This is a genomic window from Nostoc sp., from assembly GCF_036917755.1.
Classification (GTDB): Bacteria; Cyanobacteriota; Cyanobacteriia; order Cyanobacteriales; family Nostocaceae; genus Nostoc.
Map to the genome: position 1 here is coordinate 1 of NZ_JBALFC010000016.1, position 83,940 is coordinate 83,940.

The following is an 83,940-nucleotide window of genomic DNA, read 5'->3' on the forward strand; positions in this document are numbered from 1 at the left end:
GTTTGCGGTTTAATCTGATTGCTGCTCTCTACAATTACGAGCTTTTTCTCCCCAAAATCAAATCTTCCTGAGTGACTTTTGCAAGAGGTCTATTAGAGATGTCGTGATGTTCATGAGAGATGTCGTGATGTTCATGAGACATGTCGTGATGTTCATGAGACATGTCGTGATGTTTCTTAGGAACGTGGATTAAATAAAATGCAAAACTTCATTCTGTATCTAGCTTCCCTCTCCAATATATCGGAGAGGGATTGAGGGTGAGGTAAACCAGGGACATAAATTCTATCTTATTTAATTCTTATTTCTTAGGAATGTCGTGATCTTGGTTACAATTGATCTGGATCTTCTCCCAAGTCTCGCAATCGCTGTGCCAATCGCTCGGCGCGTTGTCCTTCAGCATCGGCGCGTTGTCGTTCGGCATCGGCGCGTTGTCGTTCGGCATCGGCGCGATATCGTTCTCCTTCCTCTGGCAATAACACCACATTGCCTGCTTCGTCATAAAACCGTAACCAGATAGCAGGGTCATCTTCCACTTTGCCTTGCCAAGTACCCAACCATAGCCCCAACGTCTGACACCATAACCAACCTTGAGGATTTGGGGACAATATTTGATAGCCTATATCTGTATTTAAGTGCCATCCCTGCAAAGAATTGGGCTGCAACGGATGAAACACAAAATAATCTTTTGTCTTAAACACCTGTTCGTATAAGTGCTTCTTTGCTCCCAAATCTACTGCTTTTGTGGAGTCGGACAACAACTCAACAATCACATCGGGGTAGCGTCCCTCTTCTTCCCATACCACCCAGCCTAACCGCGTTGGATTGCTATCGACATCCAGCACTACAAAAAAATCTGGCCCTCGAAAATCTTGATTGCGGGCTTGCTTGCTACTGTAGTAGACAAACATATTACCACCTGTGAAAAAGTTGGTGCGTTCTGCCCAGTGATGCTTAAGAGAACGAATCAACAGATTCATGGCGACGCGGTGGCGGTTAGTTTCCAAAGGTTCTCCGTCATCAAAGATTAAATCTGTGGGTGGCATGGGGGGTTGCCAATCCAGAATATCGGTTGTAGGATTGATTACTTCGGTGGTAATTTCCGGTGACATAGAATCGGTTTCCTGGGCGGTAGTTATCCAGTTGACACAAGACTTGCTTGGCTTTAATTATAGCGTTGTGGGCGGTAGCCTCAAGAAACCTCACCCTGGTTCTGCTACGCAAAACCTGTCCCTCTCCTTAGTAAGGAGAGGGATTAAAGTCAGGACTCTTTGAGGTTTTTGTTTAAATTTAGCTACGTTTAGCTTACTCTCCAATACAGTTGCTACAAACACTAAAATTAAACAAGGGAAAAATATACTAGTACAGCACGGCGTAAATAAGCCACCCATTTGTAATGTCTGAAAGCTTTGCTAAAACGTAATTATGAATTACGAATTACGAATTACGCCTTGCGGTACTAGCGATTACGTACTCAGAGACTGAACATCAACTCAAGAGGTAATACAGATGACTACAGTATCTACAAGCACTTTATCTCAATCTGCCAAAGAGCGATCGCTCATTCTCTGGTTTGATGAAGTTGGTATTGCTGATATCCCTGTAGTTGGTGGTAAAAATGCCTCACTGGGGGAAATGATTCAACAGCTAACGCCCAAAGGCATTAACGTTCCCGGCGGATTTGCCACCACTGCTTATGCTTATCGTTATTTTATCCAATCAGCAGGTTTAGAAGCAAAGTTACGCCAACTCTTTGCAGACTTGGATGTTGAAGATGTCAAAAATTTACGAGAACGAGGGAAAAAAGCGCGATCGCTATTAATCCACACCCCATTTTCTTTAGAATTGCGAGAGGCGATCGCTAAAGCCTACCATAGTCTTTGTGAACGATACAACGCAGAGACAGATGTGGCAGTCCGTTCTAGCGCCACTGCTGAAGACTTACCCGATGCTAGTTTTGCCGGACAGCAGGAAACTTATCTTAACGTTGTCGGTGCCGAAGGAGTTTTAGCAGCTTGTCATAAATGCTTTGCTTCCCTATTTACCGATCGCGCCATTTCTTATCGCCACACCAAGGGATTTGACCATTTTAGCATTGCTCTTGCCGTTGGCGTGCAAAAAATGGTGCGCTCTGACTTAGCAACTTCTGGGGTGATGTTCTCCATTGACACAGAAACCGGTTTTAAGGATGCGGCACTAATTACAGCCGCCTACGGTTTAGGTGAAAACGTTGTGCAAGGGTCTGTAAATCCCGATGAATATTATGTTTTTAAACCGACTTTAAAAGCAGGTTTCCGCCCAATTATCGATAAAAAATTGGGCAGTAAAGAACTGAAAATGATTTATGATGATGGCTCTAAATTTACCAAAAATGTGGCTGTTTCAGCCAGCGAAAGAGGTAAATTTGCCCTGAGTGATCAAGAGATTTTACAATTAGCAACTTGGGCGTGTTTAATTGAAGACCATTATTCCCAAGTCCACGGCATTTACACCCCAATGGATATTGAGTGGGCAAAAGACGGGATTACTAACCAACTTTTTATTGTGCAAGCGCGTCCCGAAACCGTCCAGTCGCAGAGGACAGGAAATATATTGCGGAGTTATCGGTTGTTATTGGAAACTGGAAACTGGGGACTAGGAACTGGAGAAAAATCTTCCCAATCCCCACTCCCGACTCCCCACTCCCCACTCCCCCTTGTTACCGGGCGGGCGATTGGAGAAGCAATTAGTCAAGGAAAAGCACGCCTAATTTTAGATGTTCAGAAACTCGGACAGTTCAAGTCCGGGGAAGTTTTGGTGACAGAGAGAACTGACCCCGATTGGGAACCAATTATGAAACGCGCCAGTGCAATTGTCACTAACTCTGGGGGCAGAACATGCCATGCAGCAATCATTGCACGAGAATTAGGTGTACCTGCGATCGTGGGATGTGGCAATGCTACGGAAATATTGAAACCTGGTCAAGAGGTAACAATTTCTTGCGCTGAAGGGGAAGAAGGAAAAGTTTATGCAGGCTTATTACCTTTTGAAGTTCAAGAAGTTCCTTTAGAGAACTTACCCCGTACTCGCACTCAAATTTTAATGAATGTGGGTAATCCCCAAGAAGCATTAAGTTTATCAGCAATTCCCAACGATGGCGTCGGTTTAGCGCGAACAGAATTTATCATTGCTACCCAAATCCAAATTCATCCAATGGCATTGATTCACTATGACTTGTTAAAAGATGAATTTGTGAAAGCTAAAATTGCTGAGATTACTGCACTTTACGACGATAAACCCCAATATTTTGTAGATAAATTAGCCCAAGGCATAGGTAGAATTGCGGCGGCATTTTATCCCAAACCAGTAATTGTCCGAATGTCAGATTTCAAAAGTAATGAATATGCTAATTTGTTAGGTGGGCGACAGTTTGAACCCCATGAAGAAAACCCAATGCTGGGTTGGCGAGGGGCGGCACGTTATTACGATCAAGGTTACAGAGAAGCTTTTGCCCTAGAATGTCATGCCATCAAGCGGGTACGGGAAGAAATGGGTTTGACGAATGTGATTCCGATGATTCCCTTTTGTCGCACTCCCGATGAAGGGCGTTTAGTTTTGGCAGAGATGGCAAAAAATGGTTTAAAGCAAGGTGTTAACGACTTGCAGGTTTATGTGATGTGCGAGTTACCGAATAATGTAATTATGGCTGAAGAGTTTGCTGAGGTATTTGATGGTTTCTCAATTGGTTCCAATGATCTAACTCAGTTGACATTGGGGATAGATAGGGATTCGGCGTTGGTGGCGCGGTTATTTGATGAACGCAGTGAGGGTGTAAAGCGAATGGTGAAAATGGCCATAGAAGTGGCGAAAAGATGCGATCGCAAAATCGGCATTTGTGGACAAGCGCCCAGCGATTACCCAGAATTTGCTCAGTTTTTGGTTGAACAAGGAATTGACTCGATTAGTCTGAATCCAGATTCAGTTTTAAAGACGATGCTAGAAGTGGCAAAAGTCGAGGGTAGTAATTCGTAATTCGTAATTTGAGTAATGTATGCCAGCTAAAGACCGCTACCACGAGAACTTGAAGAATGCCCTAATTAAAGATGGCTGGACTGTTACTGATGATCCCTTTCATTTAAAGTGGGGAAAAAAGGATCTTTATGTGGATTTGGCAGCCGAAAAGTTACTCATAGCAGAAAAAGGAACGCAGAAAATTGCTGTTGAAATCAAGACCTTCCGTGGTGACTCAGAAGTGGCAGACCTCGAACAGGCAATTGGTCAGTACTTTACTTACCTTGCTATAATGTCCCGCAATTATCCAGATAGGGTTTTGTATATTGCTGTTCATGAGGATATTTTTACTGACATTTTTGAGGAAGAACCCCTTGGTAAACTTATATTGGAAGATTACAAAATTCCTCTCATCGTTTTCAATCCAAAGCGGGAGGTTATAGTCCGATGGATACTCTGGAACAATACAGACAGATAATTTGTAGTATTCTTACTGAACACACGAAAATTCCTTACTCTTACAGTAATATTCAGCATGAAACTATTTTTGATAAAGAACAGGATCGATATTTGGTGATGATTCTTGGTCGAGAACCAGTGCCTGAACTTTCTGTGACTGCAACACGCCGCGTTCACGGCTGTCTAATTCACATTGATATTATTGATGGCAAAATTTGGATTCAACGTGATGGCACTGAAGAAGGGATTGCAATGGAACTAGTTAGGGCTGGTGTGGCGAAGGATCGGATTGTATTGGGATTTCGGTCTGAGGAACTGAGAGAAAATTCAGAATTTGCGATCGCATAGTAGGGAGTGGGGAGTGGGGAGTGGGGGAGATGAGGGAGATGAGGGAGATGAGGGGGATGAGGGGGATGAGGGATAAATATAGCCTTTCCTAATCATATAAAGTACATCATAGCCCCCTCTCGAAGAGCGGGGAGGGGGTTGGGGGTGGGGTTCTTGTACCTCACAAGGGACGATAACCGCTATCACCAATGCCCTATGCCCAATGCCCAATGCCCCATGCCCAATGCCCCATGCCCAATAATAAATGACAAATGACAAATAACTAATGAATAAAAAGTGGTTTCAAATTGGTATGGTGAGTGTATTTATTCTCTCACTTGCCTTACGGTTTTGGGGACTGGAGCGATTCAACACTCTGGTATTTGATGAAGTTTACTTTGCTAAATTCGGTAATAATTATCTCACGCATACGCCATTTTTTAATGCTCATCCGCCGCTAAGTCAATATATTATTGGTATCGGCATTTGGATTGGTAGTCATATTCCTTTTTGGCACGATACGGTAAATGGGCTGACAGGTTCAATGCGATCGCCTTGGACTTATCGGTGGTTAAATGCCCTCACCGGCTCATTTATCCCTTTAGTTGTGGCTGCGATCGCTTATCAATTGAGTTATCGCCGTAGCTTTGCACTACTTGCAGGTTTGTTCACAGCTTGTGATGGCATCTTTCTAGTTGAGTCTCGCTATGCTTTAAGTAATATTTATATCGTCATTTTTGGTTTGTTAGGACACTGGTTTTTATTATTGGCATTAGATAACCAAAATCGGCGGCGTTCTTTTTGGTTAGTTTTTGCTGGCATTACTTTTGGTGCGTCAGTTGGTACTAAGTGGAATGGTTTATGGTTTCTATCAGGTGCTTATCTCACTTGGATAGCCGCTTGGGTAATTCATTTGATACATTCTTTTCCTAACCCAAAACTCTTTTTTACATCCCCCTCATTGAAGGAGGCAGAAGTCAGAAGTCAGGAGGCAGAATTCAGGAGTCAGAATTCAGAATTCAGGAGGCAGGAGGCAGAAGTTAATACTTATTCTCCCTCATCCCCCTCATCCCCCTCATCTCAAACGCCACTACAAAACTTAACTCAGCTAAATATTTTTCAGATGCTGTTTTATCTAGGAATTATCCCAGCTTTTATCTACAGCATTATCTGGATTCCCCACCTTCAACTAGATAAAACCTATGGATTTATTGCAGTACATCAGCAAATTTTGAAGTTTCACTTACATTTAGGTGGCAATAGTCCTAATGTGCATCCTTACTGTGCTGCCTGGTACAAATGGCCGTTGATGACTCGGCCAATGGCATATTATTATCAAACGGCTGAAAGTATCACCGAACGCTTACCTGTGATGGGGCCACCTTTACCTGCTGGTGCTGGGCAAGTTGTTTATGATGTCCATGCAATGGGCAATCCATTTTTGTGGTGGTTTGGTATTGCTGCCATGTTGTTTTTAGTCGGGATGCTGCTGTCGCAAGTCGTAATTCATTGGGTGAAGGAAAAGCGTTTTTCTGTACCTGCTACTCTTAGTGTTGATATTTGGATTGCCTTGTATTTAGTAATCAATTATGTTGCTAACCTATTACCTTGGGTAGAGGTGACGAGGTGCGCTTTTATTTACCATTATATGTGTGCAGTGGTGTTTGTATTTTTAGCGATCGCTTGGTTTGTTGATCAGTGTCTTCGCAGTTATTATCAACAATTACGGGCGCTAGGTGTCACTATCACTTTTATCATTCTGGTTGCTTTTATCTTCTGGATGCCCATTTATTTGGGTTTACCTCTCTCCCCTAACGGTTATAAGCTGCGAATGTGGTTCAACTCTTGGATTTAATTAAAAGGGAAGTGGGCACTGGGAATTGGGCATTGGGCATTGGAAGAATAATAACTCCCGACTCCTGTACAGACGCGATTAATCGCGTCTCTCCTAACTCCTAATTTTTAACCCCGAATCCCTAACTAATTTCTCAACTTAACATACCTACATATATATTTACTTACAGCAGATTTCAGATTGGTGAAGTATACAAGCCAAGTCTCAAAGCCAGGTATAAAGCCTGTTTTACTTCTGAATTCTGACTCCTTAATTCTGAATTCTGACTCCTTAATTCTGAATTCTGCTGTAATACATCGGTTTCACATTTCTTATTACCATGTAGCTTTAATTACTGTTAGACTGTTCAAAGCGCTAGCAGATAATATTAAAGCTGCAAAACGCAACACCAGGGCATGGTGAAATTAGATATTAACTAAAAATAATGAATGAGAAATTATAAAACTTTTTACATTTATCATTCTCCGTTATTATAGATACCTAGTTTTGATGTTCCTGAACAATAGAGAAGGATCATCATGAAAATGAACTTAGAATTGCCAGGTATTAATTTAATTAGCTTAAAAGAGGCATCGATTCATCTTTCTAGTCAAATTCAGCCTCATGGTGTCCTGTTAGTCTTGGAGGAGCCTGAGCTAAAAATATTACAAGTTAGCACCAATGCGTTAAATATTTTCGGAATCACTGCCGAAACTATATTACAACAAAAACTAGAAGATTTACTCGACCCATTCCAAATAGAGAGAATTAAAACAGGGCTATCCGGGGCAAATCTTGATTTCATTAATTCCACCAGAGTTTGGGTGCGAAAAAAAGATGATGAATACATAGTATTTGATGCAGTATTTCACCGCAATCCAGAGGGATTTTTAATTCTGGAATTAGAACCTGCTATTACTCAGGAAACTATTCCATTTTTAAGCTTTTATCATCTAGCTCAAGCTTCCATAAATCAACTAAAAAAAACATCAAATCTCCGGGAGTTTTGTCAAGTTATCGTTCAAGAAGTTAGGAAAATAACGGAATTTGACAGGGTAATGCTATATAAATTTGATGATGATGGACATGGTTCTGTTGTCGCTGAAGAAAAACTAGAAACCCTAGAACCATACTTAGGACTGCATTACCCAGAGTCAGATATTCCCAAACCAGCAAAAAAATTATTCGCTGTCAATTCGATTAGAATCATCCCGGATTCTTCTTGTGAGCCAGTAAAAGTTTTTCCTGTCAATAATCCAATTAGCGATCGCCCGATTGATTTAACCAACTCTATTCTCAGAAGTGCTGCTCCCTGTCATATGGAGTACTTGCATAATATGGGTGTTGGTGCAACGCTTACTATCTCTTTAATTAAAGACCAAAAACTCTGGGGGCTAATTGCTTGTCATCATCAGTCCCCCAAATATATTTCTTACGAATTGCGTAAAGCTTGCGAATTTTTGGGGCGATTAATATTTGCTGAAATCTCAGCTAGAGAAGAGACAGAAGACCACGATCGCCAGATAAATATGACATATATTCAATCAAGACTAATTGAATATATGTCTGAAGACGAAAACTTTATTGATGGTTTAGTTAAAAACCCCCAAAATCTTTTAGATTTGGCTAACGCTCAAGGTGCAGCCGTGTGTTTTGGAGGAAATTGCACATTAGTTGGTGAAACGCCTAAAGAAGAAGACCTGAATTTTTTACTTCAATGGCTGAAGAATAACGTTGAGGAAGAAGTATTCCATACAAATTCTTTGCCGCAGATTTATCCAGATGCCGAAAGTTTTAAAAACGTCGCTAGCGGTTTATTAGCTATTCCCATCGCCAAGCGTAATTATGTTTTATGGTTTCGACCGGAAGTAATTCAAACTGTAAATTGGGGTGGCGATCCTAATCAGGCGTTTGAAGTTAGCCAGTCAGAAGGAAATGTCAGTTTATGTCCACGCAAATCATTTGAACTGTGGAAAGAAACGGTTCACTTAACATCTTTACCTTGGAAAGATATAGAAGTTAAAGCAGCATTGGAACTGCGGAAAGCAATTGTCAATATTGTGCTGCGTCAAGCCGATGAACTTGCCCAGTTAGCGCAGGATTTAGAACGTTCTAACGCAGACCTGAAAAAGTTTGCCTACGTCGCCTCCCATGATTTGCAAGAACCTCTTAATCAAGTTGTGAATTACGTGCAGCTGTTAGAGATGCGCTATCGAGAACAACTTGACGAACAAGCCCAGGAGTTTATCGGCTATGCTGTGGAGGGAGTTAGCTTGATGCAGACATTAATTGATGACGTGCTGGCATACTCGAAAGTGGATATGCAGGCGATCGCATTTCAAATGACCGAGGTAAAAATACCATTAGATCGGGCGTTGGGCAATTTGCGTCAACGCATTCATGAAACTGGGGCGACGATCACCCACGACACCTTACCAACGGTGATGGCGGACAGCACGCAACTGATGCAGCTATTCCAAAACCTCATCGGTAACGCCCTTAAGTTCCACAGTGAACAGCCGCCACAAATCCATGTGGGGGCACAAAGGATAGAAGATGCTTGGCTGTTCTCAGTTGGGGATAATGGTATTGGTATTGACCCACAATTTAGCGATCGCATTTTCGTGATCTTTCAGCGCCTACATACACGGGATGAATATATCGGTACAGGTATGGGTTTAGCCATCTGTAAGAAGATTGTTGAATGCCACCGGGGGCGGATCTGGGTAGAGTCAAAACATGGTGAAGGCGCAACCTTCTACTTTACGATTCCAGTTGGAGGACGTGAACTTGAGCGGAGAAAAGGGAGAAAAACACAAAATGATTTTTTTGATCGAGGATAATAAAGCCGACATTCGCTTAATTCAAGAAGCATTGAAAAATAGTTCAGTGCCACACAAAGTTGTCACAGTCAGGGATGGCATAGATGCTATGGCTTATTTACGCAAAGAAGGGGAATATGCTAATGCATCGCGCCCTGACCTTATCCTCCTAGATTTGAATTTGCCCAAGAAAGATGGTAGAGAAGTGCTGGCGGAAATTAAAACTGACCCAGTACTAAAACGTATTCCAGTCGTGGTGTTAACAACCTCAAAAAATGAGGATGACATTATTGAGAGCTACAATTTGCATGTGAATTGCTATATCACTAAATCCCGCAACCTGAATCAGTTATTCCAAATGGTCAAGAGTATAGAAGAATTTTGGCTTTCTACTGTGACGCTGCCATTAGAGTAAAACCCGAAGATTATGGTTGTGAACTACTCAGTAAAAATCTTGTTAATTGAGGATAACCTAGCTTATGCTAGGTTGTTACAAGAGTTTTTGACGCAAGCCCAGTTCCAAGATTTTACTCTGGTTCATGTGAAGCGATTGGGGGAAGGACTTGAGGAACTAACTGAGTGTAATTATGATGTTATTTTGTTAGATTTAACTCTACCTGACAGCGATGGATTGTCATCTCTACCTTCTCTGATTGGTCAAGCCCCAAGCATACCGATTGTTGTCCTAACCAATACAAATGACGAAGAACTGGCAATTGAGGCAGTGCGGCAGGGCGCACAAGATTATCTAATCAAGCGCCAGGTAAATCCAGATGTGTTGGTTCGCTCCCTGCGTTATGCGATCGAGCGCAAGCAGCTTTTAGAATCATTACGCACGGTCAATGAAACGTTACAAATTCGGGTTGAAGAACGAACTGCTGAACTGCTGAAAGCCAATGAACTCAACCAGTTCAAATCTGAATTTGTCTCGATGTTCTCCCATGACATCCGCAACCCCCTAAATACTATTCTCTTGGCTGCTGGATTGCTACAAAACTACGACGAAAAATTGACCAAAGAGAAAAAACTGAATCATTTGCAAATAATTCGCTCATCGATCAAAAACATGGGGCAGCTATTAGATGAAGTTTCATTCATTGGTAAAGCTGATTCTGGTAGACTGCGGTGTCAACTCCTCTCCTTAGATTTAGAGGCTTTTTGCCGCCAACTGGTCGAAGAAGTTCGATTAATGGCAAACGAGAAACATCTGACTTTGGTGTTCGCCAGTTTTGGGCAATTAGGCGAAGCACTATGGGATAAAAGCTTGCTGCGGCACATTTTGTGCAATTTACTTACCAATGCTATTAAATATTCACTACCAGATGGCGTAGTGCGCTTTGAATTAATTGGTCAGGAAAAAACAGTAATTTTCCGAATTCAAGATTGGGGAATTGGCATTCCTAAAGAAGACCAAAAGCGATTGTTTCAGCCTTTCCAACGTGCGCAGAATGTGGGAAGCATTCCTGGTACCGGCTTGGGGCTAGCGATCGCCAAAAAGTCTGCCGAAGCACACGGCGGCGAAATTGTAGTGAATAGTCAAGTTGGAGTAGGCACTACATTTACTGTCACCCTCCCTTTGATCAGAATTTAAGCTCTGACAGCAATTTTCACATACTTAGAATACGCTTCATTGTCGGGGCACAATAATATATTGTGCCCCATTCGTGACAAGTTAAGACAAGATTACTTTTTGAACCTCACATGACTAAAAGTCACGCGATGGAAAGCTTCAACGATCTCCGCCTGGAGTAATCCAGGTCTTATGAATTCTCCACAGGCGTTTAAAGCCTCCCTAGCACCGACGGCGGCTAATTGGTTTTAACACAAATGAGCGTGAAATATGAAGCGCCTAACTCATGACTAAAAGTCACGAGTGTGCGGCTTGTAGAAATCAAAACAGAATTCAGGAGCCAAGCCGCAGAGCATCTCCGGCTCTGCTCCTGAACTCTGACTTCTTCTTCCATAATTAGTATTTACACTTGATTTTTTTTTTAAGATTAAGTATAATATTAAACTTCTTACTGGCTTTTGAGAGGAAGTATGAACGATACTTGTGAAGAAGACAGGAGGTAGGAGGCTGGAATAAAGACTCGGCTTCAACCTTATCTAATTGCAGTCAACCAAATCGGAGATTTTGGTGTTCTTGACTTAAACCCTTGCTCTCTCTGGTCACGGCAGGAAGCAGAGGGCAGTATTCCTCCTGCCTCTCTTGTTAAACATGAGCGTAGGCATCACTAACCCCAAAATTGTGTTTTACACCCCCATGTTTGACAAAATTTTAAGTGTCAAGCAAGTCGGCGTTAAAAAATCAACCTATGTGATGAAACGTAAAATCAGCAAACAGCTTATAAATCGGTCATTCCAACCTTTTTATAAAACTAAATATACATCTGTTTTACTGCGCCGTTTCATCCGTGGTAACGGTGATTCTGCTATTACTCTTTTTTCTCTGTTCACTAGAAAATTATCTTTACAAAAACTTTATTAATTTTTAGCGAGTATTTACGTAATTTATAAATAGGAATTGTATTCTAATCTGTACCTCCAAAAGCAATATACAAAACCTGACTGTAGAAAACATCATTTACGCGATGTGCAACTTTCTCTCAAACTAACCCCCAACCCCTTCCCTAAAAGGGTTGGGGAGTAAAAATCCAAAGCTCTCTCCCTGTGGGAGAGAGCTTTGGAAGCGGGGTTTAAAGAATGAGTTGCACATCACGTTGATTTGTTAAAATTCAATTCCTTGGCATTCAATAAAAAACAAAATGTGAGATGTTTTTTATAACAAGGTTATCGACTACAGCTACAAGTAAAAATTAGCTTTTGCATATCTCTACTTATTTCTACTTTGATTAGAGAGCAGTGCCAAATTATGCATCAAATAGAAGGCATTCGGATGTCTAAAAAACTAGTCAATTCTACGTATATGTCCGACTACTCCACGAAAATTGAATCAAAATATGCAGCCGTGATTAACAGTAAGTATTTAACATCATTTCAGAGAAAACTACTGTTAGGAAGTTTGAAAAAAAGTTTACCTGAATCTTACCGACATCGGATTGAAATCATGTTGTTGGCAGATGAGGGAAAAACTCAAACGGAAATTTGTCAAATATTGGGGTGTTGTCCAGCAACAGCACGGCATTGGATGCATATAGCCCGGACGGGGATGGCGCACCAATGGCAAGATTCCCCTATTGGTCGCCCGAAGGCAGTAAATGACGAGTATTTAGAACGTTTGAAAGAACTGATTAGGAGTAGTCCCCGCGATCATGGCTATGGTTTTCGGCGTTGGACAGCAAACTGGCTGGGGAAACATCTGGTAAAAGAATTTGGAATTGAGGTGAGCGATCGCCATATCAAGCGACTGCTTAAACAGATGGGATTATCCACATTACCAAAACCCAGTCTTGCTCAACAAAACAACACTGAACAGCTTCAAGGTTCCAAAATTTTGATTAGCGATCTGAAATCGACAACTATTCCCGATAATTCTGAATTGTTACTTATTAACTTGGCGAAATTAGGAAAAGATGTAGACGTTTATGGCGCAAGATATATCCGCTCAGTTGGTTACTCTGCAACAGTTCAACAATACTCTGGGTTATTCTCTTTCGACAGAGGAATTTCAATACTGTCTTCAACAAGTTAAATTTATCAACCCGAAAGTCGGCAAGTTCTGGCAAGGAACTGATGCTCAACCAGGAATCTATATTGCGATCGCTGGTAAAGTCAGGTTGCTAGATAGCGCCGATGAGTTAATCGCCACCTTGGAGACGGGAGACTCATTTGGGGAATTTACCTTGTTTAAGGAGGGTGACTTTAGACCTTATGCAGCTAGAGCTTCAGTCAACTTGCAACTGTGCTTTGTTCCGGGTGAGGTGTTGTGGCCACTAATGGGTAAATACCCCGAAATTCGGGAGCATTTGTGGGCTAAGGCACTGTCTCGTAATCCCCAACAAGTGGACTTAGATAACGCCCCACTACTGCCATCTGACTTCAAACGGCTGGATGAAACGAAGATTTTGCCAACGCCAGTAGTAGAATCACGCCAGAAAAAGATTAGTAAAGCCTATTTTCCCAACTCCACGCAGCGAGTCGGGCATTTATTACAGCGTGTGATTCGGCGCTATCCGTTTTTTGCACAACAGAGTGGATCGGATTGCGGTGCAGCTTGTTTAGTGATGGTGTCTCGGTATTGGGGGAAAAACTTTAGTGTAAATCGCCTGCGGGATATGGCCAATATTGACCGCAATGGCTCGTCACTGCGGGGGTTATCGGCGGCGGCGGAAGGCATTGGCTTTAGCACGCGACCTGTGAAAGCGAGTCTTGACCAATTGGCGAAGCAAAAGTTACCGGCGATCGCCCACTGGGAGGGAAACCACTACATCGTTGTCTATAAAATCACTCCTAAACAGGTGATTGTGGCAGATCCTAATATTGGTCAACGCACCCTCAGCCACGCCGAATTTAAAGCCAACTGGACTGGTTACACATTGCTGCTGCAACCGACAGCCATGCTCAAAGACACCAAAGAGACTTCTACCCCCTTTTGGCAATTCTTTGAGTTGATGAAGCCTCACTCTTTGGTAATTCTGGAAGTGTTTGTCGCTTCCTTATTTATCCAGATATTTGGACTTGTTACCCCCTTATTCACGCAGTTAATTTTAGACCGAGTGGTTGTGCAGCGATCGGAACTCACCTTAACGGCGGTGGGCTTAGGATTACTGATTTTTAGTTTATTCCGTGTGGCGATGACAGGGTTGCGGCAATATCTGTTAGACCACACGGCGAATAAGCTCGATTTAGCACTGATTGTCGGATTTATTCGCCATACCCTGCGGCTACCCTTGAGTTACTTTGAGTCCCGTTATGTGGGGGATATTATCTCTCGTGTACAGGAAAACCGCAAAATTCAACGTTTCCTCTCCGGTGAAGCATTGTCCATCCTGCTGGATTTACTCACTGTCTTTATCTATTTAGGATTGATGTTTTGGTACAGCTGGAAAATGGCGTTGCTGGTGTTGGTGATTATACCGCCTTTTTTCCTGCTGGCATTGATTGCCACACCTTTTTTACAAAAGATTTCTAGAGAAATATTTAATGCCGTTACGAAGGAAAGTAGCTATCTGATTGAAGCCCTTTCTGGTGTGCGAACGGTTAAATCTACAGCCGTGGAACAGACGGTGCGTTGGCATTGGGAAGAGTTATTAAGTAAAGAAATAAAAACTAACTTTTCCGGGCAAATTATCAGCAATCGCCTGCAAATATTCAGCAACACAATTGAAGCAGTGGCAACTACCCTCTTGCTGTGGTTTGGGGCGTACCAAGTGATTCACAACCAACTAACCATTGGGCAATTGGTAGCATTTAATATGTTGCTGGCAACTATTATTGCACCTTTCCAACGATTAATAGTTTTGTGGAATCAATTGCAAGAAGTGGTGATTGCGGTGGAACGTATTAATGATGTCTTGGATGCGGAACCAGAAGAGGATTTGCAGCACCAAGCGCGGCAATCTTTACCACCCATTCAAGGTAACATTCGGTTTGATAATGTGACGTTTCGCTATCACCCAGAAAGCGATATCAATGTTTTACAAAATCTCAGTTTTGAAGTACATAGCGGGCAAATGGTTGCCCTGGTGGGACGCAGTGGTTCAGGGAAGACCACGATTTCTAAGCTGGTTTTGGGGTTATATCCCCCCACAGATGGCAACGTTTTGATTGATGGGCAAGATATTACCAGTCTTTCGTTGCGTTCTCTACGCGAGCAGGTTGGAGTAGTTGACCAAGATACCTTTTTGTTTGGCGGAACAATTCGGGAAAATATTAGCTTGGCACATCCTGGGGCGACTTTAGCAGAGATTATTGAGGCGGCGCGATTGGCGGGTGCTGATGAGTTTATTAAAAAGTTGCCTATGGGTTATGAAAGCCAGATTGGTGAAGGAGGGGGGATGTTATCTGGAGGACAACGACAAAGAATTGCGATCGCTAAGGCGTTGTTAGGCAATCCCAAGCTGTTGATTTTGGATGAGGCGACTTCCCATCTGGATGCAGAGTCAGAAAGGATTATTCAGACGAATTTAAACACAATTCTTCAGGGCAGAACCACCTTAATAATCGCCCATCGCCTTTCAACTGTGCGGAATGCAGATTTAATTTTGGTGCTAGATCGCGGCATTTTGATTGAGAGTGGGACTCACCAAGAGTTGATGGCGAAGCGAGGACATTATTTTTATCTCAATCATCAACAGTTAGATGTTGCAGGGTGAAAGAAAAGGACAAAGAGGAAGCTTTCGTTGTCTCCCTATTCTCAATACGGTTGTCTCGTTCCCAGTCGGAGACTGGGAATGCCTAATTAGAGGGCTGCCGCCTCTTGACTTGCGGCAGAACCGCAACGAGGTTTGAAAGGGTTTTAGCTTAAGTTGACACCAATGTTTCTTCTCTCCCACTCTCAAAATCCCAAAATCCCAAATTCATATCAGGAAAAACCATGCCAAACATATTGAATGGAAAGGTTCAAACCCAAATCTATGAGGTAGAACCGGGTGAGGAAATTTTAAGGGAGCAAACACCAGCTAAATCAACTGATGATTGGGCTTACGTGACCAAGGATTTACTTGATAGCTTGCCCCAAGTTTGGACAAGGGGATTGCTATATTTTTTAGTGGTGTTTGTGTCGATCATTTTACCTTGGGCGATGCTATCTAAGGTGGATGAAACGGGGACGGCAAGAGGGCGGCTTGAGCCAAAGGGAAAGACGGTTAGGCTGGATGCTGCTGTGGCAGGTACTGTTGCTGAAATTCGGGTAAAGGAAGGTGATTCAGTTAAAGCTGGGCAGACTTTATTGGTGTTGGAATCGGAATTAGTTAAGGCGGAATTAGGGCAGGCACAGGATAAGTTAGAGGGACAATTAAATCGACTTTCTCAGTTAAATTCATCTAAAAGTCAGTTAGTTGTATCTTTGACAACTCAACAGCAACAAAATCAATCTCAACAGTTAGAAAAGCAGTCTCAAGTTGATCAAGCACAACAGAATCTGAATGCTCTTAAGAATTCCTATGATTTACAAAAAGACGAAAAATTGGCTCAAGTCAATCAAGCACGGCAGACTCTTGAGCATAGTCAAACTGCTAATAAGTTAATAAACAGTATTTTGGTGAGTAGCGAACGAGAAGTCAAACGCTATCGCAGTCTTTGGCAGTCAGGCGTTATTTCAGAAACTTATGTTGTGGAGAAGCAAGACATAGCTAAAGAAAAGCAACAGTTATATGAACAAAATAAATCAGATATTCAGCAGGCTAAACTACGTTTGGTAGAACAACAGAGTAGTTATGAGCGGACTATTCGGCAAGCAAATGCAGATATTGAACAGGCACAGTTGCGACTTAAAGAACAACAAAGGAGTTATCAGACTTTAATTCGTTCTGGTAAACTGGCTGGGCTACAAATTGAAGAACAACAAAAGAATTTGGAGACAGAAATTACTACGCTTCAGGCAGAAATTGCTCAAAATAAGAGTCAGATTGTCTCGTTAAAATTTCAGTTGGGACAACGAAAGTTAAGAGCCACTGTGAATGGTAAAGTATTTCAGTTACCGATACAACGGGCTGGGTCTGTAGTGCAGCCAGGAACTATGATTGCAGAGATTTCACCCCAAGGTTCGCCTTTAATAATTCGGGCACAAATCGCAACTACAGAAAGTGGCTCTTTACGGACGGGATTACCAGTCAAAATCAAATTTGATGCTTATCCTTTTCAGGATTATGGAGTTATATCAGGTGAATTAATTAAGATTTCTCCTACTACTACCGAGATAGATACCCCTAATGGAAAAGTGGCAGTTTATAACTTAGATATTGCCCTAAAAGAAAATTGTATTCGCTCGGCTAATAAATGTATTGCCTTGCATCCTGGAGATACGGCAACGGCAGAGATAATTGTGCGCCAGCGTCGGATTATTGATTTTCTGCTTGATCCATTTAAGCAGTTGCAGCAGGGCGGTGTGAAATTATAGCGCGAGCGATCGCGTTATATATTCCTAAACCTAACCCCCTAACCGGGCGAAAAGCTCCCCTCTGGGCGAAAAACATTTAATGTCGTCTATCTACTAAGGAAAAACATCATGTTACAAACTATCACTATTACCAACGAAGATATTCTTTCTGAAGTCAAGCTATCTTGTAAAATTCCTGAGTTTGTTGAGGGGATTGTTACCCGCAAGGTTATTGAAAATGTCGCAGTTCAGCTGGGGATCAAAGTAGAGACAGAGGAACTTCAGATAGCAGCAGACCAAATCCGGTTAATCAACAAACTCAATAGTGCTGATGATACCTGGGCGTGGTTGGAAAAACATAGTCTTTCCATAGATGATTATGAAGAAATTGTCTATACCACCGTCATTTCTGGGAAGTTAGCCGCTCATTTGTTTGCAGATAAAGTTGAACCCTATTTCTTGCAACACCAGCTAGATTATGCCGGTGTGGTCATGTATGAGGTTTTTCTGGATGATGAAGACTTGGCGATAGAACTCTTTTATGCAATTAAGCAAGGTGAAATGAGTTTTTATGATGTTGCTCACAAATACATCCAGGATACGGAATTACGTCGCAAAGGGGGATATCGGGGGATAGTGCGTCGCCAAGAGCTAAAGCCGGAAATTTCTGCTGCTGTCTTTGCTGCCAAGCCTCTCCAACTTCTCAAACCTATAGTGACATCTTCGGGAGTATATCTGATTTTGGTAGAGGAGATTATTCAAGGGGAATTGGATAATGCCCTATACCAAAAAATTGCTTCAAATTTGTTTTCTGAATGGCTAAAGGAACAGATTTCTAAAGTTGATGTTGTTAAGCAGTTATAGCGGTTCTCGCTTGAGTAGGTACTGAACCCCTCCCCGCAAGCGAGGCTACCGTGTACACACAAGTCGAAAATTCCCTATCCCAATTGAATCTACAACCCACAAATCAAAACCTCACCCTCGCTTTACCCAAGGGTAAATCTTTCCCTCTCCTTACTAAGGAGAGGGACAGGTTTTGCGTAGCAGAACCAGGGTGAGGTTTTTCAAGATTTTTGGATAATTCGATGACTTGTGTATACACCGTAGCCCCGCAAGCGAGGAGCTTGCTCTGATGTACCTCATGTGATTAGGAAACACTATAAGCTCTAATTCCAAAGCCTAAGCTTAAAGGATGTTTTAAAAGTCCTCTTGTCGGTAACAAAACGTTTTAGATCCCCCTAAATCCCCCTTTTTAAGGGGGACTTTGATTCCGGTTCCCTCTTTTTAAGGGGAGCCAGTGCGTTGGGCGGCTCCGCCGACTTGAAGCACCTGGCGTGGGCTAGGGGGGATCAATAAGTGCCTATAGACACTACTTCTGTGGAATATCATGCTATCCAAATTATCCCACTTTTGATGTGTTCTGGTGTACGCAGTTCATGATGGCTACTTATTTAACCTATCAGAGATGTAGTAGCTCAGAGACGACATTAAAAGACAAAACTACTATATTAATGTCCCTAAAAATAGTATCAGGATTCAGGTCATGCGAAAATCGCTCAAACTATTGTCAGATAACAGGTTGTAAAAAAGTAGTCATCAAATATTCACTTTTTGAATGTAATACCCAACTAGAAAGAAGGGATAAGACGTAGTAAAGCTCTATCCCCCTATAATTTACTACCAAAAAAATATTTTAATTTAGAGACATAAAAGCTTTAGTTGTGTCTATAAAAGCGGTTTAGAAAGCTTGATTTTCAAGGTTTATTCAATAACAATGAAATCAAGGATTAAACAAAACAAAGTTTAATTCTCTAACGTACAAGTTGCTCAACTTATTTTTTGAAGGAAAAACATCATGGCTTCCATTAAAATTTCTGAATTACGTCCTGCTGGTTCTGAATTGTTCCAAGATTCTGAAAGCTTTCTTCAAGAACTAGGCGCTCAAGAAATGGGGATCACAGGTGGATTCACCGCTGCTAACTCAATAGCAAACACCTTAGGTAATAGTAGTGTAGTTGTAGCAACAAGAAACGCCAACAGTGTCAATGCTAATACCTTCGGTAACGCAAATACAGTCGTTGTATAATCGTTAATCAAATCAAGGATTAAACTTGCTTTTGTTTAATCCTTGTTAGGCACTAATGAAAGTTGCTCAAATTATTTTTGTTGAAGGAGAAATATCATGGCTTCCATTAAAATTTCTGAATTACGTCCCGTTGGTTCTGAATTGTTCCAAGATTCTGAAAGCTTTCTTCAAGAACTAGGCGCTCAAGAAATGGGGATCACAGGTGGATTCACCATCGCCAACTCAATAGCAAACACCGCAGCTAATAGTAGTGTAGTTGTAGCAACAAGAAACGCCAACAGTGTCAATGCTAATACCGTCGGTAACGTAAATACAGTTTTTGCTGTATAATACTAATAGTTAATCAAATCAAGGATTAAATAAAACTAAGTTTAATCCTTGTTAGGCACTTACAAAAAAATGCCCAGCCGTCGCTTTTGACCAGAGGGCAAAATCGCCAAAATACTTGGGTTTTGCAACCAACAATATCATTGAAAGGGCTGGGCATATTATTTTTTGGATCTTCCTTACAGAAATTGCTAATTATATACACCCTAATACCGAATTTGTATTAACTAAAACTTTTTGGCATTTTCAACTATTAAATACTTAACTTATTGAAGTATGGCATTTTCTTTGAGTTCCCAAAATATTTTTGATTATCTAATCAAGTATGGTTTCTGTACGCCAGAAGAACAGGCTCACACCAAGATTGAACCGAAATCCGCCAAAAATTTTAATTTATTGCTAAATTTCCCAAACGCCCGTAAACTCCTAGTTAAGCAAGAACCTCTCAATCAAGAAGGAAAACCAGCGTGTGAATTCTTACGAGAATGGCAAATTCAGGAATTTGTTCAGAAATTCCCAGAATTAAGTCAGTTACGTAACTGGATATCAGAGGGCGTTCATTTTAATCCAGATGATTCCATTATTATTTTTAATTACCTAGACAATTATCAGGATGTAATGGCTTTTTATGGAAAAGAAAACATTTTTCCTACAAAGATCGCCTCTACTATCGGTACAAATATAGCGAGCATCCATCGCCTGACTTTTAACCATCAAGATTATCAAGATTTTTTCTCTTCATCCTTGGAAAATCAAGCCAGCAGTCTAGTTCCCTATTTAGTTAAAAAGCTGGGACGAATTAGCCCAGAAATTTTTGGTTCTGTTCCTGCTGATGGACTGAAATTCTTTTCCTTGTATCAACGATATGACAGTTTAGGTGAAGCCATAGCCGAACTGGGAAATTCTTTAAAACCCAGTTGTTTAACACACAATGACCTGAAATTGAATAATATCCTTTTGGGTGATGATTGGGAACAAGGTATTGGCAACAGCACGATAAGATTAATTGATTGGGAAAGGTGTAGTTGGGGAGATCCAGCTTTTGATTTAGGTACACTCATTGGTAGCTATTTGCATATCTGGTTGGCTAGCATGATTACCAGCAAAACCATGAGTATCGATGAATCTTTGCGGATGGCGACGACACCCTTGGAGATAATCCAACCTTCTATTGCTGCTTTAGCGATCACATATTTAAATCACTTTCCAGAAATCTTACAGCATCGTCCTGACTTTTTACAGCGAGTTGTACAGTTTGCTGGTTGGAATTTGATTATCGCTATTCAATCAACCCTGCAATACCAAAAATCTTTTGGTAACACGGGTATCTGTATGCTGCAAGTGGCTAAGTCTTTATTATGCCGTCCAGAAGCATCGATTCCGACAATTTTTGGGATGCAAGCATCAGAACTTACAGCGTCGAGAGCTTCGCTTCAATAGATAGCAGAATGGCTAATGATTAATGAAGGCAAAAAAAGTCGATTGTCCCAAAGTCGATTCTGAATACTTCTTCGACTATATAAAGACAGCTAACTCTCTTAATACATCCGTCTGATTTCTACCACTGTAGTCGTAATATTCCTTAAGGAATTGTGTCTCCTATATGTGGTATCTTAATTGGCGGTGGGAGCATCAAATCCACAAGCTTATCTCCCCTTAATTAAAGGCAAGCACCTATGCAACTACTAGATCCGTTGCCAATGCAATTAGCAGCTATTCCAGAGTCATTGCAGGATTCATTGCAAGATATCGTTAATAAAATTCAGATAAAATCCAGATTTTGTATTAGCCATCCCGACTATAAACCCCTCGAAGTACCAGATGAGACACTCTCACGCTTTCAGGAATTGCCCTCAGATGTACAAGATAAATATTTAAAGGCCCAACTATCTAATTTTATCTACGGTATTTATTACAACGGCTCCTTAAAAAGTGCTTTAGCACTTGATGGGGAGACAACAAATTTAGCAGTTAATCAAAATTTAGAAAATAACACCTTTCTAGGCGTGGATATAGTGTTTTATAATCGCCTCCATGAAAGCAACAAGGGTGAAGGCTACTTTAGTCCCAATTGGCTGGTGGTGAAAGAAGAATCAGATGGTGCCTTAGCAGTAAACAACGGTGGTTTGACTCTGCATATTGAACGCAGTAAACATTTACAACCGCAAGACGAAGCTGTGACTGTGGGGAATCCAGTTGCGATCAAACTGCCCAAGAATTTGGTGCAAAACGGTTTTTACATAGCAGTTAGTAATGCAGGTTCTCACAGTGGTGAAGATATAGTCCGAGTTTATTTCAACTTAACTACTGATGGTGCAGTTGCAGTCATGGAAAGCTTGACTACCCAACTTAATGCCATCGGACTGCCTTTCAACTTTAAAGCGTTATACAACCCTTCAGATTATGGGCGTCATGACTCTGGGGTGCTTTACTTTGACAAAAACAACTATGAAGCTGTCCATCCAGTACTAGAAAAGGTGTATGCAGAACACCAATCCCATTTTCTGCCAGAAGTGCCTTTATTTACTAAACTTATCGCACCTGGGTTAGCGATCGCTGAAGAACCAGACCAAAAATTTGGTGAAAAAGAAAGCTTTGGGATGAATCGCTGTCAAATTATAACCAATGGTTTGATAGAAGCTTGGCAGCAAGAGGATGATTCGCCAGAAGGTCGAATGGCATCGATTTTGGCACAATTCTCCGCACTGGAAATTGACCTGCAACGTCCTTACCTCAATGCCAAATCTGATGATATTTACCCAGCTTTAAAGTTATGAAAATTACTAATCTTGCTCCTGATATTCAGACTCCTGATTTTCAGCCGCAGTTAACAGCCGCCGAGGAACTTGCCCTGGCTAATAGTAGATTTGCCCAATCAGATTTACCTTTTTATCGCAAACTTGGACGGACTGACTTAACTGTTAGTTGTTTAGGGCTGGGAGGTGGGGGTCACATCTCCAGTGAAGATACTCTTTACGCCTTCGACCAAGGCATCAACTTTTTTTTCTACTCCAGCGACTTACATCAATATCTTTATAGTTCCATGCGTCCCGCGCTCCGCCAATTATGCGGACGCGGTTCCTCAATGCGTGAGAAGGTAGTTCTGGCAACTGTCAGTTACATGATTAGAACTCCAGACACAGCATTCACCTATTTGTACGATCAATTTATCGACCTGGGTATTGACTACATTGATGTGTTTTTCTGGGGCTGGATTGACGAGCATAATCATCCTGCTTTTGAGAAGTGTATCAGTGCCTCTGATGATATCCGTGGTCGGGGGTCAGTAACTCAGCGCCAAATAGAAAGAGTGTTTGGTGTTTCCGAAAAGATGAAAGAAATGGGTGTGGTGCGCTATATTGGTGCTTCTTTTCACGACCACGATTTAGCAAAACAGTGGTTAAATAGCCCTTTATTGGATGTTGCGATGGTGAGGCATAACGTAGCACATCGTACAGCCCAAAGAAAGGTTTTCCCCCATTTGGATGCCAACGATCCCCATCGACCAGGGATTGTCACCTTTAAGTCAGCAGGTATGCTTGGTGCCCTCTGGGAACCCCCGGCTGGTTTACCAAATGGATGCTGGCAACCTTCAGTCCCAGATTTATATCGCTATTCTTTAAGTCAAAACTCTGTTGATGTTGCCTTAGCAGGTTGGCAAACTCGTGAACATGTAGATGCAGCAATTCAGGCTGTGCAAAAGGGCAAATTTACTCCTGAAGAAATCGACTACCTCAATCTGTATGGTGACTTGCATCGCAACCGCATCAAACCTCACGAAATTCCTACAGAACGTTTGCTTGTTGGCAGATAGAAATAACAATCTTACTTAAATATCATCAAGCCATGACAGAACAATTAGAACAAACTCTAACACTCAAGGTTTTAAGCAACGAACCAATACAAGCCCATCCAGCAACCGATGCAGAAATTTTGACATATTTGCGTCATTCTGCTAGGTTTGCAGAAATAGCGATCGCTGCTGAACGTGAGGCATTAGTTTTAGCCAACTGCAACCAGTTAGGAATTGAAATATCTGATGATGAATGGCAAGCTGCTGGCGATGCTTTTCGCTTAGAACACAAGTTATGGGGAAATACAGAAACTAGTGCATGGCTGGAGGAGCAACGTATTAGTGTAGAGGAGTGGTCGCAAGGAATTAAAGTGGCGCTGTTGGAGAACAAGCTTAAAGAACATCTGTTCGGTGCAACAGTAGACGGCGCTTATATTTCTAACCGCGACAACTACAGACGGGTGGCGCTATCGCAAATTCTGGTTACTGATCTGGCAACTGCTTGGAAAATCGTGCAAATGCTACGCGAAGGACAAGCTTCTTTCTGTGCTTTGGCTTTGGAATATTCTAAGGGTAAGCAGTCGCAAGAAAATGGCGGCTTTGTCGGAATTCGCTATTTAGTAGAACTGATACCGGAAATTGCCGAACCTCTTACCAAAGCTAAGGAAAGTGAAATTATTGGCCCTGTGCAAACAAAAGTGGGATATCACGTTCTGAGAGTGGAAAAGTGGTTCCCCATAGAATTGAATCAAGCAGTGAGAGAACAAATTATGGACTCGTTGTTTCAAGGGTGGTTGCAAAATTTGAAAAATGTTTAATTTAGCTAGAGCAGAAGAAGCCCCACGTCTCACCCTGTACTCAGGGGAGCGTGGGATGAATTCTGAGCAATGAGGAATTGACTTTCCGTGTGATAGTGAACGTAGTTCACTGGGCAATGTTGGTCGATGACGAATTGCCTATCTCTGAAGTTGGTAATGAATCAATGAGTTCTTCAATCACTTGGGTCATAGTCTTGTCAGCGCGAACTGCATACAATCGTACTTTATTGAGCCTACGCTCACTAATCCGTATCTTTAATTCTTTGTTCTTCATTTGTTCCCCCATTGTTCCCTCGTTCATGTTAACATAATGAGATGAGGATGAGGTAAACAAATGAGGACTGCATAGCAATACAAGCTAAGACCAACAAAACAACAAGCCATTGAAATAGACAGATGGCTGTCTATGTTATGCGCTCAATATAACTACTTGTTGGCTGATAGATTTGATTGGTATGAGCGTAATCGTTCACCGATTAACACTTGCCCTCTTGTCTGCCATATACCAGAATTGCGTGTCACTCTTATGGCTTCTTAACCCACGGAGGTGGGTTTTGTCTGTATAGCCGCGACTTCTAGTCGCCCGGCGAGTAATAAATTAGACTTTTCAAACAACCGTTTAGGGGCAATTCATGAATTGCCCCTACAGCGTGTAATTTTGCGTCAGTCCTATTTGAAATTATTCAGTTTCAATTCTCAAAACACCTGCTTCTTTTTCGATGCGGTCTAGAGCTTTCTTCGCCCGAAAAATAATTCTCAAATAAGCCAACTGACTATTCCAAGCTGAACGAGGTAATAGGATTGTTTGAGAGTCAGGAATAGTCGTATTTTCTGAAGCGATAGAGTCAGTAGAGATATTATTCATAGAAATAGTATTTTGCAGTTTTTAATTACTAGAACCAGCTAAAGATGATGCTAGATTTGGTTCTTCTTGCCAATTTTCTGGCCATTGAATGCGATCGCTAGTAAAGTGAAGGCGATCGTTTTCTGGCCAAGGGGCAGTTATCGGTTCTTCAATTAGCCCAAACTCCCCATTGTCAAAAGGGTTCCCATCCGCCCGACGCTGAAGAAAAACTCGCTCTCGAATACCGCCTTTTTCCTGAGTGAGGGTGCGATGATGACAATAAGGATTATTGCCTCTCTTATCAAAGAAAACATGAGCAGTCCAACTGCAACCACCTCGACAGAGTTCTGCAAATTCACAAGTCTTGCAAAAACCCCATAAGTGTGATGTTCCTTTCGGAGTATCAGCTCCGAGATTAAACCGTAGTTCTTCAGTTTCTTCAATAATTGTTCGCAGTGAATAGTCGCGGATGTTACCGCCAGTGTATGCTGTGGTCGGCAGTGAGGGACAACCTTTGATAGCACCATCGGCTTCGATGCCTAAAGAAGACAATCCAGCATTGCACCCCTGCCAAAAAGTCCAAGCATCCCCTCCTCCCCGCAACATCCGTTCATAAGGCCCGTAATAGCCAATATTATTTCCTGGTTGTAGCTGCACCCCTTCTCGCTTTGCGCGTTGGGCAACACGAGCAATCATCGGATATACATCTAGTAGTTCATAAGGTTGCAGCAGAATTTCACTATTATCTGCGGCATTCCCCATTGGTACAGTCAACTGAATTTGCCAAGCGAAAATGCCAGCATCGCGCAGATGTTCGTAAATTCGCGGGAATTCTGGCGCGGAAAGACGATTGATTTGAGTATTGCAACCGAAGCGAATACCAGCTTGTTTGAGATTGCTCATGGTCTTAAACGCCCATTGCCAAGAGCCTTGTCTACCACGGAGGCGATCGTGAGTTGCTTCTAAGCCATCAACCGATACAGATACCACACTAATTCCAGCTTCCTTCATCCGGTGTGCTGTCTCCAGAGTAATCCCATAACCTCCAGTGGTCATACCGCAAAGCATTCCAGAAGAAGTAATTGCTTGGGCAATCTCTAGCCAATCAGGACGCAGAAACGCTTCACCACCAATTATGGTTACTTCAGTGATTCCCACTTCCGCCATTTGTCTAACTAAATCAAGGGCTTCTGCTGTAGAAAGTTCCTTCGCCCTTGCATGACCAGCACGAGAACCGCAGTGCTGACAAGCTAGATTACACTTTAATGTAATTTCCCAAACTGCATAACTAATTCGGCGATAAGTCATTAAAATACCTCAATTAATTTCTTGAGAAAAGGACGAATATATCCCCATCCGTCCCCATAAACCTAAACTGTTATCTAAGCATCTGACTGAATAACTCCATACGCAAGCTGGTAACCAGGTGGCTTATGCGGACAATCAATAGGTGACAAAACAGAAAGTCCATATAGCGGCCGTAGTATAATAGTAGACTTCCCAGTAATTGATGAAGCCCCACCAAAAACGGCTTCTAGTTCTTTTTCATTTAAATCCTTGAGTTCACCCTCGCCAGCAGTTGACTCCAACAATTGAGCCGTATATTCTTCAAACTCATCCTCGGTGAAATCGTAGCCAGCGTCTTTGACAACTTGGCTACATTCATCTTTACTTGTCACTCCTTGTATTTGATTGCGGAAAGCTTCATCACTTGCTAGCCTTGCATAAAAAGCTTGAACATTTTTTACAGACATGATTTCCTCCCGAAATTACTTAAACACAATGGATTACTGAGCAACAACCCCATACAGTGGCTGAACAACTCCATACAGTGGCTGTGGCTTAGGCGATCGCCACCACCACTTAAGACATGATGGCTGTGCGTCGTATTTTCCAGTAAACCCGCCAAAAACGGTTTCTAATTCTTTTTCATCTAAATCCCTGAGTTCACCCTCACTTGTACTTGACTCCAATAATTGAGTTGTATATTCTTCAAACTCTTCCTGAGTGAAATCATAGCCAGCATCATTAACTATTCGGCTAGCTTCATCTTTACTTGGAATATCTTGAAGTTGAGCGCGGAAGGTTTCATCATTTGCCACTCTTATATAAAAGGCTTGAACATTTTCTATAGACATGATTTCCTCCTAAAATTATTTAACTACAGACCTAGCTTTGCTTAATCAAAAATCGGTGTTGCCACCTCAATTGCTAGCTCAGATGCGTTGTAGTTATCTGTAATAACTTGCGGACAACGCATACAAGCTGCCTTACCTTCTTGCTGCCACCACCGACAATCTCGGCGTATGGAACAGGGTGGTAGTTCTTCTGCTACTATAGGGAACTTTTCTACAATTCGCATTGCTAGACGACAATCTTGCCCATCAAAATGCTGACAACCTTTAGTAGCACAAGGTGCCGCCGTCCGAAAAATTTCGGCAGGTGTAATTGGACTAGCTTTTGCTATTAGTTGATCCGTGATCGGTTGGGGTTTTTTGAGATAAGTTACACGGGGTTCTTTCACTGTTCCACCGACTACCCCAAAGACAACACTATCCACAGATTCGGGTCTAGCACTGGGACAAAGTGTAGGTTTATCAGCAGCAAATTCTTCCATCAATTGAGTCTCCAAGGAAGAGAACCTTTATGACAAAATGATTTGATTTGGATATCGATCTGCTATTATGATTCCTGTCAAAATAGGGGGGTTAATAAATTTACTAGTTGTTCCACCTGCAACGTTTTTCATTTCCTCGTCAGACAAAGCATCTTCTGAATCTAAACCTTGGTTCCGTCGTTCCACGGCATTTTTGACAGCATCATCAATTAGATCGTTAATTTCAAGTTGACCGTTATGCTTTCTTTCCATGTTGATTTTCCTCTGAATATTGACATTTTTAGGCTTAAAGACTGAATCAAATTGCCTAATGTATGTCCTCATTTTAGGAAAAAGGAAAGCGACTAACTCTATTGTTAAGATTCTAAACTAGACATAAATAAAACTTTTATGTCCCTAAAGCATGATTTTTTAAATACCCTATTTTTGGGGAGGGACATATATTCGGTTAATCAAGCTATATACTCTTGTATACTAATGTAAATTGAATATTTCGAGTAATTAATTATGACCATTGACTATAATATTTATGTCCCAAAATTATTGCCAACTGGCAGGCAATGTCTAATGAAAATACGCTCCACATAAACTCCTAAGAGATTATCTGATTTATAAAATGTCAATATGCCAAGCAAAATTTAGCGTTTATGCGCTAGATGCTCATACTGTCACTACTCCTGACTCACAACTTCTTGCTTGATAAATAAAGCCCGATAAACAGGTTCACCCTTTTTTTGCGTACCTATTTCCCGTTCTGTGGGGACTGGTAAGGGATTTTCGGCTAACCATTCTTCTGTACCAACTCTTTGAAAAGCTGGATTTTCAGCAAAGCGATCGCGCATTTCCACCGCGACAAATTCCATATCTGATTGCAGAAATACAACTCCACCAACCGCAAGATAATTAGCTAATTCTGCCACTAGTTCAGGTTGGACTACACGGCGTTTCGCGTGGCGGGTTTTAAACCAAGGATCGGGGAATTGAATTGTAACGCGTTGTAAACTTTCTGGAGGGAGAGAAGATAAAAGCGATCGCAGTGAGTTATTCACATTGCAAAATAAGTAGTGCAGATTTGTTAAAGCCAACTCAGAACATAACTTATTCGCCTCCACCACCAGAGGTTCCCGAATTTCCAAGCCGAGATAATTCCAGTTGGGTTCTATCTGGGCCATATTCACCAAAAACTGTCCCTTAGCGCAGCCAATATCTAAATGTAGCGGTTGATTTGGCTTTGCATAAATCTTTTCCCAGTCAAGGGGACTTGCTGGTGTTTGATACTTTTTGCCAAGTGGATTAACATGCTGACGGACTCGGACTGCTGCCAAAATTTGCTCTCCTTTATGTGAAAATATCCTGTGGTGTCACAAACGTTTGAAATTGTACTCAATTCGGAAGCGATCGCGCCCTGTAGACTAAAGATTATTCAGTTAACTACCCACACTTCTCTCGCTTGTAAGTGTGGGCTTCTGATTTCATCAACAACAGCCTTTCTAGGTTGAGGTTTATTGATCTTACGTTGTCAACGCTCATTCGCGCAGTATGTCTTAGACAAGACTCGCTATTGACACAGCAAGAACGGCGTTCCCTGCGATCGCGCTTTATCCCCTGACTCATTTATTAGCAAGCTGGTAAATTTGTGGGTGCGATCGCTAAAACCTGCGGTAGCGGTGGAAGACCGAATTTAGCCTAACCCGGCGGACGCGATGCAAGTAAATTGCCACAAGCATTGGAACAAGCGCAAAGTGAGTTAAAGTCCATGTTAGCTTAATTATAGTTTTTTGTAGGTTAGGCAAGAAAATCTGAAAAAGTTTGTAGTTTGTAGGATGGGTTAGGCAAAGCCGTAACCCATCGCTTATTTTTTGTTGAATGCAGATAAAAGATAATAATTACTGGTTTTGCTTCACTTAATCTGATTTGATATTTATTATGGATATATAAAAATGAAACTGCAAGAAAATTCTGTAAGATGGGCTTTAAACCATGTAGTTAACTATAGTGATACTGATTTATTTCCTAAACCTGTTGAATTTGACATTATTCAGGAAATTGAAAATGAAGCAATTAATAGGTTTAAAGACATAGACTTAGGAAACTATCAACATAATCCTTCAAGAAGATTTATAGTACCCAAGGATGAAATTTCATACAGGACAGCAACACAACTAGATCCTTTGGATAATATTTTATTGACAGCAATTATTTACGAATTTGGACAATTGATCGAAAATCGTAGAATATTAATATCTGAAAATAAAGTATTTGGTTATAGATTTGCGCCCCAAAATGATTGGAGTTTATATAATCCAAGTGTTTCTTGGTTACAGTATTGGGAAAATTGTAAAAATAAGATATCAGACTATAAATATGCAGTTTCCTTAGATATAGCAGATTTTTACAATCAAATATATCACCATAATATTGAAAATCAATTAATCCAATCTGGATTTCCTAATCAAGTCAAAAAATGGTTAATGAATCTCCTAGAAAGCGTGACAGCAAAAGTCTCTAGAGGAATTCCTATTGGACCACATGCTACACACTTATTAGGAGAGCTTTCATTAGTTCCTGTAGATAACAGCTTATCTTTGAAAGGCTTAGATTTTTGTCGTTTTGTAGACGATATTATTATATTTTGTAACACTCGGCAAGAAGCAAAAATTATTATTTATCAGATGGCAGAAATCCTTGACAGGCAACAAAGGCTAATACTACAGAGACATAAAACAAAAATATATACAGCAGATGAATTAAACCAGCATTGTATATCAATGACTAAAGACCAGCCAATCAATAGTGATGAAGAAAATATTATAAATATAATAAAAATGTATTCATCAAGCAATCCATACACAAGTATAAATATTACAAAACTGTCAGATCCACAATTATACTTTTTTTCCAAACATTTTGTTACTCAAATATTATCTGAGTATTTGAATAGTGATGAACCAAATTATACACGTCTCAGATGGTTTTTAAGAAGACTTTCGCAAGTAGGTATTCCGTCAGGGGTGGAATTTTGTATTGATAATATTGATATTCTAACACCAGCAATTAGTGATATATGCCACTACTTAATAACAGTAAACAATAGTTATAATGTTGATTGGAAAATATTAGGAAGTAAGATTTTTCAGGTTTTAAATAGTGATTTGATAAAATCAAATGAATATTTTCAAATTTCTCTTATGAGCCTTTTTGCCAGAAACGCATCACTAAATAACGCGAGTCAACTTATTGCTTTATATCAAAACTCTCCATCAAGTTTGAGACGAGAAATTTTATTAAGCGCTTATTCTCAAAATATGGGTGACTGGATTCGAGAGCTTAAGGAAAGTTATCCTAGTATGGATGTCTGGTGTAAACGTGCATTTATTATCGCATCAACATCTCTACCTGTAGAAGAGAGAAAATTCTTTTTGGATTATGTAAAAGATTATAATTTGTTGAATGAATTATTGATAAAATGGGCAAAGTCAAAATAAAAAAGAGTGAATCAAGATGTGCCTTCTGCAAAAGGCGATCAGATAAATCAAAGCCATTCGTGTACTGCAAAGCAGAACTATGAAGAGTAGGGTAGCAGCTTGTCCTCAGACATGGGACTAAAATTGAGTCAAGCAATGTACTATCCCCACACCATCACACAAAAATACTCAAATCCAGAGACTCACAGTTGACGAGATATAAAACCCAATCAATCATCAGTTGAATCATCAATCATTTCCGGTACTAAAGCTGGGTTACTTTTACGTTCTTCTGGTGATTGCTCCCGAATAACATCGTCGATTCTAGCAGGATGTTTGATTTTGTCCAGTACCTCTGGGCTTAGTTGCGTTGGATCGCCTTCTGGATTCGACTTTTCAGCTTGACTAGGAACTGTTTCCTTATTCATCACTATTTCCCTAAACTTATACCCCAAGCTTAACTTCTTCTAGAGTGAATACACACTATCTTGGGACTTAATTTCACACAGCAGTGGTAAGAAAGACGTCACCGAACAGCCCGCCCTTAGACATCGCTCTTTGTAGACTAAAGATGATTTACTAAACTAAATAACCTATACCATAAAAAGCGTAAATATTTAGTACTTTCCGTTTCACTCAATTAGGAAATAAGCAGTGTTACCAAACAAGCCCCCCGCTAACAATGAAACTCAACGCTGGACATTTGCTCAACTTTTTGGACTGGTAAAGCGTAATCCCCTAATGATTTCGCAGTGGGTAATCCTCTGGGTACTTGTGGGGACTGCTGGTGGTCTATTTGCGGCGTTGTACTGGAATGTTTTAGAGTTTTTAACTCACAGACTCCAGCGATTTGAGGGTTTTAGCCTGCTGATAGTGATGCCACTTAGCGGTTTATTTATCGGTCTGGTGATTCATTTTTTGGGAAATCCCGGTGAAATCGCCGTGATTGTTGATAATATCCATTTTCGTGGCGGACGCCTAGATGTTCGCAAAAATCCCTCAATGATTCTTGCTTCTCTAATTAGCATATCGGCAGGCGGTAGTGCTGGCCCAGAAGCACCACTGGTACAGGTAACAGGTTCTTTTGGTACTTGGGTTGCCGATCGCTTAAAACTCCAAGGTGAAGACCTCAGAACTATGAGTTTAGCAGCGATGGCGGCTGGGTTCACTGCCTTGTTTGGCGCACCTCTTGGCGGTGCAATGTTCGCCCTGGAGATTTTGCACCATCAGCATATTGTGGAATATTACGAAGCCTTAATGCCAGCCATTGTTTCGAGTTGCGCTAGTTATGTGGTGTTTGCAGCAATTACACACTTGGGAATTGCCCCTACTTGGCATTTTCCTCAGTATCACCTAGAAAAGATTGATGATTTTGCGATCGCAATCATCTTCGGAATTATCGGGGCGGCGGCGGGATGGATTTTTATGGGCATTTTTCGGGGCTGCGATGCCATTTGGCAAGCCATTTCACGTCTACCTATCTTTGCCCTGATTCCCCTCCCCATTTATGTACGCACAACACTAGCAGGATTGGGACTTGGCACTTTAGCAGTTTTATTACCCCTCACGCGTTACTTTGGACATGAAGAGTTAGATTCAGTCCTCACTACTAGCTTTGGTGCTGTTTTTCTCTTAACTCTAGCTGTTGGTAAAATGGCTGCCATTAGCATTACGGTAACAGGTGGCTGGCGCGGTGGATTCATCATTCCCCTGTTTTTCACTGGTGCTTGTATTGGTAAAGCAGTAGTAGTCTTAATTCCGGGACTTAATCCAGCCCTTGCCATGATTTGTACAATGGCGGCCGTGAATGCAGCCGTAACCCGCACACCTATAAGTACGACTTTGCTACTATCAAAACTGACTAACTTGAGTCCCTTTACGCCAATCCTTTTTGCCAGTTTGATTGGATTTTTTCTTGCCCCGAAAGTTCCCCTGATCGCATCTCAACTCAAATCCGAAAGAGAAGCTACCAATCAAACAAGTGCCTGAGTTAGCTGCCCAGGCATAAAAAAGCAATATATGCTAAGATTGTATCAAATTATAGCAATTATTCAAGAGCAATTTAGAATAATTTTGCGCTTTGTTGAGTAAAAAAGCTAAAATCTACGATTTTTGGAGATTTTTAGGTTATGACAACCTCACAGGAGAGGATTATCCCGATAGACTTGCGAACCGAAATGTCGCAGTCTTATCTGGAATACGCCATGAGCGTGATAGTGGGTCGGGCGTTGCCAGATGCCAGGGATGGTCTAAAACCTGTGCATCGTCGCATTCTCTACGCAATGCACGAGCTAGGTCTGCTCCACGATCGCCCCTTTAAGAAATGCGCCCGTGTGGTGGGGGAAGTATTAGGTAAATATCACCCCCACGGCGACACGGCAGTGTATGACGCCTTGGTGCGGATGGCACAGGATTTTTCGATGCGATCGCCCCTAGTTAACGGGCATGGTAACTTCGGTTCGGTAGACAACGATCCGCCAGCCGCAATGCGATACACCGAATGCCGCTTGCAAGCTTTAACTAGTGCTGGTCTACTGCACGACATCGAATTAGAAACTGTAGACTTTGCCGATAACTTTGACGGTTCCCAGCAAGAACCCACAGTTTTACCAGCCCGGATTCCGCAGTTATTGCTCAACGGTTCTTCTGGAATTGCCGTGGGCATGGCCACCAACATTCCCCCCCACAATTTGGGCGAATTGATTGATGCTTTGGTAGCTGTGATCCACAATCCAGAAATCACCGATCTGGAATTAATGGAGTATGTCCACGGCCCAGACTTTCCGACTGGGGCGCAGATTTTGGGGACATCTGCGATTCGAGAAGCTTACACTACCGGGCGTGGTTCCATTACCATGCGTGGTGTAGCTAACATTGAAACCGTTGAACAGCGCGGACGCCCAGATAGAGAAGCAATTATCATCACCGAATTGCCCTATCAAACCAACAAAGCGGCGCTGATTGAAAAAATCGCCGAAATGGTGAACGAGAAGCGTCTAGAAGGCATCGCAGACATCCGGGATGAAAGCGATCGCGACGGGATGCGAGTTGTGATCGAACTCAAGCGTGATGCTTATCCCCGCGTCGTTCTGAACAACCTCTACAAGCAAACGCCACTGCAAGCCAACTTTGGGGCGAATATGCTGGCGTTGGTGAATAGCGAACCCCAAGTACTCACCCTCAAGCAGTTCTTAAGCGTCTTCTTGGATTTCCGGATCGAATCCATTGCCAGACGCACCCGTTACGAACTGCGGAAAGCGGAGGAACGCGACCATCTCCTGCAAGGGTTATTAATTGCCCTGTCCCAGTTAGATCCAATTATCGTCTTGATTCGCCATGCACCAGATGCGCCCACAGCTAAAGGCGAATTAATCACAACTTACGGACTTTCGGAAGTGCAAGCAGATGCGATTTTGCAGATGCAATTGCGGCGGTTGACTGCCTTAGAAGCAGACAAAATTCGTCTGGAACACGATGAATTGCAAGCCAAGATTACCGACTTGCAAGATATTTTGGCACGTCGGGAGAGAGTGCTAGAAATCATTGAAACCGAAGTCGCGCAACTAAAAACAAGCTTTGCCACACCTCGCCGCACGGTGATTTTACCAGGGGAAGGGGAACTAGATGACCGTGACCTAATTGCTAATGAAAAAGCGATCATTTTGGTTACAGAGCAAGGTTACATCAAACGGATGCCAGTCAACACCTTTGAGGCGCAAAGCCGTGCTACCAGAGGTAAAGCCGCAGCTAAAGTGAAAGATGATGATACCGTTGAGCATTTCTTAACTTGCTGCGATCACGACAGTATTTTATTCTTTAGCCAGCGTGGTGTCGTTTACTGCCTGAGAGCATATCAAATTCCAGTGAGTTCGCGTACCAGTCGCGGGACACCAATTGTTCAAATGCTACCCATTCCCAAAGAGGAAAAAATCACCTCGATTGTACCGGTTGACGAGTTTAGCAACCAAGAATATTTGGTTATGCTCACCAAAGGCGGCAATATCAAGAAAACCGAATTGGCAGCGTTTAGTCATATTCGCGCCAATGGCTTGATTGCGATTTCCTTAGAAGAAGGCGACCAACTCCGGTGGGTGCGACGCGCTAAAGCCGAAGACAGCGTAATCATTGGTTCTCGTAACGGAATGGCGATTCACTTCCGGTGCAACCACGAACAATTGCGTCCTTTAAGTAGGGCGACTCGTGGGGTGAAAGCCATGAAACTGAAAAATAAAGATGAACTGGTAGGTATGGATATTCTCCCCGCAGCAGTTCTTGCCACTTTGGATACAGAAATAGAAGTCGAAATTGAAGATATCGAAATTATCGAAGCAGTCGAAACAGAAGATATCGAAATTATCGAAACTAATGAAGAATCCGCAGAAGTACCTAGCAACGGCAGTATTGGCCCTTGGGTATTAGTAATTACAATGGCAGGATATGGTAAGCGCGTACCAGTTGCCCAGTTCCGACTGCAAAATCGTGCTGGTCAGGGTTTAATGGCAACTAAGTTCAAAAATCGCAAAAACAAAGACAAGCTGGCAACCCTACGCATTGTAAACGACGATGACGATGAAATGATGATGGTGACAAATCGCGGTATTATCATCCGTCAAGCCTTGAATGCGATTTCTATCCAATCGCGATCGGCAACTGGAGTCAGAGTGCAGCGTTTAGATGAAGATGACGCGATTACCGGAGTGGCAATAGTTCCACCTGATGCTGTCGATGCAGAAGAAGCTGAATAAAAAGCAGAGGGAGAGGTTAACCGCCTTACTCCCTTATTTAATTGCCTTAGCTAGCGGCATTTCTATGGGGCTAACCGTCGCCCCTGTTGGCGCATGGTTCCTAGCTTGGGTTGCTCTAGTTCCCTTATGGGTATTGGTTGTTAGTTCTAACTCAATCCAAAATCCAAGTTGCGCTGGAAGCGCACCAAAGGTGCGACTCAAAATCCAAAATGGCTTCGCCTGGGGTATCGGTTATCACGGTGTCGCCCTATTTTGGATTACGGGAATTCATCCAATGACTTGGTTGGGCGTTCCGTGGTTGCCGAGTTTGGCAATCACCCTTTTTTGTTGGGGATTTATCAGCCTCTTGGGAGGGATATTCGTTGCTATTTGGGCGGCTGTGATGGTTCGCCTAGCCGGACAAAAACCGTGGTTACGTATACTGATTGGTACAGCCGTCTGGTGCGGCTTAGAGAGTCTGTGGAGTGCCGGGCCTCTGTGGTGGAGTTCTCTGGCTTACACACAAAGTCCGCATAATCTCGTGATTTTACACCTCGGTCAACTCTCTGGGCCTAATACTGTGACGGCTGCGATCGCAGCCGTCAATGGGTTAATTGCAGAAGGATGGACGAACCGCAGAGACGCAGCGGAAAGTCTGAGCGCCGGCTTCCGGCGATCAGAACTTTCCAAGACAGAGGGCGCAGAGAGAATTTCCTTTGCGCCTCTGTGGTTTGTTAATAAATACTTTGCTATTGCCATAGGATTATTAATTAGCTTACACCTGATTGGTTTTATCTTATATGGCCGTCCGATCGCTCAACCGCCAGAAGCAGCCTTGAAAGTGGGGATTGTTCAGGGTAATATCCCGAACCGACTTTTACGAAGTTCTGAAGGGTTTCGTCGCGCCCAAGAAAATTACACTAGTGGATATATAACTTTAGCAGACCAAGGTGTAGATGCAGTCCTCACGCCAGAAGGAGCCTTACCTATTTTCCAGCGTGACTTGATGGGAACTGCCTTAGTCGCAGCCGTGAAACTAAAAGGTGTAGTTGCTTGGATTGGGGCTTTTGGCGAACGGGGAGACAGTTATACAATTAGCTTGTTTACTTTCAATAGTAAAGGTGAAATTGTTAGCCGCTATGATAAAGCCAAACTAGTACCTCTGGGAGAATATATTCCTTTTGAAGGAATTTTAGGCGGAATAGTTAAGCGCTTGTCGCCTTTGGATGCACACCAAGTTCCCGGTTCAGCAAATCAGCTATTTGACACCCCTTTTGGTCGGGCGATCGCTAGTATATGTTACGAATCTGCTTTTCCTGAGCAATTTCGCCGTCAAGCTGCGGCGGGTGGGCAATTTATCCTCAGTTCTTCCAACGATGCCCATTACACTGCGTCTATGCCATTCCAGCATCATGCACAGGATATGATGCGGGCAATTGAAACTGATCGATGGTCAGCACGGGCAACTAATACCGGATATTCAGCCTTTGTAGATCCTCACGGTAGAACCTTGTGGATATCTGGATATAATACCTACGAAACTCATGCTGAAACTATTTATCGGCGACAGACAAAGACTTTATATGTGCGTTGGGGTGATTGGTTGACACCGTTGTTATTGATATCTTCTGGAGAAGCTTGGCTAGTGATTCAACTGAAGGATACAAACAAAATAAACAAAAACCTCACCCTGTCCTGACAGACATCCCTCTCCTTAACAAGGAGAGGGACAGGTTTTGCATAGCAAAACCAGGGTGAGGTTCTTTTATTTCTGTAGAACCTGTGCGATCGCCTGAGAAATCGGTAAGCCAGGACACCGTTCCAGCCAGAAGAACTCGCCAACTGGGTTGACTTCAAGGAATATATGACGACCATCAGGAGTTAAAATGATATCAATCGCTCCGTAGTTCAAACCAAATTCTGCCATGAGTTTGAGCAACTTCTCTTCTACATCTTGGGGCAAAGTGTATGATTCCCAAGCGTCAAGTAAAGCAACTCCCTGTTTGCGCCAGTCGTAACGTGCTTTATCCAAAGCCTGCGAATCAACTGCGGCTGTAAAGACATTTCTACCTACAATAATTGTCCGCAGTTCCAGAGCTTTGGGGATTTTCTCTTGAAACGTCATTGGGCAAAAACGCAGTCCATCAAGGTTGTCGAGATCCTCAGATGAAATTGGATTTGTAAACACGACCTTTTCTCGTCCTTGTTGATCATAAATGGCGAAGGAAGAGAGCATCTTGGTAATCATTCCCTGCTTACACTCTTGGGCGAATTGCTTCACTGCCTGCGGGTTATTAGTAGTTAAGGTGCGTGGAGTATCTAGACCTAGTTTCCTTGCTACTTGTAATTGAAGCTGCTTATTTTCGGCTCGGCGAATGTTTGGCAAAGGGTCAAGATGAAACCCCTGAATACTGGCAATCATCCCCTGAATAGTGACGCGAGATTCCTGAATGGAGGCTTGTCGCATTTGCCTGTCCATCGAGTCAGGAATTTTTGCTCCAATGGCGATGCGTCGATACCAAACTGCTGACACTTCACTCAAATCTAGCTTCTGGTCATCTGCTTCTAGAATTACTTGCTCAGTTGCACCGTAGTAAACATCTAGCTGCACTTCTGTGGGAAATCGATCTGTATCAAAACGAAATGCTTTCCCTCCTTGAGCTTCAATTGCTTGAATGACTAGGGGAATACTTTCGTTGTCTTGGCTGTAGGTAATGATTAAAACAGTCACGTCGCTTCGCTCCGAATTCAAAATTCAAAATTCAAAATTCAAAATTAATAATCCCCATAAATAAATTTAGTTGCTCTGTATCATGAGTCTGTTTCGGTTATATAGGACTGGTATTTGATTTTTGAAAAAAATCAGTACACCCCAAAAAGGCTTCTTCCCCATTCCCTACTCCCCACTCCCTGTCTACGCAAATAATTTCAAAAATCAAATATGATTCCTATATTAATTTTTCAGGGGTAAAGTTATTGCTGGGCACTTGTTGAGAGTAGTGCATCTGCGATCGCTTCCGCAATCGGATAGTCCAAATCTCTCTCCAGCATTCCCCACTCTCCTGTAGGGTTAATTTCCAAAAAAACGTATTCCCCTGATGGTGTTTGGATGAAGTCAAACGCTCCAAAAGTCAGTTCAAATTTTGCCATAAAAGCATGGAGACAACCGATTATTTCATCAGGTAATTCATCGGGTTGCCACGTACAAGCCTCTTTTGTCGCACGTCGCCAATCTTGGGTAGATGCTGAATAACTAGATGCGTTTAATGCTCCGACAAACAGCTTGCCATTTACATACACCACGCGTAGTTCTTGCCTTTTGGGGATTTGTTCTTGAAACACAACTGGACAATAGCGCAGTGTCTCCGCATCAACTAAATCCTCTTCTTTAACTGCGCTAGTGTACATAAAAAAAGAGGAGCCTTCCATACTGTAAGAAAGAGGTCTGAGGAGTTTAGCAACCATTTTTCCCTTGAGTCGGTGGAAAAACTCTCGTGCTTCTTGAGGATTGTTGGTGACAAGAGTCTGAGGTATGACAAGACCAACTTCCGATGCAACCCGCAGTTGACGTAACTTGTTTTCAGCTGCATTAATCCGTTGTAAATCATCCACCCATCTAGCTTCTCTGAGACTATCCCAAAAGCCATCTAAGGCGGCCAATGATTCTCCAGTACAGGCTGCTTGAAATTTTGGAGCCAATTCTTTACTCAACTCAGGTTGCCAAATACGCCGCATCCATACTGCTTGCACCTGCTCTGTATTCAACGAGCGATCGCCATATTCTAGTCTATGATTGCTCCCAAAGTTACTAAAATTAGCCTGGAGTTGGACTGTCATCGGAAATTTATCGGTGTCTAGCCGAAATGGTTGTGCGCCTCGTTTTGACAGGGCTTGGGCAACTCTATCTATTGTGAAGTAATCACCACTGTGGGTAATTAATAAAACTACATCACGCTCATGGTGCATAAAACATCTTGAATTTGTTCTTGCGTTTTCCCTACTGCAAACTATTAACAGGGAAAACCACTTAAAAAGCAAGCAATAATGGGAAGCCAACCCCTACCAGGGGTTGGCAAAGCTAAGAGTAGATTTCTTGCAAAAAAGTTTTGTGGTAGATTAGATCCGTTGAACAAATTGTCAAAAAGTTAACTGGCATTTTCAAGGTCATAATTATAAATGCCAGCAATTACAGCAGAAATCATGTATTTGAACCACATCTGTCGTAGGGGCACAGCATTGCTGTGCCCCTACAGCGTGGTCTATTTACCTGAAAATAGCTGTAAATAACAGCCCAATGCAAAACGTTTTCTCCGATCGCAGTATCGCTGGCTGAAAATCCGCAAGACCAACGGTGGAAAGGATTGAACCTAAGATTGCGGTAAGCGAGCGCCTATAGGCAAGTTGAGCCTTAAGCGCCCCTTCTCTTGAGATGTCGTCATCACTAGTCGTCAGAATTCAGCATGAATTGGAGTCAAACTGGCGGATAGCGCAGTGCTAGCGAGTCTGCGTACCCCTACGGTGAAACAAGAAGCTACGCGCAACGCCTGGTAGAGAGCGTCTGAATAAATCCCGCCTAAGTCCTAATTTTCATCGAAGGTCTACTGCCTCTGCTTGTACTTTAAATCACAGCTTCTTGGCGTTGACAATCAAAAACAACCATGTAGGAAGCATTTGGTATTTCCTGAGGAAGGTGACGCATATAGCCATCGGCATCAGAACGGCTGCGGAAGCGTGCAACAATCTCCCGTTGCGTATTAGGAAGTAGACGAGCGATCGCCCAAGAATTGAGGCGTTCTTTATAGGCAATAGGCTGACTGTCTGATTTGGAAGCTTTGTTATCCGTATTTTCTGGCATAATTATCTTATCCGTATGAAATTTCATGAAGGGCGTTAATTAGTTTCTGAGTAGAAATGCACTAACGCTTTTTTTTATGCTGCTGCCACCTTGTTATTCGATTATTTTTAGATTGTCAACACTTAGCGCTATATTTTAGACCAACTAAGTTGGAACTTTCAGATACCTATGAATCTCAAAGCCTTCATTTGCAATTGTTTCCAGGACACAACAATGCTCAAGCAGAAGTTTGCAATTATATTGTTCGTATAATTTTCCTTTACATACATAAGTGAAATCCGTATCAGTGGTAAAGTTAAACATCAATGTCTGAAAACTTACTATTGAAAACTCAGATAACGTGCGTAGGATTAATCAGGCGCGGATACACTCTATTTTCTCTAGTACAGCGCGGCGGACTACACGCCTATGCTAAAGCCATCTTGTGGGCATTTACGTTTTTTATAGTTAGTTTAGAATACTGAAAGATTCCGAGTTTCTTTAGATATTAAAAAATGAAGTTTTCTGATCTTTTTACTATAGTTTTAGGCAAAATACATAGTGCAACTGTTTAAGTTAAAATGTCTTGACTAACTGCCATAAAATAGTTAATATTTTTCCGTAAAATTAGAGTTATGATCATGGAAACACCATTTGTAACATCAATAATTCAAAAAGTAGCAGAGGAAATAGGAGCAGTAGTTTTATTAGACCCAGAATGCACCTTTGTGGGACTGATTACCTTTAAAAACGGCAATAAAAGCTTTTTTCGTACTAGCAGGTTTAGTATTAATTCTTCTGGTTCAGTAGCAATAGCTAAAGACAAAGGGGTTTCGAGCTTTTTTCTGAATGAATTTGGCTATAAGGTTACTGAAGGGAAAACATTTTTTAGTGAAGAATTATGCGAAGAAATAGCTAATTCCAGGAATATAGATGCAGGATTCTATTATGCTAAAGAGTTGGGATTTCCCGTAATTGTCAAGCCGATTAATCTCAGTCAAGGAGTATTTGTTACAAAGGTTCACAACAAGCAAGAATACTATCAAGCAGCCAAGAAAATCTTGCAAAAAACATCAGGATTTATTGTTGAGCGATTTTATAGTGGCAATGACTATAGAATTGTAGTACTTGACGATGAAGTAGTTTCGGCATATCAAAGAATTCCTCTATTTATAATAGGAGATGGTCAATCTAATGTTTTGGAACTTATGCAACAGAAACAGGAAACTTTTATCAAAAATGGGAGAAAAGAAATTATAGATTTTGAAGATTACAGAATCAACAAAAACTTGCGAAGACGGAAGCTAAATTTTAATAGTGTTATACCCAATAATAATATAGTTTATCTTTTAGACAATGCAAATTTATCGACTGGAGGCGAGGCAATAGACTTTACTGAAAATATCCATCCTGATTTCCAAAAATTAGCCGTAAGTATTACAAAAGATATGGAATTGAGATTAGCAGGTGTGGATATTCTTACTAATGATATAACATCACCAATGGGAGATTATACGATCATTGAAGTAAATGGCGCTCCTAGCTTAACTCACTATGCATCATTTGGTGAAGTTCAGACCAAGAGAGTAGAAAATTTATATCTCAAAGTTCTCAAAGCACTTGAAAATGAGAATCACAGAGAAAAGCATTGATTTTGACGCTTTGGCGGAGTAGAAGTTGCTCCGCTCCTCAATTCTTTTTCAATTCTACCTATAGCGGTTCCCAGGTACATGAAGTACATATCAAAACCTCACCCCCAACCCCTCTCCTTAATAAGGAGAGGGAAGATAAAGCACAGCTTTATCGAGGTGAGGTTAAGCTGTACCTATATCTCTTCACCACTCCTTATCTAGTAGGGATTCAAATTCAGCTTGTAAGGCAGTCATATCTGCCAATCTTGTGACTAGTAAATTATCCTTACCAGCATCACTTAAACGTACTTTCCAATAACGAATACTGTCTGAGTTGTTCAACCAAAACTGAATCACGGTATCTACGACTTGATCTAGATTCCAACCCCACTTTGTTGGAACTGATTCCACTGATTCTATAAACGTATCTAGTGTACACGTATGCATTCCCAAGTATTCCACGCCTTGGTGGGGTGGTTTTTGCCCATTTTGCTGTTGATGATTGAAAAACTGTAAAAGTGGAGATACGCCTACAATATCAAAAGTGTATTTCATGCTAGTACTCCCAGTTTTAAATTACTTACAGGAAAGCTTGAGTTTTTTCTAATATAATACCTGACAAGTAACTAAAGCATCTAGAAAAAGTATAGTTTTGGTCTATATCATAGGCATTAACCCTCAGCCAAAAATTAGCACTAACAAGCCGAGAGTGCTAATCTTTGTTAATAGTTTGATTTATTATTAAAGAGTTTAAGACATTAATTAAGTGGTGTATATATAGTAATCCACTTTGATTATTGAACTGACTTGCGTAGGCTGGGAGTAGGGAATAAGCCTTTTCAATTAGTACTTAATTTGTTCAAAAATCAAATAGGAGTCCTATAGCAGTCCTAAATCATTTGTGAAAATTTCTGTTGATTCTTCTCTCTGTGTTGCGCCAGTTGCTTCTCCCAAGGGGAGACGCTGCGCGAACAAATCGGGGAACCCGACACCAGGTGCAACAAGAGTGGCTCGCCGCCCAACGCACTGGCTTCTCTGCGCCTCTGTGGTTCGATTAAAAAGTAATTTTTACAACTCAGATAGGATTACTATATACTTTCTTGTCTAATTTTCATTGCTTCTACTTCGCCAGTTTGAGAATTTACCTTAAAAAGTTTATATTCTCGTTCATACAACACAGGGGTAGAAGCAAGAGAGGTAGGAATTAAGTCTTCCAATCGACTTTTAGGAGGTTTTTTAGGAATATCAAACCCTAAGTAATCAACCAGAAGCTTTTGTCCTCAGAAAGTTCGACTTCTTCAAGTCTCAAATCTCCTAATGAAGAACCCATCATGTCTTGCATGGATTTTATGTATTCATAGGCAGCATTTACTGCTGTTTTGACATCAATCATAATCTTAGTTGTTCCCTGAACTAATTTGTCCATTTAATACCTGATTATAAATATTTTGTAAAAAATCTCTGGCTTCTGTTGGTTCGCAAAGAATAATAACTTGCTGGTTTGGTGTTAGTAGACTAAGCTTTTCGAGAATTCCAGGACGACGAGTAATTGGGTATGACCATATATACTTGATAAATTCCCAGTTCAATCTTTCACGACAATCTGATGCCATATCAGGTCTAGATTGTCCAGCATACATGAAGCGACGTTTAATCACTCTCGACAAACATAAAAGACGGTGAAAATCCAAAAAAATTACCGTATCTGCAACCGACAAACGAACGTCGAGAGTACTGCCATAGTTACCATCCATAATCCAAGATTCTCGTAGTGTTAAGTCTTGAATTATGTTTTGCCATTCAGCTTTTGGAGTCTCAACCCAGCCAGGATTCCAGTACCAAGCATCCAAGTGAATCACTTCTAAGCCTAAGATGGTTCCGAGTTCGCGGGCTAGGGTAGATTTACCAGCACCCCCAGAACCAATGATTAAGATTTTCTTCACCTTTGGTTTGCATCTCCCTTTTCAAGCTCAAAAGGGTAAGCATTGCTCACCCAAATAACCGTCTTCAGGGCAACTCAATACGCCGCTACAATAGTACAACTACAAGGATTATGCCCAAATATTGATATTATGACCACTGCTACGACTGTAAAAACTGAGTATGAAGCGATTATTGGTCTAGAAACCCATTGTCAGCTAAGTACCAACACCAAGATTTTCTCTAATAGCTCTACGGCATTCGGTGCTGACCCCAATACTAACATTGACCCGGTTTGTATGGGTTTACCTGGGGTCTTACCTGTACTCAATGAAAAAGTATTAGAATACGCCGTAAAAGCTGGTTTGGCACTAAATTGTCAAATCGCTAAATATAGCAAATTTGACCGTAAACAGTATTTTTATCCCGATTTACCCAAAAATTACCAAATTTCTCAATATGATCTACCGATCGCAGAACATGGTTGGTTAGAAATTGAGTTGGTAGATGCTGAGGGGAACCCGACTCGCAAACGCATTGGCATCACACGTCTGCACATGGAGGAAGATGCGGGAAAATTGGTACATGCAGGCAGCGATCGCCTCTCCGGTTCTTCCTATTCTCTGGTAGACTACAATCGCGCAGGCATACCTTTAGTGGAAATTGTCTCGGAACCTGATCTGCGTTCGGGATTAGAAGCTGCTGAATATGCCGAAGAGTTGCGCCGGATTGTGCGCTATCTCGGCGTGAGTGACGGCAATATGCAAGAAGGATCTCTGCGCTGCGATGTCAACATTTCTGTGCGTCCAGTGGGACGAGAGCAGTTTGGCACCAAGGTAGAAATTAAAAACATGAACTCCTTCAGCGCCATCCAACGGGCGATTGACTACGAAATTGAGCGCCAAATTGCCGCCATCGAAGCAGGCGCGAGCATTATCCAAGAAACTCGTCTGTGGGAAGAAGGCGCTCAACGCACAAGTAGTATGCGGGTGAAGGAAGGTTCTAGCGATTACCGCTATTTCCCCGAACCAGATTTAGCACCAATTGAAGTGACAAATGAACAATTAGAGAAGTGGCGCAGCGAATTACCAGAACTACCAGCCCAAAAACGCCATCATTATGAAAGTGAGTTGGGGCTTTCGGCTTATGATGCGCGAGTGTTGACAGAAGATCATCCAGTAGCCGAATATTTTGAAACTGCGATCGCATCTGGAGCAAATCCCAAAGCTGCTGCAAACTGGATTACTCAAGATATTGCAGCACACCTCAATAAGCAAAAACTCAGTATTACTGAAATCGCCCTGACTCCCAGCAATTTAGCAGAGATTATCACTCGCATTGAAACTGGCAAAATTAGCAATGCTCAAGCTAAAGAAAAGTTGCCAGACTTGCTTAGTGGTATTTCTCCTGAGAAAGCCTTTGCCGGTCAAGAGTTAATCACCGATCCTAGTATATTGGAACCGCTCATTGATGAAGTCATAGCCGCCAATCCCAAAGAACTAGAAAAGTATCGCAACGGTAACACCAACCTCAAAGGCTTCTTTGTCGGACAAGTTCTGAAAAAGACAGGCAAACGTGCTGATCCTAAGCTGACTAACGAATTAGTGGAGAAAAAATTGGATGCCTAGTACAACTTTGTGGGATGCAGAAGGGCAGGGGGGATGAGGGAGATGAGGGAGATGAGGGAGATGAGGGAGCAGGGAGTGTACAGTTGACAGTTGTCCAATGCCCAATGCCCAATGCCCCAAGTCAGTATTTCCCGGTATTTCTTCACAGAATCTTCATATAAGAAATGGTGATAACCCGCATACCTAAAATGATATGCTGTGGTAAGTAGATGCACCCTGATGATCTGGAGAGCTGCCTAAGTAGCTCTCTTTTTTATTTGATTTTTGTGGTATTTACGGTTAACTTCATAATATTATTAAAAATATTTCCTCTAAAATAAGTATTAATCCTTAGATTATAAATTATAGAGCCTACTAAGTAAATGCACGCTGATGATCTGGAAACCGACCCAAGTGGCTATCGTTTTTTGCTTTTGTCTTTCGTCATAAGAAAGGTAAAAACAATTATGCCAATGGCCAACTAGTGCATTATTATTGCCATCAGCAAATAAACTCACAATAAAAGGGACTGGGAAACAGGGGAAGTAGAGCGAAACTAATAACTCCTGTACAGACGCGATTAATCGCGTCTCTCCTAACTCCTAACTCAGCACTTTTGGAAAGCACAAATTGACCTATCCAACCTGATAGTTATAAGGAAGAATAATGGCAGCAGATTGGCAAAAAATAACAGGTGGCATCACAGCACCAAGGGGGTATCAGGCGGCGGGAATTACCGCAGGGTTGAAACCTTCGGGGTTGCCAGATTTAGCTTTGATATTCTCAGAGGTGGAAGCGATCGCAGCTGGTGTATTTACCACCAGCCAAGTTAAAGCTGCCTGTGTAGAATATTGTCGCCAACGCTTGCAAGCTAAACATAGCGCTCGCGCCATCCTCTGCAACGCCGGACAAGCAAATGCCGCCACAGGGACTCAAGGCTACCTTGATGCTTTAGAATCTGCTATGGCAGTAGCCCAAGCATTGAACATCTCGTCTGAATCTGTGTTATTGGCTTCCACTGGCGTGATTGGTCAAAGAATTAAGATGGATGCTTTGCGAAGCGGGATTCCCAAGGTAGTAGCAGCACTCTCAGAAACAGGCTCAGATGCCGCCGCCGGAGCGATTATCACTACAGACTTGGTAACAAAATCCATTGCCCTAGAGACAACTCTAGGCGAACGCCCGGTACGAATTGGTGGCATTGCCAAAGGTTCCGGTATGATACATCCCAACATGGCAACCATGCTGGCATTTGTGACTTGTGATGCTGTGGTTTCGCCTCACCTTTGGCAGCAAATGTTAGCAAGGGCGGCTGATAGAAGCTTTAATTCCATCACCGTGGATGGTGATACTAGCACCAATGACAGCTTAATTGCCTTGGCAAATGGTCAATCTCGCACTCCAGCAATTACAGAATGGGGCGCAGAAGCAGAGAAATTAGAGGCGATGTTAACAGCAGTTTGTCAGCATTTAGCCAAAGCGATCGCTCGTGATGGTGAAGGCGCAACCTGTCTAATTGAAGTGGAAGTGACAGGCGCTCATGATGAACTCTCAGCTAGGCAAATAGCCAAAACCATTGCTGGTTCATCCTTAGTTAAATCTGCAATCTTTGGACGTGACCCCAACTGGGGACGCATCGCCGCCGCCGCCGGACGTGCAGGTGTACCCTTTGAGCAAGAAAACCTGCAAATTAAGCTAGGGAATTTTTTAATGTTGGAAAATGGTCAACCTCTGCAATTTGACCGTGCAGCAGCGAGTGCTTATTTGAAAAAAGCAGCAGGGGGTGCTTATCTCCAACAGGATACGGTGTTAATCTCCGTTAATGTTGGCAATGGTTATGGTTCAGGTAAAGCTTGGGGTTGTGATTTGAGTTACGACTACGTGAGGATTAACGCCGAATACACTACTTGAACCAACTGTTTGCTAGGTTGAGACATTAAAATCTCATTTACAGGTACTGCAAGCCAATGGTTTACCATGCGTAGGAGGCCAAGGTAAAACGGTTTTTGTCAATTAGTTAAAATACTCAAAATAGTCTTAGGGTTTCTCATGCTGTGGCTGGACGGGGAAAATGGCTAAAAAGCATATAGAACTTAGAAGGAAGAGGTACTTCAAGCTCAGTTCACAAATCGCTCAGTTGGATAATACACAATTGCGTTCTCTGTTTGACAATAGTGAGTCGAATGAATCAAGCACGGGTTGGGGGATGAATCACGCCATCGTCCTTGGGGAATCCAAGGTTTTTGTGAAACGTGTTCCGGTTACAAACATCGAATTTGACAACCTGTTCTCTACCAGAAACCTCTATGATCTGCCGACTTACTGTAATTACGGCTTCGGTTCCACTGGTTTTGGGGTCTTCCGGGAACTCGTGACTCATATCAAGACAACCAACTGGGTATTGTCGGGGGTAATTGCCACCTTCCCACTGATGTACCATTATCGGATTATTCCCTTGGACGGGCGGCGTGTGGATGTGAATATGGAGCGTCTAAAAGCTTATGTGGAGTACTGGGGCAATAGTACCAACGCTGGGAATTATATGTTAGATAGAGCAAACGCCAACTATGAGTTAGTTCTGTTTCTAGAGTACATACCACATGTTCTGGAAACATGGCTGCTCTTAAACCCCAACAAACTTCAGAAACCCCTGGATGACTTACGCACGACGATTACCTTTTTGAGGACGAAGGGAATCATCCACTTTGATGCACATTTTCGTAACATTCTCACCGACGGCAAGCGCACATATTTGACCGATTTTGGTTTGGTACTTGACAAGAGTTTTACGTTGACGAAAGATGAAGAGTCTTTTTTTAAGCAGAATACATTTTATGACTACGGAGAAATCCTGCGGAATCTTGGTCATCTGATTCGAGCGTCGTATGATTTATGTTCGGAGAACGATAAACGCAGGATTATGGAAAAATATGGCATAAAAGAAGGCTTAAAACCTTATGAACTGCGGTCTATATTACTCGACAACATCGAGCAGATACATGCTGATGGAGTCATGAAGTTAGATAAGTTCTATGTTGCCAGCATCGTCAAGTACCGCAGCATCATTGCACTGATGCAAGACTTCTTTTCTGATATGTGGGAAAATAACAACAAGGACACGAAACTTCGTCACTCAGAACTACGGCTGCTGCTTAAAGAGACGGGGTTTATTCCTGGTGCTGGAACCCACGGTGCATAGCTCGTCTGCAAGAGGCTCGCAGCCGCATCATGGAAGATCCGCAATACTACCAACTGCGTAACTATGCCCTAGACTTCCTCTTTAACCGCTTTGCCCATGATGATATAGGTTAAGCTAATCTTCTCCTAAGTTCTGACTCTCAAAAATGGTTCCTTCCAGACGAGTTTATTTATTGTTGATTTTGGGTATAGCGATCACCCTGATCCTATGCCTTTTTATCAACATTAAAGCAGCGATCGCTATCACTTTGCTATTTGATGCGATCGTTCTCGGATTGATGATTGTAGATGGTTTGCAGGTGCGGCGTTCTCGCGTGCAAATTAGCCGCGAATTACCCTCACGATTATCGATTGGGCGGGATAATCCAGTGGTGCTAAAAGTAACATCACCAAATGCCAACGCTTTAATTGAAATCTGCGATTACTACCCAACAGGGTTTGGCATATCTGCATCCGCACTCCGGGCGATTATTCCTAGTAACAGCACCCAGGAATTGAAGTATACCGTCAAACCGACGCAACGAGGGGAGTTTCCTTGGGGAAATATTCAAGTTCGACAGTTGGGAATTTGGGGATTAGCTTGGGATGATTGGCAAATTACCCAAAGTGTGCGAGTGAAAGTTTATCCTGATTTACTGGGATTGCGATCGCTCACAATTCGTCTGACACTGCAATCATCGGGATCAATGCGCCAATCTCGCAAAACTGGTATTGGTACAGAATTTGCCGAACTGCGGAACTATCGCACTGGTGACGATTTGCGGTTTATTGATTGGAAAGCTACCGCCCGTCGGGTTGGGGCCTATAGTAATGCAATGCCACTGGTGCGGGTTTTGGAACCAGAACAGGAACAAACATTACTTATCTTGCTTGATCGTGGCCGGTTGATGACAGCAAAAGTGCAGAGTTTGCAGAGATTTGACTGGGGAATGAATGCAACTTTATCCTTAGCATTGGCGGGATTACATCGAGGCGATCGCGTGGGAGTTGGTGTATTTGACCGCCAGATGCATACGTGGATTCCCCCAGAACGCGGTCAACATCATTTGAATCAGCTAATTGATCGCCTAACTCCAATTCAACCAGTATTATTTGAATCTGATTATTTGGGGGCGGTGACAAATGTTTTGCAGCGTCAAACTCGCAGGGCGCTTGTAGTCGTGATTACCGACTTAGTTGATGTCACAGCTTCTACAGAACTCCTGGCCGCACTCTCCAAGCTAGCACCCCGCTATCTCCCATTTTGCGTGACTCTGCGAGATCCGCAAGTTGATCGTTTGGCACACACCTTCACAGATGATGTTACAGATGCTTATGCCCGTGCAGTGGCACTCGATTTATTAATGCAACGACAAGTAGCATTTGCCCAGCTGAAACAAAAAGGTGTATTGGTACTAGATGCACCAGCAAATCAAATTGCCGATCAGTTAGTTGAGCGATATCTGCAACTCAAAGCGCGAAATCAACTTTAGCGGCGTTGCATAGATGAAATCTTGCCTGAATAAGACTCACCCACTACCTGATAAATACGTGGAAGCTGTACTTTCTAATATGTCAGACTCTCGCTATCAAGCTTTAGTTCTCACCAACCGTCTCAATCGCAAGATTCAGTTCATACCGTCTTTTTTCCGGCTTAATTGCTACAATTATGACCCTCTTAAGTTCGACGAAATTGTTACGTAATATGGTACGGTGGATTCATGGCTCTCGTAACGCTGTCATACTTAAGTATTTTTTCTACTGGCAGGATACGCTTGAGTGAGCTTTCTTAACTTTTGAGACATCCTGTTAGATTAAAACATCAACAGGTTTCAAACATCATTTAAGCAAGGAGAATAAGATGGCTAACACAAATAATCTTACAGTTGTGAGTGGGAAGGCTCCTGCCATCGTCGATCCCCTGACTGGTAGCACTAATCCAAACACTGCTCAGATATTGAACGTTACTGGTCAAGGAGAAGTCACCGTTCCCACTACTTTAACTAAGGTGCAATTGGGGATTCAAGTAGACGGAAAAACCGAAACCGAAGTTCAAGAAAAAACTGCTCAACGTTCAACAGCAGTAGTTGATGTGCTGCAAAAGCTTGGGGCGCAACAACTTCAAACTACATCTATTCAACTAAATCCCGTCTATAATGATACTCAAACCCTAACTGGCTTTACAGAACTCAACACACTTCAGTTTGAGTTACCAACGGCTCGAGCAGGGGCAGCAATTGACACAGCTATCCAAGCAGGCGCGAATCTAATACAGAATATAAGCTTCACTCCCTCAGACCAAGCATTGCAGCAGGCACGTTTGCAGGTTCTTAGCGAAGCGGTTAAAGACGCCCAAGCTCAGGCTCAGGCTGTTTTTAATACCTTGAAGTTAACCCCAGGAAAGATTATTGACATTAATATTAACTCAGCTGACAATCCTAGCCCATCTCCTTTGGTGTTTAATGCAACAAAGAACTCTGCAATAATTGCTACAACTCCTATAATTGGTAGTCCTCAGACGATAGAAGGTAGTGTTTCTCTAGATATCGGTTATTCTCCAAATTCAGCAGCTACTCTCGCTTCGGCTACTCATAATCTCACAGGTGCGAGTAAGCCGGCTCCTGCCATCGTCGATCCCCTGACTGGTAGAACTAATCCAAACACTGCTCAGATATTGAAAGTTACTGGTCAAGGAGAAGTCACCGTTCCCACTACTTTAACTGAGGTGCAATTGGGGATTCAAGTAGACGGAAAAACCGCAACCGAAGTTCAAGAAAAAACTGCTCAACGTTCAACAGCAGTAGTTGATGTGCTGCAAAAGCTTGGGGCGCAACAACTTCAAACTACATCTATTCAACTAAATCCCGTCTATAATGATACTCAAACCCTAACTGGCTTTACAGAACTCAACACACTTCAGTTTGAGTTACCAACGGCTCGAGCAGGGGCAGCAATTGACACAGCTATCCAAGCAGGCGCGAATCTAATACAGAATATAAGCTTCACTCCCTCAGACCAAGCATTGCAGCAGGCACGTTTGCAGGTTCTTAGCGAAGCGGTTAAAGACGCCCAAGCTCAGGCTCAGGCTGTTTTTAATACCTTGAAGTTAACCCCAGGAAAGATTATTGACATTAATATTAACTCAGCTGACAATCCTAGCCCATCTCCTTTGGTGTTTAATGTAGCAGATAAAGCTTTTGCAACAGGTACTAGAACTCCTTTAATTGGTGGCACTCAGACGATAGAAGGTAGTGTTTCTCTAGATATCGCTTATTCTCCAAATTCAGCAGGTACTCTCGATCTAGCTCTTAATGGATTGCAGCGATCTGCTTAATCAGGACTTACGCAACTGTCATAAGGGACTTCCAAATAAAAAAATATACCTTTCCCGACATCACACAAATTGCTTCTACAGTAAAGCATTCAGCCCAATAACGCCGTTTTAGTTTCTCCCCGCCTTAAAGCCTTCATCACTAAGGAATTCTTCATTTATTAGCAACAGAATTTTATCTGTGTCTTTCCCTTTGTTCGCATAGCTAGCAGGGTTACTGGGGTCTTTTCTGTTCTCCATGCCGAACTTAGCATTATGGCTGATTATTTCATCCTTGTGCTGTTCAATCCAATCACGCACTAGTGGGACTTAAACAAAAATTAAGCCCAAATGTAGCCCAAACTAGCTTTATAAGCGGCAAATACGTCGCGATTATGGGTCAACCATATGTGCAAAGCACACGCTACGCGAACAAAAAATCGATCAGACATAGCCGTTCTAAAGGCTTCTAAAGCTTCAGTAAAAGTGTTCAAAGGTTTAGAAGCCCATCTTCGTCTCAAGCCACCAGTCATCTGATGCCAAAGAATAAAAGTATATGCACAAAAAACTAAGATAAAATGTCGAAGTAGACTCCTTTTATCTCGAACTTGATATTCTTTTAGCCCTAGCCAGCCCTTGGCTTCTCTGTAAAAAACTTCCACCCAATTTCTTTGAGAATAGGTATTAACTACCCAGTCTGCTGAAACAATTGATGTGGAGACATTGGTGATAAAATAGTCAATATCAGTGGCTTCGGAGAAAGTCTCAGCATTCATAACGATAGCAATATTTCGCTTCCCTTTCAGTTGTGATATCTCTACAACTCTTGTTACTACCCATACTGTTCTAGGCAAATCTTACGTTGAGTTCAACTTTTGTAAAAGTCTCTTTGGACAAGCTTTGTGCTAGTTCATCTAGCCTCATTGTTTGTTGAACATTTTCTGGTATGCTAATAGTTACTTTTCGATTTTTGGCTAATCCTCCTAAGTACTTTAATTGTCTCTTCTCTAACTCCAATAAGAACGATGTATTCTTGCCATATCCAGCATCTATAAGTATCATTCCTGGTTGATATTTTCTCAAGTTAATTAAAAGACTTGGATATGGCTTTCGTAACTTTAGCAATTTTCGATTACGCAGTTTATTAAACTGGCATTTTAGTATTAATTCTCCATAAAAGTAACCGAATAACCCCGATTTTTTCAGTAATATCATGTCCGGGCAATTAAGCATAATACCCGGAACCCCACCCCGCCAAAGCTGTGCTTTAGCTCCCCTCTCCGCCGGCGGCGAGGGGTTGGGGGTGGGGTTCTTTTATTATGGGTAATTTGGCGGACATGATATAACTTCAGTTTTGAAACTGCTGTTTGTGCTACTTACGATCGCAAAGAACTCACCGAAATTTGAAGTTTTCGGCATCCTTTATATGTCACCCTTGAGGATCAGTAATATTTCTCAAATATTCACCCGATGAAAAGGCTTTTACGTAAGACTTATCTAACTATCTCAGTTAACACTAATTGTATTGAATAATCCAATGCGAGGTGCTATTTTCAGCACCTCGCAATCCGTGCCGCTTAGTGATGGAAAACTCTAATTCCGATTAAACAACCACAAAATTGTTTTTGGTTAGTGACAATCCAGCAGATAATTGGGCAAATTTTACCTGAGTAAATGCACCCCCACTGCCATCTTGGTCAAAATACAGTCCACCTGTAATATTGTCATATATAAATCGTTGATTGCTTGACGTTGCAGAAGTTCCGAGGGTAAACTGGTTTGTCTTAAGTGAACCGATTGATAACCCACCACCAAAACCAGCAGCCGATACCTGAATCAATTCATTAGTAGCCTTGAAGTCATAAAGACGATCAACACCTTCCTTGTAACTCTTGAAAACAAAGGTATCAGTCCCAGATCCTCCATAGAGGGTATCATTACCAAGACCACCTATGAGGATATCATTGCCATTCCCACCTATGAGGATATCATTGCCATTGCCACCATCAAGGGTGTTATTACCAGTGGCACCAGAGGCAAAGAGAGAATCATTGCCATCGCCACCAAAGAGTAGGTTATTGCCTGTTGAACCGCTAGCACTCAAGGTATCGTTACCTGCACCACCGTTGAGGGTGTTCTTGCCAGTGGAGCGAGAGTCGTATGTGGTGGAGACGTTGCGGGGGTCGTGTTCGTCTCCAGGAGTGTAGCTGTAGTAGCCAGAGATGGAGATATAATCATTGTCATCGCCACCATTGAGCAGGTTATTGCCTGTTGAACCGCCAGCACTCAAGGTATCGTTACCAGCGCCACCGTTGAGGGTGTTATTGCCAGACGAGCGAGAGTCCTGGAAGTCATAGTCATTTCCTTTGTAGTAGCCAGAGATGGAGAGAGAATCATTGCCATCGTTCCCAGAAAGCAAGTTATTGCCTTTTGAACCGCTAGCACTCAAGGTATCCTGACCTGCACCACCGTTGAGGGTGTTATTGGCAGACGAGCGAGAGTCGTACTCGTCGTCTGGGTATGTGAAGCTGTAGTAGCCAGAGACGGAGAGAGAATCATTGCCATCATCCCCAGAGAGCAGATTCTTGCCTGTTGAACTGTTAGCGCTCAAGTAATCGTCACCAATACCACCGTAGATGGTATTATTACCTGCACCACCAATGAGAGTATCATTCCCCGCACCACCTCGTAGCAAGTCGTTGCCACTCTTACCGTCGATTTTGTCTGCACCGTTACTACCCAGTAGGGTATCATTACCATTAGTGCCAATGATATTTGCCATAACTTTTACTTACCTAAATCAATTTTTTCAGTAACTTCATCAAGTTGCTGTTAGTGCTGTTTTATAGCACTAATAATCTGGGGAAAGTTAACCTTTTCAGCATACTTTCATGTCAACACTTTTCGCTGCGTCGGAAAATGTCTTTAATTTTTAATTGTTAAGTCCTCCTTGTGGGCTCTTGCCCGTGGGTGTTTAACTGGAAAATAGGTAACATCTAAATAACCCCACAATGATTAATTACATCCTAATTTACTTAGATGTCTATATTTGAGGAAACATCTTTGCATATTCTTCACATTATTTGCCGGCAAATGTATCTAAAAGTACTGATCTTTGTATAATCTTCATATTTTTTTAGTTGAGAAGGAATAAAGAGAACCGCTATAGGTTATCAAAATTACGAACGCAGACATGACCAGACTGAGCCAAGAACACTTGTATTGATCAATTAACTTCAATATCCTTGGAGCCACTACTTCCAAGTTAATGCTATCTATTCTAAATAATCCGATAACAGCCTATTCGTTTCATAGTTATTATGTACTATTTTTTCCGGTGGGATAGTTGAAGGTGCCGAATGTGAGTTCTAGTTGACTCAGACCTGTCAAGCTACCGCATAACAATACTTGGTCGCTAACTCGCAAGTCCATGCCGCCATCAGGATAGCGGATAAACTTACCATCTCGCCGGATCGCCTGTACCTGTACTCCAAATTGCTTGCCGATATCTAAATCTGCAAGGGTTTTACCTAGCGTTGGCGCATCTGGATTAACTGTAATCCACTGACAAGCACTATTTTCTCCGGGAACAGCAGCTTGTCCCTTGGCGAATTCTGCTAAAGCTGCTAGTTCTTCATCTGCTCCCACTACTAGTAAGCGATCGCCATCTTCCAATTTGGTTTTATTATTGGGATAATCGATTTCATCCCCGTTAGCGCGGCGAATTGCCATCAAACTCGCTCCTGTTAAGTAGCGCATATCTGCTTCTTCTATGCTCATCCCAATTAGGGGCGAAGCAGATGGTAAAGGATACCAGCGCTGATTTAAATCGCGGGTTGCTTGGCGCAAATCATGGGCAACTTCAGTCGCAGAACGTTCTGGCCGCAATTCTAAATAATGATCGTTGCGGATTTGCTGCATTTCGCGTTGGACGTCAGCTGGCGACAACAAGCCTAAACCAGTTAATAAATAGGTTGCCATTTCTAAGCTGGCTTCAAACTCTGGTTGCACAACTTCTCTGGCTCCCAATTGATACAGCACCTCAATGTTTTTATCCTGGGTAGCACGGACAACCAAATCTAATTCTGGGCGCAATTCTAAAGCGCGTTTTAAGCAAAGACGAGTACTCATGGGGTCTGGAAGTGCGATCGCCATTCCTTTGGCATGATTCACCCCGGCAGTTTCCAGAACGTGTAAACTCACGCAATTGCCATAGACATAAGACACCCCAGCCTCACGCAACTGCTGAATTCTACTTTCTGATTGGTCGATTACTACCACAGGTAGGTCGTGTTGCAGCAACAATTTCACTAAATTTTTGCCGACTCGCCCATAGCCGCAGACTACCACATGGTCTTTGAAGGGCAAATCTTCTGATACATCCCGCGCCTCTTGTTCTTCTAAATACGGTTTCAACCAGGGCATTGATTCGGCAAAGTTAAATAAAAATGGCACTAACCGCAGCACAAATGGGGTAAGCATGAGTGTGACTGCGGTGGTTCCCAAAATTAATAAGTATATTTGGCGGGACACCAGCCCCAAAGACTGCCCTTCACTAGCGAGAACAAATGAAAATTCCCCAATTTGCGCCAGTCCTAAACCGGTGATGATGGCTGTTTTCAAAGGGTAGCGGAATAGTTTCACTAGAGGCGTGATAATCAAAAATTTACCGACGAAAACTAGTGCCACCAACCCTAAAATTAATTCTAGGTTGTTCCACAAAAACACTGGGTCAATTAACATCCCAATGGCAGCAAAAAATAAACTGGCAAAAATATCTCGCAGTGGTTCGACATAAGTCAGGGTTTGATCGGCGTATTCCACCTCAGAAATCATCAAACCTGCGACAAATGCCCCCATTTCAATCGACAGCCCCAAATGCTCTGTCAGCAAGGCAATGCCCAAACATAGGGCTACAACCCCTAATAAAAATAGTTCTTTACTTTCGGTACGGGCTAACAGTCGCAACAAAGGCGGTATCAGCCAAATCCCCACAGCTACTGCCCCAGCAGCAAATAAACCAATCAAAGCTAGGGCTGTTAGTACGGCGATACCAATGGTTTCTGCTGGCTGGTTGAGGGCTGGTAAGACTGCTAACATCAGTCCTAGTGCCAAGTCCTGTACTACCAAAATACCCAGCATCACTTGCCCGTGAGGTGTTTCTGTTTCGTTGTCTTCCATCAAGCACTTGAGGACAACGGCTGTGGAAGACAAGGACAGAATACACCCCAAAAACATCCCCTTAGCAGGTAAAGTTCCCCAGGCTCCGGTTAACCCGCAGACCACAACTGTTACCAAAATTGTCAAAGCAATCTGGAGTCCACCGCCGCCAAGAGCGATCGCTTTGACTTTCTTGAGTTCCGCAAAGGAAAATTCTACACCCAAGGCGAATAACAAAAAGGCGACCCCGAACTGTGCCAGAGTCTCTACTTGAATAATTTCTTTAATCAGTCCCAGTCCGGCTGGTCCAATGACTATCCCGCCAATCAGATATCCTAGCAGTACGGGTTGTCGCAAAAGTGCCGCCAACAGTCCGCCACAGGCTGCAACGCCTAGAACTAAAACTAAATCAACAATTAACCTAAAATCTTCTTGCACCAGTTTTAAAAGAACTATTAAGACCTATTAATTCAGGATACAAAGTTTTATGATTTCAAGGCAATTGAGGGTTAAAATTTAAACGCAAAGGCGCGGAGCGATCCCCAGGATAGGGGCGCAGAGGCACGCAGGGAATTCGCTACGAATTAATGAAATGCTGTACTTAGCGATCGCCTATCCAATCCCTCTGACTTATACTGTATGCGGAAATCATCAATATAATAACTAATTCGGTGGCTGATTGCAGTATGAATAATCGGTGTAAAGTTAAGGCTACAGCTTGTTTTCAGATAAATGGTCATGTTTGAACGATATGAAGACGAGGGACATACTATATTTCATGGCGATGCCCTACATATTTTGTCTAGTGAGATTTCCTCTGAATCTGTAGATATTGTTTTTATCGATCCCCCCTACAACATCGGAAAACGGTTTTCAAATTTCTACGACAAATGGGAATCTGAGGAGGAGTACGCGAAGTGGGCATATAAGTTGCTTGATGAATGTCTGCGGATATTGAAGCCAAATGGAACTTTATATGTGATGACAAGCACTCAAGCGATGCCATACTTTGACCTTTACTTAAGGCAGAAAATAGTAATTCTTAGCCGAATTGTCTGGCATTACGATAGTTCTGGAGTTCAAGCAACAAAATACTTCGGCTCAATGTATGAGCCAATACTTCACTGTGTTAAAGACAAAAGCAATTATATTTTCAACTCAAGTGATATTAAAATAGAAGCAAAAACAGGCGCAAAGAGGAAGTTGATTGATTACAGAAAACCCGTTCCAAGCCAATACAATACAGAAAAAGTACCTGGGAATGTATGGTACTTTCCTCGTGTGAGATATCGAATGGAAGAATATGAAAATCATCCCTCACAAAAACCCGAATCATTACTAGAGAGAATTATTCTTGCAAGTAGCGATCGGGGTAGTATTGTGCTTGATCCATTCGCCGGAACCTTTACATCTGCTGCTGTGGCAAAACGTTTAGGGCGGATTTCTATTAGTATAGAATCTCAAGAAGAATATCTGAAAATTGGTCTTAGACGTGTTCTTGGATGCAAAGAATACAAAGGAGAAAAGTTATTATCTCCGCAAAAGAACAATAGTATAACAAACAAAAATGGGCAAAAAATCAACGCCCATACAGGGGAAGTTTTTTGATGCCGATAGTAGAGCATAAATTCACAAAATAAATCCTTGAGATTCTAATAGCAATTCTGTATAAAGATGCACTAAACCATATTTTAAGTACAAGAAATAAAAACGAACCGCAAAGGACGCAAAGGACACAAAGAAAGAAAGAAAGAAAGAAAGAAAGAAAGAATGAATGAAAGAAAGAAAGAAGTTAAAAGGGTTTGGCGCAGCTTCACAAAGAAATGGTATAAATTATCATTTTACCAACCAGGGAGATAGAGTTTTGAACTTTAGTGAGTTATTGCAGTACCTAAATATTAAGATAATAGCTGCCAATCGAGGGTCTAAGTCACGAGGAGGATTTGCAAACCACTACGCTATCTAGAACTTGGTAAGGATGTTTTATAAGATTTCTGCATTAACGAAGTTATATTCATGCCTGTAGACCAAGCTAGTGCCACTCTAGTTAATCGCCCAAGTTAAAGACAATTAAATCTTAGGCGAGCTAAGGGCACTCAGTAGCAGCAGTGACCACGGCACTTTAATATCAGGTATGAGCCATGAATACTTTCTCAGTACAGGTAGTACAGCCGGCAACACAAAACGCAAAGAGCGTAACGATGCGGGTCGAACGCCATTTTCATCTACAATTCCATATTGCTTGGCTAGTTCGGCAACAATCTGCACACGTCCTGTACGGCGCATGAGATTTGGCTGACAAGCAAGTGCAGCAATCACCCGTCCAGTTAATAAGGGAGTTTCCCAGTTGTAGCGATCGCTGATGAATGAGTTATTCTTTTGGGTAGCATTGGTTTGATTCATTTGGGAAGCAAAACGGGAAAAAAGCTCAGTACCAACAATACCTGGCCAAATGGAAACAGAAGCGACATTATAGGGTTTTAACTCAACAGCCATATCAGCTGCTAGGCGATCGCAAGCTGCTTTACCAGCACCATAAGCTATATTAAAAAAATAAGACATACTACCCCATGAGGAAATGGTGCAAATTAGTCCAGAGTTACGCTTGGTCATCATTCGGGCAGCAAAAATACTCGCAACATAGTGACTACGAAGACCAACATTGTTGCTAGCATCCCAAAGACTTGGTTCACAATCCCAAAAAGGCTGCCCATAAGCGTCTTTTACTGCCTGAACTCCTGAGTAAGCATTATTCACCAATAGGTCGAGTTGTCCATTCTGCTCATCTTGGATGCGTTCAAACAATAAACGTACCTGCTCATCGTCGCTGTGGTCTACTTGGACAGGAATGCACACACCACCAACTTCCTCTATGGCTGATTGGGTTTCACTAAGACTCCCTGAAACTGCATCACTCGATGAGTTGTTGAGGCTGCGACCTGTGACGTAGACAGTTGCACCAGCCTCAGCCAAGCCAATAGCAATTCCTTTACCAATTCCCCGTGTAGCACCTGTTACCAATGCCACTCTACCCTCAAGGTGTTTCATTTTCATGATCGCTTTTCTCTGCGGTTAACGATATAGCCAAACACGCAACAGTGAAAGCAATTGTTCGGTATCTACGGGTTTGGTGATGTAGTCTGAGGCGCCGGCTTCAATACACTTCTCGCGATCGCCTTGCATGGCTTTAGCAGTCAGTGCAATAATCGGCAAGGATTTAAATTGCTCGTTTTGGCGGATTAAGCGTGTTGTTTCGTAACCATCCATTTCTGGCATCATTACGTCCATCAAAACGACATCAATATCTGGTGTACTTTCCAACAGAGTAATCCCCTCTCTGCCATTTTCAGCATATAAAACCTGTATGTGATAACGCTCCAGCATACTGGTAAGGGCGAAGATATTACGCATATCGTCGTCTACAATTAGCGCTTTCTTGCCAGTGAGTAAGTAGTCTATGGAATGCAGTTGTTCGAGTATTTGTCGCTTGGGTGCAGGTAAATTTGCTTGGACTCGGTGTAAAAATAATGCTGTTTCATCGAGGAGACGTTCGGGCGATCGCACATCTTTAATGATGATTGTCTCTGCAATTCGTCTGAGTTCTGTTTCTTGAGCTTTGCTAATTTCTCTACCAGTGTAGACAATAATTGGTAAAGTTTTACCGTGAGGTAAAAGTTTTATCTGGTCGATCAGTTCAAACCCGGTCATGTCGGGTAGTCCTAAATCGAGAACGAGGCAATCAAAATGCTGTGAGCGAATAGCTTCTAGGGCTGCTGCACCCGTAGCAACAGCAGTGGTAGAAACGTCACTGTTGCCAATCAACTCCACAATACTACGCCGTTGAGTGTCGTCATCTTCGACTACTAACAAATTTTTCACTTGGCGCTCAACAAAACCTTTAATTTTGATCAACGCCTCGGATATTGTCTCGCTGGTTAAAGGCTTTTGCAGATATGCGATCGCACCTAGTTGCAAACCGCGTTGTCTCCCTTCTTCAACTGTCATAATATGTACAGGAATGTGACGGGTATTTGGGTCATGTTTGAGACGATCCAATACCGTCCAACCATCCATTTCGGGCAACCTGATATCTAGCAAAATGGCTGAAGGCTGGAATTGCTGCGCTAGCATCAAACCTGTACTACCGGTTTGGGCAGTGATTACCTTGAATCCTTGCTGTTGCGCCATCTCTAGAAGGATACGCGCAAAATTAACGTCATCTTCAACAATTAGTAACACGCGATCGCCTCTTTCAATAGTAGTGCGATCGTCATTAATCAGTGGGGAGTGGGGAGTGGCGAGTAGGGAGTAGGGAGTGGGGAGTGGTTTTGATGTTGACTCAGGACTCAGGACTCGGAACTCGGAACTCAATTGTGGTAAGTAGAATGTAAAGGTGCTACCTTGACCGGGTTGACTGATTAGTTTAATTTCGCCGCCAAAAAGACGGGCGATTTCGCGGCTAATTGATAAGCCTAATCCGGTGCCGCCGAATCTGCGACTGGTAGAGCCATCGGCTTGCTGAAATGCCTCGAAAATCACTTTCTGCTTTTCAGGGGCAATGCCAATGCCTGTATCGCTGACTGAGAAGGCGATGACAAGCTGGGCGCGATTTAAAGTTTCCTGGTCGTTGCTCCACCCTTGCTTCGCCACCGCAATCCGTAAACGTACCTCCCCTTGCTCTGTAAATTTAAAAGCGTTGGAGAGCAGATTTTTCAACACCTGTTGTAAGCGTTTGACATCTGTATAAATGGTCAGCGGCAATTCGGGAGTAAATTCAATTGCAAATGCCAGTCCTTTGCTCTGAGCGATTTCTCGGAAGGTACGCTCAGTTTGTTCGCCCAACTCTGTCAATGGCATTTGGGTCATCTCAATTGACATAGTTCCAGATTCAATTTTAGCGAGATCCAGAATGTCATTGATTAACGTCAATAAATCAGTACCGGCTGAGTAAATTGTTTGGCTGTATTCGACTTGTTTGGCGGTGAGGTTGTGATCGATGTTATCTGTTAATAACTTCGCCAAAATTAACAAGCTGTTTAGCGGTGTCCGCAGTTCATGGGACATATTGGCGAGAAACTCTGACTTGTATTTTGAAGAAAGGGCGAGTTGTTCAGCCTTATCTTCTAAAGATAGTCTTGCTTGTTCAATTTCCCGATTTTTGCGCTCGACTTCTTTCTTCTGCATCGCCAACAATTCTGCCTTTTCTTCTAATTCGGCGTTGGTTTGTTGCAGTTCTTCTTGCTGTCCTTTGAGTAAATCTTCGGAAGTTTTGAGTGATTGGGCTTGTTGTTCTAAGCGCTTGTTGGTTTCCCGGAGTTCATTTTGCTGGGTTTGGAGTTCTTCAGCCAAAGATTGCGACTGCTTGAGCAATTCTTCAGTTCGCATGGATGCTGCGATCGTGTTCAGGACGATCGCTATACTTTCGGTAAGTTGGTCGAAGAATGTCAAATGAATTTCGCTAAAGCGGCGGAAGGATGCTAATTCTATGACTGCTGTCACTTGTCCTTCAAAAAGCACAGGTAACACCACAGCATTAAGTGGAGTTGCTTCTCCTAAACCAGAACCAATTCTTATATAATCACTTGGTACATCTGTCAACAGTATTCGCTCTTTTTCTAAAGCGCATTGTCCCACCAAACCTTCACCCAATTGGAAGCGGTTAGCTAAATGTCTGCGTTCGCGGTAAGCGTAGCTACTAATTAGTTTCAAATACGGTGTATGTTCTAGAGAGTCCATGAGGAAGAATACGCCGTGTTGCGCTCCTACTAATGGTGCTAGTTCTGAGAGAATTAGTTTAGATACAGTTTCTAAGTCTCGCTGACCTTGCAGCATTCGGGTAAACTTGGCTAAGTTAGTTTTCAACCAGTCTTGTTCGGTGTTTTTCTGCGTTGTCTCCCGCAGATTTGCAATCATCTGGTTGATGTTGTCTTTGAGTATCGCTACTTCTCCTAGTGCTTCCACGGCAATGGAACGAGTTAAATCGCCTTTAGTTACAGCTGTAGCAACTTCTGCGATCGCTCGCAACTGGGTAGTAAGTGTAGCAGCAAGTTCATTTACATTATCTGTCAAATCTTTCCAAGTCCCAGCCGCCCCAGGTACTCTAGCTTGTCCGCCTAATTTCCCTTCGATTCCCACTTCTCGCGCCACTGTGGTTACTTGATTGGCAAAGGTCGCTAGAGTATCAATCATTTCGTTGATTGTCTCTGCCAAAGTTTCAATTTCTCCCTTGGCATCTAACATTAGTTTCCGTTTCAAGTCACCGTTCGCAACTGCCGTTACAACTCTGGCAATCCCGCGCACTTGTGCCGTTAAGTTCCCCGCCATTGAATTAACGTTATCAGTTAAATCTTTCCAAGTTCCGGCAACACCTTGGACTTGCGCTTGTCCGCCCAACTTCCCTTCAGTTCCCACTTCCCGCGCCACCCGCGTTACTTCACTTGCAAAGGAACTGAGTTGATCTACCATTGTATTGGTGGTATTCTTCAAATCCAAAATTTCGCCTTTGGCATCGACGGTAATTTTCTTCGATAGGTCGCCATTTGCTACCGCCTTGGTAACTTCCGCGATGTTGCGAACTTGTCCGGTGAGGTTCCCCGCCATTGAGTTTACATTGTCCGTCAAATCTTTCCAAGTTCCAGCAACTCCTCTGACGTAAGCTTGCACGCCAAGTTTCCCTTCCGTTCCTACCTCACGGGCAACCCTGGTAACTTCTGATGCAAAGGAATTTAGTTGATCCACCATTGTGTTAATGGTGTTTTTGAGTTCCTGAATTTCCCCTTTCACATCAACAGTGATTTTCTTCGAGAGGTCGCCATTTGCTACCGCCGTGGTAACTTCGGCAATGTTTCGCACTTGTGCCGTCAAACTTCCCGCCATGAAGTTTACACTGTCAGTCAAATCTTTCCAAGTTCCGGCGACACCTTTAACTTCGGCTTGTACGCCCAACTTACCTTCAGTTCCCACCTCACGGGCAACTCTTGTAACTTCACTTGCAAAAGAATTGAGTTGGTCTACCATCGTGTTAACGGTGTTCTTCAACTCTAAAATTTCACCTTTGACATCAACGGAGATTTTTTTAGATAAGTCGCCATTAGCTACGGCGGTGGTCACGGCGGCAATGTTTCGCACCTGTGCCGTTAAGCTTCCCGCCATGAAGTTCACGCTGTCAGTTAAATCTTTCCAAGTTCCAGCCACGCCGCGTACATCTGCTTGCACGCCTAATTTACCCTCGCTTCCCACTTCACGCGCCACCCTTGTGACTTCCGATGCAAAAGAGTTGAGTTGATCCACCATTATATTGATGGTATTCTTGAGTTCTAGAATTTCGCCTTTAACACCAACAGTAATTTTCTTAGATAAGTCACCATTTGCGATCGCAGTCGTAACTTCAGCGATGTTCCGCACCTGTGCCGTTAAACTTCCCGCCATGAAGTTCACGCTGTCAGTCAAATCTTTCCAAGTACCAGCAACGTCTTTCACATCTGCTTGTACACCCAATTTACCTTCAGTCCCCACTTCCCGCGCAACTCTTGTGACTTCCGATGCAAAGGAACTGAGTTGATCAACCATCGTGTTAATTGTGTTCTTCAACTCCAGAATTTCACCTTTAACATCGACAGTAATTTTCTTAGAAAGGTCGCCGGTTGCAACGGCGGTAGTTACTTCGGCAATATTCCGCACCTGTGCCGTTAAACTTCCCGCCATAAAATTCACGCTGTCGGTTAAGTCTTTCCAAGTGCCAGCCACGCCCCGCACTTCTGCTTGCACGCCCAGTTTACCCTCACTTCCCACCTCACGGGCAACCCTTGTAACTTCCGATGCAAAAGAATTGAGTTGATCCACCATTGTGTTGATGGTATTTTTGAGTTCCTGAATTTCACCTTTGACATCAACGGTGATTTTCTTGGATAAGTCACCTGTTGCTACAGCAGTAGTAACTTCGGCAATGTTCCGCACCTGTGCCGTTAAGCTTCCCGCCATAAAGTTCACGCTATCGGTGAGATCCTTCCAAGTGCCAGCGACACCTTTGACATCTGCTTGACCGCCCAATTTTCCTTCTGCACCTACTTCACGCGCCACCCTTGTGACTTCCGATGCAAAAGAATTAAGTTGATCCACCATGATGTTAACGGTGTTTTTCAACTCTAAAATTTCGCCTTTGACATCAACAGTAATTTTCTTAGAAAGGTCGCCGTTGGCTACTGCTGTGGTAACTTCCGCGATGTTTCGCACCTGTCCGGTAAGATTACCAGCCATTAAGTTAACGTTGTCAGTTAAATCTTTCCAAGTCCCTGCTACACCCCGGACTTCTGCTTGCACACCCAACTTTCCTTCAGTTCCCACCTCACGGGCAACCCTTGTAACTTCCGATGCAAAAGAATTAAGTTGATCCACCATTGTGTTGATGGTGTTCTTGAGTTCCAGAATTTCGCCTTTCACATCCACAGTGATTTTCTTGGAAAGGTCGCCTGTTGCTACTGCTGTTGTCACTTCCGCGATATTTCGCACCTGTCCCGTCAAGCTTCCCGCCATGAAGTTTACACTATCGGTAAGGTCTTTCCACGTACCCGCAACGCCGCGAACTTCTGCTTGACCGCCCAATTTTCCTTCTGCACCCACCTCACGCGCAACTCTTGTGACTTCCGATGCAAAGGAATTCAGTTGATCCACCATGATGTTAACGGTGTTTTTCAACTCTAAAATTTCGCCTTTGACATCAACAGTAATTTTCTTGGATAAGTCGCCATTCGCTACCGCCGTTGTCACTTCCGCAATGTTACGGACTTGGGCGGTAAGATTCCCTGCCATCAAATTAACGTTGTCAGTTAAATCTTTCCAAGTCCCTGCGACTCCTTTAACTTCGGCTTGCACGCCCAACTTCCCTTCAGTTCCCACCTCACGGGCAACTCTTGTGACTTCCGATGCAAAAGAATTAAGCTGATCCACCATCGTGTTGACAGTGTTTTTTAGTTCCAGAATTTCGCCTTTAACATTAACGGTGATTTTTTTCGATAAGTCACCATTGGCGATCGCAGTGGCAACTTCGGCAATGTTGCGAACTTGTCCAGTGAGATTACCCGCCATCAAGTTAACGTTATCAGTCAAATCTTTCCAAGTTCCAGCCACACCTTGCACTTGGGCTTGAACACCCAACTTCCCCTCAGTTCCCACCTCACGCGCCACCCGCGTTACTTCCGATGCAAAGGAACCAAGCCGATCCACCATCGTGTTCACGATATTAGCAGTTTGAAGAAACTCACCTTGCAAAGGTCTGCCGTCAATTTCTGTAGCGATCGTTTGCGATAAGTCACCATTAGCGACAGCCCGAATCACCCGAGTAGTTTCAGCTGTCGGTTGAACTAAATCTGTAATTAGAGTATTGACAGAAGTAACACAATCTGACCATGAACCGCGAACATCTCCGAGAGAGGCGCGATCGGCAATTTTGCCTTCTTTACCGACAACATTACCAATTCGCTGTAATTCCGCCGCCATCCGCTCATTTTGATCAATAATATCATTAAGCGTATCAGCTATTTTCCCCGCCACACCAGTATGATCTATAGGCATCCGAGCCGAGAAGTCACCTTGTTTAACAGCATTCAGCGTTCTTAGTAGCTGATTTAAATCTAGATTATCGCTGTCTCTAGTTAACTGTTCGGTTGCCATAGCCTTATCCTTATATTTATTCTTTAAAAGTTTTTTGTATTTTTCCCACCCCGTACCTGCTTAAGGTACTTTCAGGTAATGCTTAACGCTTCTTGACCCTTGGGCAATGGTTAAACCAATTCGCAATTCGCAATTCGCAATTCGCAATTTGCAATTACGTTTTGTGACGGGGATTTAGACCCCGACACAAAACGCGCTGCCTATAGAGGCAGGGGACTTAAACCCCCAAAGTTCGTTAAGTTAATTTTAACCCTCATGCAGCTGCTCTTTAGCTAGTAGTGCTGCTAGCCCTCTCTGAAGTATCATGATCAATCATAGCTAGCTGGCAAATATTTCTCCAGAAACCCAAAGAGTAAGCAAATTGGGGAATTTAAGAAAATTTTTATGGTCGCTGATCAAATCTCTGCTTTCCTCTCTGCGTTCTCCGTGCCTCTGCGGTTTAAAAGTTATTTATTGAACCACTCCAGGTACAGAGAACACAGAGGAAAGAGGAATTATTATCCAAAAATTTTACCCACCTTGAAAGGGCTAGGATAATAGAACTTACGCATTGACAAGGTTGCCAAAAAGTGAAGTAAGCGAAAACAAGTAAATTTTCAGGCGATCGCTACGGACTTGTGTTCTGAACCAAAAGACTTGTGTTCTGAACCAACAGACTTGTGTTCTGAACCAACAGACTTGTTTTCTGAACCAACAGACTTGTTTTCTGAACCAACAGACTTGTTTTCTGAACCAACAGACTTGTGTTGTGAACCAAGAAGCTCCTCTTCTGAACCAAAAGGCTTCTCTTCTGAACCAAGAGGCTCGTCTTCTGAACCAAGAGGCTCGTCTTCTGAACCAACGGACTTGTGTTGTCAACCAATCATTACGCACATAATAGCCAATTTGTGAAGTGCGTAAGTCCTAGATAATTAGGAAAAGCCTGAAACAACCTATTTTTGTTAATGCACATCACGATGAATTTGTACAGTGCGTAATTCGTAATTATTAATAAGTACGTGGGTTGAATTAGATATTTCTTCCTTCTCTTTATGTCCTTAGTGGTTGTTTGCGATCGCACCCCTGACGGCAACTTCATACTGATTCTCACAGGTAACTAACTATACAGCTTACCTGCAACAAGCATCCTGCGGCATCACAAGGAATTCTGACAAATCAGCCTTAAAAGTACTTGGCGAAAAAGGTTCAATTTGATATTGTTGATAAACATATCAAACTGATATATCAAAATGCTGAAGTTGTCAGTATTAGGTCTATTACAGCGAGAGCCATTAAATGGTTATCGACTCAAACAGCAACTAGAGATGTTTATGAGTTGCAGTATTTGTGTCAACTATGGGGCGATTTATCCTCTTCTGAAGCGCATGGAAGAACAAGGTGAAGTGATTTTATGTGCAGAACAGGGACAAGAAGCTGGGCAGTGTGGAAAAGTATATGAGATTACACCCCTCGGTAAAAAAACTTGGTATCAAGAGATGCTGGTATATCCTCATGAAAGCTGGGTGAATGCGCGATCGCGATTCTTAATCAAGTTTTTTTTCTTTGGTCAATTATTACCCGAAGAACGAGTGCAGTTAATTGAGCATCGATTGATGTCATGTCGGTTACGTCTAGCAGAGAAAAAAGCACTTGAAATTACTGATGATTTATATCAAGCAAAATTACAAAAGCGGGTAGTTGAAGTGATCAAATCGGAGATAGAGTGGCTAGTTGAGCAACTCCAAACAGAACAACTTCAGCAAAACAGCTTTAACCCAAAAAACTTTTGAAGTATCCTAACTAACTATGTGGATCGTCAAAATTGCTTTACGTCTTCCGTATACATTCGCGATCGCAGCTTTAATGATTGTGATCTTGGGTGTAGTCACGATATTTGGTACACCAGTTGACATTTTCCCCGCAATTAACATTCCCGTTGTCAGCGTAGTTTGGACTTACACTGGAACCACATCTGAGGAAATGGCCCAGCGAATCGTGACAATTAGCGAACGCGCCATGACCACAACTGTTGGTGACATCGAACACATTGAGTCTCAATCTTTAAGTGGTGTTAGTGTCGTCAAGGTTTTCTTCCAACCGAACGCGAATATCCCCTCAGCAGTCGCTCAAATTACCTCTGTCAGCCAAACAGTTCTCCGCCCTTTGCCACCGGGGATCACACCGCCATTCATCATTCAATATAACGCTTCTTCGGTGCCGATTGTCCAGATGAGTGTCAGTAGCAAAACTTTACCGGAAGAAGCACTCTTCGACTATGCTACCAACTTCGTCCGCACCCAATTAGCAACAGTGCAAGGGGCGAGTGTACCTCTGCCCTATGGTGGGAAACCTCGGCAAATTATGGTTGATATCGATCCCCAAGCGATGTTGGCTAATGGCATTTCTGCCCAAGACGTGACTAATGCTGTCAGTGCCCAAAATCTGGTCTTGCCCGCAGGGGATATGAAGATCGGCGATCGTGACTTCGCGGTACAAATCAACAATAGTCCAAGTGTGGTGTCAGCCCTCAACGACTTGCCAATTAAGCAAGTTAATGGTACTGTTATCCACATTCGTGATGTCGCCCAAGTCAGAGATGGCTTTGGTGTGCAATCAAATATTGTACGTCAGAATGGGAGACGATCGAGCTTACTTAGTATCCTGAAGAGTGGCAATGCCTCGACTATTGATGTGATTGATCGGGTAAAAAAAGCTTTGCCTCGCATCCAATCCACCTTGCCCCCCGAACTGAATTTAGCGTTTTTGTTCGATCAATCTATATTTGTGAAAGCTTCTATTGAAGGCGTTTTGAAAGAAGGATTGATTGCAGCATCTCTTACCGCGCTGATGATTTTGATTTTCCTGGGAAGTTGGCGCAGCACTATAATTGTAGCCGTATCGATTCCCCTCTCGATGCTAGTTTCGATCATTGTGATGAGTCGTTTGGGACAAACTTTTAACATCATGACCTTAGGTGGTTTGTCCTTAGCTGTGGGTATTCTTGTAGATGATGCCACAGTAGAAATTGAAAATATCCACCGAAATCTCGGACAGGGTAAACCAATCAAGCGAGCAATCTTAGATGGAGCGCAGCAAATAGCAACTCCAGCATTCGTTGCAACATTATGTATTTGTATTGTCTTTGTGCCGGTCGTGTTTCTAAGTGGAGTGGCAAAGTACCTATTTGTCCCGCTAGCGATGGCGGTAGTATTTGGTATGCTTGCTTCCTATGTGCTATCTCGGACTGTAGTACCGACAATGGCAAGCTATTTTCTACCTTATGAAGCGGACTGGCATAGAGAAAACGAGGATCATAATGGTAACAACAACCATCATCTAGATTCGCCAGTCCAAAACAATAATGGTCATAGCGACAACCATTATATAGATTCGCCAGTCGAAAACAATAATGGTCATGGAGACAACCACGACCAAAGGTCACAGATAACAACAAAAACTGCCGAATCTGTTAAGAAAGATTGGATATGGCGGCTACACGAAAAGTTTAACCGACAATTTGAGAAATTTCGCAGTTGGTACTACGATGTGCTGAACTCAGCATTAAATCACCGCCGCATAGTGTTTGTACTGTTTGGTGCTTTTATCGTCAGTGCAGGAGTTTTGTTACCGTTCGTCGGTCAAGACTTTTTCCCGGAAGTCGATGGTGGTCAGTTTAGCCTCCATGTTCGAGCCTTACCTGGGACTCGTTTGGAAGAGACAGAAAAAATTGTTAGCCAAGTCGAAAGCGTTATCCGCCAGACTGTACCAAAAGAGAATCTCTCTCTGATTCTGGATAACATCGGCTTACCCACCAGTGGCATTAACCTTACCTATGGCTATAACGGCGCCACAATTGGGCAGGCTGATGCTGATATTCTTGTATCCCTAAAAGAATCTGGTTCAACTTTTTCTTACGTCAAGCAACTCCGCCAGAAATTGAAAGCGACATTTCCCAATTACACCTTCTTTTTTGAGCCGGCTGATATTGTGACTCAAATTCTCAATTTCGGTTTACCTGCTGCTGTTGACGTGCAAATATCTGGGCCTTTGAAAAACTCAAAGGGCAACTTTGAAATTGCCCAACAAATCGCCGCCCGGATGACGCGCATTCCTGGCGCTGTAGATGTACATCTACACCAAGTTGTCGATGCTCCAAAATTACGTCTTGATGTAGATCGCACCGAGGCTCAACAATTGGGTATGACCCAGCGTGATGTTGCCAATAGCGTCCTGACTTCCTTAAGTTCAAGCGGTCAAGCCGCAATCAACCAATGGCTTGATCCCAAAAAAGGCGTGAGTTACACCCTGGCAGTCCAAGTTCCCCAGTATAAAATTGACTCTATTGACAGCCTGAAAAATACGCCAGTTGGCAACGGTCAAAATGCACCCCAACTTTTAGGTAATTTGGCTAGTGTCAAACGCGACACAGTGATGCAAGTTGTCAATCACTATAACATTCAGCCAGTTTTCGATATTTACGCTAACTCCTCTGGTCGTGACCTTGGGGGAGTTGCCCGTGATGTAAATCGAATCATCGCTGATTATCAGAAAAAATTGCCTAAAGGAAGTCAGATTAATGTCCGAGGGCAAGTGCAAACGATGAACTCTTCCTTTCTGGGACTTGGTTTAGGACTTGTGTTTGCAATTGTGCTGGTTTACTGCTTAATGGTAGTGAACTTCCAATCTTGGCTCGATCCCCTAATTATTATGATGGCACTGCCAAGCGCCTTAGCAGGTATCATTTGGATGCTATTTGTTACCCGCACCACCATGAGCGTCCCTTCCTTAATGGGTGCAATTATGAGTATAGGTGTGGCGACATCAAACAGTATTCTAATGATCACTTTTGCGAATGAGCAGCGCCAGGAAGGGGAAAATGCCTATAAAGCAGCCCTAGCGGCGGGCTATACAAGATTGCGTCCTGTGTTGATGACTGCCTTAGCCATGCTCATTGGGATGGTGCCAATGTCTCTCGGTCTTGGTGAAGGTGGTGAACAGAATGCACCCTTGGGTCGTGCTGTAATTGGTGGCTTATCAGCTGCAACAGTCGCTACTCTGATCTTTGTACCTGTCGTATACAGCATTATGCGGCGTGAACAACCTCGTCCTATTGATCAGGATGACGACGATTTAAATTTCTCAGATCCAAAGACAGCATACTCATTATCATCACCTCAAAGCAAATCATGAGCAATTCCAACTAAAGCTACAAAGCAATACAGTTCAGTTAAGCGTTTCTTCCTTCTCTTTCTTTTCTTGCTTCTCTTCCTTCTCTTCCTTTGCGTCCTTTGCGTCCTTTGCGGTTCGTTAAAAAAATTGACTTTGACAAAGAGTTAAGCCTTAAGCAACCGTATTAGCCCACAAAAAAAATAGTCAAAGCCAATCATGGTAATGACTCTAGCTGCTAAAATTCTGCTTTCTTAGATAATATGGGACAGTTTACCTATGGATTCTCAGCATCGTCCATCTCCTGATTCAGAACAACAAACGACTTCAAGAAAACAAAAGCGCGGCATCGGTGGAATTGGTTGGGCTGTAATTGGTGCTGTTTTTTTTGCTAGCCTACTGGCCATAGGTATTCTGCCCCGATTAAGCCAAAGGTCAGAATTACAAGCAGCAGTTAAGGAAGCAAGCACCCTACCCACAGTCAACGTGATCACTCCCCGTCGCGCTACTGCTAGTACAAAATTGGAACTAACCGGCAGTGTTGTAGCCCTTAACCAAACGACCATCTACGCGCGCAGTACTGGGTATTTGCGGCGCTGGTACGCAGATATTGGCGATCGCGTCCGAGCTGGTCAGTTGTTGGCAGAAATTGATTCACCAGACACCGATCAGCAAGTTCTACAAGCGAAGGCAGAATTAGTGCAAGCACAAGCTAACGTGCTTCAAACTCGTGCTAATTTAGCTAAAGGTATTTCTGATTTGAAGCAAGCCCGCGCTAATCTATTGATCGCACGTCAGAGCTGGGAACGCTGGCAAATTCTGGTCAAGAAAGGTGCAGTCGCTCAACAAGATGCAGATACAAAATATGCTACATATCAGGCTAATCTTGCCAACGTTGAGGCAGCAGAAAACACTGTTAATTCCGACTCTGCCAACATTAAAGCAGCACAAGCTAACGTCTACGCAAGTCAAGCAAACTTGCAGCGTAATACTGTATTACAGTCTTATAAGAAAGTCACTGCTCCTTTCTCAGGAGTGATTACCGCACGTAACGTAAATACAGGTGTTTTAATTTCAGCAGGTAGTAGTAACACCAGTACTACTAGTAGCATCAGTACCACCAACACCAACACTAGCAACACCAGCCTTTATACTATTGCTGCTTATGACAAGCTAAACGTGAATGTGAGCGTTCCCCAGAGTTTATCACAGTCACTTCAGACTGGTCAAACAGCACAAATTACAGTCAGAGAGTTACCACAACGAGTGTTTACGGGTAAAGTAGTGCGTACTAGCAACGCTATAGATCCAAATACTCGCACTTTGCTGGCACAATTAGAAGTGCATAATTCCGACGCGACGCTGCGACCTGGGATGTATGCCAATGTCATATTTGCCATTAACCGCAACAATCCTCCCTTCGTTGTGCCAGATAGTGCCTTAGTCGTTAACGCCGGAGGTACGCAGGTAGCAACTGTAACCAAAAACCAAACAGTGCATTATCAAAAAGTTGCCGTTGGGCGAGATTATGGTACTGAAGTAGAAATTACATCAGGTCTGACAGGAAATGAATCGCTGATTGCCACTCCTACGGTTGATGACACAGAGGGTTTGCGCGTGCAGCGAATTGCACAAACAAAGTAGACTCAATATTGTCAATTTACAGCGCTTTTCATCTAAGTGAGGAGTATCCTGAAAACCCTAGTGAACAACTCATATATCGCGCAGTATTTTAGATGTTAAGCGATCGCTGATGGTAGTTCTCAAAACGATATCTATCGTAAGCGATCGCTAAAGCACATTTCCTTTAAAAATTAAAGCCAATTATCAACAACAGATATACAACATTAACTACTCAATTTGAATAAGCATATCTGGTTTGAGTCATTTTGATTGCCAACAAAGGCAAAAATAGGACTTACGCAAAACTAGACGCACTCTGGGGCAACTCATGTAGACGCAAAGCGGCTTCCCGTAGGTATTTCCCCTAAGAAGAAAATCATTCTTTTCGGCTATTGTTTGCGTAAATCCTAAAAAAATTAAATGCTCATCCGATCGGAATTACAAATTTAAATCAAAGCAAGTATCTGAACAAAGTTATTCAGGGAATAACACATTATCAATGACATGGATAACACCATTATCAGCTTCCACATCCGAAGTCACAATGTAAGCATCATTCACCTTAACATTATTCTCAGCATTAACTTTGATATCATTTCCCTCGGTCGTTGTTAGCTTTTGCAACTGAACTAAATCAGTCGCATTAATCTTGCCAGAAACCACATGGTACTCTAAAACCTTTCTTAACTTAATCACATCCTGTAGTAGTTCTTCTACGGCTCCTGATGGGAGCTTGGAAAAGGCTTCGTCTGTTGGTGCAAAGACAGTAAATGGCCCATCTCCCTTAAGTGCAGTATCAAGACCAGCAGTAGTAATAGCTGTTACCAAGGTGTTGAAAGAACCTGCATTAATTGCAGTATCTATAATATCCGGCATCTGATGTCACCTCAATTGTGTGAAAACTTGATGTTAAGAGATTTAACACATAAGTGTATTTTTAGACTATCAACCTAAGCTAGATTCAATTGAAGAATGCCCCGCGTGCAAACAACAGCCCAATCACAGCAAGCTACTGAGTAATACTGCGACTACAAAGTGCATGACCGTCTGGCGACAAGCCCATCGTGTTTTGAAGCAACTAGGAAGAATAATCAGCGATCGCTACAGTATAGTGATTCAATGGTCAGATGAGGATAATTGCTACTTAGTACACTTACCGGAATTCCCTTGGCAGCAATTCCACACTCATGGTCAGACCAGACTTTTCACGGGATCTGGAAAACCTCACTTCTATTTCTCTCTCCTACAAGGAGGAGCCACTGCGTTGGGCGGGCAATGCCCGACTTGAAGCACGTGGCGTCAGAGACTTTGAATTTTCCCCCTTAGAGTGTTAGGGGGCTAGGGGGTTAGGTCTTTCGTGGGCTGTTTTCTGATGACTGATGTTAACAATTCGCTTTTTTGGTCAGGTTAGCCAGTAAATTAGAAGTAGGGCGTAAAAAATAAATTGAATCAAAGCGATGTCTAACGACAAGCCGCAAGGCGTGTGCGCTGATTATTTTGCATCTATCGTCGGCGAAGAAAATGCTGTTTGCCTTTGGGAAAATATTGAACTAGGTCAGCAAAAACGTATCCAACGGGCTGTAGCTTCTGGAAAATCACCCAGTTGTATTGTCTATCCCCGCAGCCAACAACAGTTAGCCGCAGTCATCGCCACAGCTGACGCAAACAACTGGCGCGTCCTCCCCTGTGGTAGTGGCAGTAAACTCAGCTGGGGCGGTTTAGCTAAAGGCGTTGATGTCGTAGTTAGTACAGAACGCATCAACCAACTGATTGAACACGCTGTTGGGGATTTCACTGTCACGGTAGAAGCTGGGATGAAATTCTCTGATCTCCAAGCACATTTAGCAAAGTCGCGGCAATTTCTTGCGATTGACCCCACAGCCCCAGAGTCGGCAACCATTGGCGGTATTGTCGCCACAGGTGATACAAGTTCTCTGCGCCAACGTTATGGTAGTGTGCGCGACCAGTTACTAGGTATTACCTTTGTGCGTGCTGATGGACAAGTCGCCAAAGCTGGGGGAAGAGTAGTTAAGAATGTTGCCGGATATGACTTGATGAAGTTGTTTACTGGGTCTTATGGCACATTAGGAGTTATTAGTCAACTAACTTTTCGCCTGTATCCGCTACCAGAGGCATCGGGAACGGTGGTACTGACGGGCAGTGCAGAGGCTATATCTCAAGCGGCTGATATCCTGCGAGGTTCGGCGTTAACACCAGTCCAAGCTGATTTGCTATCAGCTAAACTGGTGTCCAGCTTAGGTTTGGGTCAAGGACTGGGATTAATTGCCCGCTTCCAAAGTATTAGCGAGAGTGTTAAGGAACAGTCAAACCGAGTTTTGGAAGTAGGGCAAAAGTTAGGCTTAGATGGAGCAATTTTTGCAGATGGTGATGAAGTCAGTTTATGGCAGAGATTGCAAAAACGAATACATACTACTGCCACAGAATCGGTAATTACCTGCAAAATAGGAGTGTTACCTACTGCTGCTGTGGAGATTTTGACTCAGGTAGAGTTGGGTTTGATTCATATAAGTAGTGGTTTAGGTTTGTTACAATTAGAGGATAAAAATCAAGTTTTGAAAGTGCGCGATGAGCTACGCTCCGCCAAAGGCGAACGCACTCAAGCTCATAGAGGTTTTTTAACAATTCTGGAAGCACCAATGGCGGTTAAAGAAGAAATAGATGTTTGGGGCTACACGGGTAATGGTTTGCCGTTGATGCGCGGTATTAAGGAACAGTTTGATAGTAAGAATATTTTAAGTCCTGGTCGGTTTGTGGGTGGGATTTAGTTTGAAGAAAACGAACCGCAGAGACGCTGAGGACGCTGAGATAGAGAGGGGAAAGGGAGAAATATGCAAGTTTCAGAAAATTCTGTTAATAATGTGGCTAGTTTGAAGAATTTGAAGGGGTTTGATGAGAATCATCCACCTGACCCAAAGTTGATTGATAGTTGTGTACATTGTGGGTTTTGTCTCTCGACTTGTCCCAGTTATCGGGTGCTTGGGAAGGAGATGGATTCTCCTAGAGGACGTATCTATTTAATGGATGCGATTAATGAGGGTGAGATTGCCCTGAATACGGCAACGGTAGAACATTTTGATTCTTGTTTGGGGTGTCTTGCTTGTGTAAGTACTTGTCCTTCTGGTGTGCAGTATGACAAATTGATTTCTGCAACTCGTCACCAAGTTGAACGAAATTATCCCCGCAGTTTACCAGACCAATTTTTTCGTCAATTGATATTTTCTCTGTTTCCTTATCCTAAACTTTTACGGATTTTATTAGTTCCGTTATTGGTTTATCAAAAGTTGGGGTTTGCCAAATTATTTCGCGCTACGGGTTTACTCAATAAAATATCGCCCCGTTTGGCAGCAATGGAATCAATTCTGCCAGAAATTACTCTCAAATCTTTTCAAGATAATTTCCCTACTGTTATTCCCGCCCAAGGTGAAAAGCGCTATCGAGTCGGGGTAATTTTGGGTTGTGTGCAACGGCTGTTTTTCTCCTCAGTCAATGAAGCAACTGTGCGGGTTTTAACAGCGAATGGTTGTGAAGTTGTGATTCCGAAATCTCAAGGTTGTTGTGCAGCGCTTCCCGAACACCAAGGACAAGCAGAACAGGCGAAAGCTTTAGCAAGGCAGATGATTGATAGTTTTGCTAATACTGATGTAGATTTCGTAATTATCAATGCTGCTGGTTGCGGTCATACTTTGAAGGAATACGGTCACATTTTAGAAAGTGACCCAGAATATCGGGAAAAAGCAAAGGATTTTGCAGCTAAAGTTAAAGATGCTCAAGAGTTTTTGGCAACTGTTGGATTAACAGCAAAACTTTCGCCACTGACTGATAAACCTTTGAATTTAGTTTATCAAGATGCTTGTCATTTATTGCATGGACAAAAGATTAGCGTGCAACCGCGTCAGGTGTTGCGGCAAATTCCAGGGGTGAAGTTGAGAGAACCAATAGACGCGGCTTTATGTTGTGGCAGCGCTGGAGTTTATAATATGCTACAACCGGAAGTTTCTGAAGAATTGGGTCAGCAAAAAGTGCAGAATTTGTTGAATACTGGTGCTGAGTTAATTGCTTCTGCTAATCCGGGGTGTACTTTGCAAATTACAAAGCATTTGCAGTTGCAAGGTAAAAAAATTTCAGTTATTCACCCGATGGAATTATTAGATTATTCGATTCGCGGTGAAAAGTTGGAATTGTAGACATTTCTTGTGGGGTGGGCGTCTTGCCATTGGTGTCAAGTTAAGCCAAAACCCTTTTAAAACCTCGTTTCCAGCCTCTGGCTGGAAATGCACCTCATTGCTGCTCTGCCGCAAGTTTTGAGGCGGAGCCTCTCGGAATGCATTCCCAGTCGGAGACTGGGAACGAGACAATCTCTAAATGCTGCTTCTAGACTAACTTTAACTTTAAGTTGACACCAATGGCGTCTCGCCCGCCCGTAACTGAGGGCAGACAAGATATCCACCCCACACGAAAAGTTAGATATTTTTTTAATTGGAAGTTCTTAATCAGTCAATCTGAAGAAGTTTTTTCCGAAATAGCGGCTTTCTCCTCTGTATAATCACTCAAATTGACAGTAGTATAAAGCTAACTTCGGGTGATTTGTGATGAAACTGGATTTAGTTAGGTTTTTTCAGGCTTGCAACCCTAGCAAGACTCTGGTTGTGAGCAAACCGGAAGATAGACAGTATTATATTGATTTCTCCAAAGTTCGTGGTGCCAAGATTATTGAGGAATTAGGGCGAACTATTACCCGCCTTTCACCTGAAGAACCTACCTGTCAATTATTTACCGGACATATCGGCTGTGGCAAATCCACTGAGTTACTGCGGCTGAAAGCAGAATTAGAGCAGCAGGGATTTCATGTGGTTTATTTTGAGTCTAGCCAAAGCCTGGATATGGCTGATATTGATATTACAGATATTTTATTAGCAGTTGCTCGTGAGGTGAGTCAAAGCCTGGAAGCAATAAAAATTAACCTTAAACCAGGATACTTTAAAAATCTATTTACAGAAATTGCTGAGTTTTTGCAAACGCCGCTAGATATTGGGGTTGAGGCTCAATTATCTGTAGGTATTGCCAAGATTACTGCCAAAACGAAAGATAGTCCCAAACTTCGTGGCCAGTTACGGCAATATTTAGAACCGCGTACCAATGGCATTTTAGAATCAATTAACAAAGAATTGCTCAAGCCTGCTATAGAAAACCTCAAGCAGCAAGGTAAAAAAGGACTGGTGGTAATTATAGATAATCTCGATAGAGTGGATAATTCTTTGAAACCTTCCGGTCATTACCAGCCAGAATATCTCTTTGTCGAACGCGGTGAACAGTTAAACCAGCTAAATTGTCATGTTGTTTATACCATTCCCCTAGTGTTGATTTTTTCCAACGCTTTAGGAAGGTTAACAAATCGCTTCGGGGTAGACCCCAAGGTTTTACCGATGGTTCCTGTGCAGATGCAAGATGGTTCGCAATTCTCACAGGGAATTACGCTGCTGCAACAGATGGTCATGGCGAGGGCTTTTCCTGGTGTCAGTTGGGAACAAAGCCGAAATTTAATTACTGAGGTTTTTGATAGTCCTGATACTTTAGAAAGGCTGTGCTTAGTTAGCGGCGGTCATTTGCGTAATTTGCTGATGTTATTATTTCGCTGTCTTCAGCAAGAAGACCCACCTCTGTCGCGTGAGTGTTTAAATAGGGTGATTAAACAACGCCGTAATGAGCTAACTTTAGCAATTACGCCCGATGAATGGGAATTACTGCGTGAGGTGGCGCAAGAGAAAAGCTTGAGAGGTCATGAAAGATACGAACTTTTGCTCCGCAGTATGTTTGTATTTGAATACCGCGATGAGGATGGTTCGTGGTTTGATATCAATCCGATTTTGGCAGAAGCCAAGGAATTTAGGTTATGAATCGGCGTGTATGAAGAAATATAAATTGCTTGTAGAGACGCGATGAATCGCGTCTCTACAAGCAATGTGTTGCACTGGAGTTTAGACTAAACGCATGACAAAGTAACTCAGGATAACTGAGTCACAAGCTTTACACCCAAAAATGGAAAAATCAAAGAATTAAGCAGATTGTGGCACTTATTTTTTTTGTTTGGCAGTGCTTTTTTTGACAGTTGGATAACGAATTCTACGAGTGCGAGTTTGACCTTCTGTCCATCCAGGGGATTTTCCACGAGGTTTGGGAGGAACAGCAGGTGTCCCAATTGCCGCGAAAATTTCGCTCATCGCTTGAGCGACTCGTCCGGGACTCAGCTTGGGTTTTGGCTTTTGCCAGGGGAGAGGGTTGTCGGTGACAAAATCGCGTGCTAACCATAATTGCCAAGTCATCAGGGGTAAAAGATCACTCCATCGCTCACACTGTTCGGGAGTGCTGAGATTTGGAAGCGTCCAATGTAGTCGTTGCTTGGCAAATCTATACCAATGGTCAATTGCAAATCTGCGAAAGTAAAGTCGCCATAATTGTGATAAAGTCGGCATTTCAATTCCAACCCACACTAACCATAAAGGTTTTGTCTTCGGCTCCCTTAATTCATCAGTTCGCTGGATTTGAATCAGATTCATTGAGTGTTTAGCAGACTGTTGAAAATGAAGATTACACCACAGACGGATGCACATCTGCCCCATTTTGGAATCATTAACCTCTAAACTTTGGTCGGGTGTCCACCATGTAGTTGAGTCGTTCACCTTAAACTTATCACCATGAATCCTCGGACGACCATGACCTCGATAGATGGGGGGCGCACCATAGAATAGTCGATTAGAACGCACGCGCATTAATTTATCTGCCGCAATGTCGGCAGTTTGTTTGACAAAACTTGCACAGCCATATTCCGCATCCCACAAGCTAATCGGTCGTGTTGGCAAATTTTCACAAACAAGTTTTAGTTGTGCCGCAGCTTTTGCAATCGGGTTTTCACTCACTTGTGATGCGCTCATGTAATAACGGTAATGCCCAACTACCTTCTGTTTCTGGAATTATCGCTATGGTGCTGTAACCTTGTCCTACTGTCACAGGTTTTGCGCCTGACATCGGATGGGCTTGATGCTCAAAAGTTCGCTCTTTGAGTGTGCGAGCATCCGGTCTTGCCCAAACCGTATGATCTCCTGCTAAGATAATTTGTTCTCTTAATGACAGTTGTTTTATATACAACTTCATTAATTCTGTTCTAGGTGGGTCGCCGTCTTGTATTGCTTCGTAGACACTAGACCACTTTCTTCTAAATACTGGAGATACTGAGAATTCGGCAAATGAATAAACACTACGTGTTACCAACACTGCATCCATCAGGTCAAATAAAGCATCTTTGGCTTTGCCCAGGATAGTGTATGTTCCTGTACGGAATTGTTTAAGCTTATTTAATGTCATGGTCAAGCTGTAAGATATTTCCTCTTTTCAGCATTGACCAAATAGTGGTTAGTTCAACATCACTGACCACTTTTTCTTTTTTGCCGCGCTTCCTCTCTCAGTTTATGGTGTATTTTTTTAGTTCCGTAAGTCTGTTGCTGTTATTTTCTGTTTGCTTCCATTTAGTCTAAACTCCAGTTATCAGTTTCACCTGGCATTTAATCACAATCTGCTTTCGCGGGATCATCATTCCAGCACGAGAGCAAAAAGTCAAACCCCTGATTCTGCCCCGAATTCGCCGCAACTTTCAGTTTCTGCATACGCCCCGGTCGCATATTTGACCTCGCTACAATCGCCTCATGTGAACATTTTTCAGGATTTGGCACGGGCGCGGCGGAACTTTCACCCTCATGAACTGTTGTGACTTCTACACCTGAAACTGAATTTTCAACTAACAACAAAGCGGGATTACCTGCTTTTACTTGCGTCTGTGTTTGATTAGCGTAGACGTGAAACGGCTTGTCGCTAGACATCGCAGAATTCAAAGAAAATTCATTTTGGGCGACGGACACGGCGGAACCAGTATCTTCTTTACGAGACGCTACGCGAACATGACAGTCTCTTGGCTCAACACCACAATTCTGGTTTTCAGCCAGCAACATTCGCGCAGCGTCTCCAAGAGTTGCGGGATTACTTTGTGCAGCATCCACAAGCGTTTCGGCTTTTCTTAGTGCCATTCGGGTTTAAACCCTTGAACATTCGTTCAGGGCTTTTTGTCAGGAGTCAGAATTCCTTCTGCCTCCTGACAAAAAGCCTTTCTTCGATAAGATGACTAAATTGTGGTTGCCAAATTAACTTTGATAATCAGATCATTAAAATCCTTGTCGCCACCATTTGGCAAATCCTCAAAGCCAAAAGTATTACTAGCTAACAGGCGAATGTGATCCGTATGATCAGAATTAGCACCCAAGAATGGGAAATAAACCGCCGGATCATTATTAGGATTGTTATCTAAAAGCGCATCAGGTTTAGCATTAACAATAATGAATGGAGCAAAGATAGCACCAGGTTGGAAAATACCAGTCTCAGTAGCAGTACCTTGATTTTTCACACTCAAATCAATACCAGCAACCCGACCACGCACAGCAGCCTGAATATAACCAGCCTGTCCCGCGAGAATATCAGGCTTGCCGTCGCCATTGGTATCAATTCCACCATTTGGATCAGTCACCTGATAAAAGCCGACGTAATCGTTGTAAGATGCTTCTCTATAAACGTTAAATTCAGCTTTGACTGATTGTTGGACATCTCGCAAATCAATCATTTCCCCTTGGAATTGACCTTGAAGATTTGTACCCAAAGGTAAAGCTTGATTTGTCAGGTTAATGTTCACTACCAAATCATTAAAATCTGTGGCACTCTTACCAGAAGCATCCTTCCAACCGAGAGAGAAACTATTATTACCCAAGTCGGTAATTTTTTGGGTTGAGACACTAGAAAACAGTAATTTTCCGATAGAATTAGGATCATTGCGTACAGTATTAAGTGTACCGTCTGGGACTAATAAGAATCTAAAATCCTGACCAGAATTCAATTGCAGCAGCCTGCTGAGATTATTAGTATCAAAGCCATTGGGGTTATTAGCGATCGCAGATAAAATTACTACTGAGCGTTGTAAAGCAGCTTGGGCATAACCTTCAGCACCAGGGGCAATACCATTAATCGTACCTTGAACATCATCAACAGTAAATAAACCCAGTTCATTCACCAGTTGAGAATTGTGTCCAGTGAGTTTGATTTCCAGTGTTGTCTTGGCATCGTGACCTGTGATGTTGAAGATATCATCATTGGGGTTAGTCAGACGACTGGGTATTTCGTCATTAACATTAATAGTCAACCCCTTCTCAAAGGTGAGATTACCATTATCAGTAGTGCGGACGCGGATTTGGTAACTAGCCTTAGTTTTAAAGTCTGGAGAATTGTTGATTTTGAGAGTATTGCCATCAATGGTGAAGGCATTATTATCAGTATCGTCAATTCCCGAAACTAAGCTGTATGCGAAATTATTGCCTGTATCTGGGTCGGTGCTGCTGAATGTGCCGATGGCGGTGTTGGCTGGTGCTTCGTCCTTGACGGTGTTGGCACTCAACTCCAAATCTGTGGGTGCTTCATTGACATCGTTGATGGTGATGGTTAATGGCTTTTGAAAAGTCAATCCACCATTATCTTTAGTCTGAACCAGGATGTTATAACTAGATTTCTTTTCAAAGTCCGGGGAAGTATTGATTTGTAGTTGATTCCCGTTAATGGTGAAGGCACTATTATCAGTATCACCAGTGCCAGCAACTAAACTGTAGGTGAAAGTATTGCCTGTATCTGGGTCGGTGCTGCTGAATGTGCCGAT

At 42.7% G+C, this 83,940-nt stretch carries 61 protein-coding genes and 3 pseudogenes; 38 read left to right on the forward strand and 26 right to left on the reverse strand.

Annotated features, from left to right (window positions below):
* Positions 1–326 precede the first annotated feature (326 nt).
* On the reverse strand, positions 327–1,109 hold the full coding sequence (locus V7L05_RS05430) for a Uma2 family endonuclease (RefSeq protein WP_335162521.1): 783 nt from the start codon (positions 1,107–1,109) through the stop codon (positions 327–329).
* Positions 1,110–1,506: 397 nt separating this feature from the next.
* On the opposite strand from V7L05_RS05430, the gene ppsA reads away from it, so the two are divergent.
* The 18 genes and pseudogenes from ppsA to V7L05_RS05520 all read left to right on the forward strand — a co-directional run.
* Positions 1,507–4,008 carry a phosphoenolpyruvate synthase gene (gene ppsA / locus V7L05_RS05435; protein WP_335162523.1) on the forward strand — a complete coding sequence of 834 codons (2,502 nt, stop codon included), beginning with the start codon at positions 1,507–1,509 and terminating at the stop codon, positions 4,006–4,008.
* Positions 4,009–4,027: 19 nt separating this feature from the next.
* Positions 4,028–4,465, forward strand: a complete 438-nt coding sequence (locus V7L05_RS05440) for an element excision factor XisH family protein (RefSeq protein ID WP_335162525.1) — start codon at positions 4,028–4,030, stop codon at positions 4,463–4,465.
* Positions 4,435–4,794 carry a XisI protein gene (locus tag V7L05_RS05445; protein WP_335162527.1) on the forward strand — a complete coding sequence of 120 codons (360 nt, stop codon included), beginning with the start codon at positions 4,435–4,437 and terminating at the stop codon, positions 4,792–4,794. Before V7L05_RS05440 ends, V7L05_RS05445 begins: the two co-directional genes overlap by 31 nt.
* A gap of 265 nt (positions 4,795–5,059) precedes the next feature.
* Positions 5,060–6,628, forward strand: a complete 1,569-nt coding sequence (locus V7L05_RS05450) for a dolichyl-phosphate-mannose--protein mannosyltransferase (protein WP_335162529.1) — start codon at positions 5,060–5,062, stop codon at positions 6,626–6,628.
* 518 nt (positions 6,629–7,146) lie between these two features.
* Positions 7,147–9,450 carry an ATP-binding protein gene (locus V7L05_RS05455; RefSeq protein ID WP_335162531.1) on the forward strand — a complete coding sequence of 768 codons (2,304 nt, stop codon included), beginning with the start codon at positions 7,147–7,149 and terminating at the stop codon, positions 9,448–9,450.
* Entirely contained in the window at positions 9,428–9,844 is a 417-nt protein-coding gene (locus V7L05_RS05460; protein ID WP_335162532.1) for a response regulator, read from the forward strand. The genes V7L05_RS05455 and V7L05_RS05460 overlap by 23 nt, the downstream gene beginning before the upstream one ends.
* A 12-nt stretch (positions 9,845–9,856) precedes the next feature.
* Positions 9,857–11,020 (forward strand): hybrid sensor histidine kinase/response regulator, encoded by a 1,164-nt coding sequence (locus tag V7L05_RS05465; RefSeq protein ID WP_335162534.1) that lies wholly within the window; start codon positions 9,857–9,859, stop codon positions 11,018–11,020.
* Positions 11,021–12,301: 1,281 nt separating this feature from the next.
* The gene (locus tag V7L05_RS05470) at positions 12,302–13,081 is read left to right on the forward strand and encodes a helix-turn-helix domain-containing protein (protein ID WP_335162536.1); all 780 of its coding nucleotides are present in this window, start codon (positions 12,302–12,304) and stop codon (positions 13,079–13,081) included.
* Positions 12,975–15,704, forward strand: coding sequence for a peptidase domain-containing ABC transporter (locus tag V7L05_RS05475; protein WP_335162538.1), 2,730 nt, complete (start codon positions 12,975–12,977; stop codon positions 15,702–15,704). The genes V7L05_RS05470 and V7L05_RS05475 overlap by 107 nt, the downstream gene beginning before the upstream one ends.
* Before the next feature lie 221 nt (positions 15,705–15,925).
* Entirely contained in the window at positions 15,926–17,449 is a 1,524-nt protein-coding gene (locus V7L05_RS05480; protein ID WP_335162540.1) for an HlyD family efflux transporter periplasmic adaptor subunit, read from the forward strand.
* A gap of 108 nt (positions 17,450–17,557) precedes the next feature.
* Positions 17,558–18,292: a peptidylprolyl isomerase gene (locus V7L05_RS05485; protein WP_335162542.1), complete on the forward strand. Its 735-nt coding sequence runs from the start codon at positions 17,558–17,560 to the stop codon at positions 18,290–18,292.
* 991 nt (positions 18,293–19,283) lie between these two features.
* A complete protein-coding gene (locus tag V7L05_RS05490; protein WP_335162544.1) occupies positions 19,284–19,514 on the forward strand; it encodes a hypothetical protein in 231 nt (76 codons plus the stop codon).
* 96 nt (positions 19,515–19,610) lie between these two features.
* On the forward strand, positions 19,611–19,844 hold the full coding sequence (locus V7L05_RS05495) for a hypothetical protein (protein ID WP_335162546.1): 234 nt from the start codon (positions 19,611–19,613) through the stop codon (positions 19,842–19,844).
* A 273-nt stretch (positions 19,845–20,117) separates the two neighbouring features.
* A complete protein-coding gene (locus V7L05_RS05500; RefSeq protein ID WP_335162548.1) occupies positions 20,118–21,281 on the forward strand; it encodes a phosphotransferase in 1,164 nt (387 codons plus the stop codon).
* A 236-nt stretch (positions 21,282–21,517) separates the two neighbouring features.
* Positions 21,518–22,618 (forward strand): T3SS effector HopA1 family protein, encoded by a 1,101-nt coding sequence (locus V7L05_RS05505; protein ID WP_335162551.1) that lies wholly within the window; start codon positions 21,518–21,520, stop codon positions 22,616–22,618.
* A complete protein-coding gene (locus V7L05_RS05510) occupies positions 22,615–23,655 on the forward strand; it encodes an aldo/keto reductase (protein WP_335162553.1) in 1,041 nt (346 codons plus the stop codon). Before V7L05_RS05505 ends, V7L05_RS05510 begins: the two co-directional genes overlap by 4 nt.
* A gap of 32 nt (positions 23,656–23,687) precedes the next feature.
* Positions 23,688–24,452 carry a peptidylprolyl isomerase gene (locus tag V7L05_RS05515; protein WP_335162555.1) on the forward strand — a complete coding sequence of 255 codons (765 nt, stop codon included), beginning with the start codon at positions 23,688–23,690 and terminating at the stop codon, positions 24,450–24,452.
* A gap of 334 nt (positions 24,453–24,786) precedes the next feature.
* A pseudogene (locus V7L05_RS05520) lies at positions 24,787–24,969 on the forward strand (helix-turn-helix domain-containing protein); the annotation flags it as partial.
* A 162-nt stretch (positions 24,970–25,131) separates the two neighbouring features.
* Here the strand turns inward: V7L05_RS05520 and V7L05_RS05525 are convergent.
* From V7L05_RS05525 to trmB, 7 genes are all read right to left on the reverse strand, one after another.
* Positions 25,132–25,317: a hypothetical protein gene (locus tag V7L05_RS05525; RefSeq protein WP_335162557.1), complete on the reverse strand. Its 186-nt coding sequence runs from the start codon at positions 25,315–25,317 to the stop codon at positions 25,132–25,134.
* A gap of 21 nt (positions 25,318–25,338) precedes the next feature.
* On the reverse strand, positions 25,339–26,604 hold the full coding sequence (locus V7L05_RS05530) for a nif11-class peptide radical SAM maturase 3 (RefSeq protein ID WP_335162559.1): 1,266 nt from the start codon (positions 26,602–26,604) through the stop codon (positions 25,339–25,341).
* Between the two features lie 74 nt (positions 26,605–26,678).
* Entirely contained in the window at positions 26,679–27,050 is a 372-nt protein-coding gene (locus tag V7L05_RS05535; RefSeq protein ID WP_335162560.1) for a Nif11-like leader peptide family natural product precursor, read from the reverse strand.
* Positions 27,051–27,083: 33 nt separating this feature from the next.
* On the reverse strand, positions 27,084–27,434 hold the full coding sequence (locus tag V7L05_RS05540; protein WP_335162562.1) for a Nif11-like leader peptide family natural product precursor: 351 nt from the start codon (positions 27,432–27,434) through the stop codon (positions 27,084–27,086).
* 41 nt (positions 27,435–27,475) lie between these two features.
* Positions 27,476–27,913 (reverse strand): nitrogen fixation protein, encoded by a 438-nt coding sequence (locus V7L05_RS05545; protein WP_335162564.1) that lies wholly within the window; start codon positions 27,911–27,913, stop codon positions 27,476–27,478.
* Positions 27,914–27,940: 27 nt separating this feature from the next.
* Positions 27,941–28,165, reverse strand: coding sequence for a hypothetical protein (locus V7L05_RS05550; protein WP_335162565.1), 225 nt, complete (start codon positions 28,163–28,165; stop codon positions 27,941–27,943).
* 419 nt (positions 28,166–28,584) lie between these two features.
* Entirely contained in the window at positions 28,585–29,238 is a 654-nt protein-coding gene (gene trmB / locus V7L05_RS05555) for a tRNA (guanosine(46)-N7)-methyltransferase TrmB (protein WP_335162567.1), read from the reverse strand.
* 615 nt (positions 29,239–29,853) lie between these two features.
* On the opposite strand from trmB, the gene V7L05_RS05560 reads away from it, so the two are divergent.
* On the forward strand, positions 29,854–31,398 hold the full coding sequence (locus V7L05_RS05560; RefSeq protein WP_335162569.1) for an RNA-directed DNA polymerase: 1,545 nt from the start codon (positions 29,854–29,856) through the stop codon (positions 31,396–31,398).
* 209 nt (positions 31,399–31,607) lie between these two features.
* Here V7L05_RS05560 and V7L05_RS05565 read toward each other — a convergent pair whose 3' ends face one another.
* Positions 31,608–31,805 (reverse strand): hypothetical protein, encoded by a 198-nt coding sequence (locus V7L05_RS05565; RefSeq protein WP_335162571.1) that lies wholly within the window; start codon positions 31,803–31,805, stop codon positions 31,608–31,610.
* 226 nt (positions 31,806–32,031) lie between these two features.
* Here V7L05_RS05565 and V7L05_RS05570 point away from each other — a divergent pair, with 226 nt between their 5' ends.
* The 3 genes from V7L05_RS05570 (at position 32,032) to lnt (ending at position 37,800) form a co-directional block, all read left to right on the forward strand.
* Positions 32,032–33,366, forward strand: a complete 1,335-nt coding sequence (locus V7L05_RS05570) for a chloride channel protein (RefSeq protein WP_335162573.1) — start codon at positions 32,032–32,034, stop codon at positions 33,364–33,366.
* 140 nt (positions 33,367–33,506) lie between these two features.
* Complete coding sequence (gene gyrA, locus V7L05_RS05575) at positions 33,507–36,122, forward strand: DNA topoisomerase (ATP-hydrolyzing) subunit A (protein ID WP_335162574.1); 2,616 nt, start codon at positions 33,507–33,509, stop codon at positions 36,120–36,122.
* Positions 36,103–37,800, forward strand: coding sequence for an apolipoprotein N-acyltransferase (lnt, locus tag V7L05_RS05580; RefSeq protein WP_335162630.1), 1,698 nt, complete (start codon positions 36,103–36,105; stop codon positions 37,798–37,800). The genes gyrA and lnt overlap by 20 nt, the downstream gene beginning before the upstream one ends.
* 66 nt (positions 37,801–37,866) lie before the next feature.
* On the opposite strand, the gene V7L05_RS05585 is transcribed toward lnt, so the two are convergent.
* From V7L05_RS05585 to V7L05_RS05595, 3 genes are all read right to left on the reverse strand, one after another.
* A complete protein-coding gene (locus V7L05_RS05585) occupies positions 37,867–38,832 on the reverse strand; it encodes an MvdD family ATP-grasp ribosomal peptide maturase (protein WP_335162576.1) in 966 nt (321 codons plus the stop codon).
* Between the two features lie 242 nt (positions 38,833–39,074).
* The gene (locus V7L05_RS05590) at positions 39,075–40,067 is read right to left on the reverse strand and encodes an MvdC family ATP-grasp ribosomal peptide maturase (protein WP_335162578.1); all 993 of its coding nucleotides are present in this window, start codon (positions 40,065–40,067) and stop codon (positions 39,075–39,077) included.
* Positions 40,068–40,719: 652 nt separating this feature from the next.
* Positions 40,720–40,956, reverse strand: coding sequence for a hypothetical protein (locus tag V7L05_RS05595; protein WP_335162580.1), 237 nt, complete (start codon positions 40,954–40,956; stop codon positions 40,720–40,722).
* 620 nt (positions 40,957–41,576) lie between these two features.
* Here V7L05_RS05595 and V7L05_RS05600 point away from each other — a divergent pair.
* Positions 41,577–42,587 carry a cyanophycin synthetase gene (locus V7L05_RS05600; RefSeq protein WP_335162582.1) on the forward strand — a complete coding sequence of 337 codons (1,011 nt, stop codon included), beginning with the start codon at positions 41,577–41,579 and terminating at the stop codon, positions 42,585–42,587.
* A 183-nt stretch (positions 42,588–42,770) separates the two neighbouring features.
* On the opposite strand, the gene V7L05_RS05605 is transcribed toward V7L05_RS05600, so the two are convergent.
* The 3 genes from V7L05_RS05605 to V7L05_RS05615 all read right to left on the reverse strand — a co-directional run bounded on the left by V7L05_RS05605 (position 42,771) and on the right by V7L05_RS05615 (position 44,509).
* Positions 42,771–43,121, reverse strand: coding sequence for a hypothetical protein (locus V7L05_RS05605; protein ID WP_334945649.1), 351 nt, complete (start codon positions 43,119–43,121; stop codon positions 42,771–42,773).
* Positions 43,122–43,818: 697 nt separating this feature from the next.
* Positions 43,819–43,959: a hypothetical protein gene (locus V7L05_RS05610; RefSeq protein ID WP_335162583.1), complete on the reverse strand. Its 141-nt coding sequence runs from the start codon at positions 43,957–43,959 to the stop codon at positions 43,819–43,821.
* 4 nt (positions 43,960–43,963) lie between these two features.
* A complete protein-coding gene (locus tag V7L05_RS05615) occupies positions 43,964–44,509 on the reverse strand; it encodes a DNA topology modulation protein (protein WP_335162584.1) in 546 nt (181 codons plus the stop codon).
* A 129-nt stretch (positions 44,510–44,638) separates the two neighbouring features.
* On the opposite strand from V7L05_RS05615, the gene gatB reads away from it, so the two are divergent.
* The 3 genes from gatB (at position 44,639) to argJ (ending at position 48,004) form a co-directional block, all read left to right on the forward strand.
* Positions 44,639–46,114, forward strand: a complete 1,476-nt coding sequence (gatB, locus tag V7L05_RS05620) for an Asp-tRNA(Asn)/Glu-tRNA(Gln) amidotransferase subunit GatB (RefSeq protein WP_335162632.1) — start codon at positions 44,639–44,641, stop codon at positions 46,112–46,114.
* Between the two features lie 14 nt (positions 46,115–46,128).
* A complete protein-coding gene (locus V7L05_RS05625; RefSeq protein ID WP_335162586.1) occupies positions 46,129–46,275 on the forward strand; it encodes a hypothetical protein in 147 nt (48 codons plus the stop codon).
* Between the two features lie 484 nt (positions 46,276–46,759).
* Positions 46,760–48,004 carry a bifunctional ornithine acetyltransferase/N-acetylglutamate synthase gene (gene argJ / locus V7L05_RS05630; RefSeq protein WP_335162588.1) on the forward strand — a complete coding sequence of 415 codons (1,245 nt, stop codon included), beginning with the start codon at positions 46,760–46,762 and terminating at the stop codon, positions 48,002–48,004.
* 277 nt (positions 48,005–48,281) lie between these two features.
* Here argJ and V7L05_RS05635 read toward each other — a convergent pair whose 3' ends face one another.
* Entirely contained in the window at positions 48,282–48,473 is a 192-nt protein-coding gene (locus tag V7L05_RS05635; protein ID WP_335162590.1) for a hypothetical protein, read from the reverse strand.
* On the opposite strand from V7L05_RS05635, the gene V7L05_RS05640 reads away from it, so the two are divergent.
* The 4 genes and pseudogenes from V7L05_RS05640 (at position 48,465) to V7L05_RS05655 (ending at position 52,604) form a co-directional block, all read left to right on the forward strand.
* Positions 48,465–49,292, forward strand: coding sequence for a hypothetical protein (locus V7L05_RS05640; RefSeq protein WP_335162591.1), 828 nt, complete (start codon positions 48,465–48,467; stop codon positions 49,290–49,292). The two genes, V7L05_RS05635 and V7L05_RS05640, sit on opposite strands and share 9 nt — an antisense overlap.
* Positions 49,293–49,309: 17 nt before the next feature.
* Positions 49,310–49,405 (forward strand): annotated as a pseudogene (locus V7L05_RS05645) (bacitracin ABC transporter ATP-binding protein); the annotation flags it as partial.
* A 32-nt stretch (positions 49,406–49,437) separates the two neighbouring features.
* Entirely contained in the window at positions 49,438–50,763 is a 1,326-nt protein-coding gene (locus tag V7L05_RS05650; RefSeq protein WP_335162593.1) for a DUF58 domain-containing protein, read from the forward strand.
* Positions 50,764–51,131: 368 nt separating this feature from the next.
* Positions 51,132–52,604 (forward strand): SIMPL domain-containing protein, encoded by a 1,473-nt coding sequence (locus V7L05_RS05655; RefSeq protein ID WP_335162595.1) that lies wholly within the window; start codon positions 51,132–51,134, stop codon positions 52,602–52,604.
* 317 nt (positions 52,605–52,921) lie between these two features.
* On the opposite strand, the pseudogene V7L05_RS05660 reads toward V7L05_RS05655, so the two are convergent.
* The 3 genes and pseudogenes from V7L05_RS05660 to V7L05_RS05670 form a co-directional block, all read right to left on the reverse strand.
* A pseudogene (locus V7L05_RS05660) lies at positions 52,922–53,681 on the reverse strand (transposase); the annotation flags it as partial.
* Between the two features lie 502 nt (positions 53,682–54,183).
* Positions 54,184–55,362, reverse strand: coding sequence for a calcium-binding protein (locus tag V7L05_RS05665; protein ID WP_335162597.1), 1,179 nt, complete (start codon positions 55,360–55,362; stop codon positions 54,184–54,186).
* 536 nt (positions 55,363–55,898) lie between these two features.
* A complete protein-coding gene (locus V7L05_RS05670) occupies positions 55,899–58,178 on the reverse strand; it encodes a cation:proton antiporter domain-containing protein (RefSeq protein ID WP_335162599.1) in 2,280 nt (759 codons plus the stop codon).
* Positions 58,179–58,478: 300 nt separating this feature from the next.
* Here V7L05_RS05670 and yhdJ point away from each other — a divergent pair, with 300 nt between their 5' ends.
* Positions 58,479–59,348 carry an adenine-specific DNA-methyltransferase gene (gene yhdJ / locus V7L05_RS05675; protein ID WP_335162601.1) on the forward strand — a complete coding sequence of 290 codons (870 nt, stop codon included), beginning with the start codon at positions 58,479–58,481 and terminating at the stop codon, positions 59,346–59,348.
* A gap of 462 nt (positions 59,349–59,810) precedes the next feature.
* On the opposite strand, the gene V7L05_RS05680 is transcribed toward yhdJ, so the two are convergent.
* Together V7L05_RS05680 and V7L05_RS05685 are read right to left on the reverse strand one after the other, a co-directional pair.
* Positions 59,811–60,788, reverse strand: a complete 978-nt coding sequence (locus V7L05_RS05680; protein WP_335162603.1) for an SDR family NAD(P)-dependent oxidoreductase — start codon at positions 60,786–60,788, stop codon at positions 59,811–59,813.
* Positions 60,789–60,812: 24 nt separating this feature from the next.
* Positions 60,813–67,409, reverse strand: a complete 6,597-nt coding sequence (locus tag V7L05_RS05685) for a hybrid sensor histidine kinase/response regulator (protein WP_335162605.1) — start codon at positions 67,407–67,409, stop codon at positions 60,813–60,815.
* 1,229 nt (positions 67,410–68,638) lie between these two features.
* On the opposite strand from V7L05_RS05685, the gene V7L05_RS05690 reads away from it, so the two are divergent.
* The 3 genes from V7L05_RS05690 to V7L05_RS05700 all read left to right on the forward strand — a co-directional run bounded on the left by V7L05_RS05690 (position 68,639) and on the right by V7L05_RS05700 (position 74,198).
* Positions 68,639–69,178 (forward strand): PadR family transcriptional regulator, encoded by a 540-nt coding sequence (locus V7L05_RS05690; RefSeq protein ID WP_335162607.1) that lies wholly within the window; start codon positions 68,639–68,641, stop codon positions 69,176–69,178.
* Between the two features lie 16 nt (positions 69,179–69,194).
* Positions 69,195–72,578 (forward strand): efflux RND transporter permease subunit, encoded by a 3,384-nt coding sequence (locus V7L05_RS05695; protein ID WP_335162610.1) that lies wholly within the window; start codon positions 69,195–69,197, stop codon positions 72,576–72,578.
* 255 nt (positions 72,579–72,833) lie between these two features.
* Positions 72,834–74,198, forward strand: a complete 1,365-nt coding sequence (locus V7L05_RS05700) for an efflux RND transporter periplasmic adaptor subunit (protein ID WP_335162612.1) — start codon at positions 72,834–72,836, stop codon at positions 74,196–74,198.
* A 453-nt stretch (positions 74,199–74,651) separates the two neighbouring features.
* On the opposite strand, the gene V7L05_RS05705 is transcribed toward V7L05_RS05700, so the two are convergent.
* Complete coding sequence (locus V7L05_RS05705; RefSeq protein ID WP_335162614.1) at positions 74,652–75,053, reverse strand: fasciclin domain-containing protein; 402 nt, start codon at positions 75,051–75,053, stop codon at positions 74,652–74,654.
* 214 nt (positions 75,054–75,267) lie between these two features.
* Between V7L05_RS05705 and V7L05_RS05710 the strand changes: the two genes are divergently transcribed.
* From V7L05_RS05710 to V7L05_RS05725, 4 genes are all read left to right on the forward strand, one after another.
* Positions 75,268–75,465, forward strand: coding sequence for a type II toxin-antitoxin system HicB family antitoxin (locus V7L05_RS05710; protein WP_335162633.1), 198 nt, complete (start codon positions 75,268–75,270; stop codon positions 75,463–75,465).
* 169 nt (positions 75,466–75,634) lie between these two features.
* Entirely contained in the window at positions 75,635–76,963 is a 1,329-nt protein-coding gene (locus V7L05_RS05715; protein ID WP_335162616.1) for an FAD-binding oxidoreductase, read from the forward strand.
* Positions 76,964–77,026: 63 nt separating this feature from the next.
* Complete coding sequence (locus V7L05_RS05720; RefSeq protein ID WP_335162618.1) at positions 77,027–78,382, forward strand: (Fe-S)-binding protein; 1,356 nt, start codon at positions 77,027–77,029, stop codon at positions 78,380–78,382.
* A 405-nt stretch (positions 78,383–78,787) separates the two neighbouring features.
* The gene (locus tag V7L05_RS05725; protein ID WP_335162620.1) at positions 78,788–80,092 is read left to right on the forward strand and encodes a P-loop NTPase fold protein; all 1,305 of its coding nucleotides are present in this window, start codon (positions 78,788–78,790) and stop codon (positions 80,090–80,092) included.
* Between the two features lie 177 nt (positions 80,093–80,269).
* Here V7L05_RS05725 and V7L05_RS05730 read toward each other — a convergent pair whose 3' ends face one another.
* From V7L05_RS05730 to V7L05_RS05745, 4 genes are all read right to left on the reverse strand, one after another.
* Entirely contained in the window at positions 80,270–81,127 is an 858-nt protein-coding gene (locus V7L05_RS05730; protein WP_335162622.1) for a hypothetical protein, read from the reverse strand.
* Positions 81,105–81,557 carry a hypothetical protein gene (locus V7L05_RS05735; RefSeq protein ID WP_335162624.1) on the reverse strand — a complete coding sequence of 151 codons (453 nt, stop codon included), beginning with the start codon at positions 81,555–81,557 and terminating at the stop codon, positions 81,105–81,107. The genes V7L05_RS05730 and V7L05_RS05735 overlap by 23 nt, the downstream gene beginning before the upstream one ends.
* 197 nt (positions 81,558–81,754) lie before the next feature.
* Complete coding sequence (locus tag V7L05_RS05740; protein ID WP_335162626.1) at positions 81,755–82,273, reverse strand: hypothetical protein; 519 nt, start codon at positions 82,271–82,273, stop codon at positions 81,755–81,757.
* 95 nt (positions 82,274–82,368) lie between these two features.
* A partial coding sequence (locus V7L05_RS05745; protein WP_335162628.1) for a DUF4114 domain-containing protein occupies positions 82,369–83,940 on the reverse strand: 1,572 nt, incomplete at its 5' end.

What these genes read in the sequence shown, in the direction of transcription:
- V7L05_RS05450 (WP_335162529.1), top strand. Translation starts at nt 5,060, where the DNA reads ATGAATAAAAAGTGGTTTCAAATTGGTATGGTGAGTGTATTTATTCTC.
- V7L05_RS05510 (WP_335162553.1), top strand. Translation starts at nt 22,615, where the DNA reads ATGAAAATTACTAATCTTGCTCCTGATATTCAGACTCCTGATTTTCAG.
- V7L05_RS05550 (WP_335162565.1), bottom strand. Translation starts at nt 28,165, where the DNA reads ATGGAAAGAAAGCATAACGGTCAACTTGAAATTAACGATCTAATTGAT.
- V7L05_RS05525 (WP_335162557.1), bottom strand. Translation starts at nt 25,317, where the DNA reads ATGAATAATATCTCTACTGACTCTATCGCTTCAGAAAATACGACTATT.
- V7L05_RS05515 (WP_335162555.1), top strand. Translation starts at nt 23,688, where the DNA reads ATGACAGAACAATTAGAACAAACTCTAACACTCAAGGTTTTAAGCAAC.
- V7L05_RS05625 (WP_335162586.1), top strand. Translation starts at nt 46,129, where the DNA reads ATGCAGAAGGGCAGGGGGGATGAGGGAGATGAGGGAGATGAGGGAGAT.
- V7L05_RS05535 (WP_335162560.1), bottom strand. Translation starts at nt 27,050, where the DNA reads ATGTCTGTAAAAAATGTTCAAGCTTTTTATGCAAGGCTAGCAAGTGAT.
- gatB (WP_335162632.1), top strand. Translation starts at nt 44,639, where the DNA reads ATGACCACTGCTACGACTGTAAAAACTGAGTATGAAGCGATTATTGGT.
- argJ (WP_335162588.1), top strand. Translation starts at nt 46,760, where the DNA reads ATGGCAGCAGATTGGCAAAAAATAACAGGTGGCATCACAGCACCAAGG.
- V7L05_RS05655 (WP_335162595.1), top strand. Translation starts at nt 51,132, where the DNA reads ATGGCTAACACAAATAATCTTACAGTTGTGAGTGGGAAGGCTCCTGCC.
- V7L05_RS05690 (WP_335162607.1), top strand. Translation starts at nt 68,639, where the DNA reads ATGCTGAAGTTGTCAGTATTAGGTCTATTACAGCGAGAGCCATTAAAT.
- V7L05_RS05500 (WP_335162548.1), top strand. Translation starts at nt 20,118, where the DNA reads ATGGCATTTTCTTTGAGTTCCCAAAATATTTTTGATTATCTAATCAAG.
- V7L05_RS05730 (WP_335162622.1), bottom strand. Translation starts at nt 81,127, where the DNA reads ATGAGCGCATCACAAGTGAGTGAAAACCCGATTGCAAAAGCTGCGGCA.
- V7L05_RS05560 (WP_335162569.1), top strand. Translation starts at nt 29,854, where the DNA reads ATGAAACTGCAAGAAAATTCTGTAAGATGGGCTTTAAACCATGTAGTT.
- V7L05_RS05715 (WP_335162616.1), top strand. Translation starts at nt 75,635, where the DNA reads ATGTCTAACGACAAGCCGCAAGGCGTGTGCGCTGATTATTTTGCATCT.
- V7L05_RS05480 (WP_335162540.1), top strand. Translation starts at nt 15,926, where the DNA reads ATGCCAAACATATTGAATGGAAAGGTTCAAACCCAAATCTATGAGGTA.
- V7L05_RS05460 (WP_335162532.1), top strand. Translation starts at nt 9,428, where the DNA reads ATGATTTTTTTGATCGAGGATAATAAAGCCGACATTCGCTTAATTCAA.
- V7L05_RS05490 (WP_335162544.1), top strand. Translation starts at nt 19,284, where the DNA reads ATGGCTTCCATTAAAATTTCTGAATTACGTCCTGCTGGTTCTGAATTG.
- yhdJ (WP_335162601.1), top strand. Translation starts at nt 58,479, where the DNA reads ATGTTTGAACGATATGAAGACGAGGGACATACTATATTTCATGGCGAT.
- V7L05_RS05455 (WP_335162531.1), top strand. Translation starts at nt 7,147, where the DNA reads ATGAAAATGAACTTAGAATTGCCAGGTATTAATTTAATTAGCTTAAAA.
- V7L05_RS05470 (WP_335162536.1), top strand. Translation starts at nt 12,302, where the DNA reads ATGCATCAAATAGAAGGCATTCGGATGTCTAAAAAACTAGTCAATTCT.
- V7L05_RS05635 (WP_335162590.1), bottom strand. Translation starts at nt 48,473, where the DNA reads ATGAGTCACGAGTTCCCGGAAGACCCCAAAACCAGTGGAACCGAAGCC.
- V7L05_RS05530 (WP_335162559.1), bottom strand. Translation starts at nt 26,604, where the DNA reads ATGACTTATCGCCGAATTAGTTATGCAGTTTGGGAAATTACATTAAAG.
- V7L05_RS05725 (WP_335162620.1), top strand. Translation starts at nt 78,788, where the DNA reads ATGAAACTGGATTTAGTTAGGTTTTTTCAGGCTTGCAACCCTAGCAAG.
- V7L05_RS05685 (WP_335162605.1), bottom strand. Translation starts at nt 67,409, where the DNA reads ATGGCAACCGAACAGTTAACTAGAGACAGCGATAATCTAGATTTAAAT.
- V7L05_RS05565 (WP_335162571.1), bottom strand. Translation starts at nt 31,805, where the DNA reads ATGAATAAGGAAACAGTTCCTAGTCAAGCTGAAAAGTCGAATCCAGAA.
- V7L05_RS05740 (WP_335162626.1), bottom strand. Translation starts at nt 82,273, where the DNA reads ATGGCACTAAGAAAAGCCGAAACGCTTGTGGATGCTGCACAAAGTAAT.
- V7L05_RS05700 (WP_335162612.1), top strand. Translation starts at nt 72,834, where the DNA reads ATGGATTCTCAGCATCGTCCATCTCCTGATTCAGAACAACAAACGACT.
- gyrA (WP_335162574.1), top strand. Translation starts at nt 33,507, where the DNA reads ATGACAACCTCACAGGAGAGGATTATCCCGATAGACTTGCGAACCGAA.
- V7L05_RS05540 (WP_335162562.1), bottom strand. Translation starts at nt 27,434, where the DNA reads ATGTCTATAGAAAATGTTCAAGCCTTTTATATAAGAGTGGCAAATGAT.
- ppsA (WP_335162523.1), top strand. Translation starts at nt 1,507, where the DNA reads ATGACTACAGTATCTACAAGCACTTTATCTCAATCTGCCAAAGAGCGA.
- lnt (WP_335162630.1), top strand. Translation starts at nt 36,103, where the DNA reads ATGCAGAAGAAGCTGAATAAAAAGCAGAGGGAGAGGTTAACCGCCTTA.
- V7L05_RS05720 (WP_335162618.1), top strand. Translation starts at nt 77,027, where the DNA reads ATGCAAGTTTCAGAAAATTCTGTTAATAATGTGGCTAGTTTGAAGAAT.
- V7L05_RS05445 (WP_335162527.1), top strand. Translation starts at nt 4,435, where the DNA reads ATGGATACTCTGGAACAATACAGACAGATAATTTGTAGTATTCTTACT.
- V7L05_RS05595 (WP_335162580.1), bottom strand. Translation starts at nt 40,956, where the DNA reads ATGCCAGAAAATACGGATAACAAAGCTTCCAAATCAGACAGTCAGCCT.
- V7L05_RS05505 (WP_335162551.1), top strand. Translation starts at nt 21,518, where the DNA reads ATGCAACTACTAGATCCGTTGCCAATGCAATTAGCAGCTATTCCAGAG.
- V7L05_RS05430 (WP_335162521.1), bottom strand. Translation starts at nt 1,109, where the DNA reads ATGTCACCGGAAATTACCACCGAAGTAATCAATCCTACAACCGATATT.
- V7L05_RS05590 (WP_335162578.1), bottom strand. Translation starts at nt 40,067, where the DNA reads ATGCACCATGAGCGTGATGTAGTTTTATTAATTACCCACAGTGGTGAT.
- V7L05_RS05665 (WP_335162597.1), bottom strand. Translation starts at nt 55,362, where the DNA reads ATGGCAAATATCATTGGCACTAATGGTAATGATACCCTACTGGGTAGT.
- V7L05_RS05440 (WP_335162525.1), top strand. Translation starts at nt 4,028, where the DNA reads ATGCCAGCTAAAGACCGCTACCACGAGAACTTGAAGAATGCCCTAATT.
- V7L05_RS05705 (WP_335162614.1), bottom strand. Translation starts at nt 75,053, where the DNA reads ATGCCGGATATTATAGATACTGCAATTAATGCAGGTTCTTTCAACACC.
- V7L05_RS05545 (WP_335162564.1), bottom strand. Translation starts at nt 27,913, where the DNA reads ATGGAAGAATTTGCTGCTGATAAACCTACACTTTGTCCCAGTGCTAGA.
- V7L05_RS05735 (WP_335162624.1), bottom strand. Translation starts at nt 81,557, where the DNA reads ATGACATTAAATAAGCTTAAACAATTCCGTACAGGAACATACACTATC.
- V7L05_RS05485 (WP_335162542.1), top strand. Translation starts at nt 17,558, where the DNA reads ATGTTACAAACTATCACTATTACCAACGAAGATATTCTTTCTGAAGTC.
- V7L05_RS05680 (WP_335162603.1), bottom strand. Translation starts at nt 60,788, where the DNA reads ATGAAACACCTTGAGGGTAGAGTGGCATTGGTAACAGGTGCTACACGG.
- V7L05_RS05495 (WP_335162546.1), top strand. Translation starts at nt 19,611, where the DNA reads ATGGCTTCCATTAAAATTTCTGAATTACGTCCCGTTGGTTCTGAATTG.
- V7L05_RS05610 (WP_335162583.1), bottom strand. Translation starts at nt 43,959, where the DNA reads ATGATTGATGTCAAAACAGCAGTAAATGCTGCCTATGAATACATAAAA.
- V7L05_RS05600 (WP_335162582.1), top strand. Translation starts at nt 41,577, where the DNA reads ATGGAAACACCATTTGTAACATCAATAATTCAAAAAGTAGCAGAGGAA.
- V7L05_RS05650 (WP_335162593.1), top strand. Translation starts at nt 49,438, where the DNA reads ATGGTTCCTTCCAGACGAGTTTATTTATTGTTGATTTTGGGTATAGCG.
- V7L05_RS05465 (WP_335162534.1), top strand. Translation starts at nt 9,857, where the DNA reads ATGGTTGTGAACTACTCAGTAAAAATCTTGTTAATTGAGGATAACCTA.
- V7L05_RS05605 (WP_334945649.1), bottom strand. Translation starts at nt 43,121, where the DNA reads ATGAAATACACTTTTGATATTGTAGGCGTATCTCCACTTTTACAGTTT.
- V7L05_RS05695 (WP_335162610.1), top strand. Translation starts at nt 69,195, where the DNA reads ATGTGGATCGTCAAAATTGCTTTACGTCTTCCGTATACATTCGCGATC.
- V7L05_RS05475 (WP_335162538.1), top strand. Translation starts at nt 12,975, where the DNA reads ATGGCGCAAGATATATCCGCTCAGTTGGTTACTCTGCAACAGTTCAAC.